Genomic DNA, 115343 nt, shown 5'->3' on the forward strand with positions numbered 1-115343 from the left:
GGCGGGGTCAGTCCAACTATAGGGCAGGATCGTCTACCGGGGCGGGGTCAGTCCACATCGTCTGAAACAAATGCTTCAACATCAAAGAAACGCTCTGCTGAGTAGAAGGAAATACCTTTCACTATCTCACCTTCTTTCAATACCCCTTTGTCTCTCAGAAAGTCGCTAAAGTCTTCCTGATCAGCACTGTCTGCTGCAACGCTTCCCTTCCAGTCGTCATACTGAACATGAGCCTTAAAGTGTTCTTTTTCCATCTTATTTATCCTTTGCTGTGGGTAATCAAAGGTAGCGTAGCCCAGATTTTGGACAATACAAGCCTTAATGCCCGTTGGTGGTAAGACAACGTGCGGAGACTCTGGCGACTTCATCAGATTTAGGTTTACTTGTTACTCCAAAACACCATAATGGGCTTGCCTGTGACAATTAGGGCATAATGCGATGGCATTTTCCACGGAATCCTCTCCCCCTTTAGAAAGCCACTCAATGTGGTGAACTTCAAGAAATGGTGTACCATCTTCTTTCAGGAAAGGTGCATCACGCTTACAGCTTTGGCACTTACCATTAGCTCTTAAAAGAACTTCTGCAACCACATACGGGCTTCGCTTATAAACTCTTGTTGTTACTTCGATTAGCACTGGAGTTTTACTTTCCGTTGCTAAAATCCGCTCCCGTGTAGATGAGGGTAATTTAGCAGCAGACTCTACTGCTTCTTCAAACTCCGACTTCACTTGACGGTAACACCATTTACCCCGTTGATCCTGGTACAATTCCCAAATGCCATGCACAGAGGGTTGATAAATTTCAAAAATGTTCCCTCGCTTGAATAAGCGGTCATACTCATGATGGCGATGGGTTACATCATCAGTTCGCCTGGCGGTTTTGTTGAAACTCCAGTAGCTGCGGTTACAGTTGACTGTGTTAACCACAAGATTAAGCCACGTATCGTCTTTATAATGCGGAAATAACTTTCTGAGGTAATCATCTACTTGCTTCGCCGTTGCCGCCCCTCCGAACTGTTGCTCAACCACTTGCACAGTAGTGATTCTTATCGGTTGGTCGCCGTACTTGTATGTTCGATTTGATTTTGCAGACATCATAAGACCTCTTGCAACTTAAGATTTATCTTGGGTTATCTATCAAGCATTGTTCATGCAACTCTCTGATTTAAGACAATAGAAGCCATAAGGCCCCGTCAGGATTCCCAGCACAGGTCGTCGATCACATAAGAAACTGAGGATATCCGCACTCGCCGCTGCGTCCCTGGTAAAGTTGAACTCTTTATCTAAATTGCGAAATAAACTTGGCGGTGACATCCAATTGTCAGAACCACCCCGCTGCTTTCCGTTGCTGTATGCACCTTTGTGCTTCATCTTTCCCCCGCTCATGCTTACAAGGCCGCTATGCGGTGAACGTTACCGTTCATCACTTCGTGACCGGATGGCGGGGAATTGTACGAGGTGTGATTAGGAGGGACAACGAAAAGTAAAAGGGGCATTACACCCCCTTATTCTATTGGTTACGCTCTTACGTTCCAATCATCCGTATACTGGACGTTACCATCAACATAACGCCAGGTGATTTTGTCATACATCAGGGAAACAGATTCCATGTGGTTGATCTGCGAGTTCCCCGCCATTTTAGCGTTTGGCATCCCTGGATTAATGCCTGTCACTTTCACGCCCTCAATAGTCATAACGAAGTAACACTCTTCCTGCCCTGCGTGGTTAATGCGATACCAGCGAATCTCCGCGCTTTTCAACGTTTGACCAGTGGCAACAGCTTTGTACAGATACGGGCTGGAGCTATCAAACTCCTTTTCAATCATCATCGGAGAATGTGAACGTTTGCCGGTGATCTTTCCGTTGGCACTGTCTACCGGAATGTTCAGACCGTGACTAAAGCCAACAATCTCTATACTCCCCTCACGATCCTGAACATCCACAGATCCTTTAATGTCTGCACCGCCATCGTCTTTAAGCCACATGTAAGCCGGAATAGGCATTTTACAAACTCCTTTTGGTTATGATTTTCTTCGTGATAAACCAGTAGCAAACAATCGTTAAGAGCAACTGAAAGACCACAATCGCCGCCATAGTGAAATTTGAATACGTCTGATCAGGGAATAACGCCTGATAAGGCAGCAAGCGAAACAGCGCCCAAAACAGGAAGGTAAACCCGAAGATTTTAGCTAACCGCCGTAACGTAGAATTGCCCCACTCTCTCGGAATGCCTGCTGGACTAACTTTGTGTGTCACGACACTGTACGTCGTGATAATGGCGCTCATGACAGGTACGCTGATTAATGTGTTGATCAGGATACTGAAATAATCACCTAACGATTCCCAAACTTCTAAATCAGGCTCACCCAAAATGAAGCTGGTAAACTTGTCGGCACTCTGGAAATCGAAAAGCCCCGTAATAGAATTAACTAATCCATCATACGGAACCACTTTGGCAACGATCAGCATAACTACAGCGAACAGCGCTAACTTGATGAATAAACTAAGGGCATGTTTTGCCATTGGCGATCACCTCAATAGTACCGTATGCCTGTAGTTTTCTCATGCAAGGAACATCTATTTTCTGGGTTCTCAACAGTGCATTACGCAACATGGCAAAATCAGAATCGTGTGGAAGAGTGATACAACCTTCTGAGAGTACGCCTGGATGCAAACGGAAGTTGCCACGCTTAACGCTCTCAATCCATGTGTAATCGTCGACTCCCCAATCATCCCGCCATAATGCGAACCATTCGGAATGTTTGAATGTAGCACCGCTGGCGAAGTGGTTATAAATGTCTCTCATCCCTGCGTTTAGCTGTGACTTGAGCCCACCTTGAGGGCGGTCAACAATCCAGTATTTACCCGCTGGTACTGGCCCCTCTTTGGGGATCATTCCACATGCGCCACGGTTACGGTAAGCACCATTACCAGAGAAAGCTAAAAACGTGCCTACACCAGGAAACGATAACGGGGAGTAGTACGCATCATTAATTATGAACTTTCCATGTAAAGCCATAGATAACCCTTTTATCTATAATGATTTATTCGCTTATCGTACACCTACGCAATCAAAGTAAAGGAAAGATATCTTCAAAGAAATTTCTGAAACAGCAAGAAACTTGATGCACATATTTATTTCCAGGCCAATCCATCAATGACGTAACAAACCGTAGATAATGGGAATGTGTGCATATAGCGCCGGGTAATTCCTGCACCGCTCTTCTCGTGACCGACCACCTGTTGCAAATGCGCCAAGTTGCCAACCCAACCAGCTAAACAGGTTGAGATCATTGTGTGCCTGAAGCTATGCACCAAGCGGCGCTGTCCGTAATCATCAAGATACGGAATACCAAGCTGATCACGAACGTCAGCTAACACTTTGCCTATCTTCGGCATGTTCTTACCCGACACTGGTGAGAAGATTTTCTCTTTCCACTGACGATTGACGAAATCGAGGAAACCCCATTCAATCAGTTTGGGATGGATAGCAACTTGTCGCGTTGCATTCTCGGTTTTCCCCTGTCCTCCTTCTGCTATCAGGAGATAATGCCGCTGACTGTCCTCGTCATACTTGATCTGCGATTTCTCCAGTTTGGCGATCTCTCCCCTTCTGGCCCTGGTGTATGCCAACAACAAAGTGATCCACTTCTCCCAGCCATCAGGCTGCTTTAGTGCCCAACCTACAAACTTTCTCATTTCTGCCGCACTATATACGCCAAACCTCGCTTTAGACGGTGCAGCCACTACGCCATCAGTCGGAGACTTCTCCAGAATATCCTTGTTATCGGTAAGGAAGGTTTTGAACAGCGATTTGTAAATCTTCAAATGCTTGTGAATAGACTCAGCACCAACCAGATCTTCAGGTGGCACATCATCACATTCGATCAGTTGCTGGACTGTCATCGACCGAAACGGCTGAACAACGCGCTTAGGAAGATTTTCAACGACTTCCATCACCTGCTTAATGTCTTGCTTGGTAACCGTCGTTACATCGGTTGTTGTGCCAAGGACAATCAACAGCACTTCCATAAACCGTTCATTGGCCTGTGAGATTGCCTTTGTCCAGTTCTGGGCCTTCTCCCTTTTGTACATGTTCCATGCGCCAGCCAGCGTTAGCACTTCTTTTGGTTCAGGCTGTTTTTGAGACTTAGTAACTTCTGCTGGAGTAACCGTTTCCCGATATTCCTGCACTGCCATCGGCTGAATAATACTTTGCTCACTATTGAGGAATTGTTGAGCCAGCCAGTGCTCATTCTGCTGCTTTAAGCGGTTACTGAAATCTGAAAGACGTTGACCAAACTGATCCGGGTGGACAGTTCCACGTTTGACTAATGGAATGGCTGGAGAAGCAAATGACATCAAGAGTTGCGCGTAGCTGTGGCTATCCGTCTCTAAAGAACGACGGAAATATTTACTGCCGGATAGGCGAAAGCTGACGTAGTAGATCCCGTTACGGGTGATGGTGTGATTGATAGATGTGTGTGCCATTTTGTTTGTCTCTGTGAGTGACAACATAACAAAATGAAGAGAAAAAACCGCACAACTCTTTGATTTATATCTTGAATAATCACCAGACTACGCTGGCATTATCCAGATCAGGTAATACGGGTATTTCTCAGCCTTCACAAAGAAGGGCACCCCGAGTCATTTGAATCAAATTCTGTGGTTAACGTGACGTTAAACCATGGGGAGGATAATGCTGCGGGCCGAGGATGTAAACACGTCTCTCCAACTCAGTCCTGACGCCCGCGCCACATCTCCCGCGTAATTTCCCACAGTTCTGAATCCAGCTCACCGGATACGTACTGCGCTTTTTCGGTACGGACTAAACGCATTCCATTTCGCATGGACAGATTTTTAGAACGTTGATTATCAGCAGCTTTTGGCGCCCTGAGCACCTCTTTGTTCAGCGTTTCAAACCAAAATTCATTCACCGCCTCGCAGGCTTCGGCCATCAGCCCCTTCCCCTGCCATTCCGGCACCAGCCAGAAACCGCGGTTATTATCAGGGATATCCATCAGTGAAATGACGCCGATCAGCTCGTATTCTTCTTCTTTGGGTCGCAGGCTCCAGAACCAGCCTGTCCCTTTTTTACTGGCGGCAAGCGAGACGTTATCAACGTAATGCTGTGCAGCACCCTCAGGAAAAGGCCAGGGCACGGTTGAAATCAGATAGCGCACTATCTCCCAACGAGGAAATTTGCGCTGAATCTGCTGCGCATCTTCTGAGCGCAGCGGTTTAAGGATAAGCCTGTCGGTCACAATTTCAGGTGTGGCAACCATGTCCGTATCCCTCCTGTTTAGTCGAGCTGAAAGCTACTTAATTTCAAAACCGCCTTTCCTGAACGCAGCGGACGATAGCGGAGGTCAACATATCCTTCGGCAATCAACAGAGGCTACACGCCAAAATAAAGGGAATAATCATCCACTATGCCCTCATGATTCAGACACCCCGGGAGGATGCCGTCAGCACACTAAAGCGGAAGATGTTGCAGCTTTAGGGCGCACTTTTCCCTTACCGCTTCATATAACAAACGCACCGCCGGCGAAAGCTGTTTGCGGTGCGGGCAAATCATATTCAGCGGTACCGGGTCACCCTGATAGTCCGGCAGGATTATCTTCAATCGCCCCTCGGCAATATCATCGCTGACGTCCAGCCACGACTTATTGGCGATCCCTTCTCCGGCAATCGCCATACGGCGGATCACTTCCGCGTCATCGCTCATCATCACGCTGGAAACCTGCACCTCGTGCATCTGCCCGTCGCGAAAAAGCGTCCAGCGATCGTAGAGCCTGCCGCGCAGGCTGTAGGTGAGCGCATTGTGCTGGCGCAATTCCTCCAGCGTTTTCGGCTCGCCGTGGCGGCTTATCCAGTCGGGGGATGCCACCAGCACGCGACGGTTTTCCGCAGCGACGGGTAAAGAGATGAACGATGCATCGTCGTTGTGCCCATAGCGAAAAGCGACGTCCACCGGATCTTTAAAAATGTCGGCCAGGTTGTCGGAAAACAGAATACGCAGCCGCAGCGCAGGATGGCGGCGGCGAAAATCCAGAAAGACCGTGAGCAGCAGATTGCGGCCCAGATCTGAAGGCACAGCAATCTGTAGCGTACCGCGGATTTCATCTTCTGAAGTCTGAAGCTGCTGCATTCCGGCATGGAGCGTGTCGAGCATCTGCGTGGCAAACGGCAGCCAGGTTTCACCTTCCGGGGTTAATCGCAGGCTCCGGGTCGAACGCGCAAACAGCCGAATGTTGAGCTGTGTCTCCAGCCGTTTAATGGCTGTACTCACCTGCGCAGGCGGCAACCCCGCCTCACGCGCCGCTTCGCTAAAATTACCCAATGCCGCCGCGCGCACGAACAGGGTCAGATCTTCCAGTCTGAGCATCTTTTTCTCCAGCCATTCACTTTCTGCATTGTAAGCCAAACCCGGAATCGTCTCAAAAAGCCCGTCTGCTGCCTCAGGAAATGCTATTCGCAGTATGCTTTCGAGGTTTGCTTACACTTTTTGCCCGCAAGAAGCTTGCCAGCAGGCGGGTGCATCAGGAATGATACGGGGCGGCATTTTTAAGTCCAGGTTATGTATTACAGGAATGTGGAGAAGGTATGCGTAAAACAAAAATGATGCTTCTGGCAGCACTGCTGGCAACAGCGGGTGCAGTATCAGCGGCACCGGCAACAGTATCGACCTCAGGGATCCAGCAGTATGAGCTGAACGACTTCATTGCCGATTTTACCCATTTCAAGATTGGGGACAGCGTGCCGGAGATGTACCGCACGGACGAGTACAACATCAAGCAGTGGAACCTGCGCAATTTGCCTGCGCCAGATGCGGGCACCCATTGGACCTATATGGGCGGCAACTATGTGCTGATTAGCGATGCAGACGGTAAAATCATCAAAGCCTACGACGGCGACATTTTCTATCACCGCTGAGCCCGCGCAGACTGTGAGCGTAATCGACGCTCACAGGTCGTACAATAATGCCTGGAGATAGCCATGAATATCCGCCCAGGAACCCCTTCCGATCGTCCTTTTCTTCGGACTCTGTTTCTTCACTCGCGCAGACAAAGCTGGCCCTGGGCTGACAGCTCCGGCTGGGCGCTGGAGGATTTCGATACCGCAACGCTTGATGAACAGGTCTGGGTTGCCGAGATTGACGGTCACCGGGCAGGGTTCGCTTCCGTGTGGGAAAGCGATAACTTTCTGCACAATTTATTCGTTGCTCCACAATGGCAAGGGCACGGCGTGGGTAGTGCGCTGCTGCGCCACGTGCAGGCGACCTTTACCGGTACCGGCGCGCTAAAATGCCTGGTGCAGAATGAGCAGGCTCTGGCGTTTTATCAGCATCACGGCTGGCATACCGAAGCGCGCGGAATTTCGCCAGAGGGCGACTACTGGTTAATGCACTACCGACTTCCCTGAGCACCGTCCCTTTGCATACATAATTTTCATTCGATTTTGAGAACTTCGTTCCGGGAAATCCACTTGTCGGCGTCGCCTCAACGCATACAATATACTGTATATAAATACAGTCACCGTATCACTCAGGAGAGGTTATTCATGGAAGCACCCGCCGTCTGGACTCATCCCCTGCTCTTTACCGAATTCGATCCCAATCTCGATTTTGTCGACGTCGCCACGCAGTGCGAGGAGCTGGCCGCCAGCGCCCTGGAATCCGAGCATCTGGAGACGCAGCACGATCTCTACCAGCGCCTGCATACCTGCCTGGCACAGCTTCAGCCAACGCTGCTCGACCCCATTCCCGACGATCGCATGGCCGAATTCACCGTCAACGTGCTGCCGGATTGCCGCCCGGCGATGGAAACGGAAAGCGAATTGCTCTGCGAGTACTGCCTGGCGCTGAGCAAGCTGCTGTCAGGGCAGCCGCTCAGCATCAGCGTTGAAGAGACCTTACAGGGGCTGCTGTATGAGCTGACCTGCTTTTTGTCAGACACCATTCTCGCCCCGCGCTGGATAAACACGCCGCAAGGCGTAAAAATCCTCGGCTGACGGGCGAAAAAAAAAGCCACCCAGGGTGGCTTTCGATTACTCAGAAGCTATCACACGGCGCGAAACGCAATCTCGCCTGGAATGACTTCGCCCTGCCAGTACAGCTGTGCGGCAACGCGGCCAGCCAGCTGGCGGTACAGCGTGGTAAATTCACTGTCCGGGCGAGCCACAACGGTCGGCGTGCCGCGATCCAGGTCTTCACGCAGATTGATGTGCAGCGGCATCTGTCCCAGCAGCTGAGTGTGATACTGATCCGCCAGACGTTCTGCGCCACCGGTGCCGAAAATAGGCTCATGGTGGCCGCACTGGCTGCAGATGTGCATGCTCATGTTTTCAACAATGCCGAGGACCGGTACCTCGACTTTCTCGAACATGACGATGCCTTTTTTGGCGTCAATCAGTGCGATATCCTGCGGCGTGGTCACCACCAGCGCGCCGGTAACAGGAATGTTCTGCGCCAGCGTCAGCTGAATGTCGCCGGTGCCCGGCGGCATGTCGAGCACCAGATAGTCGAGGTCCGGCCACAGCGTCTCCTGCAGCATCTGCATCAGCGCTTTGCTGGCCATCGGGCCGCGCCAGACCATCGCGTTATCGTCGGTCACCAGATAACCAATGGAGTTGGTGGCAAGACCAAATTTCACGATCGGCGCCATATGGGTGCCGTCCGGGGAAGTCGGGCGCTCCCCTTCTGCACCCAGCATCATTGGTACTGAAGGGCCATAGATATCCGCATCAAGGATACCGACTTTTGCCCCTTCGGCGGCCAGCGCCAGCGCCAGATTCACGGCAGTAGAGGATTTGCCCACGCCGCCTTTCCCTGAGCTAACGGCAATAATGTTCTTCACACCGTTAATACCGGGCTGATTTTTCACCCGTTTGAGGGTGGCAATGGCGTGCGACAGCTTCCAGTCGATCGCTTTCGCACCGGTGATACGCAGCAGGTCAGCGCTGCACTGCTCTTTGAGCTCTTCAAACGCGCTGTGCCACGCAAACGGCATCTGAATTTCAACGTGGACGGTATCGTCGAGCCACGCCACGTGATGCAACGCTTTCAGGGCGGTGAGATTGTGTTTCAGGGTTGGGTGCTGAAAATTGGCCAGCGTGCCCGCGACCATCGCGCGCAGACGTTCCGGGGATGTGGCCTGGGATTGCGAACTCATCCCGACTCCTTTTTCGTTGTTCTGGAGTGCTAATTGTAACTGCGAGTGCCGCACGACGGTAATAATTCTTCGGAGGGTCTTCGCACATAGCGTATCAACGGGCGTTTTGGTACTATCGACACCCCTTTCAAAAGCAGGAAGTAATGTTCACTATGACTCAAGTCGCGAAAAAAATTCTGGTAACGTGCGCACTGCCGTACGCCAACGGCTCCATCCACCTCGGTCATATGCTGGAGCATATCCAGGCTGATGTCTGGGTCCGTTACCAGCGAATGCGCGGCCACCAGGTCAATTTCATCTGCGCCGACGATGCCCACGGCACGCCGATCATGCTGAAAGCTCAGCAGCTCGGCATTTCTCCGGAGCAGATGATTGCCGAAATGAGTCAGGAACATCAGACCGACTTCGCTGGCTTTAACATCAGCTACGATAATTATCACTCGACGCACAGCGACGAGAACCGCGAGCTGTCCGAGCTTATCTACGGCCGCCTGAAAGAGAACGGTTTCATCAAGAACCGCACCATCTCTCAGCTGTTCGATCCGGAAAAAGGCATGTTCCTGCCGGACCGTTTCGTGAAAGGTACCTGCCCGAAATGTAAATCCCCGGATCAGTACGGCGATAACTGCGAAGTCTGCGGTGCCACCTACAGTCCGACCGAGCTTATCGATCCGAAATCCGTGGTTTCCGGCGCCACGCCGGTGATGCGTGACTCCGAGCACTTCTTCTTCGACCTGCCGTCCTTTAGCGAGATGCTGCAGGCGTGGACCCGCAGCGGTGCGCTGCAGGAGCAGGTTGCCAACAAAATGCAGGAGTGGTTCGAGCATGGCCTGCAGCAGTGGGATATCTCCCGCGATGCGCCGTACTTCGGTTTCGAAATTCCGAACGCGCCAGGCAAATATTTCTACGTCTGGCTGGATGCGCCAATCGGTTACATGGGTTCATTCAAAAACCTGTGCGACAAACGCGGCGATACTACAAGCTTTGACGAGTACTGGAAGAAAGATTCCGACGCCGAGCTGTACCACTTCATCGGCAAAGACATCGTCTACTTCCACAGCCTGTTCTGGCCAGCCATGCTGGAAGGCAGCAACTTCCGTAAGCCGACCAACCTGTTCGTGCACGGCTACGTGACGGTGAACGGCGCCAAGATGTCCAAATCTCGCGGCACCTTCATTAAGGCCAGCACCTGGCTGAACCACTTTGATGCCGACAGCCTGCGCTACTACTACACCGCGAAGCTCTCCTCCCGTATTGATGATATCGATCTCAACCTCGAAGACTTCGTACAGCGCGTCAACGCTGACATCGTCAATAAAGTGGTGAACCTGGCGTCCCGTAACGCAGGCTTCATCGCCAAGCGCTTTGACGGCGTGCTGGCCGCTGAACTGGCCGATCCTGCGCTGTACAAAACCTTTACCGACGCGGCGCAGACCATCGGTGAAGCCTGGGAAAGCCGTGAGTTTGGCAAAGCCATCCGTGAAATCATGGCGCTGGCGGATCTCGCTAACCGCTACGTTGATGAGCAGGCTCCATGGGTTGTTGCGAAGCAGGAAGGCCGCGATGCCGATCTGCAGTCTGTCTGCTCCATGGGTATCAACCTGTTCCGCGTGCTGATGACTTACCTGAAGCCGGTTCTGCCGTCTCTGTCTGAACGCGCCGAAGCTTTCCTGAACACCGAACTGCGCTGGGAAAGCATTCAACAGCCGCTGCTCGGCCACAAGGTGAACACCTTTAAGGCACTCTATAACCGTATCGACATGAAGCAGGTTGAAGCGTTGGTGGAAGCCTCCAAAGAAGAAGTGAAAGCACTGAACAGCGCGCCGCTCACCGGCCCGCTGGCGGACGATCCGATTCAGGAAACCATCACCTTTGATGATTTCGCCAAAGTCGATCTGCGCATTGCGCTGATTGAGAACGCGGAGTTTGTTGAAGGCTCTGACAAACTGCTGCGTCTGACGCTGGATATCGGCGGTGAGAAGCGTAACGTCTTCTCCGGTATTCGCTCCGCGTATCCGGATCCGCAGGCGCTGATTGGTCGCCTGACGGTCATGGTCGCCAACCTGGCGCCGCGTAAAATGCGTTTTGGTGTTTCCGAAGGCATGGTGATGGCCGCAGGCCCTGGCGGGAAAGATATCTTCCTGCTCAGCCCGGACAGCGGTGCGCAGCCTGGTCAGCAGGTGAAATAACAAAAAAGCCGGAGAACTCTCCGGCTTTTTTTATGGCATTTATTTCCGGGTGGCGGCTTCGCCTTACCCGGCCTACAAAACCCGTAGGCTCGTGCAAGCGCAGCGCCGCCGGGCAAAAATCACGCCTTCGGGTTATGCACCCGGTTGGTCAGCCCGCGCAGGAAATAGCGCAGGAACTGGTCGCCGCATTCGCGATAGTTTTTATGGTCCGGCGCACGCATCATCGCCGTAATTTCCGGCATCGATACGCGGAATTTTTGCTCGGTCATTATCGCCAGAATGTCATCGGTCTTCAGCGAAAACGCGATGCGCAGCTTCTTCAGTACCGTGTTGTTGTTGATGCGACGCTCAAGCGCCAGCTCCGGCGCAGACTCATCTTTGCCGCGTTTATCATAAATGAGGCCGTTCAGAAAACCGGACAGAATAATATCCGGGCAGCGCACGAAGCCCTCTTCATCCTCTTTGGTCATCCAGGTGTCGAAGCCCGCAGAGGTAGATTCCATATCGGCCAGCGCCAGGATACGGACCATGTCGTTGTTGTTGCATTTCAGGGTGTAGCGCAGGCTGCGCAGAATATCATTGCTTACCATAAAACCTTCAGCTGTCGATGATGCGATTGGCGCGAAGTGTACCAGCTTTACAGCCCTAACGCCTCTTTCAGGCTTTTCAGGTAGCGGCGGCTCACCGGCACAGTCTGACCGGTGCGCAGCACCAGCTCTGCCTGGCCGTTGTCTTCCAGGCGAATCTCTTTCAAATGCGACATGTTCACCAGATGCTGACGATGGCAGCGCAGCAGCGGCGTACGGCTTTCAAGCGTGCGAAGCGTCAGCTCGGTGAAGCCCTCTTTTCCTTCACCGTCCGTAACGTACACACCGCTCATCCGGCTGCTGACAAACGCCACATCTTCCATTTGCAGCAGCCAGATCCGGCTGTGCCCGGTGCAGGGAATAAACTTCAGCGGCTGCTGGCTTTCGCCAAACACGGACAAATCCTGCTGATGGCGATGCAGCTCCTGGCGCAGGCGGCCCAGCGTTTTCTCCAGTCGACATTCCTCAATCGGCTTGAGCAAGTAGTCAAACGCGTGTTCTTCAAAGGCTTTCACCGCGTATTCATCGAAGGCGGTCAGGAAAACCACCCACGGGCGATGCTCCGGATCGAGCATGCCCACCATCTCCAGGCCGCTGATGCGCGGCATCTGAATGTCGAGGAACACCACGTCAGGCCGCAGGCGATGTACCGCGCCAATGCCCTCAACGGCGTTATCGCATTCTCCCATGATGTCGATATCCGCCTGTTTTTCCAGCAGAATGCGCAGGTTTTCCCGCGCCAGCGGCTCATCGTCGACGATCAGCACTTTTAGCATGCGTTTTCCTCCACGGGCAGTCGCAGGGTGATACGGGTGAAGCACTCGGGCTCGCAGGTGACCGTCATGCCACACTCCTCGCCAAAACGCGCCCGCAGACGTTTATCCACCAGATTCATCCCCAGCCCGCTGGCCTGCGGATTGGGCTGATACAGCCCGGCATTGTCCTCAATCTCGAGCCACAGCCAGCGCTGATCGAGCCTTGCCTGGAGAGTGATTTCACCGATACCCAAATGCTGCGACGTACCGTGTTTAATGGCATTTTCGACAATGGGCTGGAGCGTAAAAGCGGGCAGCTGATGGTGAGCCAGCGCAGGCGGTACGTTGATATGCACCTGGAGCCGGGTCTGGAATCGGGCCTTCTCGATTTGCAGATAGGCGTTCACGTGATCGATTTCATCCGCGAGGGTGACTATCTCGGAGGGCCGCTTGAGGTTCTTGCGAAAGAACGTTGAGAGATACTGCACCAGCTGCCCGGCCTGCTCGCTGTCGCGGCGAATCACCGCTTTGAGGGTATTGAGTGCGTTAAACAGGAAGTGCGGGTTGACCTGCGCATGCAGCAGCTTGATTTCCGACTGGGTCAGCAACGCTTTTTGCCGCTCGTACTGCCCGGCGAGAATTTGTGCCGACAGCAGCTGAGCAATGCCTTCGCCCAGCGTGCGGTTAATGGAGCTGAACAGACGGTTTTTGGCTTCATAAAGCTTAATGGTGCCAATCACGCGTTGGTTTTCCCCCCGCAGCGGAATGACCAGCGTTGACCCCAGCTTGCAGTGCGGATGAATTGAGCAACGATACGGCACTTCATTGCCATCGGCGTAGACCACTTCCCCGCTTTCGATGGCTTTCAGGGTATAGCTTGAGGAAATCGGTTTGCCGGGCAGATGGTGATCGTCGCCGATACCGGTAAAGGCCAGCAGCCTGTCGCGATCGGTAATGGCAACCGCACCGATATCCAGCTCCTGAATCAGCACCTGCGCGACTCGCATGCTGTTCTCTTCGTTGAATCCCTGGCGCAAAATCCCTTCCGTCGAAGCCGCCACCTTCAGCGCAGTGGCGGAAAACGCCGAGGTATACTTCTCAAACATCGCCCGTTTATCGAGCAGGATACGCATAAACAGCGCTGCGCCAACGGTATTGGTCACCATCATCGGCGCGGCGATGCTTTGCACCAGATGCAGCGCATCGTTGAACGGGCGGGCAATCAGCAAAATGATGGCCATCTGCACCATTTCGGCAACGAACGTGATGGCCCCGGCGGTAAACGGGTTAAAGACTTTATCGCTGCGTCCCTGGCGGACCAGCACGCTATGGACCAGGCCGCCGAGCAACCCTTCAACGATGGTCGACACCATGCAGCTGAGCGCCGTCATGCCACCCATTGAATAGCGGTGCAAACCGCCGGTTAACCCAACAAGCCCGCCAACAACCGGGCCACCGAGCAGCCCCCCCATTACCGCGCCGATGGCACGCGTGTTGGCGATGGAATCCTCAATATGCAGCCCAAAATAAGTGCCCATAATGCAAAAGATGGAGAAGGTGACATAGCACAGCAGCTTATGGGGCAGACGGACGGTGACCTGCATTAAGGGAATGAACAGGCGCGTTTTGCTCATCAACCAGGCGATAACCAGAAACACGCACATCTGCTGAAGCAGCAGCAACACCAGATTAAACTCGTACATAACCGCAGACCACATAACCCATGACAGCGCGTAACATACAGGTTACGGTCTGCCGTTTCCTTGACGCCTCAGGCAAAACGCAAAATCCCCGCCAACGATCACACTTTTTCCTCTCCGCCCGCGACATTTCTGAACAAAAAACGCTCATATTTTCCTGGTTCGACGAACTCCGTCTACAGTTATGATGGGGATGCGCGAGCTGAGGTGAGACATGGCGCTTTACACAATCGGTGAAGTGGCTTTGCTGTGCGATATCAATCCGGTCACGCTGCGTGCGTGGCAACGACGCTATGGACTGCTGAAACCCCAGCGATCCGACGGCGGGCATCGGTTGTTCAACGATAATGACATCGACAGAATTCGTGAAATTAAACGCTGGATAGACACCGGCGTGCAGGTCAGTAAAGTCAAAACCCTGCTCACTGAAGGATCGGCCGAACAGCAAAGCGGCTGGCGTGAGCATCAGGAAACGCTGCTAAGATTTTTGCAGAGCGGCAACCTCAACCGGCTGCGATTATGGATCAAAGAGCGCGGACGAGACTATCCCGCGCAAATGCTGGTCACCCACCTGTTTATTCCCCTTCGCCTGCGTCTTCAAAGCTCTCAGCCCACGCTTCAGGCGCTGCTCAGCGTCCTTGATGGCGTGCTCATCAATTACATTTCGGTGTGCATGGCGTCGGCACGTAAACGCCAGGGCCGCGATGCGCTGGTGATTGGCTGGAATATTACGGATACCACCCGGCTGTGGCTGGAAGGCTGGGTCGCCTGCGAACAGGGCTGGAGAGTCGACGTCCTTGCCCACTCACTTCAGCAGCTTCGCCCGGAGCTTTTCGACGGCCAGACCCTGCTGGTGTGGTGCGGTGATACGTCCACCGCAGGTCAGCAGGAACAGCTGCAGCAGTGGCGCGCACAGGGGCTAAACGTGCTGCGGCTGGGAAATTAGGGGTTCATTAACAAGCGTGCTTCACCGTATAATCACCCGATTAACATAAGGAGCACATGATGAAACCTGCCAAACTGGCTGTGATCACCCTTTTCGTTCTGATGGCCATCGGCGGCATCAGCGGCGTGATGCTTGCGGGCTACTCGTTTATCGTTCGCGGCGGTGTCGGCTGACCACGTTTGCCAGGCGCTCAAACGCGCGATCCACCAGAATGGCCGCAAGCGCTACCAGCACCGCCCCCTGAATCACATAAGCCGTATTAAAGCCGCTGAGGCCAATGATTATCGGCGTGCCCAGCGTGTTGGCCCCGACCGTAGAGGCAATCGTCGCGGTGCCAATGTTGACGATAACGGAAGTGCGGATCCCGGCAATCATCACCGGTGCCGCCAGCGGCAGCTCCACTTTCAGCAGCCGCTGCCAGCCGTTCATGCCCATTCCCTGCGCCACGGTGACGACGCCGGACGGCACAGATGCCAGCCCCGCCAGCGTTCCCTGTAAAACCGGCAGCACGCCGTAGAGAATTAACGCAATCACCGCCGGTTCCCGGCCAAATCCCATAACCGGTACAGCAATCGCCAGCACCGCGACGGGCGGAAAAGTTTGCCCCATCGCAGCAATGGTCTCCACCAGCGAGCGGAATTCACGTCCGGCCGGACGCGTGACGGCAATCCCTGCCCCGACGCCAATCACCGTTGCAATCAGGCTCGATACCCCTACCAGCCCAAAGTGGGCCAGCGTCAGCGACCAGAAGCTCTGCTGCTGATAAAGCGGGCGAGGCAGCTCCGGAAACAGCATGCTGAACAGCGGCCCGCTGTAGGGCATCAGCATCAGCAGCGCGATAAACAGCACAAAAAGCCAGATTAGCGGATCACGGACGATCTTCACCCGTCACCTCCCCTCGCAGTAGATCGGCAAAATGCAGCGTTCCGCGCGGCGTGCCATCGTCGTTAATAACCGGCAGAGCCTCACTGCGTCGCGCCACAAACAGCGACAGCGCCTCTCGTAACGACATTGACGCTTTAAGCGGTTCCCCGGGGATTTTCTCCTCCGAACGAACATAGTCGCCCACGCCGCGCAGCGAAAGAAGGCGCACGCCCAGCTCGCAGCGACCAAAAAATTCACGGACAAAATCATTTTCCGGCGAGGTCAGCATCGACAGCGGCGTGCCCTGCTGCACCACTTCACCGTTATCCATCAGCACCAGATGGTCGGCCAGGCGCAGAGCTTCGTCGATGTCATGGGTAACCAGCACAATCGTGCGGCCCAGCAGTTGATGAATGCGGCGCATCTCCTGCTGGAGCGCCCCGCGGGTGACCGGGTCGAGTGCGCCAAAGGGTTCATCCATCAGCAACACTTCAGGATCGGCTGCCAGCGCCCTCGCCACGCCCACGCGCTGCTGCTGCCCGCCGGAAAGCTGATGGGGTAAGCGGTCGCGCATTGTGGCTTCCAGCCCCAACAGCGCCATCAGCTCGTCGATGCGATCGTTGATGCGCGCCTTCGTCCATTTTTGCAGCTGCGGCACGGTGGCGATATTCTGCGCCACCGTCCAGTGTGGGAACAGGCCGATGGACTGAATGGCGTATCCCATCCGGCGGCGCAGCGCCAGCACCGGCAGCTGGCGAATATCTTCCCCGGCAAAACGAATGGTGCCGCGATCGTGCTCTTCCAGGCGGTTAATCATCTTCAGGGTAGTGGACTTACCGGAGCCCGAGGTGCCAATCAGCACGGAAAACGCGCCCTCTTTCAGATGCAGATCGAGGTTTTTCACCGCCGCTTTGCCGTCAAAGATTTTGCTCACCTGCTGAAATTCAATCATGGGTTTCTCCCCCGAGTAAGGCTATCCACAGGCTGAACAGCGCATCCACCACAACCGCCAGGGCAATCACCGGGATCACGCCGAGCAGGACTAAATCAAGCGCGCTGCTGAGCAGGCCCTGGAACACCAGAGACCCAAAACCGCCCGCGCCAATCAGCGCTGCGACAACCGCCATACCGACCGTCTGCACCGTCACTACCCGCAGGCTGCGCAGCAGCACCGGCAGGGCCAGCGGCAGCTGCACTTTCCAGAAGCGCTGCGCCGGGCTCATGCCCATGGCGGCGGCACTTTCCATCACCTCGGCGGCGACCTGCTGCATACCCGCCACCACGCCGCGCACCAGCGGCAGCAGCGCATAAAGCACCAGAGCAATCAGCGCAGGCGTGAGTCCCGTCCCACCGATGCCCCACGAAGAGAGCCACGGAAAATGCTTCACCAGCCCCGCCAGCGGCGCGATCAGCAACCCGAAGAGCGCCACCGAGGGGATCGTCTGAATAATGTTAAGGACGGTAAAAACGCGGGTTTGCCGCCGCGGATGACGCCAGCACCACAGCCCAACTGGCACGCCGAGAAGCAGGCCGGGCAGCAGCGTACCGAACAGCAGAATCAGGTGCTGCGTGAGCGCGCTGTCAAAGACGTCCTGACGGTTGAAATACTCTTTCATCAGCGACAGCGAATCCAGCTCGCCGGACCACAGCAGCGCCACCGGCAGGATCCAGATCTGTGCGTTCAGCAGCCAACGCCATGCGGAACCCGGCGTCAGGCGGCGAATGGCATCGCTGCAAATCAGCAGCGTCACGGCAAGCCAGAGCCACAGCCCGCTGCCGGGCGACGTACGCGCCAGCGGGCTGCCGGTTTGTGCAAGAAAGCTCGCCGCTTTCCCACCGCTCCACAGCAGGGCAATAAACAGGAGTTGAGAAACCAGCAGCGTGATCGCCAACGCCGCCCGACCCGGCAGCAGGCTCAGGCCTGCTAAACCAAGCGGTATCAGCAGCAACAGCGCAGGCGGGAACGCCCAAATTTGCCACAGCTGACGGCTTTCTCCGGAAACCAGCCGGTTAGGCGCGTAATTCACAAACGGCAGGGCTGCAGCCACCAGTGCAATCAGCACCAACAGCAGCAGCACACGATTTTGACAGGATATTCGCACGAATTTACTTCACCAGCCCCTGTTGTTTCAGCCAGTCAGCGGCCACTTTCTTCGCCTCAAGCCCCTCTACCGCAATGCTGGCATTGAGCTTTTGCAGCGTTTTTTCATCAAGCTTCTCAAATACCGGCTTCAGCCATTCCGGGAGCTGCGGATAGGCTTTCAGCACCGCCTCACGCACCACCGGCGTTGGGGCATAAATAGGCTGTACGCCTTTCGGGTCCGTCAGCGTCTGCAGACCCAGCGCCGCCACCGGGCCGTCGGTGCCGTAGGCCATCGCCGCATTTACGCCAGAGGTTTGCTGCGCCGCCGCTTTGATGGTCACAGCAGTATCACCGCCGGCCAGAGAGAGCAGCTGAGCCTGATCGAGTTTGAAGTCATAGGCTTTTTCGAAAGCGGGCAGCGCATCCGGGCGCTCAATGAATTCTGCCGAGGCGGCAAGCTTGAAGGTGCCGCCTTTCTTCAGGTAAGCACCCAGATCCGTAAGCGACGTCAGCTTGTTCTTTTCAGCCAGATCCTGACGCACGGCGATGGTCCAGGTGTTATTCGCCGGCGCTGGCGTCAGCCACACCAGCTTGTTCTGCTCGGCATCGAGCTTTTTCACTTTCTCGTAGCCCTGGGTCGCGCTTTTCCACGCCGGATCGTTTTCATCTTTGAAGAAGAACGCGCCGTTGCCGGTGTATTCCGGATAGATATCCAGCTCACCGGAAGTGATCGCCCCGCGCACGACAGGCGTGGTGCCCAGCTGCACTTTGTTCACTGTTTTCACGCCATGGCTGTCCAGTACCTGCAAAATGATATTACCGAGCAGCGCGCCTTCGGTATCAATTTTGGAGCCGACTTTCACCGGCTCGGCTGCCTGAGCGGTAGCAGCAAGCAGCAGCGCCCCCGCAATACTCCACGTTTTGATGATCATTCTTATTCCTCTCGAGACTGTATTTTCAGGGCGTTAGAGTAAAAAGATAGTCCAGGAATCGGGATTACGAAATCTTAAAAGTGGAATTAGAAAGTGACTTTTAAGCGAAGCGGCAAGACTGGAAGGGATTTGCCCGGTGGCGCTACGCCTGCACGGGCCTGCGGGCATTGAAGAAATTGCAGACCGGGCAGCATAACTGCCGCCCGGCATAAACGATTTATTGCAGTTCGAACTCGCCCTGCTTCACGCGGGCAGAATCAACGCCGATAAAGACGTTAAACTTGCCCGGCTCGGCGGCGTACTTCATCTGCTGGTTCCAGAACTTCAGCGCATCGACGTCAATCGGGAAGCTCACTGTGCGGGTTTCACCCGGCTTCAGCGTCACCTTCTCAAAGCCACGCAGCTGTTTCACCGGACGGCTCATTGACGCGGTCACGTCCTGCACGTACATCTGCATCACGGTCGCCCCTTCGCGCTTGCCGGTGTTGGTGACGTCCACGCTGGCGGTGACTTTTCCACCCTGCTTGAGTGTTGGCGACGACATTTTGACGTCAGACACGCTGAAGGTGGTGTAGCTCAGACCATAACCGAACGGATAGAGCGGGCCGTTGGCTTCATCGAAGTAACGGGAGGTGTATTTGTTCGGCTTGTCGGCGTTGTACGGACGACCCGTGTTCAGGTGGCTGTAGTAGGTCGGGATTTGCCCCACGGAGCGCGGGAAGGACATCGGCAGCTTGCCTGACGGGTTGTAGTCGCCAAACAGCACGTCGGCAATGGCGTTACCGCCTTCGGTGCCCGCAAACCAGGTTTCCAGAATGGCGTCTGCCTGCTGATCTTCCTGCACCAGCGTCAGCGGACGACCGTTCATCAGCACCAGCACCAGCGGTTTGCCGGTTGCTTTCAGCGCGGCAATCAAATCCTTCTGGCTCTGCGGAATGCTGATTTCGGTGCGGCTGGACGCCTCATGCGCCATGCCCTGCGCTTCGCCCACCACGGCCACGACAACATCAGACTGCTTCGCCGCTGCCACCGCTTCATCAATCATCGCCTGCGGTGAACGCGGATCGACCTTCACCGCCTCTTCGTACTGGTTGAGGAAAGTGACGATATCTTTATCGTTGGTGACGTTAGCGCCTTTGGCATAAATCACTTTCGCGCTATCGCCGACCGCAGATTTGATGCCTGCCAGCACCGGTACGGACTGTGTCGCTACGCCCGCTGCGGACCAGCTGCCCATGACGTCGCGCTGGCTGTCGGCCAGAGGGCCAACCACGGCAATGGTGCCGGATTTTTTCAGCGGCAGCGTGTCGAGACGGTTTTTCAGCAATACCAGGCTTTCACGTGCAACTTCACGCGCATCCTGACGATGCAGGCGGCTTTCGGCATTGGTGTCCTGCGGGTCAGACTCTTTCGGTCCCAGGTGGCTGTACGGATCGTTGAACAGACCCATATCGTATTTAACGTTCAGCACGTGGCGGGTGGCGTCATCGACTTCTGCCATCGTCACTTTGCCGCTCTTAATCAGATCAGGCAGGTATTTGCTGTAGTACTCATCGCTCATGCTCATGTCGATCCCGGCTTTGATCGCCACGCGAACCGCGTCCGCCGGATCTGAAGCCGTACCGTGTTTGATCAGCTCTTTGATAGCGCCGTGATCGGAAATCGTGATGCCCTTGAAGCCCCACTCTTTACGCAGCACGTCTTTCAGCAGCCACGAGTCGGACGTCGCGGGTGTGCCGTTCAGAGAGTTCAGCGCCACCATCACGCCGCCGCTGCCCGCATCCAGGCCCGCTTTGTAAGGCGGCATGTAGTCGTTGAACAGACGCTGTGGGCTCATGTCAACGGTGTTGTACTCTTTGCCGCCTTCGACCGCACCATAGGCCGCATAGTGTTTGACGCTGGTCATCACCGAATAGCGTTCTGCCGGGCTTTTGCCCTGCATCGCTTCGACCATGGTTTTGCCCATCATCGAAGTCAGATACGTATCTTCACCGAAGCCTTCCGAAGCGCGGCCCCAGCGCGGATCGCGCGAGACGTCGACCATCGGTGCCCAGGTCATGTTCAGGCCATCGTCAGCAGCTTCATAAGCTGAGATGCGACCCACGGTGCGCACCGCATCGAGGTTAAAGGAGGACGCCAGGCCAAGGCTAATTGGGAACACCGTACGCTGGCCGTGAACCACGTCGTAGGCGAAGAAAAGAGGAATTTTCAGGCGGCTGAGCTGCATCACCTGATCCTGCATGGCGCGAATGTCCTGTCGGGTCACGGTGTTGAAAATCGCGCCGACCTGGCCGTCTTTGATCATCTCACGGATGGCTTCTTTCGGGTTATCCGGGCCCACGCTTATCAGGCGCAGCTGGCCGATTTTCTCATCGACGGTCATTTTCTTCAGCAGGGCGGTGACAAACGCATCCCGCGCCTGTGGTGTCAGAGGATGGTTACCGAACATCTCATCGGCCATTGCCGGCTGCAGCGCAAGGCTGACGGCAACACCTACAGAACAAAGCCATTTCATCGTATATACACTCTCTCAACGGGCCGGGTATCGCGGCAAAAGCGCGCCAAAAACAGCAGTTTGCCATAAGCCTGTACGGCCTGCATGTATAAAGCTGAGGTGATACTCTGATTTTTCACCGAATTCCTGCACACCCTCCGCACACAAAGCGCTATCCTTGTGACACGCAAAAGCGCCTCACCACACTTTCCTCATCACAAGGAGTGAGAAGATGTCTTCCACAACAACAAACGATAACACCGCTTTTCTGGCCGAACTGACCCGCCTGGTGGGCCATTCGCGCCTGCTGACCGACCCGGCAAAAACCGCTCGCTATCGCAAAGGCTTCCGCTCCGGGCACGGCGATGCGCTCGCCGTCGTCTTTCCTGGCACACTATTAGAACTCTGGCGCGTGCTGAGCGCCTGCGTGCAGGCCGACAAAATCATTCTCATGCAGGCGGCCAACACCGGCCTGACCGAAGGCTCCACGCCGAGCGGCAACGACTACGACCGCCAGATTGTGATTATCAGCACCCTGCGTCTGGACAAACTGCATCTGCTCGACAACGGCCAGCAGGTGCTGGCGTTTCCGGGCACCACGCTCTATTCGCTGGAAAAAGCGCTCAAGCCTTTCGGGCGCGAACCGCATTCGGTGATCGGCTCGTCGTGCATTGGTGCGTCGGTGATAGGTGGGATCTGCAACAACTCAGGCGGATCGCTGGTGCAGCGCGGCCCGGCCTATACGGAGATGTCTCTGTTTGCCCGCATCAACGAGGAAGGCAAACTTCAGTTGGTGAACCATCTGGGTATCAGCCTCGGTGAAACGCCGGAGCAGATCCTCAGCAAGCTGGATGACGATCGTGTGAAAGATAGCGACGTGAAGCACGATGGACGCCACGCTCACGATCACGATTATGTGACCCGCGTTCGCGACGTCGATGCCGACACCCCGGCGCGCTATAACGCGGATCCGGAACGTCTGTTTGAATCTTCCGGCTGCGCCGGGAAGCTCGCTGTGTTTGCCGTCCGCCTGGATACTTTCGAAGCCGAAAAGCGCCAGCAGGTGTTTTACATTGGCACCAATCAGCCTGCCGTGCTGACGGAAATTCGCCGCCATATGCTGGCAAACTTTGCCAATCTGCCAGTAGCCGGGGAATACATGCATCGTGATATCTACGACATCGCGGAACAGTACGGCAAAGATACCTTCCTGATGATTGATAAGCTCGGCACCGATAAAATGCCGTTCTTCTTCACCATGAAAGGCCGCACCGACGCAATGCTGGAAAAAGTGCCGCTGTTCAAACCGCACTTCACCGACCGCTTTATGCAGAAGCTCGGCCACGCCTTCCCGGCGCACCTGCCGGAGCGAATGAAAAGCTACCGTAACCAGTACGAGCACCATTTAATGCTGAAGATGGCCGGTGAAGGCATCGACGAAGCACAGAGCTGGCTCACCGGGTTCTTTAAAAACGCCGAAGGGGCGTTCTTCGCCTGTACGCCGGAGGAAGGCAGCAAGGCGTTTCTGCATCGTTTCGCAGCGGCTGGCGCGGCAATTCGCTACCAGGCGGTACACTCAGACGAAGTGGAAGACATTCTGGCGCTGGACATTGCCCTGCGCCGCAACGATACCGAGTGGTTTGAACAACTGCCGCCGGAAATTGCCAGCCAGCTTACCCATAAGCTCTATTACGGGCACTTTATGTGCCACGTGTTCCACCAGGATTACATCGTGAAGAAAGGCGTGGACGCCCATGCGCTGAAGGAGCAAATGCTTGCCCTGCTCCGCGAGCGCGGCGCACAATATCCTGCCGAACACAACGTCGGCCATCTTTATGAAGCCGCCGAGAGTTTAAAACAGTTTTATCGTGAGAATGACCCTACAAACAGCATGAATCCCGGTATTGGTAAAACCAGTAAGCAGAAATTCTGGGGTGAAGCTGTCGCGCCGGAAGATGCCAATAGCGTAACTGATGCAAAAGCCCACCTGAATTAAGGGGTGGTAGTGTATTGATGCTTGACTCCGATTACAGTAGCCACAAAACGGTCAGAGAAACATTTCTCTGGCCCGGTAAACTGGGGAGTTAACATCATGTCAGCGGTTGATGTGTTATATGGCACAGAGGTGGAAATTCGCGAAGCAAACCGGGACGATGCGCATGCGATTGCCGCCCTGTACGCCTGGCATGTGTTAAACGGACGGGCCTCTTTCGAAGAGGTACCGCCATCCGTCGACGAAATGCGTGAACGCATGCTGCTCGTCGACGAGCAGGGTTTACCGTGGCTGGTGGCGCTGTATCGCGGCATCATCGTTGGCTATTCCTACGCCACGCTGTACCGCCCTCGCCCGGCCTATCGCTATACTATTGAAGAATCCATCTACGTCGACGCCAGTATGACCGGACGCGGCGTGGGCAGCTCACTGCTGGCACGCTTAATTGAGCTTTGTGAACAAGGGCCATGGCGGCAGATGATCGCGGTCATTGGCGACGGAAATAACAATTCAGGCTCGCTGCGGTTGCACACAAAGCACGGCTTTGAAGTGGCCGGACAGCTACGCAGCGTCGGCTATAAGCTGGGTGACTGGCGGGATACGTTGATTGTGCAGCGCCCCCTCAACGACGGTGACTGGACGCTGCCGGAGTAACCTACCTTGCCCGGCGGCGCAAAGCTTGCACGGGCCTACAAAGGATGCTGATTCATGTAGGCCCGTGCAAGCTTTGCGCCGCCGGGCAACAACAACCGTCAATCAATCGGCCTGCGCTATCTGCTGTGACGCATTCTGGATAGCGTTCTCCATCTGCGCCTCTTTCTGCTTCTTATACGCCAGCGCCGCAGGCGGTACCGCCATCACTTTGCCGGTTTCAATCCAGGTGCGCAGACGGCTGGCATCCGCGAAGTGCGTGTATTTCCCAAAGGCATCCATCACCACCATCGCCACCGGGCGGTTGTTCATTACCGTGCGCATCACCAGGCAGTGGCCCGCGGCGTTGGTAAAGCCGGTTTTCGTCAGCTGGATATTCCAGTTTTCGCGGTACACGAGATGGTTAGTGTTACGGAACGGCAGGGTGTAGTTCGGGTTGCTGAAGGTCGCCATATCTTCTTTGGTGGTGCTCAGTTGGCCAATCAGCGGGTACTGTTTGGTGGCGATCAGCAGTTTGGTGAGATCGCGGGCGGTCGAGACGTTATGAATCGACAGGCCCGTCGGCTCAACGTAACGCGTGTGCGTCATGCCGAGCGATTTCGCCTTGGCGTTCATGGCGCGGATAAACGCGTCATAGCCGCCAGGATAATGATGCGCCAGGCTCGCCGCCGCACGGTTTTCCGAGGACATCAGCGCCAGCAGCAGCATGTTTTTACGGCTGATATGGCTGTTCAGGCGTACACGGGAGTAGATCCCTTTCATCTCCGGCGTCTGACTGATGTCGACGCTCAGCATTTCATCGAGCGGCAGACGGGCATCCAGTACCACCATCGCGGTCATTAACTTAGTGATTGACGCGATCGGGCGCACCAGGTCCGGTTCGCTGGCGTAGATCACTTTGTTGCTATTCAGATCGACGATCATCGCACTGCCGGAGGCAATTTCCGGCTGCGACGCCACGGCGGCGGTAGCCGTTTTTGCACTCGCTGCTGGCGCAAAAGGTACGGACAACATCAGCGCGAGGCTGAGGAGAGAAACTCGAAATTTTGGCATCGTGAGGAGTCTGGTAATTATTTATGCAAGTTATGATGTCATGGGCGTTGGTTTGCACATCGACAAACGCGATTTCCGGCATCATACCGCGTCAGAGCTTTCCCGTGCCACACTATAATCGTGAATAAATGCTGCATAGCTGGCGCTGAAATCATCAGCGCCAGCTATGGTTTAACTCAGAATAAACGATAGCCATAACCCCATAACACTACGGTCAGCGCAAGCAGAACCTCCAGCACCAACACTCCAATGGCGAGCGTCGAACTGGCAAAGCTCATCCCCTCTTCCCGATTAATGCCAAGGAAGGTCGGAATGCCGATGTAGAGCAGATATCCGGTGTAGCAGAGCGCCACGGCGCCCACCAGTACGCAAAGCCAGACCAGCGGATAGAGCGCCACGATGCCGCTCAGGAAGATTGGCGTCGCGACATAGCCCGCAAACACCATGCAGCGCTTCAGCGACGGCCTTTGCGGATAGTTTCGCGCCATCCACCAGATGACGCGCCCCATTACCGCCACCCCGGCAAGCATCAGCGCATAAAACAGCACCGCCAGCACAAAACCGGTAAACAGAGATAATTTGACGGTGGTGCCGTCACCAAAATTCCAGCCAAGCTGGGTGGTGCCGATAAAGGCGCAGACGACCGGTACGGCAGCCATCGCCAGAACATGGTGGGTATAATGGTGCGAAACGGACTCGTTTTCGCTCTGAATGACATGCATTTCACGATCGGGATGGGAGAACAGTCCCCAGACATGATTCATAAAGCCCCCTCTTAACGGCTTCGTACAGCACCGTTTAAGTATAATGCAGACTGGCGATTATATTTTGACCTGCACAAAAATAGCCTGCGCTGGCCGTTGCCTGGTGATTGTGGTTCAGAGGTGTATGCTTAAGGGACTGTATTTTCAGGGAGCGGTAAAGCCAGCATGGATATTAATAGTCTGATTAGCCATTACGGCTACGCCGCGCTGGTTGTCGGCGCGGTGGCAGAAGGCGAAACGGTGACGCTGCTTGGCGGCGTGGCGGCTCATCAGGGACTACTGCGTTTCTGGCTGGTGGTGGCCTCGGTGGCGCTCGGCGGCATGATTGGCGACCAGGTGCTTTATCTGCTCGGACGCCACTTTGGTGGTCGCCTGATTAAACGCTTTTCGCGTCACCAGAAAAAAATCGGGAAGGCACAGCGGCTTATTCAGAATCGCCCTTACCTGTTTGTGATCGGCACGCGCTTTATGTATGGCTTTCGGGTGATTGGCCCGGTGCTGATTGGCGCAAGCCGCCTGCCGCCGAAAATTTTTCTGCCGCTTAACATTCTTGGCGCGCTGGTGTGGGCGCTGCTGTTCACCACGCTCGGCTATCTCGGCGGCGAAGTGATTGGTCCCTGGCTACATCAGCTCGATCAGCACCTCAAGCACTGGGCGTGGTTGATTATTGTGGTGGCGGCGGTGATTGCCGTGCGGGTCTGGTTCTGGCGAAAAGACAGGAAGGCGCAGTAGCGGCGCCGTTTCTTATCGCTGCTTTTCGTTTAAAAATTGCGGGTTCACGAGCATGAAGCCGCCATCCACAATCAGCGATTGCCCGGTGACGTAAGAGGCGTCATCGGAGCAAAGCCACGCCACCATCCCGGCTATCTCTTCGGTTTTGCCCGGCCTTGCGATTGGGATATTGGGCATTGAACCCGGTTTCACCTCGTCATCCTGCAAATTGTTCATCGCCGTGGCAATGGCGCCGGGCGCAACCGCATTCACCAGAATGTTGTGCTGCACCAGCTCCAGCGCCAGCGATTTTGTCAGCCCGCCCAGCGCATGCTTCGCAGCAGTATAAGCGCTGGCCCGCGGCAACGGCGTGTGTTCATGAACCGAGGTGATGTTGATGATGCGCCCGCCCTCACCCTGCGCAATCATGTGCCGCGCCGCAATTTGCGAACAGAGCAGCGCGCCTTCCACGTCCACACAAAACGTTTGCCGCCAGTCGTCGAGCGTTACATCGAGCACTGACGCTTTGGTCATGCGCCCGGCGTTGTTGACCAGCACGTCAATGCGCCCCAGCCGCTGAATCAGCACCTCCAGGGCCTCGACACCCTCTGGCAAATGGCTCAAATCGAGCTGAATAGCCTGCGCCTGGCAGCCCAAAGAGGTGAGTTCCTGTACGGTCTGGCGCGCCCCCTCTTCATCCGAGTGCCACGTTACTCCCAGCGAAAAGCCTTTGCGCGCAAGCTGAATCGCGCACTGTTTGCCAATACCGGAATCCGATGCAGTCACCACTGCGACTTTTGCGGACATAAAAAACCTCCTGGCGTTAACTCAGGAGGTAAGTATAGGTAAGGCTACGCGAAGGAGATTATATTCCGCTGTAGTGGTAGCCGCCGCCGAGCGCCGAGGTGAGCTGAATGCTGGCGTCCACCCACTGGCCCTGAAGGCGCAGCGCGTTCATGCGTTCCTGCAACGAGGGCAGTTTCGCCAGGCTCATCTGCGATCCGGAAAGCATACCCGCAGCCAGACGCGCCTGCGCCTGTTGCACCACGCGATCGGAGTCTTTGATAACCTGCTGCTGTTGCTGGTTTTTCTCCATCAGCGTTTCCACCTGGCTGGCAGTTTTCGCCACCTGATTGACCGCATCGACCACCGCTTTATTGTAATTCGCCACGGACAGATCGCGCTGCGCATCGGCGATGTCCAGGTTGGCATTCAGACGACCGCTGTCGAAGATGGGCAGCGTCAGTCCGGCGGTGATCCCCATCTGGTTGGCGGAATGGCGGAACAGATCGCTCAGGTGCAGAGCATCCTGCTGCAGGAAGGCCATCAGGTTGATATCCGGATAAAACGCGGCTTTGGCGGCATCGACTTCGCTCATCGAAGCCTGGATGTACCAGTTCGCTTCCTGTAGATCAGGGCGACGGGCCAGCAGCTCATAGCCGAGGGAGGCTGGCATCCGGGTTTTCACCGCGGGCAACGCTACCGGATGCAGCGACAGTTTGCTGCTCTGGCTATTGGTCAGCGCCATCAGCCGGGCCTCGATCTCTTTCATGTTGCCCGCCACTTCGGTCAACTGCTGATCGGTTTTTGAGACGTTGATATCGTTTTCCGCCCCTTCCACGGAGGAAGTGATCCCACGGGTATAGAGCGCTTTATCGACGGAGATAATGTTGTTCTGCTCGGTTTTTACCTGCTCAAGCACTTGCTTAACGGCGGCTTCGGTCTGCCACTGCCAGTAGAGACGCGCCACGCTGCTCGCCAGCACCTGTTGCGTTTGCGCCAGCTCCGCTGCCCGCGCCTTCACGGTGCCGATGCGGGCCTGGACCAGCGCCCGGTTTTTACCCCAGAGATCGAGATCCCAACCTGCGGTCAGACCGATGGTGCCGTTGGTGTACCACGGGCCAGTGTTGCCGCCTTCGTCGGATGCGAATGGCCCCATCAGGCCCTCGGCGGACATTTTCTGACGCTCAACGTTGGTGCCAAAATCGACCTCAGGGCCAAGCTCTGACTGCGCCATTTTCGCCTGCGCTTCCGCCAGCTTAACGCGCTGCTGCGCCACCTGCATATCAGGCGCGTTGCTGAGCGCGCTGGTCATCAACTGATTCAGCTGCGTGTCGTGATAATCGAGCCACCACTGACTCTGAGGCCAGCCGTTTTGCAGGGCAACCGGAAGGGCATTATCGATCTGTGAAGCCGGTAATTGCTGTTTTAAAGGCGCGGCCGTGTCGTGCGACGGCGCGCAGCCGGACAATACGGCAGCAAGCGGCAGGCTGAGCATTGCCGCAACAATAGCAGTACGTTTCATGTTGTGTGTCTGTTTTCGTAGAGGACGCGCATTCTATGATGAAAATGTAGGGTACGTTTAGGAAAGCGTGGCACGCGATAAAACGCAAGCCCTGGACATCTCCCGTCATGCTTCTCCACAGTGTTTGCACAATTAATGAAGGCTCGATGACATCCATTACTGCCATATTTCTCGCTCGCTAACCGGTATACTCGCTGCGCCAGTGACGGCGTATTAAGGAGAAGGTATGACGCAAAACATCTATGATAATCCGCAATTTTTTGCCGGTTACGCAACACTCGATCGCTCGGTCAAAGGGCTGGATGGCGCGCCTGAATGGCCTGCACTGCGCCAGATGCTGCCAGCGCCTCAGGGCAAACAGATCGTGGATTTAGGCTGCGGCTACGGTTGGTTTTGCCGCTGGGCGCAGCAGCAAGGTGCGGCCCACGTGCTCGGTCTTGATGTCTCAGAAAAGATGCTGGCAAGAGCGCGTGAGATGACGCCGGAGACGGGTATTACGTATCAACAGGCCGATCTGGAAACGCTCACGCTCAAATCTGAAAGTCTTGATCTGGCCTACAGCTCGCTGGCGCTGCACTACCTGCAAAACATCGACGGCCTGTTTTCCGTGCTGTTTCAGGCGCTGAAGCCAGGCGGCAAGCTGGTGTTCTCCGCAGAGCACCCGATTTTCACCGCCGCGATGAAGCAAGGCTGGTTCCTCGAGCAGGACGGGCAGAAAATCTGGCCGGTGGCGAATTACCAGCAGGAGGGCGAGCGACTCAGCAACTGGTTTGCCGACGGCGTGAAAAAGCAGCATCGCAAGCTCGCGACGTGGATTAATGCGCTAATTGCCGCCGGGTTTGTGATTGAGCAGCTTGATGAGTGGGGGCCGGATGCAGCGCAGATCGCTGCCAACCCGGCGCTCGGTGAAGAAAAAGAGCGTCCAATGCTCTTTCTCTTAAGCGCGTATAAACCAGGCTAACGCTCTTTCAGGGTTGACGTTGTGCATAGTGCTCAATGGCATCGGCAATGGACGTAGAATCCTGCAAGGTGCGAATGGTAGTGAACAACGTGGTGGCCTCATCGTACTCTTTACGCAGGTAGCCGAGCCACTGCTTAATGCGGGCCACATGATACAGGCCAGTGTCGCCCTGCTTTTCAAGACGGCTGTATTTGCGCAGCAGTTCGGTGACGTCGTTCCACGGCATGCGGGGCTCGTTGTATTTCACCACCCGGCTGAGGTTGGGAATATTCAGCGCGCCGCGGCCGATCATCACTGAATCGCAGCCCGTCGCGGCCATACAGTCCTGGGCGCTTTGCCAGTCCCAGATTTCGCCGTTGGCAATCACCGGGATCGACAGCCGACGGCGGATCTCGCCGATAGCCTGCCAGTCGATTCTGTCGGCCTTGTAGCCATCCTCTTTCGTGCGCCCATGTACGACCAGCTCGGTAGCGCCAGCCTGCTGCACGGCATCGGCGATTTCAAACTGACGGTCGCTGCTGTCCCAGCCAAGGCGCACTTTCACCGTCACCGGCAAATGCGCGGGCACGGCCTCACGCATGGCCTTCGCGCCGCGATAGATTAAATCCGGATCTTTAAGCAGCGTTGCGCCGCCGCCGCTGCCGTTCACCACCTTCGACGGACAGCCGCAGTTCAGATCGACGCCCCAGGAGCCCAGCTCCACCGCGCGGGCGGCGTTTTCAGCAAGCCACTGCGGATGCTGACCCAGCAGCTGAACGCGCACCAGCGTGCCGGACGCTGTCCGACTCTCATTCAGCAACTCAGGGCACAGGCGATGGAAGGATTTTACCGGCAGCAGCTGATCCACCACCCGCAGAAACTCGGTGATGCAAAGATCGTAATCATTCACCCCGGTGAGCAGGCCACGAACCAGTGAATCGAGCACGCCTTCCATCGGCGCCAGCAGAACACGCATATCAGTATCCGGAGAAAAAAGAGGCGCTATGGTAGCGTTGTTATCGCCCGGTTTGAAGCCCCTCATGTACTACACTGAAAGCCATAGATTTCTCACGCTTTTTGGTCGTTTGTCTGACGTGCCATTGCGGAATATTTTGTATGCTCAGAATTCATGATGTGATCGGTAGCACATTACAGGGTTTAATTGTATGATGAATGCGTTTCATCAAGGGCGAGAACCATGAGCAAAACACTGAACATTATCTGGCAATATCTGCGGGCCTTCGTGCTGATTTACGCCTGTCTCTACGCCGGTATTTTTATCGCATCACTGTTACCCATCACTATTCCCGGCAGCATCATCGGCATGCTGATTCTGTTTGTCCTGTTGGCGCTGCAAATCCTGCCGGCGAAGTGGGTGAATCCCGGCTGCTACGTATTGATTCGCTACATGGCGCTGCTGTTCGTGCCGATTGGCGTCGGGGTGATGCAGTACTTTGATGTGCTGCGGGCGCAGTTTGGCCCGGTGGTGGTGTCCTGTGCGGTCAGCACGCTGGTAGTGCTGCTGGTGGTCAGCTGGAGTTCACACATCGTCCACGGTGAACGCAAGGTGGTCGGTCAGAAAGAAGGTGAGCAAAAATGATGCACTACATCTGGTGGTCCCTGCCGTTAACGCTTGTCGTATTCTTCGCCGCGCGTCGTCTTGCAGCCCGCTTCAAGATGCCGCTGCTGAACCCGCTGCTGGTGGCGATGGTGGTGATCATTCCGTTTTTGCTGCTCACCGGCATTCCCTACGATCATTACTTCAAGGGCAGCAAAATTCTCAACGATCTGCTGCAGCCTGCGGTGGTGGCGCTGGCCTATCCACTCTATGAGCAGCTGCACCAGATCCGCGCCCGCTGGAAATCGATTATCACCATCTGCTTTGTCGGCAGCGTAGTGGCAATGACCACAGGCACCACGGTCGCCCTGCTTATGGGAGCAACGCCTGAAATTGCTGCTTCCGTTATGCCGAAATCAGTCACGACGCCGATTGCGATGGCCGTCAGCGGCAGCATCGGCGGTATCCCTGCTATCAGCGCCGTATGCGTGATTTTCGTCGGTATTCTTGGCGCGGTGCTTGGTCACACGCTGCTGAACCTGATGCGAATTGACACAAAATCGGCGCGTGGTCTGGCAATGGGGACTGCCTCACACGCTTTAGGTACCTCGCGCTGTGCGGAGCTCGACTATCAGGAAGGCGCGTTCAGTTCACTGGCGCTGGTGATCTGCGGGATCATTACCTCGCTGCTCGCCCCGTTCCTGTTCCCGGTGATTCTGGCGCTGTTTGGGTAATGCGACGCATCACACGAATTTCATTCTATTTTCATTAGTTGCATAAAAAGTCAGATCTAAGTCACACATTAGCCGTTATCAGGTCCGTACACTGTCATCCCTTAACCTGTAATGAGGCCATTGCCATGCACCCACGTTTTCATTCTGCTTTCCCGCAACTCAGTGAGGAACTGCAAACGGCCCTCGCCCCATGGCTGGCTGATGCGCATTTCCCCGCCATGCTGAGCGCCGGGCAAGTCTCTGAGCTGAAATCAGCCACGGGACTGGACGAAGACGCGCTGGCTTTTGCCCTGCTGCCGCTGGCCGCCGCCTGTGCCCGGGCCGACCTTTCGCACTTTAACGTTGGCGCCATCGCGCGCGGCGTGAGCGGCATCTGGTATTTTGGCGGCAATATGGAATTTATTGGCGCGACAATGCAGCAAACCGTTCACGCCGAGCAAAGCGCTATCAGCCACGCCTGGCTGAGCGGCGAAAAGGCCCTTAAGGCGATCACCGTCAACTACACGCCGTGCGGCCACTGTCGTCAGTTTATGAATGAACTGAACAGCGGGCTGGAACTGCAAATCAATCTGCCGGGCCGTGAACCCCATACGCTGAAAGACTATCTGCCGGACGCCTTCGGCCCGAAAGATCTGGAGATCAAAACCCTGCTGATGGATGCCCAGGATCACGGCTATCCGCTGGAGGGCGATGCCCTTTCCCGTGCCGCCATTCAGGCAGCGAACCGCTGTCATGCTCCGTACAGCCAGTCACCCTCCGGCGTCGCGCTGGAGCTACGCGACGGCACAATTTTCGCGGGTAGCTATGCCGAAAATGCGGCCTTTAATCCAACGCTGCCGCCGCTACAGGGCGCACTGAATCTGCTCAGCCTCAACGGTTACGACTATCCTGATATTCAGCGGGCGGTGCTGGCCGAACGTGCGGATGCACCTCTGATCCAGTGGGATGCTACCGTAGCGACCCTGAAGGCGCTTGGCTGCCAGAATATCGACCGCGTTCTCCTCGGTTGATCTTACCGTGCGGGCTCAGGCCCGCACTGATGAAAATCCCCCCAATTAAACGGCGGTTTCTTGCTCTTGCCCCTCGGGTACAGTAGCCTGAGTGAATCTTCTTCCACCACTGAGTCAAGTCCATGTTAAAGCGCGTGTTATACAGCCTGTTAGTCCTGATCGGCCTGCTGCTGTTGACCGCACTCGGCCTTGACCGCTGGATAAGCTGGAAAACTGCGCCGTATATCTACGATGAGCTGCAGGATCTTCCCTATCGTCAGGTCGGCGTGGTACTCGGTACCGCCAAGTATTATCGCACCGGCGTTATCAATCAGTATTATCGCTACCGCATTCAGGGCGCGCTGAACGCCTATAACAGCGGCAAGGTCAACTACCTGCTGCTGAGCGGCGATAACGCGCTCCAGAGCTATAACGAACCGATGACGATGCGTAAAGATTTGATTGCCGGAGGCGTCGATCCGGCGGATATCGTGCTCGATTACGCAGGTTTCCGCACGCTGGACTCCATTGTGCGCACCCGCAAGGTATTCGACACCAACGACTTCATCATCATCACCCAACGTTTCCATTGTGAACGCGCACTGTTTATCGCCCTGCATATGGGCATTCAGGCGCAGTGCTACGCGGTGCCATCCCCGAAAGATATGTGGAACGTGCGCGTACGTGAGTTTGGCGCCCGCTTTGGCGCGCTGGCGGATCTCTATCTGTTCAAGCGCGAACCGCGCTTCCTCGGCCCGCTGGTGCCTATTCCTTCCCTGCACGAAGTCCCTGAAGATGCGCAGGGTTATCCGGCTGTCACCCCTGAGCAAATGCTGGAAATCCAGGATAAACAAAGGAAAGAGTAATGGGTGACTATGCACTGTTGGTAGGGAATGGCATTAACAATCTGACCGACGGCAATTCATGGTCCGATGTACTGCAAAGCCTTAGCCAGAAATACAGCATCGCAATTGATACCCAGAACAAGCCTTTCCCCCTCGCCTACGAAGAAATCTATTTTACCATTTTAAAAACCCGGCACAGCGAACGAACAGAAAACAGCATCAAAAGCTTTATTGCCGAGAAAATTAAAACGATTACCGGCAATGCGATTCATCAGCAGCTGATGGCGCTCAGCTGCCGAAACATCATGACCACCAACTACGATCTGACCCTGGAAAGTTGCCTGCCAGATGCCGCTGAAATAAAAAATAACGGCATTATCAAAGAGCAGAAATACAGTATTTTTCGTCATCATCAGATTGATGACAAACTCATCTGGCATATTCATGGCGCCATTAATGTCCCTCAATCCATTACGTTGGGTTACGAGCATTACAGCGGTTATTTGCAGGCCATGCGCAATTACACCGCGACCGGCAGCAGCTATTCGAAAGCAGAGTTTAACGATCTCAAACCGCTGATCCGTCGTTTATCCACTGCCGAAAATGAGTTCAGCTGGATTGATAACTTTTTCCGTCGCAATGTTTATATCGTCGGCCTGACGCTGGATTTCGTTGAAATCGATCTCTGGTGGCTATTAACCTGGCGCGAACGTTGTCGATTGCTGAAAAGTAACAACGTGTCGATTAATAACCAGATTGTTTACTACCTTCCCGCCTGCTTTGCAGACGATAAGGCCACCGTCGCCAAAATTGCGCTGCTGGAGAGCGTTGGTGTCACCGTCAGGAAGGCGTTCGGTCAGCATTTCAGGCGCAGTAAAGAGGATGAACAACACTATTATGCAGCTGTGATTGGGGATATCCGGAAAGCTGAAGAATAAGAGTGCGGGAGCGGAAATAAAAAAACCGGCAACGATACTCCGCTGCCGGGTTTGGATGAAACAGAAAGCTTATTTTTTACGCGCGTATTTGAGGGAATCCAGCGCAACGGCGAAGATGATGATCGCACCCTTGATAATATACTGCCAGTAAGGGTTCACGCCGATATACGTCAGACCGTAGTTGATGACGGTGAAGATGATAACACCCGTCACCACGCCGATAACGGTACCGACCCCGCCGCTAAACGACACACCGCCCACCACGCAGGCTGCAATCGCATCCAGCTCGTACATAAACCCGAGGTTGTTGGTCGCCGAGCCGATACGGCCGGCTTCCAGCATCCCGCCGAAGGCATAGAACACGCCGGACAGCGCATAGATCATCAGCAGGTTCAGGGCAACGTTGACGCCTGAAACGCGTGCCGCTTCCGGGTTACCGCCGATAGCGAAGATGTTTTTACCGAAGCGAGTCTTGTTCCACAGGATCCAGACGAAAATCGTGGCAATCAGCGCATAGAACGTGATGTACGAGAGGCGGAAGCTGCCGAGCGCAATAAACCCTTGGGTAAACGTCGAGAAGTGCGAATCAAAACCGGATACCGGAGACGCGCCCACGAAATCGTAATAGAGGGAGTTGATGCCATACACGATGATCATCGTACCCAGCGTGGTAATAAACGGCGTCACGTTCAGGTAAGCAATGATAATCCCGTTCACCAGACCAATCACCGCGCCGATAGCGCAGACAATCAGCAGCACCAGCGGAATTGGCATGGTCGCCAGGTCCGGGAACACCTTGTTGGCGTTATCGACGGACTGCAGCAGGGTTGCAGCGATAACCGCAGCCAGACCAACCTGGCGGCCAGCAGACAGGTCGGTACCCTGCGTTACGATTAAACCTGCCACGCCGAGAGCGATAATAATACGCACGGAAGACTGGGTCAGGATATTACTCAGGTTCAGCAGACTTAAGAACGTGGGGTCCTGGAAAATAATAATGGCCAGTAAGACTAAAAGAACGACGTAAATACCGCCCTCTTTCAGATAAGTGAGAAAGCTTTTTTTATTTAACGCACTCATGAGGAGCCCCTGATCTTAAAGGTGCAAAGACGCAAGACGTAAAATTTCGTTCTGCGTGGTAGTTTTAGTGTCAACGATCCCGGCGACCTGGCCGTTACTCATCACCAGAATACGGTCGGTAATACCCAGCAGCTCAGGCATTTCAGAAGAGATAATAATGATCCCCTTCTCTTTTTTCGCCAGCTCCGCAATCAGCTGATAAATTTCAAACTTGGCGCCAACGTCGATCCCGCGCGTCGGTTCATCAAGCATTAAAATTTCCGGCTGGGTTAATAACCAGCGTCCAATAATGACTTTTTGTTGGTTACCGCCTGACAGCGAACCAATTTGCGTGTGATGTCCCGGCGTTTTTACACGCATTGAGTCAATGACCCACTGGGTATCACTCTTCATCCGGGAATTATCCAGCAGACCGACTTTACCTTTATATTTCTTAATATTGGAAATCAGCGAGTTAAAGCCGATATCCAGATAGGCGTAGATCCCGGTGGAGCGGCGCTCTTCCGTCACCAGCGCAAAGCCGTGGTTAATGGCTTCGTTGGCGCTGTGGTTATTAATCTTTTTGCCGTGCAGCATAATCGTGCCGCCAGATTTCTCACGAATGCCGAACAGCGTTTCCACGATGTCGGTACGCTTCGCGCCAACCAGCCCGGCGATGCCGAGGATTTCCCCTTTGCGCAGGTCAAACGAAACGTCACGAATCGAAGGCTGTCGCAGCGAGGTCAGGTTACGCACTTCGAGAATGGTTTCACCCGGCGTGTTGTGTTTTTCCGGGAAGCGCTGAGTCAATGAACGGCCTACCATCATGGCGATGATCTTGTCCATATCCAGCCCTTCCAGCGGCTGAGTGGCAATCCACTGCCCGTCGCGCAGAACGGTGATTTCATCGCACAGCTGGAAGATCTCTTCCATTTTGTGCGAGATATACACAATGCCGCAGCCACGCTCTTTCAGCTTACGGATAATTTTAAACAGGTGATTGACCTCTTTTTCCGTTAAGGAAGAAGTCGGTTCATCCATAATGACGATTTTGGCGTCATAGGAGAATGCTTTCGCAATTTCAATCATCTGCATTTGCGAGACGGATAATGTTCCCACGCGGGCGCGCGGATCGATATCAATATCCAGCTCGTCGAAAATCGCTTTGGTATCACGGTACATTTTGTCCTGATCGACAAACATACCTTTGTTCGGATAACGGCCGAGCCACATGTTATCCATAACTGAACGCTGGAGAACCAGGTTTAACTCCTGGTGTACCATCGAAATACCGTTTTCCAGTGCTTCTTTGGCGGAGTGGAAATCGATCTCTTTACCCTGAAAAATAATGCTACCGGAATCTTTTTGGTAGATCCCAAACAAACATTTTAATAATGTTGATTTGCCCGCGCCGTTCTCCCCCATTAAAGCATGAATAGAGTGAGGACGGACTTTCAAATTAACATTATCGAGCGCTTTAACGCCGGGAAATGACTTGTTGATACCGCTCATTTCCAACAAGTATTCGCCTGACGATTCTGTTTTATTGCTGACCATAGTTAACCCTGGCTGCGCGAATGTTTTCCCGTGCTGACCATCCAGCACGGGAGATATTTCAAAGACTGCGAAATTAAATATTACTTACCGATGAACTGGTCCAGATTGTCTTTATCCACACCAACGTAAGGTACGCGAACAATTTTGTTGTCGATTTTCCAGTTGGTACCAGCGGCCGCTTCTTTGCCTTCCGCCAGGTTTTTCGCCAGATCGAAGGTGGCTTTCGCCTGGTTGTTTGCATCGTTCAGCACGGTACCGGCCATTGCACCAGATTTCACCAGCGCCAGCGCTTCAGGCAGGGCATCCACACCAAACACAGGAATGCTGGATTTGTTGTGCGCTTTCAGCGCTTCTACTGCACCCATTGCCATCGCATCGTTGTTCGCAATAACGACTTCAATTTTGTTGGCGTTCGGGCCAGACAGCCACGCGTCCATTTTGTCTTTCGCCTGAGCGGTATCCCACATCGCGGTATCCAGCTGCAGCTGCTGGGTTTTCAGGCCCTTCTCGTTCAGCTCTTTGATAACGTAGGTGGTACGCGCTTCCGCATCCGGGTGACCCGGCTCGCCTTTCAGCAGCACGAACTGGATCTGACCGTCTTTGTTCAGGTCCCATGACGGGTTAGCCGCCCAGTGTTTAGCAATCAGGTCGCCCTGAATCACGCCGGACTCTTTAGAGTCGGTGCCGACGTAGAAGGCTTTGTCGTAGCTGTCCAGCGCTTTGCGGGACGGCTCTTTGTTGAAGAACACCACCGGCACATTCTGACCACGTGCTTTTTCGATAACGGTGCCTGCCGCAGCCGGGTCAACAAGGTTGATCGCCAGCGCTTTCACGCCTTTCGCCAACAGGACGTCAATCTGGTCGTTCTGTTTTGACTGGTCGTTCTGCGAGTCGTTCATCAGCAGCTGAACATCCGGGGCTGCTTTGCCGTCTTTCTCGATAGCCTTGCGCACCACAGACATGAAGTTATCGTCGTATTTGTAGATGGTGACGCCAATACGGGTATCTGCTGCATGAGCAGCGGCACCGAACAACATGCAAGACATCACAGCGGACAGGGTTAACACCTTCTTATTCATGGTATCTCCGGTTATTTTTATGCAGGGTAGCTTATTATCGGCAGGCACAACGTTATGAAATTGTTACTGACCGCCGAAGTTAAATTTATCCAAAACCATCTTCCGTGTTCAGTAACGCTCCAGACGTGCGTTTAATTGATTGTTTAGCGCTCTGTTGCTATATAAAAACCGATTAATCACCGTTACATAGCGTTTCAGCCTTACAAACGCTGACATCATAGACAGGCGAATGTTAAGATACTGTGAATTTACTCACAAATTGAAAGCGGTTACATCGCTGCACGTTATAAGTTAGTGATCGACCCCACAGATTGCTTTAGCGCCACCGAATGACGACGCACTAACGTTGGCATAAAACAGTGAGTTGCCGCCCTGTTCAGCTTCCCCGCCGCGCCCATCAGCGCCAGCTCCGTTGCCAGTTTCGCCATGGAAACGATCGGATAGCGCACGGTGGTCAATTGCGGATCGGTGTAACGGGCGATGGGAATATCATCAAAACCAATCAATGACAGATGCAGCGGCACCGCAATGCCGTTGTCCTTCAGCGTGGTCAACGCGCCGGCTGCCATGTTGTCGTTATAGGCGAACACCGCCGTCAGGCCCTGATTGCGCCCGAGCAGTTCCACCATCGCCGCTTCTCCGCCCTGTAAATCTGGCGTGCCGGTGCCGATCCAGGCTTCAGGTGCGGCAATACCCTGCTCGCTCATCGCCCGCAGCCAGCCTTCCTGACGCATCTGGTTATCTTCAATGTGATGACTCGACGCCAGGTAGCCGACCCGCGTGTGGCCCTGATTAAGCAGCATGCGCGTGGCCATCATTGCCCCGCTGACGTTATCAAGCCCCACGCAGCGATACTCATAGCCCGGTACGATCCGATTGATCAGCACCATGCCGGGGATCTGATCCATAAATTCGCCAAGCTCCGCGTCGCTCAGGGCTTTGGAGTGCACTATCAGCGCGTTACAGCGCTGGCGAATCAGCACCTCAATGGCGTTACGCTCTTTTTCTGCTTCATGATAGCTATTGCCAATCAGCACGTTTTTCTGACACTGCTGGGCCACGGTATCGACGGCTTTCACCAGCGCACCAAAAAACGCATCCGATACGTCCATCACCACCACGCCGATGGTATCGCTGACCTGGGTCGCCAGCGCCTGGGCGTTAGCATTGGGCCGGTAGCCCAGCTCCGTGACGGCTTTCATCACCAGTTCGCGCGTTTCAGGACTGACGAGCGGGCTGTTATTGAGCACGCGGGAAATGGTCGCGACGGAAACGCCCGCATGGCGGGCCACATCACGAATGGTGATCATAACCACCGTCCTGTTGAAAATGGCAGCGACTCACGGTCACCCCCTGTGTTGAGCAAGGTGGCTATTCTCGCAGCGACGCGGCAAGGACTACGTGAAGAAGGTCACACTGATGGAAACGGTTACATCCGTTTTGTTAATGATTGTGATCCAGATCGTTATCTGGATGTTTTTGAAATAGATACCCCTGCGGCCCGTGCGGTCAACTGACGCCACAGCCACTCCACGGGTCCCTGGCGGTGATAACGCAGCCAGATAACGGAGAAGAAGAGATTGACCAGCCAGATGACAGGCACGAAAGCAAGCAGCGCGAGCCGGTCGAATTTCATAAACAGATCAAAGCGGTAGAACAGCGTGGTGCAGATAAGCGTTTGCAGCAGATAGTTGGAAAGCGCCATGCGCCCCACACAGGTAATCGCCCCAACCAGACGGGAAGCACAGATTTGCGGCCAGAAGCCGTACGCCAGCGCAGCGTAGCCGATGGTCTGAAACGGAGCGCTCAGCTCGCGCGGGGCCTGTAACAGAAACGCACACCAGCGATATGACCAGGCAAAATGCCACTGTGCAATAATTGCCGGTAAGTTAATCAGGATGCCAATGGCAATGAGCAGCCCGCCGACGCGACGGTAATGTGACAGGCTAAACTGGCCCTTCAGCCAGCCGCTGCGCATCAGTGCCGCCCCCATCAGCATCATCCCCGCCAGCTGCCAGCCGTACTGCGCCCCCAGCGCCAGCAGGCTGTCGGAAAGCATATCGGCACGATTGCTGATGGCCTCAACGCCGCCTTTCAGCTTCCAGTATTGTTCAAGTTGCAGGTTCGCCGGTCCCGGCACCCACGAACGGTTTGGCGCATCGCCGGAGATCAGACCCAGCAGCACCAGTACCGCAATACCTATGAGATAAAGCACCACGCCGGTATTGAACATGGATTTCACACTCTGCGCTTCGCGCACCATGCGCCAGCACACCAGCCCCACCAGCGCATAAGCCAGCAGAATATCGCCATCCCAGAAAAGCAGACCATGGGCAAAGCCGAGCAGCGCCAGCAGCGTGAGTCGGGACTGGATCCAGCGCTTACCACGAGGAAGTAAAAGTTGCAGACCCGCACCAAACAGCAAAGCAAATAGCGTAAGGAATTTAACCTGCGCAAAGAGGTCAAGAACGGCCCATGTCCAGGCATCGCTGCGGGTAATAGCGCCATACCAGGCGGGGTTGAGGTAAGCCGCCTTCGGCAGACCAAAGGCGGAAATATTAAGAAGCAGGATCCCAAGAATGGCAACGCCGCGAACAAAATCCAGCGTGACGTTACGCTCCATCGGATACCTGCTTAATCAATCAGTTGTGGTGACGAACGGCGCGCAGAAACTCCTGGCGAGTGTTCTGGCTGGACTTAAACAGGCCACCGAGTGATGTGGTGGTGGTGGCGCTGGTTGCGTCACGCACGCCGCGCGCCTTCACGCAGTAATGCACCGCATCAATGGACACCGCCACGTTATTCGTGCCGAGCAGAGTCTGTAACGCCGTCAGGATCTGCTGAGTGAGACGTTCCTGAACCTGCGGACGCTGGGCGAAGAACTGCACGATGCGGTTGATTTTTGACAGACCAATCACCGTGTCTTTCGGGATATAGGCCACGGTGGCTTTGCCGTCGATGGTCACAAAGTGATGCTCGCAGGTGCTGGTCATCGAGATATCGCGCACGGTCACCATTTCATCCACCTTCATTTTATTCTCAATGACGGTGATTTTTGGGAAATTGGCGTAATCGAGGCCGGAGAAAATTTCATCGACGTACATTTTTGCGATGCGATGCGGCGTTTCCATCAGGCTGTCATCGCTGAGGTCGAGATTGAGCAGCTGCATAATTTCGGTCATATGCTCGGCAATCAGACGCTTGCGCGACTCATTGTCCATCTCAACGGGCGGACGCAGTGGGGTTTCCAGTCCACGCGCCAGCAGCGCCTCATGAACCAGAGCGGCTTCTTTACTCAGTGATGGCATTCTTTTTCTCCTGCAGGTGTGGCGACCTTTGCGTCTGGGGGCAAAGTGAACACTCATTGTGCGTGAGGCCGCGCACAGAATCCAGTATTCACAGCGATAATTATTGAAATTGGCTTAACCTTTCGTACCGGGTCGCCAGACCAGCGCCCCGCCGATCAGCAGCGCGATAGCCGCCACGCCAAGTGCCGGTTCCAGACGCTGCGTCAGCCAGGTGGAAAGTGCGGAAGTCATCGGCCCGATGAGCTGCCCGACAGCGTAGCCCGTAGTCAGTAAACCAGCCATATACCGGGTGTGCTGTGGCGCAAGTTCTCGCCCATACAGTAACGAAAGCTGAACCGCACAGAGAAAGCCACCGCCAACCAGCAGCGCTCCGATGACCAGCCCACTCATGCCCGGCACCAGCCAGGCGGCAAGCACGCCTGCGCCCTGAAGCCACAGCACAATCGCCAGACGCTGATAGCTATGGCCCACGCCGCGTAGCAAAATACTTAGCCCAATGCCGACCACCGCCGCTGCGCCAAATACCGGCCATAGGAACTGCGCAAACAGGCTTCCTGGAAAGCGTGCCGCCGCCATTTGCGATAAAAACGTCGCCGGAAGAATATAGCCGAAGCCTGCCAGGCTGTAGCTCCAGACCAGCCGCTTCAGATTCGACGTCAGCCGTAAAGGCTCAGGCTGCCCGCCAGGCCGGTGAAAATCGCCAGGCTTCGGCAACCAGCGGGACACAAATGCGATCAGGATTAACGCCAGCAGGCCATAGAGCAACCAGCCTTCCGCTGCGCTCAGATGCCGCGAATGGATCCAGACCGCCAGCAGCCCGCTCAGAGCAATCCCCGCCCCCGGCCCGGCGAACACCGCAGCGCTGAGCCCCGGTTTCCCGGCATGGGCCAGACGTTCATTTGTCCAGGCAGCCGTCAGCACCATTGCCCAACCGCTCATCGCGCCAATGACCAGCCTCAGCACGCCGTGTAGCCAGGCGTTATCCACCCATGCAGAGAGAAACGTCAGTAAGACAGCGCCGAGAATCCCGGCATACAGGCGCCCTTCCACGCCTCGATGCGCACGCATCGCATCCCAGGCGCCAAGTAAATAGCCAAGGTAGTTCATCGCTGCCACCAGTCCGGCGCTGGTCAGCGTCAGCTGTCCGTCGGCGATCATCAGCGGCACCTGTGGCGTAAAGGCAAAACGCCCTATTCCCATCGCCACCACCAGCATAATAAAGCCGCTCAGCGCGGTACGTAGCGCCATGTTCAATCCATATGTTAATGTAAAGTTGCTTTTATGATGCAACATGTCGTCTTTGTGCGGAAGTGAAAGTTACGCATTCGCGCGCACGATCTGTATGATGAAGCAGACCTTTTTTCAGTTCATATCCGGGAGCCCTGCATGGAACTGCTCGAAGAGCACCGCTGTTTTGAAGGCTGGCAGCAACGCTGGCGGCACGACTCCACCACGCTGAACTGCGCGATGACGTTCAGCATTTTTCTGCCGCCACCGCGCGAATCCACACCACCACCGGTACTTTACTGGCTTTCCGGCCTGACCTGCACCGATGAAAATTTCGCCACCAAAGCCGGAGCGCAGCGTGTCGCCGCTGAGCTCGGCATCGTGTTAGTGATGCCCGACACCAGCCCCCGGGGCGATGACGTCGCCGATGACGATAATTACGATCTTGGCAAGGGCGCCGGGTTTTATCTCAATGCAACCCAGGCACCGTGGGCTATACACTACCGCATGTATGATTATCTGCGTGACGAGCTACCCGCGCTGATTCAGTCACAGTTCAGCGTGGCGGAGCGCTGTGCGATTTCCGGCCATTCAATGGGCGGTCACGGTGCGCTGATTCTGGCGCTGAAAAATCCGGGCAGGTACAGCAGCGTGTCAGCCTTTGCACCTATCGTGAACCCGACCCGCGTGCCATGGGGACAAAAAGCGTTCAGCGCGTATCTCGGAGAGGACAAAACGAAATGGGCAGAATGGGACAGCTGCGCGCTGATGCTGAAAAGCGACGCGAAAAGCGCTATTCCAACGCTTATCGATCAGGGTGACAGCGACCAGTTTCTGGCCGACCAGCTGCAGCCAGCCGTACTGGCCGAAGCCGCGCGCCAGAGCGAATGGCCGCTGACGCTGCGCATTCAGTCAGGGTTCGATCACAGCTACTGGTTTATCGCGTCCTTTATCGAAGATCATCTGCGCTTCCATGCGCAGCATTTGTTGAAGTAGCGCCCCAGCGGATAAATCGTAGGCCGGGCAAACGCAGCGCCGCCCGGCAATTTCCCCTGCGGCGCTACACTATGCTTACCGGGGCTACAGTTTCCGCGAGCCTTTCAAACCATCAGAAACGGTAATCCAACGCCATAAAGTAACGGCGTCCATCTTCGTTGTAGCTGTAGTCGTCGCGGCCCAGATCTTTATCCATCAGGTTCATCACGCCCGCACGCAGTTTGACGTTTTTCGTCGCCTGCCATGCGCCGCCGGTGTTCCAGATAACGTACCCACCAGGCGTTGCCCCACCGTTCGTCATCGCCCGTTTCTCACCTGAGTAGTTTGCCTGCACGTAGAAGGACCAGTCCTGTGTTGCCTGCCAGTCCACGACGCCGTTGGCGGTGTGGAACGGCAGCTCTGACAGCGGTTTGTCGCCGCCGTTGCTGAGGTCACGCCCATCGTTATAGGTGTAGTTCAGCGTCACTTTCCAGTCTTCCGCCAACGGCACTTTCAGCTCCGTTTCCACGCCGCGAATACGCGCTTTATTGACGTTGTAGTAACGGAAAATCGGTTCGCCATCGGCGTTCAGCCCTACGTAGTTCGGGTAATCTTTCGCCTGATCCACATTACCGGTACGGCTGATGCTGATGCGATCGTCCACGTTATTCTGGAAGGTCGTGATGCTGCCCTGCACCCCTTCCAGCCAGCCCTCTTCCCCGGCGTAATAGAGGCCAAGCTCGTAACTTTCACTGGTTTCCGGCTTCAGGTCCGGGCTACCGACGATTTCACAGGCTCCGCGGCAGGAACCGGTTGTCCAGTCCGGGCTAAGCTGCAGTAGTGAAGGCGCTTTAAAAGCGTTGGCCCAGCCGCCCTTCACGGTGATGGTATCGGTCGCGGTATAAACCAGATACGCACGCGGGCTCCAGTGATCGCCGTAGGTTTCGTGGTCGTCCATACGTACGCCGGTGGTCAACGCCAGCGGCTCGAAAATCCGCCATTCGTCTTCAATAAACAGCGCGTACTGGCTGGCAGAAGTGTTACCGCTGCCCTGCAAATTCACCGGATCGTTCAGCTTGTCGTGGCGCCACTCGCCGCCAACGGTCAGCAGCTGATTGATGGGACTCAGAGGCAGCACGTATTTGCCGTCGATGGAGTTGCTTTCAGAGGTGATTACGCCCGCCTGTCCCGGATTTTTGTTATCCACTTTCTCGCCGTAGAACTTCAGCTCGCTGTTGCCCATATCCCAGCGGCCATTGTGGCTCAGCGAGTAGTTCTGACGCTCAAGGCGGTTTTTATCGAGCGAGTCGGAATCGCGGTCCTGGCGGTCGAAACCGTAGCCTGCGGTGAAATCGTGATTATCGTTCGGTGTCCAGGCAAATTCGACGTTGCCATCGCGGCTGGTGTAGCCCTCAATGCGCGGTGATTCACCGGTGCTGGAGGTCGCTGATTTTTGCTGCTCGTCTTTCTCGCGTTTCGAGAGATTGCCGTAGGCCTTCATGCCCAGCACGCCATCAATCAGCGGGCCGCTGGTAAAGAACTGGCCGTTCCAGGTATCACCACGGTCGCGATGTTCCTGAATCGTGGTATCGGCGGTGAGCGTGCCGTGCCACTTCTGGCCGATTTTTTTGGTGATGATGTTCACCACACCGCCAAGGGCATCCGATCCGTAAAGCGACGACATCGGCCCGCGAACGACTTCGATACGCTCGATGGCATCCACCGGGATCCAGTTGAGATCAAAATCATTGTGGCGGAACACGGCGTTGCGGGAGTTCACGCGCTTGCCGTCCACCAGAATGAGCGTATAGCTGCTGTCGAGCCCGCGCAGGCTGACGCCTTTGCGGTTGTCGCCTTCGTTGGTGAGCTGCACGCCCGGAACATCCTGTAAAACGTCTTTCAGATTCTGCACCGGACGGCGCTGAAGGTCCTGCTGCGTGATCACGCTGATGCTTGCCGGGGCGTCCTTGACGCTCTGCTCCGTTGCGGCGGCGGTCACCACCAGCGTTTCGTCATCGCTGGCGGCCATAACCGGCAGCGCCAGCGTGAATGCAGAAGCGCATAATCCGCTCCGGACAAGAGGATTCAATCTGAACATTTCCATTCTCCATGAGGTGAAACAACCACAAAACCCCCGCCAGTCGAGGCGAGCGTAAAAAAGAGCAATATGAGAGATGTGGCTGGTCACCCTGGTCCGTTGGCGTCCCCGGACAAGATGCGGGAGAGTGGCTTCATCCTGAAAGTGCCAAGATGATAAAGAGAATGATAACAATTATCAATTAAATTGTGAGCAATTATGTCCAGAAGCTATTGCCCGGGCATAAAAAAACCCTCCGCATGGGAGGGTTTTCAGACTGCTTTAAGTTAATTACTTCTTAAAGCGCTCCGGGAAGTGCATTTCGCTGTAACGAACGAAATGGGTGCCCTTCGCCAGCTTGTAGCCGAACCAGATAACCAGGAACAGCGGGATGCCGATGTAGGTCGCCGCCACGCCGCCCCAGTCGATGGTGTCTTTGAGGAACGCTTCGTAGTTCTGGCCGAGCGTGATAATCAGGCACAGCACGAACGCGAAGATTGGCCCCAGCGGGAAGAAGCCCGAACGGTACGGCAGGTTGTTGATGTCATTCCCCTGCATCACATAGCCGCGACGGAAACGGTAATGGCTGATGGCAATGCCGAGCCACGCGATAAAGCCCGTCATCCCGGAGGTATTCAGCAGCCACAGGTAAACGGTCTGGTTGCCGAACATGGAGGTCAGGAAACAGAGCGCCGCAATCACCGTGGTCGCATACAGTGCGTTACGCGGTACACCGCCTCGGGAAAGCTTCGCAAAAATACGCGGCGCTTTGCCGTCGCAGGCCAGGGTGTAAAGCATACGCGTGGATGCATACATCCCGGAGTTACCCGCCGACAGCACCGCCGTCAGGATAACGGCGTTCATCACCGCCGCCGCCGACAGCAGACCCGCGTGCTGGAACACCAGCGTGAATGGGCTGACGGAGATATCCTTCACGTCGTTACGCAGCAGGCTCGGATCGGTATAAGGAATGATCAGGCTGATAATCAGGATGGCGAACACATAGAACAGCAGGATACGCCAGAACACCTGACGCACCGCGCGCGGAATGTTCTTCTCCGGATCTTCGGATTCTCCCGCAGCGATACCAATCAGCTCGGTGCCCTGGAAGGAGAAGCCGACAATCATCGCCACGCCAATCATCGCCGCAAAGCCCCCGGCAAATGGCGCGTCGCCGGTTGTCCAGTTGCTCCAGCCGACCGGCTGTGCACCTTTGAAGATGCCGACGATCATCATGACGCCGACGATGATAAAGATAACGACGGTGGTCACTTTGATCAGCGAGAACCAATATTCAGCTTCACCAAAGCCTTTCACGGAGATCCAGTTCAGCAGGAACATGATGCCGAGGAACAGCGCGCTCCAGATCCAGCCCGGCGTTTCCGGGAACCAGTAGTTCATCACCAGCTGGGCGGCCACGAGGTCAACGGCGATGGTCACCGCCCAGTTGTACCAGTAGTTCCAGCCCAGCGCGAAGCCAAAGCCTTCTTCTACATAGTTCTGACCGTAAGTGGCAAACGAGCCTGACACCGGCATATAGGCTGCCAGTTCGCCGAGGCTTGTCATCAGGAAGTACACCATCAGGCCAATCAAAATATAAGAAAGCAGCGCGCCGCCGGGGCCCGCCTGCGAAATGGTTGCCCCGGAGGCAACGAATAGCCCTGTACCGATGGAGCCACCAATGGCGATCATCGTCAGGTGACGCGCCTTGAGTTCGCGGCGTAGCGCGGGCGCTTCTGTGGTTTTAGTTTCAGAAACCATGGGAAAATGCTGTCCTTCCAAAAAATGAGGCGCGATTGTAGCAGACGAAAGGGGATCCTTCCGGTTGAAATGCGCACTTATAAGAGAGCTTCATGATGAGACGCAAATTATAAGTAAAGCCCTTATCACGTCGCTTCGCCAGCGCCTCAGACATCGCAGTAGCGTAAGAAACGCTGCAACGCGTTAGAGAGATGTTTTTGGCGATGGTGAATGCGCCACAGCTTTCGCGTCAGGTGAGGAAGCGGGATCGGCACCTCCACGAGCGTGCCGCTGTCGAGCTGCTCTGCAATGACCCGCCGCGACAGGCAGCTGATGCCAAGCCCATGACGCACCGCGTGTTTGATGGCTTCTGAGTTGCCAAGCTCCATGCCGAGGTGAAACTCTGGGAGATGTGAAAGCAAGAGATAATCAACAATTTCACGCGTGCCGGAACCATGTTCGCGCAGGATCCACGGCGCTTCAGCAAGCCTTGCCAGCGTCACCTTTTCGTTCATCAGCGGCGAACCCGGGGCGGCAAATACCACCAGCTCATCTTCCAGCCAGGGCTCGGCAATGATTTCTGCTGCGTGACACGGCCCTTCAATAAGGCCGATATCCACGCGAAAATCACTGACGGCATTGATGACGTCCTGACTGTTGCCGACGCTAAGCTCCAGCGGCAGCGCCGGGAAATCACGACGATAGCGGGCGATAATTTCCGGCAGGATATAGTTGCCGATGGTGCTGCTGGCGAACACCCGGATAGCGCCATTGTCTTCCCGGAACAGCTGCTCGATTTCGGTCGCCTGCTCAAGCGTTGCCAGCGCACGCGGATACAGCAGACGGCCGTGTTCGTTGACCACCAGTCGTTTGCCGACCCGGTCGAAAAGCTGTACACCAAGCTGGCCCTCCAGATCGGTTAACGCGGCGCTGACCGCTGACTGCGAAAGCGACAGCATTTGAGAAGCCTGCGTTGTTGACCCGCTTTTCAGCACTTCAGCAAACACTTCCAGCTGGCGTAGGGTGATGTGCATATTGGACGCTCACTTACCACTTATTCAGATTAATTATAAATATATAATCAATTTTATTTTTAAACCAGCGCGACGTAACCTTTTGCCCAGATAAAGGAGAAGGTTATGACAGCACTCACTCTCACCCCACGCCGCCATCCGATTAGGCATTTTGTTCCTGGCCTGGCTCTGACCGCACTGATTACCGGCGCGGCGCTGTGGACCGGCAGCATCCCGGCAATCGCTGGCGCGGGCTTTAGCGCACTGACAATGGCTATCCTGCTCGGCATGGTAATTGGCAATACGGTTTACCCAAAAATCTGGCAGCGCTGCGACGGCGGCGTCCTGTTCGCCAAGCAGCACCTGCTGCGTCTGGGTATCATTCTTTATGGCTTCCGCCTGACGTTTTCGCAAATTGCTGACGTTGGCTTCAGCGGCATCGCCATCGACGTACTGACGCTCACCAGCACCTTTGTCCTGGCGTCTTTCCTTGGACAGAAAGTATTTGGCCTGGACAAGCACACCAGCTGGCTGATTGGCGCGGGCAGCAGCATCTGCGGCGCGGCGGCGGTGCTGGCGACGGAACCCGTCCTGAAAGCGGAATCCAGCAAAGTGACGGTCGCGGTCGCCACCGTGGTCATTTTCGGCACCATTGGTATTTTCCTCTACCCCGCGATGTACCCGGTGCTTGCACATTGGTTCAGCCCGGAAACCTATGGCATTTACATGGGCTCGACCATCCATGAAGTCGCGCAGGTTGTGGCGGCGGGCCATGCCATCAGCCCGGATGCAGAAAACGCTTCGGTGATCGCCAAAATGCTTCGCGTGATGATGCTCGCGCCGTTCCTGCTGATTCTGGCGGCGCGCGTGAAACAACTCTCCCCGGCTAAAAACGGCGAGAAAAGTAAAATCACCATTCCGTGGTTCGCGATCCTGTTTATCGTGGTGGCGATTTTCAACAGCTTCCACCTGCTGCCGAAGGCCGTAGTCGACATGCTGGTCACGCTCGACACCGTTCTGCTGGCAATGGCGATGGCGGCACTTGGCCTTACCACCCACGTTAGCGCGCTGAAAAAAGCCGGAGCAAAACCGCTCTTGATGGCGCTGGTGCTGTTCGGCTGGCTGATTGTCGGCGGCGGTATGATTAACGTGGCGGTTCATGCCCTGATGGCATAAAGCGCTGTATCACACTCCTGTTAACCCGCTATCATTAGCACTTGCTATGCACTTCCCCCACCGGCGGGTTTAACAGGAGTTTTCTATGAAATATATCGGAGCACACGTCAGCGCCTCCGGCGGTGTTGCCAATGCTGCCATTCGCGCCGCAGAGCTTGAAGCCACCGCATTTGCCCTGTTCACTAAAAACCAGCGCCAGTGGCGCGCGGCTCCGCTGACCAGCGACGTCATTGACGATTTCAAAGCCGCCTGCGAAAAATACAACTTTACCTCCGCGCAAATCCTGCCGCACGACAGCTACCTGATTAACCTCGGCCACCCGGTGGCTGACGCGCTGGAAAAATCCCGCGAAGCCTTCCTCGATGAAGTGCAGCGCTGCGAGCAGCTCGGCCTTTCCCTGCTGAACTTCCACCCGGGCAGCCACCTGATGCAGATTGCGGTAGACGACTGCCTGGCGCGCATCGCGGAATCCATTAACATTACGCTGTCGCAAACCGAAGGCGTGGTGGCGGTGATTGAAAATACCGCCGGTCAGGGCAGCAATCTCGGCTTTGAGTTTGAACACCTCGCCGCCATTATTGATGGCGTGGAAGACAAATCCCGCGTCGGCGTGTGCATCGATACCTGCCACGCTTTTGCAGCTGGCTACGATTTGCGCACTGCGGAAGCCTGCGAGAAAACCTTCGAGGATTTTGAACGTATCGTCGGGTTCCAGTACCTGCGCGGTATGCACCTTAACGATGCGAAAAGCACCTTTGGCAGCCGCGTCGACCGCCACCACAGCCTCGGCGAAGGTAATATCGGCCACGACTGCTTCCGCTGGATCATGCAGGACAGCCGCTTCGACGGCATTCCGCTGATTCTGGAAACCGTAAACCCGGATATCTGGGCCGAAGAGATTGCCTGGCTGAAGGCGCAGCAGACCGCTGAAGTCGCGGCATAAAGACAAAAAGGGCCGACCGTGTCGACCCTTTGCTTACTCACTTTTGCCGGATGGCGGCGAGACGCCTTATCCGGCCTACAAAACCAGCCGTTCCTGTAGATCTGATAAGCAAAGCGCCATCAGGCATGAAAAAGGGCCGAAATCGGCCCTTTTTCATTAAGTTCGCTTTCAGGCAGCTTTCGCTACCACCTCAGCTTCCGGGCGCTTCAGCACCGCGTAAGAGAGTCCCGCCACCAGCGTACCGGCGACAATCGCCATCAGGTAACCCAGCACCGGCGTGATTGCGCCAGGGATCAGCAGAACAAACAGACCGCCGTGCGGTGCCATCAGCTTCGCACCAATTGCCATTGAGATAGCGCCGGTCACCGCGCCGCCAACGATGCAGCATGGCAGAACGCGCATCGGGTCACGGGCCGCGAACGGAATTGCCCCTTCGGTGATGAAGCACAGGCCGAGTACCAGCGCCGCTTTCCCGCCTTCGCGCTGCGCTTTATCGAACTTATTGCGCGCAACAATCGTTGCCAGGCCGAGCGCCAGCGGTGGCACCATGCCTGCGGCCATAATCGCGGCCATCGGAGCATAGGTTTGCGTACTGAGCAGACCGACGCCAAACGCATACGCCGCTTTGTTCACCGGGCCCCCCATGTCGGTACACATCATGCCGCCAAGGATTGCGCCAAGCAGTACCGCATTTGCCGTGCCCATGGTTTGCAGCCAGTGGGTCAGGCCAGCCAGAATACCGGCTACCGGTTTACCAATCAGGTAAATCATTGCCAGGCCAACGATCAGGCTTGAGAGCAGCGGAATAATCAGGATCGGTTTCAGCGCCTCCATGCTTGGGGGCAGCTTCACTTTGGTGCTGATCATTTTCGCGACGTAACCGGCAAGGAAACCGGCGATGATGCCGCCAATAAAACCAGACCCGGTGCTGACGGCCAGCATACCGCCGATAAGACCTGGAGTCAGGCCCGGACGGTCAGCAATCGAGAACGCGATGTACCCCGCCAGCACAGGCACCATCAGCGCGAAGGCTGAACCGCCGCCGATCTGCATCAGCGCGGCCGCAAGCGTACCCTCTTCTTTAAATGCGGTGATCCCGAAGGCAAAGGAGAGCGCGATACACAGGCCGCCTGCAACCACCATCGGCAGCATATAGGACACGCCCGTCAGCAGGTGGCTGTAGGCACCGCCTTTCTTATTGCCTTCATTCGCCGCGGCCTGAGCGTTACCCGCAGGTTTGTACGGCTCGGCTTCCACCAGCGCTTTGTCCAGCTCCTGCGCCGTTTTCTTCAGCGCCAGGCCGGTAGAGGTGCGATACATCGGCTTGCCGGCAAACTTCGCCAGATCCACTTCGATATCCGCCGCGACAATCACCAGATCCGCTTCAGCCACTTCTTCGGGCGTAATCGCATTGCCTGCGCCTACGGAGCCACGGGTTTCCACTTTCACCCACCAGCCGCGTTTTTTGGCTTCGGTTTCAATCGCTTCAGCCGCCATAAAGGTGTGCGCGACGCCCGTCGGGCAGGCCGTTACGGCAACAATACGTTTGGCACCGCTTTTCGCTGCGGGCGCAATTGACGCAGGCGTTGCATACGGCGTGGCGTGCGATTTAGCTTCGCTCAGGAACAGTTCCGGATGCGCCACCGCGCGATTTACATCGCCGAGGTACACCTGCTTGCCGTTCAGCGCGCTATCAGCCGGCAGCGTTGAACCCAGCACGATTGCCAGTTCGGCGTCGTTCGGGTTGTCGATAATCTCTAAATGGGCCTTGTGGGCCGCCGCGGCCAGCAGGGTCTTCGCCATATAGGCGCGCGCCTGTCCGAGCCCGGAATCGATAATCAGCAGCGTTTTCATTGTGCCTCTCCTGCTGTTAATTGAAGGGTTGTAAGTCAACGCGCGCCATCATCGCGGCCAACTGGGTACGATCGGTAATGCCGACGTTACTCTGGCTGACGGCCAGCGCCGCGACCGCGGTCGCCAGGCGTAACGTGTGTTCACTGGATTCACGCATCAGCAGGCCGTAAATCAGACCACCTACCATGGAATCCCCGGCACCCACGGTGCTCACCACCTCAACGGACGGCGGTTTGGCAATCCATTCGCCGGATGCGTTGACCCACAGCGCGCCTTCTGCGCCCAGCGAAATCACCACATGAGCAATGCCCTGCTCACGCAATGCGTGCGCCGCTTCAATGACGTCTTTCATTTCCGGCAGCTTGCGACCCGCCCAGATTTCCAGTTCGCGACGGTTCGGCTTCACCAGCCACGGCGCAGCCTTCAGGCCCGCCACCAGCGCTTCACGGCTGCTGTCAAAGATGATGCACGGACACTGGCTGCGCAGGCGCGTCATCCAGTCGGTGAACGCTTCCGGGCTGACGCCCGCAGGCAGGCTGCCGCTGACGCAGACCATGTCGAACTGACCCAGCCACGTCAGGGAATCGTTGACGAAACGCTCCCAGTCGCCCGGCGTGACGTCGAAACCAGAGAAGTTAAAGTCGGTCACTTCGCCGTCTTTTTCCGTCAGCTTAACGTTGATACGGGTACGGCCCTGCACCACCTGGAAACGGTTGGCGATGCCGAGTTCGCTGAACAGCTGCTGGAAGCCATCCTGGTTGTCTTTGCCCAGGAAGCCGCCGACGGTCACATCAATGCCGAGATCTTTCAGCACCTTCGCAACGTTGATACCCTTACCCGCTGCATGCAGACCGGTGGTGCGCACCAGGTTCACTTCGCCGCGTTCAACTTCCGGGGTATACCCCACTAAATCGTAGGCCGGATTGAGGGTGATTGTGGCAACACGTCTGCTCATTACGCGCCCTCCCCAAGACCGGAGGCGATAGCCTCACCGATGGCATTCAGCGCCACCTGGGCATCCTCGCCCTGGGCGGTAAAGCGCAGGCGATGGCCTTTTTTCACGCCGAGCGCCACGACCTTCATCAGGCTGCGACCATTCGCAGGTTTGCCGCTGCCGTCGAGGTTTGTCACGGTAATCTCACTGTTAAATTGTTTGATGGTATTCACCAGCATGGTGCCCGGACGCGCATGCAGCCCATGTTCGTTACGCACCACAAACTCCGCGCTCAGCAGATCGTCCGCTGGCGCATCATCGCTGGTCAGGAATGCCAGCAGCGTTGCCGCGTCGGCGTTCAGCAGACGTTCAGCTTTGTTGTCGAGCAGCAGCGCACTGAGGCGGTTAAGGACCGCAGTCGGCTGTTCGTCGGCCATCGCAACCGTCACCAGCAGCGCTGCAGATTGTCCGTCAACGCTGAACGGTGTTGCAGCACGGCTAACGGCGACGGCGCTTTTCAGGTTGCCTTCAGCACTGTCGTTCAGCCAGATGCCCTGCCCCAGGTTCAGCGGCTGGTCATTAATGACGTGCGCCACGAATGCCGCGTCGGCGGCTCCAGCTTCCTTCAGACGTGCAGCGTTCAGCGCCTGCAATGTCACCAGACTTGCCGCATCAACGTCCAGCGTCAGGGTGTCGTTATCGAGCTTCAACGCATCGCTTTGTTTTTCACCCATCAGCAGCGCTCGCAGCGCTTCCGCAGTGGTCGCGGTTTTCAGCTGTTCAGCCACGCTGTCATCGCTCAGCACGTGCGTCAGCTGACGCAGCAGACCGAGGTGCTCATCCGAACTGGCGGCAATGCCGATGGCGACGTAAGCGGTTTGCCCTTCGCCCCAGGCCACGCCCTGCGGGAACTGATAAACCTCAACGCCGGTCTTCAGCACCTGGTCGCGGGTGTCGGTGGTGCCGTGTGGAATGGCGATGCCGTTGCCAAGAAACGTCGAGGTTTGCTGCTCGCGGGCAAGCATTCCGTCAACATAACCGTCGGCCACGTTACCGGCGCTGACCAGCGCTGACGCAACCAGGCGAATTGCCTCTTCTTTATTCCCGGCCTGTTGGCCGGGATGAATATCCTGAGCTGATAACTGGAACATGGTTCTCCTCTCTCGCTGAATTGAATCGTTTCAGCCAACATGAGAAAAAATACGCCACCCTGCTTCCCGTAAGATGAAAAGATGACGCTGAAACGTTTCAATGAGTCTGTGTCAGCGCTGTTTAATCCGCAAGCAAAGTCGTTTTTTTGATCGCAGAAGTTAGAGCCACTCCACATTTTGTTATCATTCTCGCCACATTTGCTGACGCCAGGCTTGTGCTTCAGCGCGTCGTTCAGCCACCTTCAGCGAAAGCCATTCTCATTATGAAATGCTATTTTGTTTTTCGTGTATAAGTTGACCCATCCACTGTTTATTTTCTGACAGCCAGCGTAAACTCCTGCGTCTTCCTGTTTTTTGATAATCCGACATGTCCAACACCACCGTAGAAGCCCCGCGTCGGGGATTTGATCTGACCTCATCGGCCTTCCTGTTAGTCGCCTTTCTGACGGGCATTGCTGGCGCATTGCAAACGCCAACTCTGAGCCTGTTTCTGACGAATGAAGTTCACGTTCGTCCGGCGATGGTCGGCTTCTTCTTTACCGGCAGCGCGGTGATCGGCATTCTGGTCAGCCAGTTTCTGGCCGGACGTTCAGACCGACAGGGCGACCGTAAACAGCTGATTGTCTTCTGTTGCCTGCTTGGGATTATGGCCTGCGTGCTGTTTGCCTGGAACCGTAACTACTTCATTTTGCTGTTCGTCGGTGTTTTCCTGAGCAGCTTTGGGTCAACGTCTAACCCACAGATGTTTGCCCTTGCCCGCGAACATGCCGATAAAACCGGGCGCGAAGCGGTGATGTTCAGTTCCATTCTGCGCGCGCAGGTGTCACTGGCGTGGGTGGTTGGGCCGCCGCTGGCCTACGCGCTGGCGATGGGTTTTGGCTTCACGACGATGTATCTTTCAGCCGCCGTGGCCTATGTGGTTTGTGCGCTTATCGTCTGGCTGTTTTTGCCGAGCATGCGCAAAGAGCTCCCCGTGACAGGCACGCATATCGAAGTACCGCGCACCAACCGCCGTGATGCGTTGTTGCTGTTTGGCATCTGCACGCTGATGTGGGGCACCAACAGCCTCTACATTATCAATATGCCGCTGTTCATTATTGAGGAGCTGCATTTACCGGAAAAACTCGCCGGAGTGATGATGGGCACCGCTGCGGGGCTTGAGATCCCGACAATGCTGATTGCCGGCTACTACGCCAAACGCTTTGGGAAACGCTTCCTGATGCGTGTGGCGGTCATTGCCGGGCTCTGTTTTTACATCGGGATGCTGACCGTACACTCGCCTGCGCTGCTGCTCGCCATGCAGCTGTTGAACGCCATCTACATTGGGATCCTCGCCGGTATCGGCATGCTCTATTTTCAGGATTTGATGCCCGGTCAGGCCGGTTCAGCGACTACCCTTTACAGCAACACGACCCGCGTGGGCTGGATCATTGCGGGTTCAATGGCGGGCGTGGTGGCGGAAATCTGGAGCTACCACGCGGTATTCTGGATTGCGCTGGTGATGTGCGTTATCAGCACCATCGGGCTGTGGCGGATTAAGGACGTTTAGGGCGCAGTTAGCGCTTCCAGATGAATAAGGTAGCTCATCGCCTGCACTTTAGATGTTCCGCACATTTCTGAGGAAGGCTTCAATCCGGCGCACACTTTTGGCCGCAGGGGCGAGCCAAAAATCTTGCAGCGCTGGCGTTCATCAAGCTGGATGCAGGGGGTGTTGGCGGGCTTGCCGTCAGGCATTCCCGGGATAGGGCTGGAGATCGACGGTGCCGTGCAACACGCGCCGCAGTCCGGTCGGCAGTCCATCATTCACTCTCTCTTTATGGCGGAAACGCACCTTATCACCTTTTCACAAATCCCGCGAATTCCACTTGCCTGAAAGGCCCGGCACGAGTACTTTTACGCGATATTTTTGACTTTACCCAACAGGATTACTGCAATGCCAAGAGCGAACGAAATTAAAAAAGGTATGGTGCTGAATTACAACGGCAAACTGCTGATTGTGAAAGACATCGATATCCAGTCCCCAAGTGCCCGTGGTGCAGCGACTCTGTACAAAATGCGCTTCTCCGACGTGCGTACCGGCCTGAAGGTGGAAGAGCGCTTCAAGGGCGACGATATCGTTGATACCGTCAGCCTCAACCGTCGTTTCGTGGACTTCTCCTATATCGACGGCAACGAATACGTCTTTATGGATAAAGAAGATTTCACGCCTTACATCTTCACCAAAGATCAGATTGAAGAAGAGCTGCTGTTCATTCCGGAAGGCGGCATGCCGGACATGCAGGTTCTGCTGTGGGACGGCCAGCTGCTGGCGCTCGAACTGCCGCAGACCGTCGATCTGGAAATCATTGAAACCGCTCCTGGCATTAAAGGAGCTTCAGCGAGCGCCCGCAACAAACCTGCGACGCTGACCACCGGCTTGGTTGTTCAGGTGCCGGAATACCTCAGCGCGGGTGAGAAAATTCGCATCCATATCGAAGAAAAACGTTATATGGGTCGCGCTGACTGATTTCAGCCAGAACGCAAAAAGGGCAACTCGTTTGAGTTGCCCTTTTTTATTGACTGATAACGCTGTGCTTAACAGGTATACGGCTTATTTGCTGTAGGCTGGATAAGGCGTCAGCCGCCATCCGGCGCACTCTGTTACAGCAGGTCTGGATACTTTGTCATCTTCAGCGCCAGCTCAACGCCACGCACTTCCGCCATCCCTTTCAGACGACCAATCGCCGAGTAACCCGGGTTGGTTTTCTTCTTCAGATCGTCAAGCATCTGATGACCGTGGTCCGGGCGGAACGGAATGGAACGCAGGTCGCCCGCTTTCTTACGGCGAGACTCTTCGGCCAGAATCGCATCCACAACCGCCACCATATTCACGTCACCGTACAAGTGTGAACCTTCGTGGAAGGTTTTTGGATTCGCTTCACGGCAGGTCGCACGCAGGTGGGTGAAGTGAATACGGTCGCCGAAGGTTTCAATCATTTTTACCAGGTCGTTATCAGCGCGTACGCCGTAAGAGCCAGTACACATGGTAAAACCATTGTAGATGCTGTCGACCGTCTCTTTCAGCCACTGCATGTCTTCAATGGTGGAAACAATGCGCGGCAGGCCGAGGATTGGACGCGGCGGATCGTCAGGATGAACCGCCAGGCGCACGCCCGCTTCTTCAGCAACCGGCACGATAGCACGCAGGAAAACGGCCATATTTTCACGTAGCGTCTCTTTGCTGATGTGATCGTACTCCGCCAGACGCTGGCGGAACTGGTCCAGGGTATAGCCTTCTTCAGCACCCGGCAGGCCAGCAATGATGTTGCGGGTCAGTTTTTCTATCTCTGCCGCACTCATTGCGTGGAAGTATTCTTTGGCCTGCTGCTGCTCTTCGGCGCTGTAATCGGCCTCTGCGCCCGGGCGCTTGAGAATGTGAATTTCAAAGGCGGCAAAGGCAATCTGGTCAAAGCGCAGCGCTTTTGAACCGTCCGGCAGCTGGTATTCCAGATCGGTACGCGTCCAGTCAAGAATCGGCATGAAGTTGTAGCAGACGGTATCAATGCCGCAGGCCGCCAGGTTGCGGATGCTCTGCTGGTAGTTGGCAATCCAGGTTTTGTACTCGCCGGACTGGGTTTTAATCTCTTCGTGAACCGGGATACTTTCGACCACGGACCAGGTCAACCCTTTTTCAGCGAGCAGCGTCTGACGTGCTTTGATTTCATCGACCGGCCAGACCTGACCGTTCGGAATATGGTGCAGCGCGGTCACCACGCCGGTCGCGCCGGCCTGGCGCACATCATCAAGAGAAACCGGATCATTCGGTCCATACCAACGCCAGGTTTGTTCCATTGTCTCACCCTCTTAAGTTGTTATACCAATATTTATCCTTCAGATGACGACTACCATACATGCTTCTGCCTGAGGGTCAATTTCCGTGCTGGCATTGATTGACCCAGCTCACATTCCCCGGATAAATACGGCACACCAATTCAATTTGTTGTCATATAACTTTACACTGCTCATTGTTAATTAATGGTTACGCAGGTGTTTACATAATGAAGACGATCGCCACAACCACGCTCCCCGACAACGTGCAGCAACCCCGTTATAACCGACAGCAGCTGCGCTCGCGCATTATCCACTTTGGTTTTGGGGCGTTCCACCGTGCCCACCAGGCTCTGCTGACTGACCGGGTGCTGAACGCCAAAGGCGGCGACTGGGGGCTGTGCGAAATCAGCCTGTTCAGCGGCGACGTGCTGATGAGCCAGCTGCGCGCGCAGGATCATCTTTATACCGTGCTGGAGAAAGGTGCCAACGGCAACCAGCCGATCATCATCGGTGCCGTGCATGAATGCCTGAATGCAAAGCTGGATACTCTTGCAGCGATCGTTGAGAAATTCTGCGAGCCGCAGGTGGCGATTGTTTCTCTGACCATTACCGAAAAAGGGTATTGCATCGATCCGGCCACCGGTCGTCTTGACGTCACGCAGCCGCGGATCGTTCACGATCTGGAAAATCCTGCTGAACCACATTCTGCGCCGGGCATTCTTGTCGAAGCGCTGCACCGCCGCCGTGAGCGTGGCCTGCCGCCGTTTACCGTGCTTTCCTGCGACAACATTCCCGACAACGGGCACGTCGTTAAAAACGCGGTGCTGGGGATGGCCAACAAGCGCGCTCCGGAGCTGGCCCAGTGGATCGCAGACAACGTCAGCTTCCCCGGCACCATGGTCGATCGTATCGTTCCCGCGGCAACCGAAGAATCTCTGGCCGAGATTGCCACCGCCGTTGGCGTCAACGACCCTTGCGCCATCAGCTGCGAGCCCTTTATCCAGTGGGTTGTCGAAGACAACTTTGTCGCGGGCCGTCCGGAATGGGAACTTGCTGGCGTCCAGTTGGTTGAAGACGTACTGCCGTGGGAGCAAATGAAGCTGCGAATGCTGAACGGCAGCCACTCATTCCTTGCATATCTGGGCTATTTAGCCGGATACGAGCACATCAGTGACTGCATGCAGGATGAGGATTTCCGCCAGGCAGCGCGGCAGTTAATGATGCAGGAGCAGGCTCCAACGCTGCGTATCCAGGGCGTTGACTTGCAGGCTTATGCCGATAGCCTCATCACGCGGTTCACTAACCCGGCGTTAAAACACCGCACCTGGCAAATCGCAATGGACGGTAGCCAGAAGCTCCCGCAGCGCTTGCTGGAAGGGATTCGGGTTCACCTTGAGCGTGGAAGCGACTGGTCGCTGCTTGCACTCGGCGTTGCCGGTTGGATGCGCTATGTCAGCGGCACTGACGAGCGCGGCAACGCGATTGACGTGCGCGATCCGCTGGCGGAAAAAATACAGACTATCGTGTCGACAAGCAGCGAAGCCGATCGGGTCACTGCCCTGCTCTCTCTTAGCGAAATTTTCGGTACTGATTTAGTGAAGAACGCGGCTTTTGTGGAAAACGTGCAGCAGGCCTGGCGGCGACTTTGCGAGCACGGTGCCCGTCATGCGCTTATTTCAACCCTGAATCTTTAGCACTTCCTGCGCTTTAGCGGGCAGAGTAGCGCTCTGTCCGCGGGCCAGACTTCTCTTTTCCCCCGTTTTTCGCCAGGATAGAACGCGCTGCTATACTATTACCCGCGTTTTTCCTGGAGACCACGTGACGCTAACGAATCTGATTACAGGCTTTCTCGGCAGCGGTAAGACAACCTCCATTCTCCATTTACTGGCCAACAAACCCACGAATGAAAAGTGGGCGGTGCTGGTCAATGAATTCGGTGAGGTTGGGATCGACGGCGCATTGCTCGCCGACAGCGGCGCGCTGCTGAAAGAGATTCCCGGTGGATGCATGTGCTGCGTGAACGGCCTGCCGATGCAGGTCGGGCTCAACACCCTGCTTCGCCAGGGCAAACCCGATCGGTTGCTGATAGAGCCAACGGGTCTGGGTCATCCCAAACAGATCCTCGACATTCTCACCGCCCCGGTTTATGAGCCATGGATTGATTTGCGCGCCACGCTCTGCGTGCTGGATCCTCGTCAACTGCTTGATGAAAAAGTCATCGCCAACGAAAACTTCCGCGATCAGCTTGCGGCAGCGGACATCATTGTGGCGAATAAACAGGATCGGGCAACACCGGAAAGTCAGCAGGCGTTTGCCGACTGGTGGGCGAACTTTGGCGGTGAACGCCAGCATGTGGAAGTGACTCAGGGCGCTATTGACGGTGCGCTACTAAACTTACCGCGCCGTAACCTGGCTGTGCTGCCAGAAAGCGCTGCGCATTCGCACAGCCGTCCGTCGAACAGAGGCCTGGCGGCGCTGAGCCTCCCCGAGCATCAGCGCTGGCGCCGCAGCGTGAACAGCGGTCAGGGGCATTATGCCTGTGGCTGGATTTTCGATGCCGATACGCAGTTTGATACCATTGGCCTGCTGGAATGGGCCCGTCTGGCACCGGTTTCCCGGGTGAAAGGGGTGATGCGCATTGCAGAAGGGCTGGTACGAATTAATCGTCAGGGTAGCGATCTGCATATCGAAACGCAGTCCGTCGCCCCACCGGACAGCCGCATTGAACTGATTCATCACGCCGAAACGGACTGGAATGCCTTGCAGTCCTCTCTGTTGAAACTTCGTTTAACCTGAGGTCGGTATGTTGCGACGCTCATTTGATCCAAATAATATGCTATGAAAACTCGACTTCCTCTTATATTACTGCTGAATATTGCCGGACTGGCCCTGTTTATGAGCTGGTATTTGCCGGTTAACCATGGATTATGGTTCCCTGTCGATTCAGGCATTTTTCACTTCTTCAGCCAGGGGCTGGCCGACAGCCGGGCCTACGTCTGGTTCCTCGCGATAACCAATAACCGCGCCTTTGATGGCTGTTCGCTGTTGGCCATGGGCTGCCTGATGCTCAGCTTCTGGCTGAAGGCAGATAACGCGGGCCGTCGTCAGATCGTTATTATTGGCCTGGTCATGCTGCTTTCTGCAGTGATTGTGAACCAGCTTGCCCAGCATCTAATGCCGGTCAAACGCGCAAGCCCGTCGCTGTTTTTCCCGAATGTTTATCGGGTCAGCGATCTGCTGCATATTTCGACTAAGGACGCGTCAAAAGACAGCTTCCCGGGCGATCACGGGATGATGCTGCTGATATTTGCCACCTTTATGTGGCGATATTTTGGCCATAAAGCGTTCACCATAGCCCTGATTATTTTTGTGGTTTTTGCTTTCCCGCGCGTAATGATTGGTGCGCACTGGTTCACCGATATTGCCGTTGGATCGCTGACCGCCGTTTTGATTGGCATGCCCTGGATTCTGTTGACGCAGCTCAGCGATAAAACAATCGCCCTGTTTGATCGTTTTCTCCCAACCGCGCGCAACAATAATTAAACAAACTTTCAACCTAAATTAATCATGGTCATCAGGGATCGTTTTCGATCCCTGAGAACTTTCTGAGGGGAAAATAACGCTTTTCGTCATTTTATCGTCATCAGAATTTGCTTAAGAATGAGATAATTGGCTAATTAGTGCGCATTTTCAGGTCTATTTCTCGCCATAGAAAAATCCTCACTTTCGCTATCACATTTTCTTATAAAAAATCCCCGAAAAGCGCTAGCCAGCCCTGTATCGATAGGGTAATCTCAATCTCGTTTTGCCATTCCAGAGATAAATTATTCAGAAAGTGAATAAATTTGTGCGGCACTGCACAATTTTAGCCTTCGGGAATTGTCTCATTGATGGCAGGTATTTAGTCTCCTCACGGTTGGCAATTTTATAACGATGTTTATCGTTAAGGACTTCAAGGGAAAACAATCAACATGGTCACATCTCAACCAATTTTGAGATATATCCTGCGGGCAATACCCGCTGTAGCAGTCGCGGTCCTGCTTTCTGCATGTAGCACGACAAACACCGCAAAGAATATGCATTCTGAGACACTTGGTGTGAGTAACGAAGATCCTTCGTCACTGCAAGCCTCTCAGGATGAATTTGAATCCATGGTGCGTAATCTCGACGTGAAATCACGCCTGATGGATCAATACGCCAGCTGGAAAGGCGTGCGATATCGCCTCGGCGGCGATACCAAACGCGGTATCGACTGTTCCGCTTTTGTTCAGCGTACTTTCCGTGAACAGTTCGGCATGGATTTACCCCGCTCCACCTACGAGCAGCAGGAAATGGGTAAGTCGATTAAGCGCACACAGCTGCGTACCGGTGATTTAGTGCTGTTCCGCGCTGGATCCACGGGCCGCCACGTTGGCATCTACATCGGCAATAACCAGTTCGTGCATGCTTCCACCAGCAGCGGTGTGACCATTTCCAGCATGAATGAGCCTTACTGGAACAAGCGCTACAACGAAGCACGCCGCGTTCTGAGCCGCTCCTGATGCCTGTCTTGCTGTTAGTTTTCCCTTGGCCGACAGCAAGACAATAAAAAAAAGCACTGCTGAGCAGTGCTTTTTTTTTCTTCTCCCGTCCGTGCCCGCCAGGATGGCGAAATAGACTATGCTGGTAAGATGCGCCCCGGCATCCCAAAGCATTGAATTACCTTTTTAAATATCACGGATACAGGAAGCTATGTTCAAGCGCTACTTCTCGCTCGGTCGCAAGATCCTCTTCTCCAGCCTGCTGCTGGGTGCGGTCGTTGCTCTGTTAGCGGGCAGCGTACAGATGATGATATTCCACCATAAGCGCGCGCAGCAGTTCGATATCATCATTCACGATCTGCAAAAGTATCTGGACAACTATTTTGGCGAGCTGCTCAATACCGTAGATAAACTCCAGCCTCTCACCATGAGCCGCTGCTCTGATGTCTCCTCCGAGCTCACCTCCCGCGCGGCTTTCAGCCTTAACGTTCGCGCCTTTCTGCTGGTCGAAAATGGTCACGCAAAATGCTCTTCCGCCACGGGCGAGATGAACGTGCCAATGAAACAGCTAGTGCCGCAGGTAGACGTCAGCAAAGCGCTGGATCTGACGATCCTGCCGGGGACACCAATGATGCCACAGCGCCCCGCTTTTGCCCTCTGGGTACGCAGCCCACTGCTTGAAAATCGGGGCGTATTCACCTCGATCAATGCAAGCCTGATGCCATGGATCCTTTATTCTTCCCGGCAGAATCAGTTCAGCGGCATTGCCCTGATCGCGAACGGTACCGCCATTTCTACCTATAGCCCTAAGCCACAGCCGGCCAGCCTGTTAAAAGATACGCCAATTCGCACGGCGAAAATCAACGGTTTGCCGCTAACGGTGAACGTCTACGGCAACACCTGGGCCAGCGAGAATACGCAGTTTTCTCTGCTGATGGGCGTGATGTGCGGCCTGCTGTCTGGCCTGCTCTGCTACTACGTGCTGACGGTTCGCCTGCGCCCGGGCAAAGAAATTACCTCTGCGATTAAGCGCAATCAGTTCTACGTGGTATACCAACCCGTGGTGGGAGCTGAGAGCATGCAGATCCGCGGCGTGGAAGTGCTGATGCGCTGGAAGCATCCGACAGCCGGAGAGATCCCACCTGATGCATTTATCAACTTTGCCGAGGCCCAGCAGCTGATTGTGCCGCTGACCCGTCATCTGTTCGAGCTCATCGCCAAAGACGCACCGGCGCTGCAAAATCTGCTCCCGCCGGGGGCAAAACTCGGAATCAATATCGCTCCTGCCCATCTGATGGCCGAGAGTTTCAAACAGGATCTGCGGGATCTCAGCAGTATGCTGCCGGCGAACTACTTCCAGCTGGTGCTGGAAATCACCGAACGCGACATGCTCAACCAGCGCCAGGCCGTCACGCTGTTTGAATGGCTGCATCATGAAGGTTACGAAATTGCCATTGATGATTTCGGTACCGGACACAGCGCGCTGATTTATCTTCAGCGCTATTCCTTCGATTATCTGAAAATCGATCGCGGTTTCGTTAACGCCATCGGTACAGAAACGGTCACCTCCCCGGTGCTGGACGCCGTGCTGACGCTCGCCCGGAAAATGAGCCTCGTCACGGTAGCAGAGGGCGTAGAGACACAGGAACAGGCCAATTGGTTGCGCCAGCATGGCGTGAACTTCCTGCAGGGCTACTGGATAAGCCGCCCGCTAACGCTGGAAAAACTGGTCGAGGCCCATGGCAAGCCCGAGAATTATTTCACAACCACCTGAACGTCACTTATTATTCAACAGGATGAGTGAATTGCCCGAAAATGGCCGCAGAAGGAATAACCCCCGGTGATTGTTGTGCGCACAGTGTTACTGATGCTCGCGCTGTTGACCCTGAACGCGCAGGCTCAGACTATCAAGGAAAGCTACGCGTTTGCCGTCATCGGTGAACCGAAGTACGCCATTAACTTCAGCCACTACGATTACGTTAATCCCGCCGCGCCAAAAGGCGGGAGCGTCACGCTGTCAGCTCTCGGCACTTTCGATAACTTCAACCGCTACGCATTGCGCGGCAACGCTGCTGTGCGCACAGAGTCGCTGTACGACTCACTCTTCACCACATCAGATGACGAGCCCGGCAGCTACTATCCTCTGATTGCCGACATGGCGCGCTACGCAGATGACTTTTCCTGGGCTGAAGTTACCATCAACCCACGCGCGCGCTTTCATGATGGCAGTAAAGTCACGTCGGAAGATGTCGCTTTTACCTTCAACAAATTTATGACCGAAGGCGTGCCGCAGTTTCGCCTGATCTATAAAGGCACCACGGTTAAAGCTATCGCTCCGCTTACCGTCCGTTTTGAGCTGGCTAAACCGGGCAAGGAAGACATGCTGAGCCTGTTCACCCTGCCGGTAATGCCCGAAAAATTCTGGCGCAGCCATAAGCTTAGCGACCCGCTTTCTGCCCCACCGCTGGCGAACGGGCCCTATAAAATCACCTCCTGGCGCATGGGCCAGTACGTGGTTTATTCCCGCGTGAAGGACTACTGGGCGGCGAATCTGCCGGTCAACCGCGGGCGCTGGAACTTCGATACTCTCCGCTACGACTACTACCTCGACGATAACGTGGCATTCGAAGCCTTTAAGGCAGGTGCGTTTGATTTCCGTACCGAAGGCAGCCCGAAAAACTGGGCGACGCGTTATATCGGCAAAAACTTCAGCAACCACTACATCGTCAAAGAAGAAGAGAAAAACGACTCCGCACAGGACACACGCTGGCTGACGTTCAACATTCAGCGCCCGGTGTTTGCCGATCGCAAAGTTCGCGAAGCCATCGGTCTGGCGTTTGATTTTGAGTGGATGAACAAAGCGCTGTTTTATGGCGCTTACAGCCGTACGAACAGCTATTTCCAGAATACGGAATACGCCGCACGCGGCTATCCCAATGCTGATGAACTGGTGCTGCTTGCCCCAATGAAAAAAGAGCTGCCGCCAGAAGTTTTCACCGCCATTTATGAACCGCCAAAATCCAACGGCAACGGCTTCGACCGTGAGAATTTACTGAAGGCGGACAAGCTGCTGACTGACGCGGGCTGGGTGCTGAAAGGCCAGCAGCGCGTCAATGCCCAAACCGGTAAACCGCTGCAGTTCGAGCTACTCTTGCCCTCAGCCGGAAACAATCAGTGGGTAATGCCGTTTCAGCACAATTTAAAACGCCTGGGCGTGACGATGGATATTCGCCAGGTGGATATGTCGCAGGTTACCAACCGCATGCGCACCCGCGACTACGACATGATGCCGCGCCTGTGGCGGGCGATGCCGTGGCCGAGCGGCAGCGATCTGCAAATATCCTGGGCATCGGCCTACATCAACTCATCCTATAACGGCCCTGGCGTCAGCAGCCCGGTGATTGATAACCTGATTAGCCAAATGATCAAAGCTGAAGGCAACAAGCAAAAACTGCTGCCGCTTGGACGAGCGCTGGACCGCGTATTAACCTGGAATTACTACCAGTTGCCCATGTGGTATATGGCCTCGGATCGCATGGCTTACTGGGATAAGTTTTCTCACCCGACGGTACGTCCAGTCTATTCACTGGGCTTTGACAACTGGTGGTACGACGTGAACAAAGCGGCGAAACTGCCGGAAGCCCGGCGCTAAGGAGTAAATATGGGCGCTTACCTCATTCGCCGGCTGCTGCTGGTTATTCCCACGCTTTGGGCCATTATCACTATCAACTTTTTTATCGTCCAGATTGCCCCCGGCGGCCCGGTTGACCAGGCGATTGCCGCCATTGAGTTCGGCGATAAGAGCAGCCTGCCTGGCAGCGGCGCCGACGGCATGGGCGCGACGCATGCCCGCACCGGCGTCAGCAACCTCAGTGAAAGTCAGTATCGCGGCGGCCGCGGGCTCGATCCGGAAGTGATCGCCGAAATCACCCACCGCTACGGATTCGACAAGCCGATGCACGAACGCTACTTCAGCATGCTCTGGAACTACGTGCGCTTCGATTTTGGCGACAGCCTGTTTCGCAGCGCCTCCGTATTGAAGCTGATCAAAGAGAGCCTGCCGGTGTCGATAACGCTCGGGCTCTGGAGCACGCTCATTATCTATCTGGTGTCGATTCCGTTAGGTATCCGCAAGGCGGTCAGCAACGGCAGCCGCTTTGACATCTGGAGCAGCGCGTTCATCATCATCGGTTACGCCATTCCCGCTTTTCTGTTCGCCATCGTCCTGATCGTGCTGTTCGCGGGCGGGAGCTACTACGATCTGTTCCCGCTGCGGGGGCTGGTCTCCGCCAATTTCGACACGCTGCCCTGGTATCAGAAAATCACCGATTACCTGTGGCACATCACTCTGCCAGTGCTGGCAACGGTAATTGGCGGCTTTGCTGCCCTGACGATGCTGACCAAAAACTCGTTCCTCGACGAAATTCGTAAGCAGTACGTCGTCACCGCGCGCGCCAAAGGGGTCAGCGAAAAGCACATTCTCTGGCGACATATCTTTCGCAACGCCATGCTGCTGGTGATCGCCGGTTTCCCGGCCACCTTTATCAGCATGTTTTTCACCGGATCGCTGCTGATCGAAGTCATGTTCTCTCTCAACGGCCTCGGTCTGCTCGGCTACGAAGCCACGGTATCCCGCGACTACCCGGTGATGTTCGGCACGCTGTACATCTTCACTCTGATTGGCCTGCTGCTGAACATCATCAGCGATATCAGCTATACGCTGGTCGATCCGCGCATCGATTTTGAGGGCCGCTGATGCCACGCTTAAGCTCCGTCAATCAGGCCCGCTGGGCACGTTTTCGCCACAACCGCCGGGGCTTCTGGTCACTGGTGCTGTTCCTGATTATTTTTATTTGCAGCCTGGGATCCGAACTTATCGCCAACGATCGGCCTTTGGTCGTGGAGTATCACGGCGAGTTCTATTTCCCGGTGCTGAAAACTTATAGCGAGAAAGAGTTCGGCGGCCAGTTTGCCACCGCCGCAGACTACCAGGATCCGTGGCTGCAAAACCAGCTGAAGGAGCATGGCCGCGTGCTCTGGACACCCATTCGCTTTGGCGCAACGTCGATCAACTTCGCCACCGACAAGCCCTTCCCTTCCCCGCCTTCGGCACAAAACTGGCTGGGTACCGACGCCAACGGCGGCGACGTGCTGGCGCGCATTCTCTATGGCACGCGCATTTCCCTGCTATTCGGCCTGATGCTGACGCTCTGCTCCAGCGTCATGGGCGTGCTGGCGGGCGCGCTACAGGGCTACTACGGCGGCAAAATTGATCTCTGGGGCCAGCGCTTTATCGAAGTGTGGTCGGGCATGCCGACGCTGTTTCTCATTATATTGCTCTCAAGCGTCGTGCAGCCTAACTTCTGGTGGTTGCTGGCGATCACCGTGCTGTTCGGCTGGATGACGCTGGTAGGCGTGGTTCGCGCCGAGTTTCTGCGTACCCGCAACTTCGACTATATTCGCGCCGCGCAGGCGCTGGGCGTGAGCGATCGCGGCATCATCTTTCGCCACATGCTGCCGAATGCGATGGTGGCGACGCTGACGTTTCTGCCGTTTATTCTTTGCAGCTCGATAACCACCCTCACCTCACTCGATTTCCTTGGCTTTGGCCTGCCGCTCGGTTCGCCTTCGCTCGGCGAGCTACTGCTGCAGGGGAAAAACAATTTGCAGGCGCCGTGGCTTGGGATCACGGCATTTTTATCCGTGGCGGTGCTGCTGTCGCTGCTGATCTTTATTGGTGAAGCCGTGCGCGACGCCTTCGACCCGGCTAAGGCGGTGTAATATGGCGGTTCCGTTGTTAGAGATCGATAACCTTTCCATTACCTTCACGGCGCGAGGCGAAGCCCGAACCGTGGTCAACGAGCTGTCACTGAAAATCGACGCCGGGGAAACGCTGGCGCTGGTGGGGGAATCCGGCTCAGGCAAAAGCGTTTCGGCGCTCTCCATACTACGCCTGCTGCCGACGCCGCCGGTCAGCTATCCGACCGGTGACGTTCGTTTCCACGACCAGTCACTGCTACATGCTGACGAACGTGTCCTGCGCGGCATTCGCGGTAACCGCATCGCCATGATTTTTCAGGAGCCAATGGTCTCACTTAACCCGCTGCATACGCTGGAAAAACAGCTCTATGAAGTGCTGTCTCTTCACCGGGGAATGCGCAAAGAGGCCGCACGCGGAGAGATTTTAGGCTGTCTGGATCGTGTAGGGATCCGCAACGCGCGTCGGCGGCTCGATAACTATCCGCACCAGCTTTCCGGCGGTGAACGTCAGCGAGTGATGATTGCCATGGCGCTGCTGACGCGGCCGGAGCTGCTAATCGCCGACGAACCCACCACCGCGCTCGACGTCTCCGTCCAAGCGCAGATCCTGCAACTGCTGCGGGAGCTGCGCCAGGAGCTGAATATGGGCCTGCTGTTTATCACCCATAACCTGAGCATCGTGCGCAAGCTGGCAGACAGCATCGCCGTTATGCAAAACGGGCGCTGCGTGGAGCAAGGCCAGGCCAGTGCGCTGCTCGCCGCTCCACGCCATCCTTACACCATCAAATTGCTCAACAGCGAACCCGCAGGTGAGCCCATCCCGCTGCCGCCCGACAGCGTGCCGTTGTTGCAGGTCAACAACTTGCAGGTCGCTTTTCCTGTCCGCAAAGGGATTCTTCGCCGCGTGGTTGACGAAAATCCGGTGGTAAAAAACGTCAGCTTTACGCTGAATACCGGTGAAACGCTCGGCCTGGTCGGTGAATCGGGCTCCGGCAAAAGTACCACCGGGCTGGCGCTGCTGCGCCTGATTGCCTCAAAGGGCGACATTATCTTTGACGGACAGCCCGTTCAGGGCCGCACCCGCCAGCAAATGCTGCCGCTGCGCCACCGCATTCAGGTCGTTTTTCAGGATCCTAACTCCTCGCTCAATCCGCGTTTGAACGTATTGCAGATCGTTGAGGAAGGTTTACGCGTTCATCAAAAAACCCTGAGTGCGCAGGCCCGGGAAGCGGAAGTCATCAAGGTCATGAAGGAAGTGGGTCTCGACCCTGAGACGCGCTGGCGTTACCCGGCAGAGTTTTCCGGCGGTCAGCGCCAGCGTATCGCCATCGCACGTGCACTGATTTTAAAACCGCAGCTTATCGTGCTTGATGAGCCAACCTCATCGCTGGACAGAACCGTGCAGGCGCAGATACTGGCGTTGCTGAAGTCGCTTCAGCAAAAACACCGACTGGCCTATATCTTCATCAGCCACGATCTTCACGTGGTGCGTGCGCTCTGTCATCAGGTGATTGTGCTAAGGCAAGGGGAAGTGATTGAACAGGGAGAGTGTGAGCGCGTGTTCGCTGCACCCGCGCAGGAGTATACCCGTCAGCTGATTACCCTAAGCTGACGTTCAGAAAGGATTGTTGCCAGAAAACGGCTCCGCAATGGCCACGCCGAAATTTTTCAGCCGGCAGGTCGCGGCAAATTCATCCTGACAGTTAACAAACAGGCACGGCTCGCCTTCGCACTCCAGCACGGAACTTGGCACTTCGATATCCGTCAGCGCCTGGCTCAGTTTCTGCATCACAGGCCAGGCGGTATCGCCGTCCGGACTCAGTAATTTTAGCGCCACCAGACAATTATCGTCGGCGCTGCCGTTTTGCGGAATCGGTTCAACTCTTGAACCTGCAAAACCCGCAGACCAGCGATAGCTCTGCGGCAGGCGATGTACGATTGAGAGTTGCGGTGTATTCACGTCTTTATTCCCCGGAAGCAAAATGCTTCACAAATATTTCACATCTATATTAACACATTGTTGACAAATCGTCCTGCATCCAGCAGTGGGCAAAGCCGTTTTTAGTGTTACTTGCCTGCTCAGGAAGCAGAAAGGCGCTATATGTACCCGTTTCTGTGATCTAAAACAATCTTTTTATCTACAACAATGTGACTTTTTACACTAATTGATTTTACATAAAAGAAACAAAGTCAAGTAGTACAAAACGCTTATCGCTTGAGGTACATCAAAAAAGGGGCGGTATTTCGCCCCTTTTTGTTCAGCAAAAGTGAATTAGCAGGCCGTTTTACGTGGACGGCTGGCGTAGAGGTAGAAGGCTATTGAGCAGGTGGCGCAGAAAGCGATGGAGAACAGCATCGGCCAGGCGGTGGTAAAGGTAGCCATCGACAGCAGCGCACCGACAATAGCGCCAATGCCGAAGCGGAAGGTGCCCGCCAGCGACGACGCGGTGCCGGCCATGTGCGGGAATTCATCAAGAATGACGGCCATCGCATTCGACGAGACCATCGATACGCAGCCGACGAATGCCGCTACGCCGAGCACCAGCGACCAGAACCCGACGCCAAGCCAAGCGCACACCACCATCCAGGCAGCCATCACAAACTGGATCCACAGACCGGCCCGGAACATATTCAGCGCCCCAACGCGGCGTACAAAGCGGCTGTTGATGATGGTCATGATGAACAGGAACACGATGTTCAGCGCGAAATAGTAGCCAAAATGCTGCGGTGAAACGTGATTGAGCTCGATGTAAACAAACGGCCCTGCGCTCAGGAACGAGAACATCCCGGCAAAGCTGAAGCCGCTCGCCAGCATATAGCTCAGTACGCGCTTGTGACGGAACAGCGAGGCAAAGTTGCCCATCGTGGTGCGAATGTGGAACTTTTGCCTGCGCTCCGGCGGCAGCGTCTCACTGATAAAGAAGAAGATCATCGTTGAGGCCAGCAGCGCGGCAATAGCGAGGATCCAGAAAATCGCATGCCAGCTGAACCACACCAGCACCGCCCCGCCGACCATCGGTGCCACCAGCGGAGCAATAGTCGTGACCAGCATGACGAACGACATCATGCGGGAAAACTCTTCTTTCGGATAAATGTCGCGCATCAGGGCGTTGATCACCACGCTCGCCGCCGCTGCGGCCAGACCGTGGAAAAAGCGCATGACGATCAGATGATCGATAGTCTGTGACAGCGCGCAGGCGACTGCCGCCGCCGCAAACACCAGCGTGCCGCCCAGAATGACCGGCTTACGCCCGATGCTGTCCGCCATCGGGCCATACAGCAGCTGACCGAGAGCAAATCCCAGAATGTAGGTGCTGAGCGTCATCTGCGCGCTGCCCGCCGGAACGCCGAACTGGGCGGAGATCACCGGCAGCGCCGGGAGATACATATCAATGGAAAGCGGCATCAGCATGGCTAACAGGCCAAGGATGAACACAATACCCAGCGATGAGTGCTGCCTGGTCGTCACTGATTCACTCCTGAGGTTAGCGTGGCGGCAAGCCCACGCTTGCAATTTCATCTTCCGTCAGCGCGCGGTATTCGCCCGGCGCTAAATCATCATCAAGTTTGATCTCACCAATGCGTTCGCGGTGCAGGCCGACAACGTGGTTCCCCACCGCGGCAAACATACGCTTCACCTGGTGATAGCGTCCTTCGCTGATGGTCAGGCGCACTTCCGTTGGGGTGATGACCTCAAGCTGTGCCGGTTTAGTCAGATCTTTTTCGTTATGCAGCTGAACGCCTTTGGCGAACTGTTCGGCGGTGTCTTCGGCTACCGGCGATTCCAGCGTGACAAGGTACGTTTTTTCACAGTGGTGGCGCGGCGAGGTGATACGGTGCGACCACTGACCATCGTCAGTCATCAGCACAAGGCCGGTGGTATCGATATCCAGACGCCCTGCGGCATGCAGCTTGTGCGCGGCGGGTTCATCGAGGAAGTAGAGCACCGTCGGGTGATCGGGATCATCCGTCGAACAGACATACCCCTGCGGCTTATTGAGCATGAAGTAGCGCGGGCCGGTCTGCTGGGTCAACGAGTTACCGTCGTATTCCACATCGTGTTCCGGCAGGATTTTAAAAGCGGTGAGTTTGACAATCTCGCCGTCCACGGTAACGCGGCTGGCGCGGATCTCACGCCCGGCAATGGCGCGGCTGACGCCGAGCTGCTGAGCGATAAACTTATCAAGTCGCATGAAGTCTGTTTAGCCTGTAAAAGTGCGGTGCGGACTGACGTCCGAAATGAAGCGATATCAGCGTTCAAGTATAACGGCCCTGCTATGCCACTCAAGCGAAAAGATTCGTGGCATACTATTTGCCTGTTAATGAAGATACTGAAACCATGACCTTTACGCTTCGCCCCTATCAGCAGGAAGCGGTGGATGCCACCCTCGCCCACTTTCGTCAGCATCAGCAGCCCGCCGTCATCGTTCTGCCAACCGGCGCCGGAAAAAGCCTGGTGATTGCCGAACTGGCTCGCCTGGCGCGCGGGCGTGTGTTGGTGCTTGCTCACGTGAAAGAGCTGGTTGCACAAAACCATGGCAAGTATCTCGCACTGGGACTGGAGGCGGATATTTTTGCCGCCGGGCTGAAGCGCAAAGAGAGCCACGGAAAAGTCGTATTTGGCAGCGTGCAGTCGGTGGCGCGCAATCTTGAACACTTTCAGGGCGAATTCTCCCTGCTGATTGTCGATGAGTGTCACCGCATCAGCGACGACGACGACAGCCAGTATCAGCAAATCCTTACCCATTTGAAAAAGGTGAACCCTCACTTACGCCTGCTGGGGCTGACCGCCACGCCTTTTCGCCTGGGCAAGGGCTGGATTTACCGTTTTCATTATCACGGCATGGTGCGCGGCGACGAAAAAGCGCTGTTCCGCGACTGCATCTATGAACTGCCGCTGCGCTATATGATCAAACATGGCTATCTCACTCCGCCGGAAAGGCTGGATATGCCGGTCGTACAGTATGATTTCAGCCGGTTGCAGGTCCAAAGCAATGGCCTGTTTAGCGAAGCCGACCTTAATAAAGAGCTGAAAAAACAGCAGCGCATCACGCCGCACATCGTCAGCCAGATTGTGGAGTTTGCCCAGAGCCGTAAAGGGGCGATGATTTTTGCCTCCACGGTAGAACACGCGAAAGAAATCACCGGCCTGCTTCCGACTCAGGACGCAGCACTTATCACCGGCGAGACGCCAACGCCTGAGCGCGATCGGCTGATTGAAACCTTTAAGGCGCAAAAATTCCGCTACCTGGTGAACGTCGCGGTGCTGACCACCGGGTTTGATGCGCCCCACGTCGATTTGATTGCCATTCTGCGCCCGACGGAGTCCGTCAGCCTGTATCAGCAAATTGTCGGCCGCGGCCTGCGCCTTGCTCCCGGTAAGACCGATTGCCTGATTCTGGATTACGCCGGTAACCCACACGATCTCTTTGCCCCGGAGGTCGGCGCGCCAAAAGGCAAAAGTGACAACGTCCCCGTGCAGGTTTTTTGTCCATCGTGTGGGTTTGCCAATACTTTTTGGGGCAAAATCACCAGCGACGGTACGCTCATCGAACATTTTGGCCGTCGCTGTCAGGGCTGGCTGGAGGATGACGAAGGCCATCGCGAGCAGTGTGATTTTCGTTTCCGTTTCAAAAATTGCCCGCAGTGCAATGCGGAAAACGACATTGCTGCCCGCCGCTGCCGGGAATGTGACACGGTGCTGGTTGACCCGGACGACATGCTAAAAGCCGCGCTGAAGCTAAAAGACGCGCTGGTACTACGCTGCAGCGGTATGTCACTTCAGCACGGCGCAGATGAAAAAGGCCCGTGGCTGAAAATCACTTATTACGATGAAGATGGCACAGACGTCAGTGAGCGCTTCCGTCTGCAAACACCCGCGCAGAAAACGGCATTCGAGCAGTTGTTCATGCGCCCGCACACTCGCACGCCCGGCGTACCGCTGCGCTGGATAACGCCTGCCGACATCCTCGCCCAACAGGTTTTACTGCGGCATCCGGACTTTGTCGTCGCCCGTAAAAAAGGCCAGTTCTGGCAGGTGCGGGAAAAAGTCTTTGATTATGAAGGCCGCTTTCGCCGGGCGAACGAATTACGATAATTTTTTCATTTTTTGTGCATCCGTCTTACATCAGGATGAGTTGCCGTTGCGGCTTCGTGAAAAATATCATCCAGCCAACCCGAAATCTCAACTTCTGTCAGGTCATCAGGAATAATAACGTCATATAGTCGGGAGAATTTTCGTTCTGACATGTCAACTCGAAAGACCAGCCAGCGCCCGTCTTTACGCTGTACCCCTATGTGTCGACCAAATACATCGTAAATCAGCATCGCCATTTCTCCTTTGCCAATTTCTGTAACGTTGCGCCCCGCAGACCTCCCTGAGGATCAATATCAAGACACCGTATCCGATTGTCACCCGCTCATGGATGGCTACAAGAGGTGCAGTTTCCATTGCCCCGATGTGGATTGAAGGCTATAATGCCGCCCGCTTTTGCATGTGCAAAGCAGATCATTTGCCTGTTGCTGGGTCGCCTGTAACAGGATTACTTATAGAGAGACGTCAATGTTTACTATTAACGCAGAAGTACGTAAAGAGCAGGGTAAGGGTGCGAGCCGCCGCCTGCGCGCAGCTAACAAGTTCCCGGCTATCGTTTACGGTGGCAAAGCTGCTCCAGTTGCTATCGAACTGGACCACGACAAACTGTGGAACCTGCAGGACAAAGCTGAGTTTTATGCTGAAGTTCTGACCATTGTTGTTGATGGCAAAGAAGAGAAAGTGAAGGTTCAGGCTGTTCAGCGTCACGCGTTCAAGCCAAAACTGACTCACATCGACTTCGTTCGCGCTTAATCGCCAACAAGTTGTGAAAAACCCCGCCCCGGCGGGGTTTTTTTATGGCCTTTGTCTGGCGACGCGACGCTTGCCAGGCCTGGCGATTTCGCCGGCAGGCGCAAGGCGAAGCCGCCACCCGGCATAATGCCGATATGGGCTTATTTTCCGCTGGTGCGGCGCATCAACTGGTCACGCAGGTTTGGCGGCGTGCCCTTAATGGTCAGGGTGTCCGTGGCCGGATCCCAGAAAATACGTTCGCCCAGCAGCAAAGCATCAAAGTTAATGGTCAGCCCCCCGCCGCTGCCGGCATATTTGGTTAGCTGGCGCAGCGTGCTGCGATCCGCCGGGAAGCTCTCCTCCAGCTCATAGCCTTTATCAGCGGTGAACTCGTGGAAGCTCACTTCAGAAACGCCAGAGAGCTCTTTCGACAGCGACTCCAGCTCAATCTCTTCCCCAGCCTGCAGCTGTTCGTTGCAGTAGGTGTAAACCTGCTGACGCACGTTCTGGCGCTCAGACTTGTCGAGCTGCGCTTCCGCGGTGAAATCGTCAACCGCCTGTAATAAACCGCGGTTCTGCTGTTTGGCGTTCAGGCCTTCGCTGGCCCCGAGGAAATCCATAAAGAAGTCGGCCACTTTGCGCCCGACTCGCCCTTTCAGGAAAGTCAGATAGCGGCTGGACTCCGGATTGGTTTCCCATTCGGTCAAATCGATGCGTGCCACGATGTCCGCATGGTTGATATCCAGATAGTGCGTGGAGCTGATATCCAGCTGTTCGTTAACGCGCATGCTGCTCAGGTTGTTCAGCACCGCCACCAGCAGGTAATCCACCGCCAGATACTTATAGTGGCAGAACAGCACAATGCCGCCGTCGGCAAAGGGATATTTCGCCAGCTCATCGCGCAGACGCCCGGTTGCCGCACGGCTGAAGGCCAGGAAATCTTCCTCGCCTTTGCGATGCAGGCGCAGAGACTCGGCCAGCTCGCTCTCTTCGGTGAACATGCCGTAGGCTTTGTTCTTCGCGCTGTAAACGCGGTGCAGCTCGGCCATCATCTCTTCGACCGTTGCCGTCGGCTCCAGTAACGTATCGCGCAGCACCAGCTCAAGGTTTTGTTCATCACGCTTGATCATCTGATGCAGGGCAATCTGGTTGATATCCAGACTCATGTTAAACTCTCCTTTTAGACCGGGCGGTATTCAACCACCGCAGGCGCAGCCGTGTAAAGTCGAAAAAAAGCGGAAAAAATGCTGCTGCTACGGTAATATGTTGCCCTTTCATGAACAAACAGATTCTGGATTTATGCCGCAAATCTCCCGCTACAGCGATGAACACGTTGAACAACTGCTGACTGAGCTTGCCAACGTGCTGGAAAAACACAAGGCACCGACCGACCTTTCACTGATGGTGTTAGGCAATATGGTGACTAACCTGATTAACACAAGCGTCGCGCCAGCCCAGCGCACGGCGATTGCCCGCTCCTTTGCGCAGGCGCTGCAATCCTCAATTAGCGACGATCCGGCGCACTAAGCACACAGGAAGACGACAAACAGTTTATGGTGACTCATCGTCAGCCCTACCGCGAAAAAGTGTCTCAGATGGTCAGTTGGGGGCACTGGTTTGCCCTGTTCAACATTCTGCTGGCCTCGGTACTCGGTAGCCGTTATCTGTTTGTCGCCGACTGGCCGACGACGCTGTCAGGCCGCGTGTACTCGTACATCAGCCTCCTCGGCCATTTCAGCTTTCTGGTTTTCGCTACCTATCTGCTGATCCTCTTCCCGCTCACGTTTGTTGTCATTTCCCAACGGCTGATGCGGTTCCTCTCCGCCATTCTTGCTACCGTGGGCATGACGCTGCTGCTTATCGACAGCGAAGTCTTTACCCGCTTCCACCTGCACCTTAATCCGGTCGTCTGGGAGCTGGTCATTAACCCCGATCAAAACGAGATGGCCCGTGACTGGCAGCTGATGTTCATCAGCGTCCCGGTTATCTTGCTGATAGAAATGCTGTTCGCCACATGGAGCTGGCAGAAGCTGCGCAGCCTTACGCGGCGGCGTCATTATGCTCGCCCTATCGCCTGGTTTCTGTTTGCCTCGTTCGTTGCCACGCATGTGATGTATATCTGGGCCGATGCTAATTTCTATCGTCCGGTGACCATGCAGCGCGCGAATCTACCGCTCTCCTATCCGATGACGGCGCGTAAGTTTCTGGAGAAACATGGCCTGCTTGATGCGCAGGATTACCAGCGTCGTCTGGTGGAGCAAGGCGATCCGGAAGCCGTTTCCGTTCAGTATCCGCTTAGCGATTTGCGCTATCGCGATATGGGAACAGGTCAGAACGTACTGCTAATTACAGTCGACAGCCTGAACTATTCCCGCTTTGAGAAGCAGATGCCTGCCCTGGCAGAATTTGCGCAGCAAAACCTTAACTTTACCCAGCACATGAGTGCCGGAAACGCCGCAGACAGCGGGATTTTTGGCCTGTTCTACGGGATTTCGCCAAGCTACATGGACGGCGTGCTGTCCGCACGTATTCCGGCGGCGCTGATCACCTCCCTGAACCAGCAAGGGTATCAGCTTGGCCTGTTCTCCTCTGACGGCTTCAGCAGCCCGATGTATCGCCAGGCGCTGCTCTCAGATTTCTCGCTGCCGCCGTCAAAAACACAAAGTGATGCCGATACCGCCAGCCAGTGGATAAACTGGCTTGGCAGCTATGCGCAGGAAGAGAACCGCTGGTTCTCGTGGATTTCGCTTAACGGCACTACCCTTGATGACGGCCAGAAGCAGAACTTTAACCGCCGTTACGCCCGCGCGGCGGCGAGTGTCGATACGCAAATCTCACGCGTACTGACCGCGCTGAAAGACTCCGGCAAGCTCGATAAAACGGTGGTCATTATTACCGGTGCACACGGCGTGCCGATGAATAAATCCGGCAGCAGTTTTGAATGGTCCCGTGAAGCGCTTCAGGTACCACTGGTTATTCACTGGCCGGGCACTCCTGCACAGAACATCACAACGCTTACCGATCATAAAGACGTGATGACGACGCTGATGCAGCGCCTGCTGCACGTCAGCACGCCGGCAAATGAATATTCGCAGGGTCAGGATCTGTTCAGCGCCGCACGTCGTCATAACTGGGTGACGGCATCAAGCAATTCGGATCTGGCCATCACCACTCCGCAGGTGACCGTGGTGTTAAATCATAACGGCAGCTACAAAACCTGGGATCGTCAGGATCAGAGGATCGATAACGAGAAGCCGCAGCTCAGCCTGCTGCTTCAGGTACTGACCGAAGAGAAACGGTTTATCGCTAACTGATTGATTAATTTTGAATCAATTAACCCGGGTCATCTTGCATTCGAAACGGAAAGCGGTACTATTATTCACCTGTTTCGGCACGTAGCGCAGCCTGGTAGCGCATCGTCATGGGGTGGCGAGGGTCGAGAGTTCGAATCTCTCCGTGCCGACCAACTTCTTCGCAATGGGCCAGCCTCTCCGGGTTGGCTTTTTTGTTTCTGTGGCTCAGCGAGGTTCTATGCGCATTGGTATCGCTTTTCCCATTCTTTGTTTTATCGTCGCCGTCGCGTTTCTGGCATGGTTTGTTATCGGCGGATACGCTACTCCGGGCTCTTAATACTCTTCGGGCAGCGTTTGTTACGCCGTAATGCCCCTTCCCTGCGACACCTCGTCGCAGGGATTCTCCCCCTCCTACCTTTTTCAGCATTTATCACCACTTATTATTAAAATAAGAGTAAACCTGACTTATTATTCAGCGTAATAATGATACGATCCGCCGGTTGCTAACTGGAATAAAAGGATTAACAGTGAAAAACAGATCGATCATTACTGCCGCTATACTCTCTCTCGCCTGCCTTTCCGCCAGCGCCACGGCGGCCACCACGCCGCTGGAAAAGGTCGCACCTTATCCGAAAGCGGAAAAAGGCATGAAGCGCCAGGTGATTACGCTGCCGGAGCAGAAAGATGAATCCGCTTACAAAGTGGAGCTTCTGATTGGTCAGACGCTGGAAGTGGACTGTAACCACCATCGCCTCGGCGCAAAACTGGAAAGCAAAACTCTGGAAGGCTGGGGCTATAACTACTACGTAGTGGATAAGGTAAGCTCGCCGGTGTCGACCATGATGGCCTGTCCGGACGGCAAGAAAACGCAGAAATTTGTGACGGCATACCTGGGTGATGACGGAATGGTGCGCTACAACAGCAAGCTGCCGATTGTCGTTTATACCCCGGACAACGTCGATGTGAAGTACCGCATCTGGAAAGCGGAAGACGCCGTTCAGAACGCAGAACAGCGTTAAGACGTCGTTATACCGAAGGCGCTGATTGCCCGGTGGTAGCCTTGCCTTACCGGGCCTGCTAACCGTTGCGGATTGCAGGCCCGGCAAACGCAGTACTGCCGGGCATTTACCTCAAACTACAGGGCAATGTCTGCCACGGGTTTTAATTCAACCAATGGAGGCGTGAACTGAACCTGTGGAACCGGATCCACGACGGTATCCGCATCGTATCGCAGCCCCAATACTTCACTGGTGTACGCCAGAGTCTGCTGAATTGCCTGCGGATCGCCACTTAAACGATGGCCATAAGTCGGCACCACCGCGCGCAGCTTCTCCTGCCACGCCGCAGATTTCACTTTCTCTTTAAACACTTGCTCCATCAGCTGCAGCATAATGGGGGCCGCCGTTGATGCGCCCGGTGATGCGCCAAGTAGCGCGGCAACGGTGCCTTCATCGTCGCTGACCACTTCGGTGCCCAGGCGCAGCACGCCGCCTTTCTCAGCATCGCGCTTGATGATCTGAACGCGCTGGCCTGCCTGCCACAGGCGCCAGTCGCCTTTCTCCGCCATCGGGTAATACGCTTTCAGCGCCGCCAGACGATCTTTGTCCTTCTGGATAACCTGCCCGACCAGATATTTCACCAGGTCGAAGTTATCCATCCCGACGTTGATCATCGGCAGAATGTTCGATTTATTGGTTGAAGCCAGCAGATCCCACAGCGAGCCGTTTTTCAGGAAGCGAGTGGAAAACGTCGCGAACGGTCCAAAGAGCACGGCACGCTTGCCGTCGATAATTCTGGTATCAATGTGCGGCACCGACATGGGCGGTGCACCAACGGAAGCCTGACCATACACTTTCGCCAGATGGTGGTTTACCACCTCCGGATTTTCACAGACGAGGAACTGCCCGCCCACCGGGAAGCCAGCAAACTCTTTCGCCTGCGGAATGCCCGTCTGTTGCAGCAGCTTGAGCGCCGCGCCGCCTGCGCCGATAAAGATAAATTTCGTACGGATCTTACGGCGAATCTTACGGTCGTTGGCGTCGGAGACGGTCACCGTCCAGCTGTTATCGGCATTGCGCTTAAAGCGTCGCACGACGGTGTTGAGCTGAAGCGAGAAACTATCATGGCTGCGCAGCCCGGCGATAAGCTGGCGGGTGATTTCGCCGTAGTTCACGTCGGTGCCAATTTCGGTTCGGGTAGCCGCGACCTTTTGCTGCGGGTCGCGCCCTTCCATCACCAGCGGCGCCCACTTTTTAATTTGTTCGGTGTCTTCGGAATAGCGCATTCCCTGGAACAGGGAGTTCTGCTGCAGGGCCGCGTAGCGGGCGCGCAGGAAATTCACGTTCTCTTCGCCCCAGACGAAGCTCATGTGCGGCACGGTGTTGATAAAGGTCTTCGGCTGCTGCAGCACGCCGCGCGTGACCTGATGCGCCCAGAACTGGCGCGAGATCTGGAAGGCTTCATTGATCTCGATGGCTTTGTCGATGCTGACGGAACCGTCCGCTTTTTGCGGCGTATAGTTCAGTTCCATCAGGGCGGCATGGCCGGTACCGGCGTTGTTCCAGCCGTTGGAGCTCTCCTCGGCGACGCTTTCCATCCGTTCGACCAGAGTAATAGACCAGTCCGGCTCCAGTTCCTGAAGCCAGGTTCCCAGCGTGGCGCTCATGATGCCACCGCCAATCAACAATACATCCGTCTGGTGCTCTTGAGGGGCCTGGGTGTTGTCTGCCAGCGATTCGGCATGCAAACCCACCGCCTGTGAGCGACGTACGGCCATCTTTTTCGTCATTTAATGAGCCTTACTGTACTCGCGTTTTTTGTTTTAGCGCAGGTGAAACGATTCGGGGAAAAACACGTTAGCACTGACGATGAAAGATTTAAATATTGTTTAAAATTTAAGTTCTGTTTTGATAACTGTTATAAAAATGTTTAATAAATGTGTCTCATAAATGAGTATTGGTACTGGCGAAGTGTGACACAAAGCGGTAATATCGCCCGTTTTGTGACTTGCCGCACGCACCATTGCTTATGTTAAGTCCTGCTTCTATAACCTTACATTTACTATGCCTGATACTCGTCCTCCCCTCACTGCTGCTGAATCCGCTGCGCTGACTCACGTCGTGCGCTCACCTGCCCTTTTGCTGCGCGAATCTCTTGCGGGCGTGATTACCGCCCTCGCGCTCATCCCGGAAGTCATCTCGTTTTCGGTAATTGCGGGCGTGGATCCGAAAGTGAGCCTGATTGCTTCCGTCGTTCTGTGTCTGGCAATGTCGGTACTGGGCGGCCGCCCGGCGATGGTGACCGCCGCAGCAGGCTCCGTGGCGCTCGTCATCGGCCCGATGGTGCATCAGCACGGCGTGGGATACATTTTGCCCGCAGTAGTGATGGCAGGCGTCATTCAGATTGCGTTCGGCCTGCTCGGCATGGCGAAGCTGATGCGCCATATTCCGCAGGCGGTGATGACCGGGTTTGTAAACGCACTCGGCATTCTGATCTTCTTTGCCCAGGTGCCGCATTTCTGGAACAAGAACCCGCTGATTCTGGCGCTGTTTGCCGCCACGCTGCTGATTGTTCTCTGGGCGCCGCGGGTCATCAAAAGCATTCCCTCGCCGCTGATTGCCATCGTTATCCTCACGCTATATACCGTTTTCAGCGGCCAGATTTTGCCGACGGTGGGTGATGAAGGTTCAATGGGCGGTGGACTACCGGGACTGACTGAACTGCAGGTGCCACTGAATCTGCAAACGCTGCAAATTATCTGGCCTTGTGCGCTGAGCATCGCCTTCGTGGGATTGATGGAGTCACTGCTGACGGCAAAGCTTGTCGATGATTTAACCGTCACGCCGTCGAACAAAACCCGCGAAAGTGCCGGGCTCGGCTTCGCCAATATTCTCGCCGGTTTTTACGGTGGGATTGCGGGCTGTGCGATGATCGGCCAGACCATCGTGAACGTCGAGATGGGGAAAGGCCGCAGCCGCCTCTCCACCCTCGTCGCAGGCCTGGTGCTTTTGCTGCTGGTCACGGGCTTAAGCCAGGTGATGGCGAAGATACCCATGTCGGTGCTCGCCGGAATCATGGTCATCGTGGCCGTTAAAACCTTCAGCTGGCACAGCATTCAGCCTTCAGCGCTGAAGCAAATGCCGTGGTCGGCCACGCTCGTTATGCTGGCAACGGTTGTCGCCACGGTGGGTACCGGCAACCTGGCGATTGGCGTGCTGGCAGGCATTTCGCTGCTGGCGCTGGTGCCACGCCACATCCGCAAGCGTCATGCGCTTAAAGCAGAAACACCGTCGCCAGGCCAAGGAAAATAAAGAAGCCGCCGGTATCGGTGATGGCGGTGATCATCACGCTCGAACCGACCGCCGGATCGCGTCCAAGTTTGGTCATGATCATCGGGATCAGCACGCCCATCAGCGATGCCACCAGCAGGTTCAGCACCATCGCCAGCATCATCACGCCGCCGAGCTGCGGATCGTCATACAGCCACCAGGTCACGCAGCCCATAATGCCGCCCCACACCAGGCCGTTGATCAGCGCCACACCCATTTCGCGCAGGATCAGGAAAGAGAAGTTTCCCGGCTGGATGTGCTGCAATGCGAGCGCACGGACGATCATCGTGATGGTCTGATTGCCGGTATTGCCGCCGATACCGGCGACGATAGGCATCAGGGAGGCCAGCGCCACCAGCTGTGAAATCGTGTGTTCAAATCCGTCAATCACTCGCGAGGCAATAAACGCGGTGCAAAGGTTGATAGCAAGCCACGCCCAGCGCGTTTTTACCGCTTTACTGACCGGCGCAAACACGTCCTCATCATTGCTCAGGCCGCTCATCTGGCGAATGTCGTTATCGGTCTCTTCGTAAACCACATCCACGATTTCGTCGATGGTCAGACGCCCCATCAGTTTGCCTTCGGCATCAATTACCGCGGCGCTCACGAGGTCATCACGTTCAAACGTTCGCGCCACCTTCTCGGCATCTTCCGACGGATGAAAGGTCACTGGTTCCGCTTCCATGACCTCCACGACATTGCGCTGCGCGGGGTTAAGCAGAATAGTTTGCAGCTCCAGCTCGCCAAGCAGCGTTTTATGGCGATCGGTGACGAACAGCTTGTCGGTGTTACGCGGCATTTTACCAAGGCGGCGCAGATAGCGCTGTACCGCACCAAGCGTGACGTCCGGGCGAATGGTGATGACCTCAAACTCCATGATCGCGCCGACGCTGTCATGGGCGTAATTCATTACCTGACGCACCCGGGCCCGTTCATCAGGCGGCAGCGTTGCCAGCAGGCGCCCGGTCAGATCGCGTGGAAGGTGCTGAACGAGATAGATTTTCTCATCAATGTCGAGGCTTTCAAGCGCGTCGAGCAGCGCCTTGTCGCTCATGCCGTCGATCAGATCGTCATAAACGCTTTCAGAGGCTTCCAGCAGCACGTTCCCGCGCTTGCTGTCGTCCACCAGCCCCCACAGCGCATGGCGCTCGTCGGAAGGCAACGCTTCAAGGGTGTCAGCCAGATCGGGCGCAGGCAAGTGTGCCACCAGTGCACCCACTTCGGCGATGTCATCCGCCAGCTGCCCTTCGTCGTATTGTTCTGCCAGCGTCAGCTTGTTGGTCAGCGCCGAGGTGATGGCTTTATCGGTGGTTAACAGCCAGATAAGACGGGCACGTTCCTGGTCGCGTAGCCTGGCGCTGTTTTTATGAAACACGGACATGGGTTGGCAATCCTTGAAGGGAGAGACGGTATTCTGGCCCTAAGCATAGCGCGAGTGGATGTAAAAAATAATAAACGGCCGGTCGGAGCGGTGAAAAAGAGAGCAAACGCCCCTAAAAAAGGGGCGCCAGAGCTCAGGCGGTGCGGGCAACCGCATCGCGGGAGGCTGCGATGCGTTCTTCGCCGGTCAGCTCGCTGAGCTTGCCGTTACGCATTTCCAGCAGCCTGTCGGCGTGGATAAAGTAGTGATCGTCATGGCTGATGGCAAAAACGGTTTTGCCCATCTGCTGCATCAGCGGCAACAGCACCTGGTAAAACTCACGGCGGAAGTGTGGGTCCTGGTCAGCAGCCCACTCATCAAGCAGAATGATATCCCGCTCTTCCGCCAGCGCCAGCAGCAGCGCCACGCGTTTTTTCTGCCCTTTCGACAGCTTAAGGTCGAGAATTTTACCGTTTTCCAGCTTCAGCTTATGGCCCATTTTCAGGTGCTCAAGCCATTTAGCCACCAGCACCGGATTCGCCTGCTGCCCTTCCGGGCCCAGCAGCTGGTCAAACAGCCAGACGTCGGTAAACACCGCCGAAAACAGCTTCCGGTAGTCTTCCGGCTTTTCTGCCGCCAGCGGCTGGCCATCGAGCAGAATGTGCCCGGATACCGGCTGATAAAGCCCGGTCAGCAGCATCGCCAGCGTCGATTTTCCACTGCCGTTTCCGCCAATCAGGAACACCTGCTCGCCACGTTTTAACGTCAGGTTGATGGGTCCGACGGCAAAGGTATTGTCCTGATAGTGGAATGCCACATCGCGCAGCTCCAGCGTTTGCCAGTCCCGGTGCGGCTCTGGTTTGGGGAACTCCGCTCGATAAGACGCAAGAGAGAATTTATTCAGCTTGTTGAACGCTACCTGGGCGCTGAGCAGCGTCGGCAATGCGCCGACGGCAGACAGCAGCGGCGTACGCAGGAACAATAGCGTCAATGAATAGGTTGCCGCCACGTTGGTGTCCGCCCAGCCTAAACTGTTCGCCATCCAGAACACCAGGCCAATCGCGCCGAGCATCATGATGTTTGACCAGTTCACCGCGCTCAGGTGGAACGTATCGGCACGGATAATGTGATGGCGATACTCTTTGGCGTCCGGAATGTAGAGATTGTTGAAAATGTGTTCGGCGCGCTCGCGGTTGAGGGTTAACTCTTTGCGCCCTTCCAGCACGGTTTGATAGTCATGATAGAGCTTGTCTTCCGTTTCACGCAGGGTTGCCATGTGCTTATAGACTCGCGCCACCAGCACAAAACCGCCCCAGATGGTCAACGCCATCCACAGCACGGTGACGGCCAGCATTTTGCCCGACAGGAAAAACAGATATGCCGCAGAGCCGAAGGTCAGGATGATCCCCTGTACCAGCTCCGGCAGGCGTACGAAGGCGATAGTAATGTTACGCACGTCGCTGGTCAGGCCTGCGAGTAGCGCCGCGCTGCCGAGTTTTTCCACCCGTTCAATCTGTGTGTCGAGGATACGTTTGATAAATTCGCTGCGCAGGCGGTAAACGAAATGATGGCCGAGCACGGTCAGCGCCAGCTGTGAGCCCAGCGTAACCGCCATCAGCAGCAACAGCAGGCCGAGAAACTCCGGCAGTACGGCCAGCGACACGTCGACGCTTTCGATAAGGCGCAAATTGATGAAGGCGATAAGGCCGATGCCCAGCGCCGCGCTCAGCAGGCTCAGAGCCATGACGGCAATAAAGGGCCAGCGGTACTGCCGCCAGACCAGAAGAAGAAGTTGCATACACACCATTCCGGACAGCTAAAACAGCCAGCAGTTTAAACGCCCTGCGCACCACATCAAGAATAATTCTTATTTTTATTGCTGTTTCAGGTGTGACGAAAGGTGAGATTGTAGCGGAAGGCCCCCGTCACCGGATGTTGTCCCTCTTTTAATGGCTGAATGCCGTGATAAAACAATCGGGATTCACCGCCCCAGACCACCACATCGCCATGCTCAAGCAGTACGCGCTGCAGAGGATCGTTGCGCTTCAGGCCGCCAAACTGAAACACGGCGGGCAACCCCAGCGAAACAGAAACAATCGGCGCACTCAGCGTTTGCTCGTCCTTGTCCTGATGCAGCGACAGCTTTGCACCGGGCGCATAGCGGTTAACAAGGCAGGCATCCGGCCGAAAATCGACGTAACCGGCTTCCAGGGCGCAAACCTGAGCCAGCGCCAGAAAGACCTCTGGCATGTCAGGCCAGGGTTTCTGAGTTTGCGGATCGATCCCTGCATACAGGTAACCGTGACGATCGGTCGTCCAGCCAACGTTGCCACAGTTGGTCATCGCCACGGACATGGTGTAGCCGCCGGGCGTGATCATCCGGCGAAACGGCGACTGCGCTGACACGTCACGGATGCCCGCCATCAGCGAATCCATATCGGCCAGTGCCCGACGGCGGAGAATGACGGCCCCCGGCGCGAGAGGTTCCTGCCAGGGCGGCGTGTCGGCAAAAAGATCCAGCATCTTCAGTTTTCCTGTTTTGCTTCGCGCTGTAACAGCAGGGCCTTGCGCGCTTCGCCCCAGCGATAGCCGGACAGCGCCCCGCTTTGCCGCACAACGCGATGGCAGGGAACGATCAGCGCCAGGGTATTGGCCGCGCAGGCGTTCGCCACTGCACGCACCGCTTTCGGCTTGTTGATGCTTTCCGCCACCTGCTGATAGCTACGGGTTTCGCCGGCGGGGATGTTTCTCAGCGCCTGCCAGACCTGCAGCTGAAAGGCCGTGCCGCGGATATCCAGCGGTAAAGTGAACGCTTCCCGCTTACCGTCCAGCACGGCTATCACCTCAGCGACCTGCTGGCTGAATGCTTCATCCGCCCTTTCACGCTGAGCGTGGGGAAAAATCTGCTCCAGCTCGTTTATCAGCTTGTCATCGCTGTCGCCAGGTAAAACAGCACAAATTCCACGCGAGCTTGCTGCCACCAGACAGCGGCCCAGCGAACAGGATTGCAGCGTGTAGCGTACCGGGAGATCGTCCCCGCCACGCCGGTACTGTTTTGCCGTCATGCCGAGCGTACTGTCGGCCTGGCGGTAATAGCTGCTGCTCGCCGGGAATCCTGCCGCCAAAACGGCACCAGTCACGCTTTCGCTGGACGCCAGCGTTTCGCGCAGCCTGCGGGCTCGCCACGCCTGCTGCCATGCCCGCGGCGTCATCCCGGTAACGGATTTGAACAAACGGTGAAAGTGGTACGAACTTACGCCCACTTCGCGCGCCAGCTCGTCAAGCGTCAGCGTACGCTCCTGTTCGAGCAAACGGCAGGCCTGCGCCACTTTATCAATACGCTGTTGCTGAGGATCGGCTTTGTCAGGCTGGCAGCGCTTACAGGCACGAAACCCGGCATGTTCGGCGGCGGCGGCATCCGTATAGAAACACACATTCTGGCGCAATGCATGGCGTGCCCGACAGGATGGGCGGCAGTAAATTCCGGTAGTCAGTACCGCAAACACGAACTGACCATCGGCGTCTTTATCTCTTTCGAGTACCGCCTGCCAGCGGAACTCGTCGTTGAGGATTGCTTTCGTTTTCATACCTGCTCCGGCTCTCTGTTTAGCGTAGCCTGAGTCTGGCGCAGACGGCGGTGAAAAAAACCGCCATTCTTGCTTTTTAATTTTTGCCGCTAACGAGGAAGGTTTCGAACTGCGGCGACATCCAGGTTTTGAAGCCGTCGCCGTCTTTAACGATCATATACACCGCCAGCCCCTGCTCGCGCACCACTTCTTTAGCTCTTTCCGGGCCTAATACCATTAGCCCGGTATCCCAGCCGTCCGCTTCCAGCGCCGTGGTTGCGATGACCGTCACCGACACCAGCTTATGCTGGATCGGCGCCCCACTCACCGGATCGATAACGTGAGAAATACGTTTTCCGTCAAGCTCGTAATAATTTCGATAGCTGCCGGAGGTGCTAATCCCATGTCCGTTGATGTCCACGATCGCCTGCACGGCGTTTTCCCGATCGGTTGGCTTCTGGATAGCCACGCGCCACGGCTGCCCTTCAGCATTCATGCCGCGGCTCACCAGCGCGCCACCCACGGAAACCAGGTAACGCGAGATCCCCTCCTGTTCCATCAGGCGGGCCAGATGATCGGCGGCGTAACCTTCCCCAACGGTCGAGAGATCGACATACAGATCGGGCAGATCTTTTTGTAAGTACTGGCTACCGGAGTGATTGATCACGCGCAGATGCTTCAGGCCGGTCCGCACTTTTGCCGCGTCGATCTGGGCTTGAGTCGGCGTTTTGACGGGCTGTTTGTCCGGGCCGAATCCCCATAAATTCACCAGCGGCCCGACGGTAATGTCCATGGCACCCTGCGTTTTCGCCCCAATGCGCAGGGATTCCGTCACGATATCCGCCATCGCTTCGCTGACGGGCCACGGCGTGGTGCTCGCTGAATGGTTAAAGCGCATGAGCGCAGAATCATTTTTCCATGTCGACAGGAGCCGATCGTCGGCGTCAAGTTGGGTTTGCACCTTCTGGCGCAGCGCAGCGGCTTTGTCATTATCAAGATTAATGACGCTAACGCGCCAGAAAGTTCCCATCGTCTTGCCTTCCAGGACGGTGGATACAGCCTTTGGTGCAGCGGGAGACGGCGTGCCGTTATCGCAGCCGGTCAGGACGAACGCGACGGCAATCAGCGCCGCACGAAAAGAAGTGATATCCATACTTAATGCCCCTCATGTTTGCGCGCAAGGGTACACCAGCCAGGTTAAACAAAGAATAAAAAAGGGCCCCGAAGGACCCTTTTGCCAGCTTAGCAGTTGATTAGAACTGGTAAACCAGACCCAGTGCTACGATGTCATCGGTACCGATGCCAGCAGCGCGGGTGAAGTTGTTGTCATCAACCAGGTTGATTTTGTAGTCAACGTAGGTGGACATGTTTTTGTTGAAGTAGTAAGTCGCGCCTACATCAACATATTTCAGCAGATCCTGGTCGCCATAACCTTCGATGTCTTTGCCTTTAGACTGCAGGTAAGCCACGGATGGACGCAGACCGAAGTCGAACTGGTACTGAGCAACCACTTCGAAGTTCTGTGCCTTGTTAGCCCAGCCAGCAACAGCAGAATCGCTATTACCGAAGCGGGTTGCGTTGTAGGTCTGAGTGTACTGTGCTGCCAGGTAGACGTTGTTCGCGTCATATTTCAGGCCACCGGTATAGGTTTCAGCGCGGTCGCCATCGCCCAGGTATGCAGCAGAGTTCTGGTCAGAGGTACGTTTGGAGCTGGATACCGCAGCACCGATACCGAAGCCTTCACCCAGATCGTATGTCAGAGATCCGCCAACGCCGTCGCCGTTCTGTTTCAGAGCATCACGACCATTGTTCGTGCCACCTTCACCGCTACCGCTGTTTTTACCCTGGTACTGAATAGCGAAGTTCAGACCATCAACCAGACCGAAGAAGTCGGTGTTACGGTAAGTTGCGTAGCCGTTACCACGCTGCTGCATGAAGTTGTCTGCACCGTAGGTGTCGCCGCCGAATTCTGGCAGGACGTCGGTCCAGGAGTTCACGTCATAAACTACGCCGTAGTTACGACCGTAGTCGAAAGAACCTGCGTCTTTAACGCGGATACCGGCGAAACCAACACGGGTCCATGCCTGATCGCTTGCAGATTCAGTATTGTTCGCCTGAACGTTGTATTCCCACTGGCCGTAACCGGTGATCTGGTCGTTAACCTGAGTTTCGCCTTTGAAGCCGAAACGAATGTAGGACTGGTCGCCGTCAGCGCCTTTGTCGTCAGAGAAATAGTGCAGGCCGTCGACTTTACCGTACAGATCTAATTTGTTGCCATCTTTGTTATAAATTTCAGCCGCATTTGCTGCGCCTGCTACCAGCAGTGCTGGTACCAGGAGGGACAGTACTTTAACTTTCATGTTATTAACCCTCTGTTATATGCCTTTTTATATGCCACTGCTTACTGATTAACCCTCTAATCAGTCGGCAAACCCATTGTGCTGCAAAATACAGAAATATCCAACAAGAAAATGATACGAGAACTTTTAAGGTGTTTCAAATTACCCACCAAATGTTTCATTTTGTAAATAAGAGGGAACTTTTTAGCGACACAAATTGGCAAAAAATATAGCACCAATAATCAAAAACATTAAAAAACACAATAAAATCAATGCCATTATTGATAATGAGTTTATAGCACTGAATGACAAAACAAAATCAGGAACGATCTCTAAAATAATCAACGCTATCATCATTAACTTTATTTATTACCGTCATTCAGTTCTGAATGTCTGTTTACTCATATTTCAACCGGGTGCCTCGCATCCGGTTTTTTTTTACCTTTCTTTACGCAAAATTAATAGTTCTGTGCTAACGCAGCGAAATTGTAACGACTATTAATTAATCACCTGCACTTGAAAAATTTCCCTTTAGGGCTAGCACTTAAATAATCTCTTGTTAATTAGTGCTATTCTTTCGAATCTTCGCGTAAATATTTGTACAAAAAATGTAACCATGTACATTTTTGTACTGCAGAATGTGGATATTGTTCAGAAAACCAGCAGCAAGCTGGAGAATGTGGAAATTGGCGCATTACCCTTTATACTGCCTGCTGGCGTTGCCTTGACAATCCACCGCGGAAACCTGCTATCCGGGTTTCACTCTGAGCAGCAAGCGGGGGCTTCAACGCGTTTTCTGGTGCAGTCATCATGGATTACACACACTAATGAGTCATTCCGACACGACGTTCCCCAACAAGTTCTCCCTCATCCCCGGGAGCATTACCCGTTTCTTCCTTTTATTGATCGTCGTGTTGCTGGTCACCATGGGCGTCATGATCCAGAGCGCGGTAAACGCCTGGCTGAAGGATAAAAGCTACCAGATTGTCGACATGACGCATTCGATTCATAAACGGATCGACACCTGGCGCTACGCCACCTGGCAAATCTATGACAACATCGCTGCGTCAGCCACGGCGCCTTCCGCGAATGAAGGTCTGCAGGAAACTCGCCTCAAGCAGGACGTCTATTACCTGGAGAAACCTCGCCGCAAAACGGAAGCACTGATTTTTGGCTCCCATGACGGTACGACACTCGACATGACGCAAAAAATGTCGAATTACCTGGACACGCTGTGGGGCGCAGAAACCGTACCGTGGTCGATGTACTACCTCAATGGCCAGGACAACAGCCTGATTCTGATTTCCACGCTGCCGCTGAAGGATTTATCCGCCGGATTTAAAGAGTCCACCGTCGGCAGCATCGTTGACTCGCGTCGCGCAGAGATGCTTCAGCAAGCCAACACGCTGGATGAGCGGGAAACGTTCTCTTCACTGCGCCGTCTCGCCTGGCAAAACGGCCATTACTTCACGCTGCGCACCACGTTCAATCAGCCGGGTCATCTGGCCACGGTGGTCGCCTTCGACTTACCGATAAATGATTTGATCCCACCGGGTATGGCGCTGGACAGCTTCCGTCTCGAACCGGATCCATCGCAGAAGAACCTGCGCAGCCAGGATAAAGAAGCAGCAGACAGCGTGACGATCAATTTCAATAGCTCGCGTATCGAAATTGCTTCTTCGGTGAACTCTACCGGCATGCGTCTTATCTGGCAGGTGCCGCTCGGCACGCTGCTGCTTGATACGCTACAAAACATACTGCTGCCGCTGCTGCTGAATATTGGCCTGCTGGCGCTGGCGCTGTTCGGGTTTAACACCTTCCGGTACTACTCCGGGCGTCGCCAGACCGATACCGGCGCTTCGGGCGCTGCAAACACCGAATTGCGCGTGCTGAAGGCCATCAACGAAGAGATTATTTCCGTACTGCCGCTGGGGCTCCTGGTACACGATCAGGAGTCCAACCGGACGGTTATCAGCAATAAAATTGCCGACCACCTGCTGCCGCATCTCAATCTGCAAAACATCACCAGCATGGCGGATCAGCATCAGGGCGTCATTCAGGCCACCATCAATAACGAGCTGTACGAAATTCGTCAGTTCAGAAGCCAGGTGTCACCGCGCACTCAGATTTTCATCATTCGCGATCAGGATAAAGAAGTGCTGGTAAACAAAAAGCTCAAACAGGCGCAGCGTCTGTATGAGAAAAACCAGCAGGGCCGCGTGGCCTTTATGCAGAACATCGGCGAGGCACTTAAGCAACCTGTTCGTTCGCTCGCGGAAGAAGCCGCCGCGCTGCCGGGCGATGCGCACCATAAGCTGGTTCAGCAGGCCGATACGCTTGTGCATCTGGTGGATGAGATTCAGCTCGCGAACATGCTCGAAGGTGATGGCTGGAAAGGGACATCGACCCTGTTCTCCATTCAGGATCTGATCGATGAAGTGGTGCCAGAGGTGTTACCGGCTATCAGGCGCAAAGGCTTGCAGCTGCTCATCAACAATCATCTGGCCGCCAGCGAACAGCGCCATGGCGATCGTGAAGCGCTTAAACGTATTTTGCTGCTGCTGATCCAGTACGCCGTCACGACAACCCAGATAGGCAAAGTGACGCTGGAAATAGCTGAAGATGAATCCGCAGAGGATCGCCTGACCTTCCGTATTCTCGATACCGGTAACGGCGTCAGCAACAGTGAAATCGACAATCTTCATTTCCCGTTCCTGAACGAAACCCAGGAAGATAGGTTTGGCAAAGCGAACGCCCTGACCTTCTGGCTGTGCGATCAGCTGGCACGCAAGCTCGGTGGACACCTGAATATTAAAGCGCGAGAATCCTTAGGCACGCGCTATTCTCTGCATGTCAAAATGACGCCGCGCGAGCAGGAGTCTGAGTCAGAGGAGAAGCTGCTTGATGACGTGGTCGCGATGATCGACATCACCTCCAATGAAGTACGCAGCGTGGTGGTCAGGCAGCTGGAAAACTGGGGCGCAAGCTGCATTTCCCCGGATGAACGCCTGACAAGTCAAGAATATGATCTGTTTTTAACGGATAATCCGTCTAATCTTACTGCGCCTGGCTTACTTTTAAGCGATGATGAGACCGGTATTCGCAAAATGGGCCCTGGCCTTCTGCGGGTCAATTTCAATATCAGTAATGCCATGCAGGAAGCCGTGCTGCAACTTATAGAAGAACAACTGGCACAGGGAGAGTTACTGGGAACCACACCTGCGGGTGTAAATGAAAACGCCGAGCTTCATGCCAGCGGTTATTATGCGCTGTTTGTTGACACGGTTCCGGATGATGTTAAGAGGTTGTATACTGAATCAGCGACAAATGATTTTGCTGCGCTGGCACAGACGGCTCACCGCCTGAAAGGGGTGTTTGCCATGCTTAATCTGGTACCCGGCAAGCAGCTATGTGAAACGCTGGAGCATCTGATTCGCGAAAAAGATGCGCCCGGCACAGAGAAATATATCAGCGACATTGACGCCTACGTCAAAAGCTTGATGTAGCAAGGTAGCCTAATACATGAACAATATGAACGTTATTATTGCCGATGATCACCCGATTGTACTGTTCGGTATTCGCAAATCACTTGAGCAAATCGAGTGGGTGAATGTCGTCGGCGAATTTGAAGACTCCACTGCGCTTATTAATAATCTGCCTAAACTGGACGCCCATGTGCTGATCACCGATCTCTCCATGCCCGGAGACAAGTACGGTGACGGCATTACGCTTATCAAATACATCAAACGCCACTTCCCGGGCCTGTCGATTATTGTGCTGACCATGAACAATAACCCGGCGATTCTGAGTGCCGTTCTGGATCTCGATATTGAAGGGATTGTCCTGAAACAGGGCGCACCAACCGATCTGCCAAAAGCGCTGGCCGCTTTGCAGAAAGGGAAGAAATTTACCCCGGAAAGCGTTTCCCGCCTGCTGGAAAAAATCAGCGCAGGCGGCTACGGCGACAAACGTCTCTCTCCGAAAGAGAGTGAAGTGCTGCGTCTGTTCGCAGAAGGTTTCCTGGTGACGGAGATCGCCAAGAAGCTCAACCGCAGCATCAAGACCATCAGCAGCCAGAAGAAGTCGGCAATGATGAAGCTCGGCGTGGAAAACGACATCGCCCTGCTGAACTACCTTTCTTCCGTGACGCTGAGCCCGGCAGACAAAGACTAGTTCCTTGCCAAGGCTACGCACAAAAAACCCCGACTCGTCGGGGTTTTTCTTTTTCAGGGCCAGGTTTTACAGGACTACGCCTCTCTGCTTTTTCTGACCCGCGCAGCGTAGACCGCCAGCGTCTGGCTTATCACATCCAGCGTCACCGGTTTCGACAAACAGCTGTCCATGCCGGACTCCAGGCAGCGCTGCTTCTCTTCAGCCAGAGCGTTAGCCGTCACGCCCACCACCGGCAAGGTCAGCCCAAGTTGGCGAATGCGCTGCGTCAGGCGATAGCCGTCCATGTTCGGCATGTTCACGTCGCTCAACACGATATCGATGTGATTCTTGCTGAGCACATTCAACGCGTCAACGCCGTCGTTGGCGGTTTTACACTGATAGCCGAGCGATCCAAGCTGATCGGCCAGCAGACGGCGGTTAATCGGATGATCGTCCACCACCAGAATCATCATGTCATCATTCGCGGTGGTGATATTGTCTGCCAACGGCAGATCTCCGCCACGTTCGGCGTCATCGACCTGAATGCTGTAGATACGGCCCAGCAGCGTCAACAGCTCATGCGGAGACGCGACGCTGTGGATCCATTCACCGGGCTTACGCTCCAGCGGGATACCGATATGGCGACGGCAGAAAACGATCGCCCCGCGCCCTTTCCACGGCTCCGCCAGTTCATCATCGGTAATGAGCATATCCTCTGACTGCGGCGTCTGGCCTTCATACAGCAGCACTTCCGCCCCGTGACGCGCCAGCAGCGATTCAACGAACTGCGCCAGCGAGGCATTACGCACCGCAAGCCAACAGCGTTTACCGGCGAGGCCTTCAATGGTCACCGGCTTGAGATTTTGCGCGCCATAAAGCGGAATACGAATCGTGAACTGGCTGCCCATTCCCGGCTCGGTATCGACCGAAATGTCACCGTCCATCATGCTGATGAGCTTCTCGCAAATCGCAAGCCCCAGTCCGGTACCCTGGAAATTGCGCTGCACGCCGGTGCCGACCTGGAAGAACGGATCGAATAAGCGCACCACTTCTTTGGCCGGAATACCGACGCCGGTATCGCGCACGCTGATGCTGAGGTAATCCTCGTCGCGCTGCAAATGCAGAATAATGCAGCCCACATCGGTGAATTTAATCGCGTTGCTGAGCAGGTTAGAGATGACCTGCTGCAGACGCATCGGATCCCCCGCCAGCTGCTGCGGGACGTCCGGCTCAACGAAGCAGTAAAGTCCGAGCTGTTTACGTACCACCAGCGGCAGATAGTTGGCGGTGATATGGCTCATCACTTCGCGCGGGGAAAACTCACGCGGCTCAATTTTCAGCTGCTCAGACTCAATCTTCGAGAAGTCGAGAATATCGCTGATGATTTTCAGCAGCAGGCTCGACGAGTTGTTCATCGCCGTCACCAGGCGGTCAACGCCCTTTGGCAGCTCCTTGGTTTGCAGTAAATCGAGGTTACCGATAATGCCATAGAGCGGCGTACGCAGCTCATGGCTCACCGTAGCAAGGAACATAGACTTCGACTGACTCGCCTGCTCCGCGGCCTGCGCCATTTCCTGCAGCGACTCTTCCATTTTTACGCGCGACGAGACGTCAACCAGCACGCAAATCGCCACGTTTTCATTGCGGTAGCGCGAATGAACAAAACTGATTTGCAGGTTGGTATTGTTGCTCGTCAGCACGTCCACAAAGTTCACCTGCTGGCCGCAAATAATCTGCGTCAGCCGCTGCCGGTCTTCGTGGGTGAGCATATTCAGATAATTATGCGCCAGTTCGTTACTCAGGATATTGGTGCCGTCCAGCGTACGCAGAATACAGATCCCAACGGGCGCCGAGGCCACAATCTTGCGGTTGAACTGCTCATGCTCTTCCAGACGCTGCGCGTCCGCTTCTGCGGGCAGGAAAATTCGCCGCTCGTACATGCGCGCCATCGTAAACAGCGCCACGCCAGTAAGAATATTCAGCAGTACGGCATTGAGGATCAGCATTCTGATGCGCTCGAGGACCTGATCGACCGGCACCGAATAAACAATGCTCAGTGACGACGGCGGCAGGCTTTTCTTCAGCACCAAATCGCGGAAGCCGGAAGTGTAGCCAAACCACGCCCGCTCCTGCATCCAGTGCGGGTCGATGTTGAGTTTGCTTTCCCCACCGGTGAGCGCAATCAAAGGCTGGCCGCCTTCATCGAGAATCGTCACGCCCATTGGCATACTGCCCGGCGTAAAGAAGTTTTCCATGCGGATAGTTTGTTCGATGCCCAGCAGCGCCTGTAGGCGATTGGCGAGATAAACCGGCGTCAGCGCATAGAAATAACCCACGCCAGGACGCGGGCCCTGGCTTATCCAGAACAGATTGTTGCCGCGCTCGTCCTGCGGCGCATTGCGGTATTTCACAATACGCTCATGCAGGGTTTTCAGCGCCTGGTCGCGCTCCATCGGCATATCGCGCAGGCCAAAGTTCGCCATGCATAAATTGTCGCTGCCAATCAGGAACACGCGGTTCAGATCGTAGGCAGCAGAGAAATTGTCGCGCCAGTAACGCATAAACCACGCCAGCGACTCCAGCGATCCGCGCCAGTTGTTGCTCAACGCACCGCAGTCAGAATCCTGGAACAGAGGCTCAAACTCCGGCACTTCGGTGTCGTCTTTTACCGTACGTGACGAAAGCACGCCGTTTTCCGCGCTGAGGCGGTTTTCCGCGATGTATTTCAGCTCTTTCATCACGTCTGAGGTGCGCTGAATATAGCGCTGAGCCTGATCGTAGCTGAGGTTAAACTCCTGGCGAATCTCAGCCTCTTTGGTGTGCAGCGCATTGACGATGTAGAACACCGAGACGAAAGCAATCAGCAGCCAGACCAGCAGTGCCAGGGCCCGGAACAGATAGCGGGAGACTTTCAGAGTCGTGCGAAAGGAGACAAGGTATTTCAACGTTTAGCCGTGTGGATGCGTAAAGATGCGATTAAGGTAGCGGTAAATCGCACCCCTCGCAATATTCTAAGAAAAAGGGCCAGCATTCGCTGACCCTTTGGCAATGATTTAAGACGATTATTCGTCGTCGGCGTCATCCGCCACGTCGTCGTCAGATTCCGCTTCAGGCGCGATCTCGTCGTCACCTTCGGCAACGGTGCCGTCGATAGCGTCGAGCTCTTCTTCGTCAACCGGCTCAGCCACGCGCTGCAGGCCCACCACGTTTTCATCCTCCGCAGTGCGGATGAGGATAACGCCCTGGGTGTTACGACCAACCACGCTGACTTCCGACACGCGCGTACGCACCAGCGTACCGGCATCGGTGATCATCATGATCTGATCGGTATCCACAACCTGAACCGCGCCAACCACGGAACCGTTACGCTCGGTCACTTTGATCGAGATAACGCCCTGCGTGCCGCGTGATTTAGTTGGGTATTCCGTTTCTGCGGTACGCTTACCGTAGCCGTTCTGCGTAACGGTCAGGATGGCACCTTCACCGCGAGGAATGATCAGCGAAACAACTTTGTCTTCACCCGCGAGCTTGATACCGCGAACGCCGGTTGCCGTACGGCCCATGGCACGCACAGCGCTCTCTTTAAAGCGCACCACCTTACCGGCGGCAGAGAACAGCATCGCTTCGTCGTTACCGTTGGTCAGGTCAACGCCAATCAGTTCGTCGCCTTCGTTCAGGTTCACCGCAATGATCCCGGCAGAACGCGGACGGCTGAACTCGGTCAGCGCCGTTTTCTTCACGGTACCGCTGGCGGTTGCCATAAAGACGTTGACGCCCTCTTCGTACTCACGCACCGGCAGAATAGCGGTAATACGCTCATCGGCTTCCAGCGGCAGCAGGTTGACGATTGGACGTCCACGCGCGCCACGGCTGGCTTCCGGCAGCTGATAAACCTTCATCCAGTACAGACGACCACGGCTGGAGAACAGCAGAATGGTGTCGTGGGTGTTGGCCACCAGCAGGCGGTCGATAAAGTCTTCTTCTTTAATGCGGGCGGCAGATTTGCCTTTACCGCCGCGGCGCTGGGCTTCGTAATCGGTCAGCGGCTGATACTTCACATAGCCCTGATGCGACAACGTGACCACAACGTCTTCCTGGTTAATCAGGTCTTCGATGTTGATGTCGGCGCTATTGGCAGTGATTTCAGTGCGACGCTCATCGCCGAACTGCTCGCGAACGAGTTCCAGTTCTTCGCGAATCACTTCCATCAGACGGTCTGCGCTACCCAGAATGTGCAGCAGTTCAGCGATCTGCTCCAGCAGCTCTTTGTACTCATCGAGCAGCTTTTCATGCTCCAGGCCGGTCAGCTTCTGCAGACGCAGATCCAGAATCGCCTGAGCCTGCTGCTCGGTCAGGAAGTATTTGCCGTCGTGGATACCGTACTGCGGCTCCAGCCACTCCGGACGTGCCGCATCGTCGCCTGCGCGTTCCAGCATCGCAGCCACGTTGCCGAGATCCCAGCTTTGCGCGATCAGCGCGGCTTTTGCTTCCGCAGGGGTTGGCGCACGACGGATCATCTCAATGATCGGATCGATGTTCGCCAGCGCGATGGCCAGCGCTTCAAGGATGTGCGCACGGTCGCGCGCTTTACGCAGTTCGAAGATGGTACGGCGAGTCACCACTTCACGGCGGTGACGCACAAACGCCGAAAGAATGTCTTTCAGATTCATGATCTTCGGCTGACCATGGTGCAGCGCAACCATGTTGATGCCGAAGGAAACCTGCAGCTGGGTCTGGGAGTAAAGGTTGTTAAGAACCACTTCCCCCACCGCATCACGTTTGATTTCAATCACGATGCGCATACCGTCTTTATCAGACTCGTCACGCAGCGCGCTGATCCCTTCCACGCGTTTCTCTTTCACCAGCTCGGCGATTTTCTCGATCAGGCGAGCTTTGTTCACCTGATACGGAATTTCATGCACGATGATGGTTTCACGACCGGTTTTCGCGTCGGCTTCCACTTCCGCGCGGGCGCGAATGTAAATTTTGCCGCGGCCGGTGCGGTAGGCTTCTTCGATACCACGACGACCGTTGATGATGGCGGCAGTCGGGAAGTCAGGCCCCGGAATGTGCTCCATCAGCCCTTCAATGCTGATGTCTTCATCATCAATGTAGGCGAGGCAGCCGTTGATCACTTCCGTCAGGTTGTGTGGCGGAATGTTGGTGGCCATACCCACCGCGATCCCGGACGAACCGTTCACCAGCAGGTTTGGAATTTTGGTTGGCATGACGTCCGGAATTTTTTCCGTGCCGTCATAGTTATCCACGAAATCGACGGTTTCCTTGTCCAGGTCAGCCATCAGCTCATGGGCGATTTTCGACATACGGATTTCCGTATAACGCATCGCCGCCGCGGAGTCGCCGTCAACGGAACCGAAGTTACCCTGCCCATCGACCAGCATGTAGCGCAGCGAGAACGGCTGGGCCATACGTACGATGGTGTCATACACTGCGGAATCACCATGGGGATGGTATTTACCGATGACGTCACCCACGACACGGGCGGATTTTTTATAGGCTTTGTTCCAGTCATTGCCCAGTACGTTCATGGCGTAAAGTACGCGACGGTGTACCGGCTTTAAGCCATCACGGACATCTGGCAGCGCACGGCCAACAATCACCGACATCGCATAATCCAGATAGGAGCTCTTTAGCTCTTCCTCGATGTTGACCGGTGTAATTTCTCTCGCAAGGTCGCTCATCTAACCGCTATCCCTCTACATGTTTCCCGGATTCAAAGGTCGCAAATTATAACACAGCAGACAGGATTGAGGTAAATCAATAGCACCCGCGCGGCGCTTTATTCGCGCCGGGGTGCTGATATACTCACAGGCCTGATAAGAAAAGGAGTCAATGCGCCCATGAATGCTGAAAAACAGCCGGTGGCTAACGTCGATCGCGACGAAATTGCAAAATTTGAAGCTGTCGCTTCACGCTGGTGGGATCTCGAAGGGGAATTCAAACCGCTGCATCGCATCAATCCGCTGCGTTTAGGCTATATCGCCACCCGCTCCGACGGTCTGTTTGGCAAAAAAGTGCTGGACGTAGGCTGCGGTGGCGGCATCCTCGCCGAAAGCATGGCACGGGAAGGCGCCGAGGTAACCGGGCTGGACATGGGCTTTGAGCCGCTTCAGGTCGCGCGCCTGCATGCGCTGGAAACCGGCATTCACGTGAACTATGTGCAGGAAACCGTCGAAGATCACGCGGCGAAACACGCGCAGGAGTATGACGTGGTCACCTGCATGGAAATGCTGGAGCACGTGCCGGACCCGCAATCCGTGGTTAACGCCTGTGCAAAGCTGGTGAAGCCAGGCGGCCAGGTCTTTTTCTCGACGATAAACCGTAACGGCAAAGCGTGGCTGATGGCGGTCGTCGGCGCAGAGTATGTGCTGAAGATGGTGCCGAAAGGTACGCATGACGTGAAGAAATTCATTAAGCCTGCCGAGCTGCTGAGCTGGGTAGACGACACCTGCCTTCAGGAACGCCACATGACGGGCCTGCACTACAATCCGGTGACCAATCACTTCAAGCTCGCACCGGGCGTTGATGTTAACTATATGTTGCATACAACCGCAAAAAACGTCTGACGTCATAAGTTATTTTTATAAAGTTTGCGCAGCATCCCGTTGCGCAAATCCTTCCCTCGTTGAAGAAATCAGCACTCGATCAAATTTTCATTTTTTTTTCTACATTATTGACATCACGTCCAGGCCTTACAGTTCGAGGACTTAGCCTTTTTCACGCTTTGACAACCTCAAGTTAACGTCAAAATCAACCCTTGTACTCAAATGAATCCTTACTAGAATACTCACCATATAGCGTTTAACTTATCGTACACCCCCAATATATAGTATTTATCCACAGAGTTAGTCACAGCGGCGTTCTGTGGATAAACGGGGGATATTTTTTCTTTCACGGACAGGTAAAAAGCACATGAATCAGAGTCTGATGGTGACTAAGCGTGATGGCGGGACCGAGCGTATCGATCTCGATAAAATTCATCGCGTGCTCGACTGGGCGGCCGAGGGGCTGAACAACGTTTCCATTTCTCAGGTTGAACTGCGCTCGCATATCCAGTTCTACGACGGTATCAAAACCGCCGATATCCATGAGACCATCATCAAGGCTGCTGCCGACCTGATCTCCCGTGACGCACCGGACTACCAGTACCTGGCCGCGCGCCTGGCGATTTTCCACCTGCGTAAAAAGGCCTACGGCCAGTTCGAGCCACCGGCGCTCTACACCCACGTCGTCAACATGGTAGAGCTGGGTAAATACGACAGTCATCTGCTGGAAGACTACACGGAAGAAGAGTTCAAGCAGATGGACGGTTTTATCGACCACTGGCGTGACATGAACTTCTCCTACGCCGCCGTTAAGCAGCTGGAAGGGAAGTACCTGGTTCAGAACCGCGTTACGGGCGAAATCTATGAGAGCGCCCAGTTCCTCTATATTCTGGTTGCCGCGTGCCTGTTCTCTAACTACCCGCGCGAAACGCGTCTGGACTACGTGAAGCGTTTCTATGACGCCGTGTCGACGTTCAAGATTTCACTGCCAACGCCAATCATGTCCGGCGTGCGTACCCCGACGCGCCAGTTCAGCTCCTGCGTACTGATTGAATGCGGCGACAGCCTGGACTCCATCAACGCCACCTCCAGCGCCATCGTGAAATATGTTTCCCAGCGCGCCGGTATCGGCATCAACGCCGGTCGCATCCGTGCGCTGGGCAGCCCGATTCGCGGCGGTGAAGCGTTCCACACTGGCTGTATTCCTTTCTATAAGCACTTCCAGACCGCGGTGAAATCCTGCTCTCAGGGCGGCGTGCGCGGCGGTGCGGCCACCCTCTTCTACCCAATGTGGCATCTGGAAGTGGAAAGCCTGCTGGTGCTGAAAAACAACCGCGGTACCGAAGCGAACCGCGTGCGTCACATGGACTACGGCGTGCAGATCAACAAGCTGATGTACACCCGTCTGCTGAAAGGCGAGGACATCACGCTGTTCAGCCCTTCCGACGTCCCGGGCCTGTATGACGCCTTCTTCGCCGATCAGGACGAGTTCGAACGTCTGTACGTGAAATACGAAAAAGACAACACCATTCGCAAGCAGCGCATCAAGGCCGTAGAGCTGTTCTCACTGGTGATGCAGGAACGTGCGTCCACGGGCCGTATCTACATTCAGAACGTCGATCACTGCAACACCCATAGCCCGTTTGACCCGGTCGTTGCGCCAGTGCGCCAGTCTAACCTGTGCCTGGAAATCGCCCTGCCGACCAAACCGCTGGACGACGTCAACGACGAAAACGGTGAAATCGCCCTGTGTACGCTGTCGGCGTTTAACCTCGGTGCGATTGACAGCCTCGACGATCTGGAAGAGCTGGCCATCCTGGCCGTCCGCGCGCTGGATGCCCTGCTCGACTATCAGGACTACCCGATTCTGGCCGCCAAACGCGGTGCGATGGGCCGTCGTACTCTCGGTATCGGCGTCATCAACTTCGCCTACTACCTGGCGAAGCACGGTAAACGCTACTCCGACGGCAGCGGCAACAACCTGACTCACAAAACGTTCGAAGCCATTCAGTACTACCTGCTGAAAGCCTCTAACGAGCTGGCGAAAGAGCAAGGCGCATGCCCGTGGTTCAACGAAACCACCTACGCTAAAGGCATTCTGCCAATCGACACTTACAAGAAAGACCTGGACGGGATCGTCAGCGAGCCGCTGCACTACAACTGGGAAGCCCTGCGTGAATCCATCAAAGAGCACGGCCTGCGTAACTCCACGCTCTCCGCGCTGATGCCGTCAGAGACCTCTTCGCAGATCTCCAACGCCACCAACGGCATTGAGCCGCCGCGCGGTCACGTAAGCATTAAAGCCTCGAAAGACGGTATCCTGCGCCAGGTGGTGCCGGACTACGAAAAACTGCAAAACGGCTACGAGCTGCTGTGGGAAATGCCGAATAATGACGGCTACCTCCAGCTGGTCGGTATCATGCAGAAGTTTATCGATCAGTCTATTTCGGCAAACACCAACTATGACCCGACGCGTTTCCCGTCTGGCAAAGTACCGATGCAGCAGCTGCTCAAAGACCTGCTCAATGCCTATAAATTTGGCGTGAAAACCCTGTACTATCACAACACCCGTGATGGCGCAGAAGATGCCCAGGACGACCTGGCACCGTCCATCCAGGACGATGGCTGCGAAAGCGGCGCATGTAAGATTTGATAATATTGCCCGGCGGCGCGTTGCTTGCCGGGCCTACGGTCTCTTGTAGGCCGGGTTAGCGAAGCGCCACCCGGCGTATAATACCAGGACAGGATCCCACTCATGGCATACACCACCTTTTCACAGACGAAAAATAACCAACTCCTGGAGCCGATGTTTTTTGGCCAGCCGGTCAACGTGGCCCGCTACGATCAGCAAAAATATGACATCTTCGAAAAGCTGATTGAGAAACAGCTCTCCTTCTTCTGGCGCCCGGAAGAAGTCGACGTTTCCCGCGACCGCATTGACTACCAGGCACTGCCAGATCACGAAAAGCATATTTTCATCAGCAACCTGAAGTACCAGACGCTGCTGGACTCCATCCAGGGCCGCAGCCCGAACGTGGCGCTGCTGCCGCTGATTTCCATTCCTGAACTGGAAACCTGGGTTGAGACGTGGGCATTTTCGGAAACGATCCACTCGCGCTCTTACACCCACATCATCCGCAACATCGTCAACGATCCGGCGACCGTGTTTGATGACATCGTCACCAATGAGCAGATCCAGAAACGTGCGGAAGGCATTTCCCACTACTACGATTCACTGATCGAACTCACCAGCTACTGGCACCTGCTGGGCGAAGGCACTCACACCGTGAACGGCAAAACCGTCACCGTGAACCTGCGCGAGCTGAAGAAAAAGCTGTATCTGTGCCTGATGAGCGTTAACGCCCTGGAAGCCATTCGCTTCTACGTGAGCTTCGCCTGCTCCTTCGCCTTTGCCGAGCGCAAGCTGATGGAAGGCAACGCCAAGATTATTCGTCTGATCGCCCGCGACGAAGCCCTGCACCTGACCGGCACTCAGCACATGCTGAATCTGCTGCGCTCGGGCCAGGACGACCCGGAAATGGCGGAGATCGCTGAAGAGTGCAAGCAGGAGTGCTATGACCTGTTCGTGCTGGCGGCTCAGCAGGAAAAAGAGTGGGCAGATTACCTGTTCCGCGACGGTTCGATGATCGGCCTGAACAAAGACATCCTTTGTCAGTACGTCGAGTACATCACCAATATTCGCATGCAGGCGGTGGGCCTCGATTTGCCATTCCAGACGCGCTCTAACCCGATTCCGTGGATCAACACCTGGCTTGTCTCCGATAACGTCCAGGTCGCCCCGCAGGAAGTGGAAGTCAGCTCTTATCTGGTTGGGCAGATTGACGCCGAAGTCGATGCCGACGACCTGAGCAATTTCCAGCTCTGATGAGCCGCGTAACCCTTCGCGTGACGGGCACACAGCTGCTGTGCCAGGAAGAACACGCTTCCCTTCTGGCGGCGCTGGAATCGCATAACGTTGCGGTGGAATTTCAGTGTCGCGAAGGTTACTGCGGCTCCTGCCGTTGCCGCCTGGTCTCCGGCCAGGTTGACTGGCTGATGGAGCCGCTGGCCTTTGTTCAGCAGGGCGAAATTCTGCCCTGCTGCTGCAAAGCGAAAGGCGATATCGAAATCGAGATGTGATGATGTCGGGCGGCGCTTCGCTGGCCTGACCTGGCAAGCCGCGCTTTACAGGTCAGACACAGTCACCACCCGACGCTTTTAGCGCTTCTCTTGCAAAAAACTCACTGCTTTATCCGGAAAATCCGTAAACAGCCCGTCCACGCCCGCCTGGTTATACAGCACGTCGTACAGCTGATTCACGTCCGTTGCATACTCCGGCAGCTGATCCGCACGCACGGTATACGGATGCACCTGCATCTTGCTGGCATGCGCCTCTTTAACCATTGCCGTAAGCTTCACGTGGCCCGGCGTGGAGCCCTCAGCCACCAGCATATGGTAATCCGGCCCGATGCCGTCCGCGTACTGTGCAATCTGCTTCATCGCGCCGGGCTTAAACATCCAGTCGTAGCTGTAGTTAATCCACTTCCCATCCGGCTGCTTCTCCTGGGTTTCATTCCAGTCGGTATAAGCAATCAGCTGCACCAGATTGAGATCCATCCCCATCTTCGGCTCCAGCTCGGTTTTAATGCGCTTCAGCTCAGCGGCATCAAAACATTGCAGATAGACCTTGTCCTCCTTGCTGCCGTAACCATACTGCTTCAGCACCGCCAGCGTTTTCGCCGCAATATCCTTGCCTTCCTGATGATGGAACCACGGCGCTTTGATTTCCGGATAGATACCAATATTTTTACCGGTTGAGTGGTTCAGCCCCTGAACAAACTCAATTTCCTCTTCAAAAGTGTGAATACGGAAATCAGACTTGCCCATCGGGAAGCGCCCCGGATAGACCTGCACCTTCTTGCCGTTTTCAATCTCAAAGCCCTCGGTAAACTTCAGCGAACGAATTTCCGCCAGCGTGAAGTCGATGGCGTAATAGCGGCCATCTTTACGGGCGCGGTCCGGGAAACGTTCAGCCACGTCCGTCACGCGGTCAAGATAATGGTCATGCAGGACGACCAGTTGGTCGTCCTTTGTCATCACTAAATCCTGCTCCAGATAATCCGCACCCTGCGCATAGGCCATCGCTTTCGCGGGGAGCGTATGCTCGGGCAGGTAGCCGCTGGCACCACGGTGAGCGATAACAATCTTATCGGCCGCGAGCGCAGAGCCCGTCATTAAACCGGCCAGCAGCAGGCCCGTTGCTAATTGCGTTAATTTCATCACAATGCTCCTTATTGTCGACGCGCCTGCATTTCCGCATGATGACGTTTCTCACCTGCCATCACCACCAGCAGTAAAATCACCGCCAGTACGCTACCGCCGATCATCACCATGAAACCGCCGTCCCAGCCGAAGAAGTCGACCGTATAGCCCACAATCGCGCTGGCCGCCACGGAACCGCCGAGATAGCCGAACAACCCGGTAAAGCCCGCGGCCGTACCCGCAGCTTTTTTCGGTGCCAGCTCAAGCGCATGCAGGCCAATCAGCATCACCGGACCATAAATCAGGAAGCCGATAACAATCATACAGGTCATATCCACGCCCGGATTACCCGGCGGGTTAAGCCAGTAAACAACGGTGGCGATGGTCACCAGCGTCATAAAGAACACGCCGGTTGCCCCTCGGTTGCCGCGGAACACTTTGTCCGACATCCAGCCGCACAGCAACGTGCCCGGGATCCCCGCATATTCATACAGGAAATAGGCCCAGGAGGACTTGTCCAGCGCGAAATGCTTCACTTCTTTCAGATAGGTGGGTGACCAGTCGAGGATGCCGTAGCGCAGCAGATACACGAACACGTTCGCCACCGCGATATACCACAGTAATTTATTGGGCAGCACGTACTGCATGAAGATCTGTTTTGCCGTCAGTTCTTCTTCATGCTTTTCGCTGTAGTCGTCCGGATAGTCGTTTTTGTACTCCTCAATCGGCGGCAGGCCGCAGGACTGCGGCGTATCGCGCATCAGGGCAAAGGCAAACAGCGCGACCAGAATCGCGCCGAAAGCCGGCATATACAGCGCCGCCTTCCAGTCGTTGAACCATGCCATCCCTAACAGGAACAGCAGCGGCGGCAAACCACCACCAACGTTATGCGCACAGTTCCATACCGACACAATGCCACCGCGCTCCTTCTGTGACCACCAGTGGACCATGGTGCGCCCGCACGGCGGCCAGCCCATCCCCTGGAACCAGCCGCAGATAAACAGCAGCACGAACATAACCGCAATGCTGGACGTTGCCCAGGGCACGAAGCCCATAAACAGCATCACCGCCGCCGCAAGAATTAGCCCGGCAGGCAGGAAAACGCGCGGATTTGAGCGATCGGAAACCGACCCCATGATGAATTTCGAAAAACCATAGGCGATTGAAATGCCCGACAGCGCAAAGCCTAAATCGCCGCGCGAGAAGCCCTGTTCAATCAGATAAGGCATGGCAAGGGCAAAGTTTTTGCGCACCAGGTAGTAGGCCGCATAACCGAAGAAGATCCCGAGGAAAATCTGCCAGCGCAGTCGGCGATAGTGCGCATCTATCTGCGCCTCAGGCAATCTCGCCGCGTGGGCGGCAGGTTTAAAAATACTGAGCATGGTAGCCTCCGTGGCCATCGTTATCAGATACAAACGTCTGAGAATTATCAGTAGCAGGGATGAGTCATCATCCGGGGCGGATGGTAGGCAAAGCGTAGCGGGCGTACTGTGAAATGTCGCACAAAATGTTACAGAATTATGACAAATATTCCATTGTGAGCACGGAATCACGTTTCATTTTCGATTTATGTTCGATTATGCGCGATATCAAACAAACCACAGTTTTATTGTGGCTAACTGGACGAAAATGAACAGGAAGGGAGCAGTATGACTTTCGCGACGGTCAATGAAGCCGATGTCATCATCATCGGCGGTGGCGCAACGGGTGCCGGAATCGCCAGGGACTGCGCTCTGCGCGGCCTCAAAGCGATTCTTGTCGAGCGTGATGATATCGCCACCGGGGCGACTGGCCGCAACCACGGTCTGCTGCACAGCGGTGCACGCTACGCGGTCACCGACCCGGAATCTGCCCGTGAATGCATCGCCGAAAACGCTATTCTCAAACGCATTGCCCGCCACTGTACTGAAGCCACACAAGGGCTGTTTATTACCCTGCCGGAAGATTCTCTCGACTTTCAGCAGCAGTTTATTGAAGCCTGCCGAAGCGCAAATATTGATGCCCAACCGCTGACGCCCGCCCAGGCGCTGACGCTGGAGCCCGCAGTCAACCCGGCAATTATCGGCGCGGTGAAAGTGCCCGACGGCACAGTAGATCCCTTCCGGCTGACGGCCGCCAATATGCTGGATGCCCGCGAGCACGGTGCCATCATTCGTACCGGCTGCGAAGTGACGGGGCTCATCCGCCAGGGCGCGCGCGTATGCGGGGTAACGATATGGGATCGCACAACACAAAAAACCGAACAGCTACATGCCCAGGTCATCGTCAACGCGGGCGGCATCTGGGGCCAGCGTATTGCCGAATACGCCGACCTGTCCGTGCGCATGTTCCCGGCAAAAGGATCACTGCTCATTTTCGAAAACCGCATTAACCAGCACGTGATCAACCGCTGCCGCAAGCCTGCGGATGCCGATATTCTCGTGCCTGGCGATACGATTTCGCTGATTGGTACGACCTCCACGCACATTGATTACCGCGATATCGACTACAACCGTGTCACGGCGGAAGAAGTCGATATCCTGCTGCGTGAAGGGGAAAAACTGGCTCCGATAATGGCGACAACGCGCATTCTTCGCGCGTACTGCGGCGTGCGTCCCCTGGTCGCCAGCGACGACGACCCAAGCGGGCGTAACGTCAGCCGGGGGATTGTATTGCTCGATCACGCCAGACGCGACGGCATGGAGGGCTTTATCACCATCACCGGCGGTAAGCTGATGACCTATCGGCTGATGGCGGAAATGGCAACCGATGCCGTCTGCCGAAAACTGAATCACAGCGCAGCCTGCACCACGGCTGACATTCCCTTGCCGGGTTCACGCGAAACAACCGAAAACACGTTGCACAAAATGATTTCCCTTCCTGCCCCGCTGCGCGGTTCTGCTGTTTATCGCCATGGCGACCGTACGCCAGAATGGCTTGGCGATTCACGACTGCACCGGAGCCTGGTGTGTGAATGCGAAGCCGTCACCGCCGGGGAAGTACGCTATGCCGTCGACAACCTGGCAGTGAAGAATTTGCTCGACCTGCGTCGTCGTACGCGCGTTGGCATGGGCTCCTGCCAGGGTGAACTCTGCGCCTGCCGGGCAGCCGGTTTACTGCAGCGTTATCAGGTCACCACGCCTGCGCAATCGCTCAATCAGCTCTCTGAATTTTTGAATGAACGCTGGCGGGGCGTGCAGCCCGTCGCCTGGGGCGATGCACTGCGGGAAAGCGAATTTACGCGCTGGGTCTGGCAGGGATTGTGCGGTCTGGAAAAGGAGCATCAGGATGAAATTTGATACCGTCATCATCGGCGGCGGACTCGCGGGGCTGCTGTGCGGGCTGGAGCTGACCCGCCAGGGCCTGCGGTGCGCCATCATCAGCCGCGGCCAGAGCGGCCTGCACTTTTCGTCCGGCTCCCTTGATTTGCTGACCCGTTCATCGGAAATTTCCCTTGATGCTGCGCTGGAGAGGCTCGCGGCCACCGAACCCACGCATCCCTATAGCCTGATCGGCAAAACAGCGGTGTTGGCCTGTGCACATCAAACCGAAGCGCTGCTGAGCGAATGCGGCATTGCTATGCAGGGCAGCGTTGAGCAGCCACATCAGCGCATTACCCCCATTGGCACCCTGCGCCAGGCATGGCTGACGTCTGAGGACATTGCCCTTGCCCCGGAAAAGGGGGAGCGCATTGCGGTGGTGGGTATCAGCGGCTTTCTCGATTTTCAGTCGCATCTGGCGGCAGCCTCACTGCGGAAAAGCGGCGCAAACGCTGAGGCGCTGGAAATCGAACTCCCACAGCTGGACATCCTGCGCGATAACGCCTCTGAGTTCCGCTCGGTAAATCTGGCCAGGGTGCTGGATGGCGGCAATCAGGCGCAGAGCCTGCTGGCCGCGCTGCTGCCAATAGCAAAGCAGTATGACAGGATCCTCATGCCCGCCTGCTTTGGCCTGCAGGATAACAGCCTGTGGCGCGCGCTGAATGAATCCCTTCCCTGCCCGCTTTCTTTATTGCCGACGCTGCCCCCGTCGGTGCCGGGCATCAGATTAAACGCTGCGTTACAGCGTCAGTTTATTAAGAACGGCGGTGTCTGGCTGGCGGGTGATGCGGTGACGGATGTGAGCCACAGCGGGCAAAGCGTCAACGCGATTTCGACCCGTAACCACGGCGAGATCCCGCTGCGCACCCGCTTTGCCGTACTCGCCAGCGGCAGCTTCTTCAGCGGCGGCCTGGTCGCCAGTCGGCAGGACGTAAGCGAACCCGTCCTCGGCCTCGACGTGCTGCAAACGTCCGGGCGGGAAAACTGGACCAGCCGTGATTTCTTTGAGCCACAACCCTGGCAGCGCTTTGGCGTTAAAACGGATAACGCGCTGCGCGCTTCACTCAACGGCCAGCCTTTCAACAACTTTTTCGCCATCGGCGGTGTGCTCGGTGGCTTTGACGGCCTGTCACAGGGCTGCGCCGGCGGCGTCAGCGCAGTCACGGCATTGTACGTTGCCCGCCAGATTACTGAACTCAGCGGAGAGCAGCCATGAGCGATACCCGTTTTGACCACTGTATCAAATGTACCGTTTGCACCACGGCCTGTCCGGTAAGCCGCGTTAATCCTCACTATCCGGGCCCGAAACAGGCAGGCCCGGACGGTGAACGCCTGCGCCTGAAAGAGGGTGCACTGTATGACGAAGCGCTGAAGTATTGCATCAACTGTAAGCGCTGTGAGGTCGCCTGCCCGTCAGACGTTCGCATTGGCGATATTATCCAGCGTGCCCGGGCCCGGTTCAGCCAGCAGAAGCCCACGCTTCGCGATGCCATTCTCAGCCACACGGATTTAATGGGCACGCTTTCCACGCCGTTTGCGCCGATCGTCAACGCCACCACGGGCCTGAAGCCGGTTCGTCGACTGCTGGACGTCGCCCTGAAAATTGACCATCGCCGCCAGTTGCCCAAATACGGTACGGGAACCTTCCGACGCTGGTATCGCCGGATTGAAAAACAGCAGGCGCAATATGCGGAACAGGTCGCCTTTTTCCACGGCTGTTACGTGAATTACAACAACCCGCAGCTTGGCAAAGATTTAATCAGCGTGATAAATGCCCTCGGTGTTGGGGTACAGCTGCTGGACAAAGAGAAGTGCTGCGGCGTGCCGCTGATTGCCAACGGCTTTGTCGATAAGGCGCGTAAACAGGCGCAAATCAATACCGCTTCACTGCGCAAGGCGGTGGTGGAAAAACAGCTGCCGGCGATTGCCACGTCGTCAACCTGCACGTTCACCCTGCGCGACGAATATCCACATCTGCTGGATATTGATAACCATGACGTTCGCGACAGCATTGAGCTTGCTACCCGTTGGCTGTGGAAACAGCTGGATGCGGGGAAAACGCTGCCGTTACGCCGGTTGCCGCTGAAGGTGGTGTATCACACGCCCTGCCATATGGAAAAAATGGGCTGGTCGATTTACACCCTTGAGCTGCTGCGTCAGATCCCGGAGCTGGAGGTTATCGTGCTGGATTCACAGTGCTGCGGCATTGCCGGAACCTACGGTTTTAAAACCGAAAACTACGTCACCTCGCAGGCCATCGGCGCCCCGCTGTTTGCCCGAATTGAGGAGAGCGGCGCCGATCTGGTGATTACCGACTGTGAAACCTGCAAATGGCAGATTGAGATGTCCACCAGCCTGCGTTGTGAACATCCCATTACCCTTCTGGCTCAGGCGCTGGCAAGCCCACACTGATTACGCTGGCAGGAAGAGGTCGTCGACAACGTTGATCCAGCCGTGCTCGCTGGCCACCGATTTGCCGTTCAGCCAGCGACGCAGAATATTCAGCGCCATCATCGCACATACCTCCTGACGCACCGCGAGGCTGTGATGCGAGTTGCTAAATTTCACCCGCAGCGCGTAAGTGCCTTCGGCGGTTGAGAGTGCGAAGTTGAGATGATCCTGCTCCAGTCCGCTGACGGCCAGCGCCAGTCCGGCAAAATGGTTCACCCGGCGTTCCGCCGTCCAGTGCGCCGTCTGCGCCAGCGTTTCCTCCTGGCACGGTACCACTTCACTTGCCAGAAGAGGCGCACTCTCCCGCCCAAGCTGAAGGGCAATCAGCCCGCAGGTGAACTGCTCGCTGAGGGTGATGCTCAGATTCCGCTCATGCAGCGTGCGGGCCAGCTGCGCCGCCAGGCCTTCGGTACCTTCAAAGATCAGGCTCTCTCCCGCGACTTTCTGCACCTCGGGCCACAGGGCGAGCATCGCGTCGCGCTCAGCGGCAGGCCCGGTTAGCTTCAGCTCAATGATTGGCATGGATGAGCGATAGCCCATCGTCACGCCAGGCGGCAGGTTCAGATGATCAAGGCTCTGGGCCAGATCGCTTTCGGAGCGTCCAAAGGTGGTGAGCCGCAGGCAAAGCGGAGGCTCCGGCAACGTAAAGCGCTCACGCAGGCGCGGCACAATCTGTTCAGCCACCATCACTTTAAATTCCGAAGGCACGCCCGGCGTGAAGAACATCAGGCAGCGGTTCAGCTGAACGGCAAAGCCGCAGGCGGTACCGACCGGGTTATCAATAAACTCGGCGCTGGCGGGAATTTCCGCCTGTTTGCGGTTGCTCGGGGCCATCACCCGGCCACGCCCGCTGAAGAAGCGCTCCATCTGCTTGAGCCAGGCTTCGTGCAGCACCAGCCCTTCACCTTTAGCAGTGGCGGCGGCCAGCGCGCTCAGATCGTCGCTGGTAGGGCCAAGACCGCCGTTAACGATCAGAATATCTGCATGCTGGCTGCGTTCGCGCAGGATGGATACCAGCGCATCGAGATCGTCACCAACGGTATTGCGCCGCGTTAACGGCATTCCCTGCGCAAATAAGTAATCGGCAAGCCACGCGGCATTGGTGTCAATGATTTGACCATGCAGCACTTCGTCACCCGTGGACAGCATCTCCACCTTTATCATCATTATCTCCTGAAGAAGAGGACGATTTACTATAGCGGAGGCCGGGAAGAAAAGGAAAACAGGCGCGGCAGAATACCGCGCCGGGAGATCAGAATGCCGCGCTTACGCCTACGTACGGGCCGTCTGCAATGACGTTGTCACGGTTGTCATCTTTACCTGCCAGATTCAGATAACGGTAGCCCGCTTCAATGCTGATCGGACGCATGATGGTCCAGCGACCGCCTGCGTTGGCTTCCTGATAGCTCTCGATACCGCTGGAGAGGGAATCCGGGGAGTAGTAATACTCACCGAACAGACGGAAGCTGTCGCCGATAGGCCACTGCAGACCACCGCCTACCGCAGCCGCATAGCCTTCATCACCCTGCTTCGGATTGGTGTAGACGCCTTTACCACCGACGGTCGCGATGAACGGGCCCAGCGGAATATTCAGACCCAGACCGAGGTTCGCGGCATCGCCGTCGTTGTCGCTGTGGGTCCAGTTACCGCTCATCGCCAGACCCGTTGATTCCGTTCCAAAACCTACACCCAGGTTGGTGTAATGCTCGCCCGCCTGACCGCTCACGCTGATCGCGTTCGCCGCCGCAGAAACAAACAGCAGCCCGGACAGACCTAATAAGATACCTTTTTTCATTTTTTAACGTTCCAGCAAACACAAATTAATAAAAATGCCCAAAAACGGCAGAATTGTACTGCCGAATGCCCAGGAATCAAGACACTAAAAAGGCGATTGGCGACAGGATTGTAACCAGTCACTACGTGATACGAGGCGTATTGAGGGGAATTTCAGCAGTAATGAAGGAGAAGTGAGACAAAACAGCTAAATGCCCCTTCACAGAGAAAGTGTTTATCACCCGGATGAGAATCAGAAATTTTAGCCTTTCAGCGTGGCATTCACCCACTCCTGAAGCGCGCGGCGGGAAATTTTAATGCCGCCGGTTTTCAGGCTTGCGGGCAGCTGAAGCCAGTAAACAGGCTGCTGGAACCGGGCCAGCTTATCCTTCGCCCATTCAGGCATCCCGGCAACGTCAAACCCTTCACGACCTTCCACCACCGCAACCGGGCGCTGACCGTATTCGTTGTCATCCAGCGGCACAATAAAGACCTGTTCAATTTGCGGATGACGGACAATGGTCCGCTCAACCTCTTCGGGTTGAATCCCCTCACCGCCGCAGAAAAAAAGATTATCCATTCGACCAAGGACGCTGAGACGATCGCCATGCCACTCACCGCGGTCGCGCGTGGCAAACCAGCCTTCGGCATTAGTCAGCGGGATCAGCTCGCCGTTGCGCCAGTAGCCCGCCGCCATGCTGTCACCGCGCAGCCAGATTTCACCGTCAACGATTTTCACTTG

101 protein-coding genes, 1 tRNA gene and 1 riboswitch (1 of these 103 running past the window's edge) are annotated in these 115343 nt (G+C 55.5%); of the genes, 46 read left to right on the forward strand and 56 right to left on the reverse strand.

Annotation, left to right across the window (positions count from 1 at the left end; all coding sequences use genetic code 11):
• Nucleotides 1-47 precede the first annotated feature (47 nt).
• The 8 genes from RTU33_RS09750 to RTU33_RS09785 form a co-directional block, all read right to left on the reverse strand.
• Nucleotides 48-254 carry a hypothetical protein gene (locus RTU33_RS09750; protein WP_312626964.1) on the reverse strand — a complete coding sequence of 69 codons (207 nt, stop codon included), beginning with the start codon at nt 252-254 and terminating at the stop codon, nt 48-50.
• 132 nt (nt 255-386) lie between these two features.
• Nucleotides 387-1094 (reverse strand): HNH endonuclease, encoded by a 708-nt coding sequence (locus RTU33_RS09755; RefSeq protein WP_312627132.1) that lies wholly within the window; start codon nt 1092-1094, stop codon nt 387-389.
• 422 nt (nt 1095-1516) lie between these two features.
• Nucleotides 1517-2002: an Hcp family type VI secretion system effector gene (locus RTU33_RS09760; protein WP_064910234.1), complete on the reverse strand. Its 486-nt coding sequence runs from the start codon at nt 2000-2002 to the stop codon at nt 1517-1519.
• A 1-nt stretch (nt 2003) separates the two neighbouring features.
• Nucleotides 2004-2522: a hypothetical protein gene (locus RTU33_RS09765; RefSeq protein WP_312626965.1), complete on the reverse strand. Its 519-nt coding sequence runs from the start codon at nt 2520-2522 to the stop codon at nt 2004-2006.
• Nucleotides 2503-3018 (reverse strand): DUF2778 domain-containing protein, encoded by a 516-nt coding sequence (locus RTU33_RS09770; protein ID WP_312626967.1) that lies wholly within the window; start codon nt 3016-3018, stop codon nt 2503-2505. Before RTU33_RS09770 ends, RTU33_RS09765 begins: the two co-directional genes overlap by 20 nt.
• Nucleotides 3019-3134: 116 nt before the next feature.
• The gene (locus RTU33_RS09775; protein ID WP_312626968.1) at nt 3135-4490 is read right to left on the reverse strand and encodes an integrase; all 1356 of its coding nucleotides are present in this window, start codon (nt 4488-4490) and stop codon (nt 3135-3137) included.
• Between the two features lie 67 nt (nt 4491-4557).
• A riboswitch (TPP riboswitch) is annotated at nt 4558-4654 on the reverse strand.
• Between the two features lie 81 nt (nt 4655-4735).
• Nucleotides 4736-5284 carry a GNAT family N-acetyltransferase gene (locus tag RTU33_RS09780; RefSeq protein ID WP_312626969.1) on the reverse strand — a complete coding sequence of 183 codons (549 nt, stop codon included), beginning with the start codon at nt 5282-5284 and terminating at the stop codon, nt 4736-4738.
• Nucleotides 5285-5475: 191 nt separating this feature from the next.
• Nucleotides 5476-6387 (reverse strand): LysR family transcriptional regulator, encoded by a 912-nt coding sequence (locus RTU33_RS09785; RefSeq protein WP_312626971.1) that lies wholly within the window; start codon nt 6385-6387, stop codon nt 5476-5478.
• Nucleotides 6388-6605: 218 nt separating this feature from the next.
• Between RTU33_RS09785 and RTU33_RS09790 the strand changes: the two genes are divergently transcribed.
• The 3 genes from RTU33_RS09790 to RTU33_RS09800 all read left to right on the forward strand — a co-directional run bounded on the left by RTU33_RS09790 (nt 6606) and on the right by RTU33_RS09800 (nt 8012).
• Nucleotides 6606-6935: an RcnB family protein gene (locus tag RTU33_RS09790; protein WP_312626973.1), complete on the forward strand. Its 330-nt coding sequence runs from the start codon at nt 6606-6608 to the stop codon at nt 6933-6935.
• Nucleotides 6936-6998: 63 nt separating this feature from the next.
• Nucleotides 6999-7424, forward strand: a complete 426-nt coding sequence (locus RTU33_RS09795) for a GNAT family N-acetyltransferase (RefSeq protein WP_312626974.1) — start codon at nt 6999-7001, stop codon at nt 7422-7424.
• A 138-nt stretch (nt 7425-7562) separates the two neighbouring features.
• A complete protein-coding gene (locus tag RTU33_RS09800) occupies nt 7563-8012 on the forward strand; it encodes a hypothetical protein (protein ID WP_312626975.1) in 450 nt (149 codons plus the stop codon).
• Nucleotides 8013-8062: 50 nt separating this feature from the next.
• Here the strand turns inward: RTU33_RS09800 and apbC are convergent, their stop codons facing one another.
• A complete protein-coding gene (apbC, locus tag RTU33_RS09805; RefSeq protein WP_312626976.1) occupies nt 8063-9172 on the reverse strand; it encodes an iron-sulfur cluster carrier protein ApbC in 1110 nt (369 codons plus the stop codon).
• A gap of 86 nt (nt 9173-9258) precedes the next feature.
• Between apbC and metG the strand changes: the two genes are divergently transcribed.
• Nucleotides 9259-11361 carry a methionine--tRNA ligase gene (gene metG, locus RTU33_RS09810; RefSeq protein WP_409438244.1) on the forward strand — a complete coding sequence of 701 codons (2103 nt, stop codon included), beginning with the start codon at nt 9259-9261 and terminating at the stop codon, nt 11359-11361.
• Between the two features lie 119 nt (nt 11362-11480).
• Here the strand turns inward: metG and RTU33_RS09815 are convergent, their stop codons facing one another.
• From RTU33_RS09815 to RTU33_RS09825, 3 genes are read right to left on the reverse strand one after another with little or no spacing between them, the layout of a single operon-like run.
• Complete coding sequence (locus RTU33_RS09815) at nt 11481-11951, reverse strand: DUF1456 family protein (RefSeq protein ID WP_312626978.1); 471 nt, start codon at nt 11949-11951, stop codon at nt 11481-11483.
• A gap of 47 nt (nt 11952-11998) precedes the next feature.
• Nucleotides 11999-12724, reverse strand: a complete 726-nt coding sequence (gene btsR, locus RTU33_RS09820; protein ID WP_312626979.1) for a two-component system response regulator BtsR — start codon at nt 12722-12724, stop codon at nt 11999-12001.
• Nucleotides 12718-14406, reverse strand: coding sequence for a sensor histidine kinase (locus tag RTU33_RS09825; RefSeq protein WP_312626980.1), 1689 nt, complete (start codon nt 14404-14406; stop codon nt 12718-12720). Before RTU33_RS09825 ends, btsR begins: the two co-directional genes overlap by 7 nt.
• A 211-nt stretch (nt 14407-14617) precedes the next feature.
• Here RTU33_RS09825 and mlrA point away from each other — a divergent pair, with 211 nt between their 5' ends.
• Nucleotides 14618-15349, forward strand: a complete 732-nt coding sequence (gene mlrA, locus RTU33_RS09830; protein WP_312626981.1) for an HTH-type transcriptional regulator MlrA — start codon at nt 14618-14620, stop codon at nt 15347-15349.
• Nucleotides 15350-15408: 59 nt separating this feature from the next.
• Nucleotides 15409-15522 carry a protein YohO gene (locus RTU33_RS09835; RefSeq protein WP_097161866.1) on the forward strand — a complete coding sequence of 38 codons (114 nt, stop codon included), beginning with the start codon at nt 15409-15411 and terminating at the stop codon, nt 15520-15522.
• Here RTU33_RS09835 and RTU33_RS09840 read toward each other — a convergent pair.
• The 5 genes from RTU33_RS09840 to bglX form a co-directional block, all read right to left on the reverse strand.
• The gene (locus RTU33_RS09840) at nt 15497-16234 is read right to left on the reverse strand and encodes an ABC transporter permease (protein WP_312626983.1); all 738 of its coding nucleotides are present in this window, start codon (nt 16232-16234) and stop codon (nt 15497-15499) included. The genes RTU33_RS09835 and RTU33_RS09840 overlap by 26 nt on opposite strands.
• Nucleotides 16218-17165 (reverse strand): ABC transporter ATP-binding protein, encoded by a 948-nt coding sequence (locus RTU33_RS09845; protein ID WP_312626985.1) that lies wholly within the window; start codon nt 17163-17165, stop codon nt 16218-16220. Before RTU33_RS09845 ends, RTU33_RS09840 begins: the two co-directional genes overlap by 17 nt.
• Nucleotides 17158-18315, reverse strand: a complete 1158-nt coding sequence (locus tag RTU33_RS09850) for an ABC transporter permease (protein WP_312626987.1) — start codon at nt 18313-18315, stop codon at nt 17158-17160. Before RTU33_RS09850 ends, RTU33_RS09845 begins: the two co-directional genes overlap by 8 nt.
• A gap of 4 nt (nt 18316-18319) precedes the next feature.
• Entirely contained in the window at nt 18320-19228 is a 909-nt protein-coding gene (locus tag RTU33_RS09855) for an ABC transporter substrate-binding protein (RefSeq protein ID WP_312626988.1), read from the reverse strand.
• Between the two features lie 217 nt (nt 19229-19445).
• Nucleotides 19446-21743 (reverse strand): beta-glucosidase BglX, encoded by a 2298-nt coding sequence (gene bglX / locus RTU33_RS09860; RefSeq protein WP_312626990.1) that lies wholly within the window; start codon nt 21741-21743, stop codon nt 19446-19448.
• Between the two features lie 211 nt (nt 21744-21954).
• On the opposite strand from bglX, the gene dld reads away from it, so the two are divergent.
• On the forward strand, nt 21955-23718 hold the full coding sequence (gene dld, locus RTU33_RS09865) for a D-lactate dehydrogenase (protein WP_312626992.1): 1764 nt from the start codon (nt 21955-21957) through the stop codon (nt 23716-23718).
• A 96-nt stretch (nt 23719-23814) separates the two neighbouring features.
• Complete coding sequence (locus RTU33_RS09870; RefSeq protein ID WP_312626994.1) at nt 23815-24369, forward strand: N-acetyltransferase family protein; 555 nt, start codon at nt 23815-23817, stop codon at nt 24367-24369.
• A gap of 102 nt (nt 24370-24471) precedes the next feature.
• On the opposite strand, the gene pbpG is transcribed toward RTU33_RS09870, so the two are convergent.
• Together pbpG and RTU33_RS09880 are read right to left on the reverse strand one after the other, a co-directional pair.
• Nucleotides 24472-25419, reverse strand: a complete 948-nt coding sequence (pbpG, locus tag RTU33_RS09875) for a D-alanyl-D-alanine endopeptidase (protein WP_312626996.1) — start codon at nt 25417-25419, stop codon at nt 24472-24474.
• Between the two features lie 176 nt (nt 25420-25595).
• Nucleotides 25596-26183, reverse strand: a complete 588-nt coding sequence (locus tag RTU33_RS09880; protein ID WP_312626998.1) for a Yip1 family protein — start codon at nt 26181-26183, stop codon at nt 25596-25598.
• 165 nt (nt 26184-26348) lie between these two features.
• On the opposite strand from RTU33_RS09880, the gene RTU33_RS09885 reads away from it, so the two are divergent.
• Entirely contained in the window at nt 26349-26915 is a 567-nt protein-coding gene (locus RTU33_RS09885; protein ID WP_312627000.1) for a DedA family protein, read from the forward strand.
• A gap of 12 nt (nt 26916-26927) precedes the next feature.
• On the opposite strand, the gene RTU33_RS09890 is transcribed toward RTU33_RS09885, so the two are convergent.
• A complete protein-coding gene (locus RTU33_RS09890) occupies nt 26928-27701 on the reverse strand; it encodes an SDR family oxidoreductase (RefSeq protein ID WP_312627001.1) in 774 nt (257 codons plus the stop codon).
• Nucleotides 27702-27759: 58 nt separating this feature from the next.
• Nucleotides 27760-29199 (reverse strand): multidrug resistance outer membrane protein MdtQ, encoded by a 1440-nt coding sequence (mdtQ, locus tag RTU33_RS09895; protein ID WP_312627002.1) that lies wholly within the window; start codon nt 29197-29199, stop codon nt 27760-27762.
• 226 nt (nt 29200-29425) lie between these two features.
• Between mdtQ and RTU33_RS09900 the strand changes: the two genes are divergently transcribed.
• Complete coding sequence (locus RTU33_RS09900) at nt 29426-30160, forward strand: class I SAM-dependent methyltransferase (RefSeq protein WP_312627003.1); 735 nt, start codon at nt 29426-29428, stop codon at nt 30158-30160.
• A 7-nt stretch (nt 30161-30167) separates the two neighbouring features.
• On the opposite strand, the gene dusC is transcribed toward RTU33_RS09900, so the two are convergent.
• Nucleotides 30168-31115: a tRNA dihydrouridine(16) synthase DusC gene (dusC, locus tag RTU33_RS09905; RefSeq protein WP_312627004.1), complete on the reverse strand. Its 948-nt coding sequence runs from the start codon at nt 31113-31115 to the stop codon at nt 30168-30170.
• Nucleotides 31116-31337: 222 nt separating this feature from the next.
• Between dusC and RTU33_RS09910 the strand changes: the two genes are divergently transcribed.
• From RTU33_RS09910 to RTU33_RS09930, 5 genes are all read left to right on the forward strand, one after another.
• Nucleotides 31338-31739 carry a CidA/LrgA family protein gene (locus RTU33_RS09910; RefSeq protein ID WP_312627005.1) on the forward strand — a complete coding sequence of 134 codons (402 nt, stop codon included), beginning with the start codon at nt 31338-31340 and terminating at the stop codon, nt 31737-31739.
• Complete coding sequence (locus RTU33_RS09915; protein ID WP_312627007.1) at nt 31736-32431, forward strand: CidB/LrgB family autolysis modulator; 696 nt, start codon at nt 31736-31738, stop codon at nt 32429-32431. The genes RTU33_RS09910 and RTU33_RS09915 overlap by 4 nt, the downstream gene beginning before the upstream one ends.
• 125 nt (nt 32432-32556) lie before the next feature.
• Nucleotides 32557-33441, forward strand: a complete 885-nt coding sequence (cdd, locus tag RTU33_RS09920; RefSeq protein WP_312627009.1) for a cytidine deaminase — start codon at nt 32557-32559, stop codon at nt 33439-33441.
• Nucleotides 33442-33563: 122 nt separating this feature from the next.
• Nucleotides 33564-34286, forward strand: coding sequence for an outer membrane permeability protein SanA (gene sanA, locus RTU33_RS09925; RefSeq protein WP_312627011.1), 723 nt, complete (start codon nt 33564-33566; stop codon nt 34284-34286).
• Nucleotides 34286-35203: an SIR2 family protein gene (locus RTU33_RS09930; RefSeq protein WP_312627013.1), complete on the forward strand. Its 918-nt coding sequence runs from the start codon at nt 34286-34288 to the stop codon at nt 35201-35203. Before sanA ends, RTU33_RS09930 begins: the two co-directional genes overlap by 1 nt.
• Before the next feature lie 69 nt (nt 35204-35272).
• Here the strand turns inward: RTU33_RS09930 and mglC are convergent, their stop codons facing one another.
• The 7 genes from mglC to RTU33_RS09965 all read right to left on the reverse strand — a co-directional run bounded on the left by mglC (nt 35273) and on the right by RTU33_RS09965 (nt 43454).
• Nucleotides 35273-36283 carry a galactose/methyl galactoside ABC transporter permease MglC gene (gene mglC, locus RTU33_RS09935; protein ID WP_312627014.1) on the reverse strand — a complete coding sequence of 337 codons (1011 nt, stop codon included), beginning with the start codon at nt 36281-36283 and terminating at the stop codon, nt 35273-35275.
• A 15-nt stretch (nt 36284-36298) separates the two neighbouring features.
• Nucleotides 36299-37819, reverse strand: a complete 1521-nt coding sequence (gene mglA, locus RTU33_RS09940) for a galactose/methyl galactoside ABC transporter ATP-binding protein MglA (protein WP_312627016.1) — start codon at nt 37817-37819, stop codon at nt 36299-36301.
• Between the two features lie 80 nt (nt 37820-37899).
• A complete protein-coding gene (gene mglB / locus RTU33_RS09945) occupies nt 37900-38898 on the reverse strand; it encodes a galactose/glucose ABC transporter substrate-binding protein MglB (RefSeq protein WP_312627018.1) in 999 nt (332 codons plus the stop codon).
• A 284-nt stretch (nt 38899-39182) separates the two neighbouring features.
• A complete protein-coding gene (galS, locus tag RTU33_RS09950; protein WP_312627020.1) occupies nt 39183-40208 on the reverse strand; it encodes an HTH-type transcriptional regulator GalS in 1026 nt (341 codons plus the stop codon).
• A 155-nt stretch (nt 40209-40363) separates the two neighbouring features.
• Nucleotides 40364-41521, reverse strand: a complete 1158-nt coding sequence (gene yeiB / locus RTU33_RS09955; protein WP_312627022.1) for a DUF418 domain-containing protein YeiB — start codon at nt 41519-41521, stop codon at nt 40364-40366.
• A 19-nt stretch (nt 41522-41540) separates the two neighbouring features.
• Nucleotides 41541-42206, reverse strand: coding sequence for a GTP cyclohydrolase I FolE (gene folE / locus RTU33_RS09960; protein WP_312627024.1), 666 nt, complete (start codon nt 42204-42206; stop codon nt 41541-41543).
• Between the two features lie 114 nt (nt 42207-42320).
• The gene (locus tag RTU33_RS09965; protein WP_312627026.1) at nt 42321-43454 is read right to left on the reverse strand and encodes a YbfB/YjiJ family MFS transporter; all 1134 of its coding nucleotides are present in this window, start codon (nt 43452-43454) and stop codon (nt 42321-42323) included.
• Between the two features lie 138 nt (nt 43455-43592).
• Between RTU33_RS09965 and fghA the strand changes: the two genes are divergently transcribed.
• On the forward strand, nt 43593-44429 hold the full coding sequence (gene fghA / locus RTU33_RS09970; RefSeq protein WP_312627028.1) for an S-formylglutathione hydrolase: 837 nt from the start codon (nt 43593-43595) through the stop codon (nt 44427-44429).
• A 112-nt stretch (nt 44430-44541) separates the two neighbouring features.
• Here fghA and cirA read toward each other — a convergent pair whose 3' ends face one another.
• From cirA to yieE, 3 genes are all read right to left on the reverse strand, one after another.
• On the reverse strand, nt 44542-46506 hold the full coding sequence (cirA, locus tag RTU33_RS09975) for a catecholate siderophore receptor CirA (RefSeq protein WP_312627030.1): 1965 nt from the start codon (nt 46504-46506) through the stop codon (nt 44542-44544).
• 270 nt (nt 46507-46776) lie between these two features.
• Nucleotides 46777-48246: a lysine-specific permease gene (lysP, locus tag RTU33_RS09980; RefSeq protein ID WP_312627031.1), complete on the reverse strand. Its 1470-nt coding sequence runs from the start codon at nt 48244-48246 to the stop codon at nt 46777-46779.
• Between the two features lie 146 nt (nt 48247-48392).
• Nucleotides 48393-49259 carry a DNA-binding transcriptional regulator YeiE gene (gene yieE, locus RTU33_RS09985; RefSeq protein WP_312627032.1) on the reverse strand — a complete coding sequence of 289 codons (867 nt, stop codon included), beginning with the start codon at nt 49257-49259 and terminating at the stop codon, nt 48393-48395.
• Between the two features lie 105 nt (nt 49260-49364).
• Here yieE and RTU33_RS09990 point away from each other — a divergent pair, with 105 nt between their 5' ends.
• Together RTU33_RS09990 and nfo are read left to right on the forward strand one after the other, a co-directional pair.
• Nucleotides 49365-50414 carry a YeiH family protein gene (locus RTU33_RS09990; RefSeq protein ID WP_312627033.1) on the forward strand — a complete coding sequence of 350 codons (1050 nt, stop codon included), beginning with the start codon at nt 49365-49367 and terminating at the stop codon, nt 50412-50414.
• Between the two features lie 85 nt (nt 50415-50499).
• The gene (gene nfo, locus RTU33_RS09995; protein WP_312627034.1) at nt 50500-51357 is read left to right on the forward strand and encodes a deoxyribonuclease IV; all 858 of its coding nucleotides are present in this window, start codon (nt 50500-50502) and stop codon (nt 51355-51357) included.
• A 168-nt stretch (nt 51358-51525) separates the two neighbouring features.
• Here the strand turns inward: nfo and fruA are convergent, their stop codons facing one another.
• From fruA to fruB, 3 genes are read right to left on the reverse strand one after another with little or no spacing between them, the layout of a single operon-like run.
• A complete protein-coding gene (gene fruA / locus RTU33_RS10000; RefSeq protein ID WP_312627036.1) occupies nt 51526-53211 on the reverse strand; it encodes a PTS fructose transporter subunit IIBC in 1686 nt (561 codons plus the stop codon).
• Nucleotides 53212-53227: 16 nt separating this feature from the next.
• Nucleotides 53228-54166, reverse strand: a complete 939-nt coding sequence (gene fruK, locus RTU33_RS10005; RefSeq protein ID WP_312627038.1) for a 1-phosphofructokinase — start codon at nt 54164-54166, stop codon at nt 53228-53230.
• On the reverse strand, nt 54166-55296 hold the full coding sequence (fruB, locus tag RTU33_RS10010) for a fused PTS fructose transporter subunit IIA/HPr protein (RefSeq protein ID WP_312627040.1): 1131 nt from the start codon (nt 55294-55296) through the stop codon (nt 54166-54168). Before fruB ends, fruK begins: the two co-directional genes overlap by 1 nt.
• A 367-nt stretch (nt 55297-55663) precedes the next feature.
• On the opposite strand from fruB, the gene setB reads away from it, so the two are divergent.
• A complete protein-coding gene (gene setB, locus RTU33_RS10015) occupies nt 55664-56845 on the forward strand; it encodes a sugar efflux transporter SetB (protein ID WP_312627042.1) in 1182 nt (393 codons plus the stop codon).
• Here the strand turns inward: setB and RTU33_RS10020 are convergent.
• Entirely contained in the window at nt 56842-57096 is a 255-nt protein-coding gene (locus RTU33_RS10020; protein ID WP_312627136.1) for a YkgJ family cysteine cluster protein, read from the reverse strand. The genes setB and RTU33_RS10020 overlap by 4 nt on opposite strands.
• Nucleotides 57097-57229: 133 nt before the next feature.
• On the opposite strand from RTU33_RS10020, the gene yeiP reads away from it, so the two are divergent.
• Entirely contained in the window at nt 57230-57802 is a 573-nt protein-coding gene (yeiP, locus tag RTU33_RS10025; RefSeq protein WP_312627044.1) for an elongation factor P-like protein YeiP, read from the forward strand.
• Between the two features lie 134 nt (nt 57803-57936).
• Here yeiP and uxuA read toward each other — a convergent pair whose 3' ends face one another.
• Nucleotides 57937-59127 carry a mannonate dehydratase gene (gene uxuA / locus RTU33_RS10030; protein ID WP_312627046.1) on the reverse strand — a complete coding sequence of 397 codons (1191 nt, stop codon included), beginning with the start codon at nt 59125-59127 and terminating at the stop codon, nt 57937-57939.
• A 206-nt stretch (nt 59128-59333) separates the two neighbouring features.
• On the opposite strand from uxuA, the gene RTU33_RS10035 reads away from it, so the two are divergent.
• The 9 genes from RTU33_RS10035 (at nt 59334) to yejF (ending at nt 70998) form a co-directional block, all read left to right on the forward strand.
• Nucleotides 59334-60800 carry a fructuronate reductase gene (locus RTU33_RS10035; RefSeq protein WP_312627048.1) on the forward strand — a complete coding sequence of 489 codons (1467 nt, stop codon included), beginning with the start codon at nt 59334-59336 and terminating at the stop codon, nt 60798-60800.
• A 124-nt stretch (nt 60801-60924) separates the two neighbouring features.
• Nucleotides 60925-61902 carry a GTP-binding protein gene (locus tag RTU33_RS10040; RefSeq protein ID WP_312627050.1) on the forward strand — a complete coding sequence of 326 codons (978 nt, stop codon included), beginning with the start codon at nt 60925-60927 and terminating at the stop codon, nt 61900-61902.
• A gap of 42 nt (nt 61903-61944) precedes the next feature.
• Nucleotides 61945-62649 (forward strand): phosphatase PAP2 family protein, encoded by a 705-nt coding sequence (locus tag RTU33_RS10045; protein WP_312627052.1) that lies wholly within the window; start codon nt 61945-61947, stop codon nt 62647-62649.
• A 428-nt stretch (nt 62650-63077) separates the two neighbouring features.
• Nucleotides 63078-63647: a bifunctional murein DD-endopeptidase/murein LD-carboxypeptidase gene (mepS, locus tag RTU33_RS10050; RefSeq protein WP_312627054.1), complete on the forward strand. Its 570-nt coding sequence runs from the start codon at nt 63078-63080 to the stop codon at nt 63645-63647.
• A gap of 190 nt (nt 63648-63837) precedes the next feature.
• A complete protein-coding gene (locus tag RTU33_RS10055) occupies nt 63838-65400 on the forward strand; it encodes a cyclic di-GMP phosphodiesterase (protein ID WP_312627056.1) in 1563 nt (520 codons plus the stop codon).
• Between the two features lie 69 nt (nt 65401-65469).
• Nucleotides 65470-67278 (forward strand): extracellular solute-binding protein, encoded by a 1809-nt coding sequence (locus RTU33_RS10060; RefSeq protein WP_312627137.1) that lies wholly within the window; start codon nt 65470-65472, stop codon nt 67276-67278.
• A gap of 9 nt (nt 67279-67287) precedes the next feature.
• On the forward strand, nt 67288-68382 hold the full coding sequence (locus RTU33_RS10065; protein ID WP_312627058.1) for a microcin C ABC transporter permease YejB: 1095 nt from the start codon (nt 67288-67290) through the stop codon (nt 68380-68382).
• Nucleotides 68382-69407 (forward strand): microcin C ABC transporter permease, encoded by a 1026-nt coding sequence (locus RTU33_RS10070; protein WP_312627059.1) that lies wholly within the window; start codon nt 68382-68384, stop codon nt 69405-69407. Before RTU33_RS10065 ends, RTU33_RS10070 begins: the two co-directional genes overlap by 1 nt.
• A 1-nt stretch (nt 69408) precedes the next feature.
• Nucleotides 69409-70998, forward strand: a complete 1590-nt coding sequence (yejF, locus tag RTU33_RS10075) for a microcin C ABC transporter ATP-binding protein YejF (RefSeq protein ID WP_312627061.1) — start codon at nt 69409-69411, stop codon at nt 70996-70998.
• 3 nt (nt 70999-71001) lie between these two features.
• Here the strand turns inward: yejF and RTU33_RS10080 are convergent, their stop codons facing one another.
• The 3 genes from RTU33_RS10080 to rsuA form a co-directional block, all read right to left on the reverse strand.
• The gene (locus tag RTU33_RS10080; RefSeq protein WP_312627062.1) at nt 71002-71346 is read right to left on the reverse strand and encodes a YejG family protein; all 345 of its coding nucleotides are present in this window, start codon (nt 71344-71346) and stop codon (nt 71002-71004) included.
• Between the two features lie 312 nt (nt 71347-71658).
• Nucleotides 71659-72855 carry a Bcr/CflA family multidrug efflux MFS transporter gene (locus RTU33_RS10085; protein WP_312627064.1) on the reverse strand — a complete coding sequence of 399 codons (1197 nt, stop codon included), beginning with the start codon at nt 72853-72855 and terminating at the stop codon, nt 71659-71661.
• A gap of 16 nt (nt 72856-72871) precedes the next feature.
• Complete coding sequence (gene rsuA, locus RTU33_RS10090; protein WP_312627065.1) at nt 72872-73579, reverse strand: 16S rRNA pseudouridine(516) synthase RsuA; 708 nt, start codon at nt 73577-73579, stop codon at nt 72872-72874.
• 146 nt (nt 73580-73725) lie between these two features.
• On the opposite strand from rsuA, the gene RTU33_RS10095 reads away from it, so the two are divergent.
• A complete protein-coding gene (locus RTU33_RS10095; RefSeq protein ID WP_312627139.1) occupies nt 73726-75483 on the forward strand; it encodes a DEAD/DEAH box helicase in 1758 nt (585 codons plus the stop codon).
• A gap of 5 nt (nt 75484-75488) precedes the next feature.
• Here RTU33_RS10095 and RTU33_RS10100 read toward each other — a convergent pair whose 3' ends face one another.
• A complete protein-coding gene (locus tag RTU33_RS10100) occupies nt 75489-75713 on the reverse strand; it encodes a hypothetical protein (RefSeq protein WP_312627140.1) in 225 nt (74 codons plus the stop codon).
• Between the two features lie 235 nt (nt 75714-75948).
• On the opposite strand from RTU33_RS10100, the gene rplY reads away from it, so the two are divergent.
• Complete coding sequence (gene rplY, locus RTU33_RS10105) at nt 75949-76233, forward strand: 50S ribosomal protein L25 (protein WP_312627066.1); 285 nt, start codon at nt 75949-75951, stop codon at nt 76231-76233.
• Nucleotides 76234-76373: 140 nt separating this feature from the next.
• On the opposite strand, the gene yejK is transcribed toward rplY, so the two are convergent.
• On the reverse strand, nt 76374-77378 hold the full coding sequence (gene yejK, locus RTU33_RS10110; RefSeq protein WP_312627068.1) for a nucleoid-associated protein YejK: 1005 nt from the start codon (nt 77376-77378) through the stop codon (nt 76374-76376).
• A 133-nt stretch (nt 77379-77511) separates the two neighbouring features.
• Between yejK and RTU33_RS10115 the strand changes: the two genes are divergently transcribed.
• From RTU33_RS10115 to eco, 5 genes are all read left to right on the forward strand, one after another.
• Entirely contained in the window at nt 77512-77739 is a 228-nt protein-coding gene (locus RTU33_RS10115) for a YejL family protein (RefSeq protein WP_312627070.1), read from the forward strand.
• Nucleotides 77740-77765: 26 nt separating this feature from the next.
• Nucleotides 77766-79526, forward strand: a complete 1761-nt coding sequence (yejM, locus tag RTU33_RS10120) for an LPS biosynthesis-modulating metalloenzyme YejM (protein WP_312627072.1) — start codon at nt 77766-77768, stop codon at nt 79524-79526.
• A 75-nt stretch (nt 79527-79601) separates the two neighbouring features.
• Nucleotides 79602-79678: transfer RNA gene (locus tag RTU33_RS10125), tRNA-Pro, on the forward strand.
• A gap of 65 nt (nt 79679-79743) precedes the next feature.
• A complete protein-coding gene (locus RTU33_RS10130) occupies nt 79744-79842 on the forward strand; it encodes a YoaK family small membrane protein (RefSeq protein WP_312627073.1) in 99 nt (32 codons plus the stop codon).
• Between the two features lie 190 nt (nt 79843-80032).
• Entirely contained in the window at nt 80033-80524 is a 492-nt protein-coding gene (eco, locus tag RTU33_RS10135; protein WP_312627074.1) for a serine protease inhibitor ecotin, read from the forward strand.
• Nucleotides 80525-80640: 116 nt separating this feature from the next.
• Here eco and mqo read toward each other — a convergent pair whose 3' ends face one another.
• Nucleotides 80641-82293, reverse strand: coding sequence for a malate dehydrogenase (quinone) (mqo, locus tag RTU33_RS10140; protein WP_312627075.1), 1653 nt, complete (start codon nt 82291-82293; stop codon nt 80641-80643).
• A gap of 274 nt (nt 82294-82567) precedes the next feature.
• On the opposite strand from mqo, the gene RTU33_RS10145 reads away from it, so the two are divergent.
• Nucleotides 82568-83815 carry a SulP family inorganic anion transporter gene (locus tag RTU33_RS10145; protein ID WP_312627077.1) on the forward strand — a complete coding sequence of 416 codons (1248 nt, stop codon included), beginning with the start codon at nt 82568-82570 and terminating at the stop codon, nt 83813-83815.
• Here RTU33_RS10145 and mgtE read toward each other — a convergent pair.
• From mgtE to RTU33_RS10175, 6 genes are all read right to left on the reverse strand, one after another.
• A complete protein-coding gene (mgtE, locus tag RTU33_RS10150) occupies nt 83778-85214 on the reverse strand; it encodes a magnesium transporter (protein WP_312627079.1) in 1437 nt (478 codons plus the stop codon). The two genes, RTU33_RS10145 and mgtE, sit on opposite strands and share 38 nt — an antisense overlap.
• A gap of 133 nt (nt 85215-85347) precedes the next feature.
• The gene (locus tag RTU33_RS10155; RefSeq protein ID WP_312627081.1) at nt 85348-86991 is read right to left on the reverse strand and encodes a multidrug ABC transporter permease/ATP-binding protein; all 1644 of its coding nucleotides are present in this window, start codon (nt 86989-86991) and stop codon (nt 85348-85350) included.
• A gap of 86 nt (nt 86992-87077) precedes the next feature.
• The gene (gene alkB, locus RTU33_RS10160; protein ID WP_312627082.1) at nt 87078-87716 is read right to left on the reverse strand and encodes a DNA oxidative demethylase AlkB; all 639 of its coding nucleotides are present in this window, start codon (nt 87714-87716) and stop codon (nt 87078-87080) included.
• 2 nt (nt 87717-87718) lie between these two features.
• Nucleotides 87719-88780, reverse strand: a complete 1062-nt coding sequence (gene ada, locus RTU33_RS10165; protein ID WP_312627083.1) for a bifunctional DNA-binding transcriptional regulator/O6-methylguanine-DNA methyltransferase Ada — start codon at nt 88778-88780, stop codon at nt 87719-87721.
• Nucleotides 88781-88856: 76 nt separating this feature from the next.
• Nucleotides 88857-89912 (reverse strand): FAD:protein FMN transferase ApbE, encoded by a 1056-nt coding sequence (gene apbE / locus RTU33_RS10170; RefSeq protein ID WP_312627085.1) that lies wholly within the window; start codon nt 89910-89912, stop codon nt 88857-88859.
• A 100-nt stretch (nt 89913-90012) separates the two neighbouring features.
• A complete protein-coding gene (locus tag RTU33_RS10175; RefSeq protein WP_312627086.1) occupies nt 90013-91119 on the reverse strand; it encodes a porin OmpC in 1107 nt (368 codons plus the stop codon).
• Nucleotides 91120-91925: 806 nt separating this feature from the next.
• Here RTU33_RS10175 and rcsD point away from each other — a divergent pair.
• Together rcsD and rcsB are read left to right on the forward strand one after the other, a co-directional pair.
• On the forward strand, nt 91926-94604 hold the full coding sequence (gene rcsD / locus RTU33_RS10180; RefSeq protein ID WP_312627088.1) for a phosphotransferase RcsD: 2679 nt from the start codon (nt 91926-91928) through the stop codon (nt 94602-94604).
• 16 nt (nt 94605-94620) lie between these two features.
• On the forward strand, nt 94621-95271 hold the full coding sequence (gene rcsB / locus RTU33_RS10185) for a response regulator transcription factor RcsB (RefSeq protein ID WP_001061913.1): 651 nt from the start codon (nt 94621-94623) through the stop codon (nt 95269-95271).
• A 74-nt stretch (nt 95272-95345) separates the two neighbouring features.
• Here the strand turns inward: rcsB and rcsC are convergent, their stop codons facing one another.
• Entirely contained in the window at nt 95346-98195 is a 2850-nt protein-coding gene (gene rcsC, locus RTU33_RS10190; RefSeq protein ID WP_312627090.1) for a two-component system sensor histidine kinase RcsC, read from the reverse strand.
• A gap of 117 nt (nt 98196-98312) precedes the next feature.
• Complete coding sequence (gyrA, locus tag RTU33_RS10195) at nt 98313-100952, reverse strand: DNA topoisomerase (ATP-hydrolyzing) subunit A (protein ID WP_312627092.1); 2640 nt, start codon at nt 100950-100952, stop codon at nt 98313-98315.
• 159 nt (nt 100953-101111) lie between these two features.
• On the opposite strand from gyrA, the gene ubiG reads away from it, so the two are divergent.
• The 4 genes from ubiG to yfaE all read left to right on the forward strand — a co-directional run bounded on the left by ubiG (nt 101112) and on the right by yfaE (nt 105956).
• Nucleotides 101112-101837, forward strand: coding sequence for a bifunctional 2-polyprenyl-6-hydroxyphenol methylase/3-demethylubiquinol 3-O-methyltransferase UbiG (ubiG, locus tag RTU33_RS10200; RefSeq protein ID WP_312627093.1), 726 nt, complete (start codon nt 101112-101114; stop codon nt 101835-101837).
• A gap of 346 nt (nt 101838-102183) precedes the next feature.
• Entirely contained in the window at nt 102184-104469 is a 2286-nt protein-coding gene (nrdA, locus tag RTU33_RS10205) for a class 1a ribonucleoside-diphosphate reductase subunit alpha (RefSeq protein WP_312627095.1), read from the forward strand.
• A 102-nt stretch (nt 104470-104571) separates the two neighbouring features.
• Nucleotides 104572-105702, forward strand: coding sequence for a class Ia ribonucleoside-diphosphate reductase subunit beta (nrdB, locus tag RTU33_RS10210; RefSeq protein ID WP_312627096.1), 1131 nt, complete (start codon nt 104572-104574; stop codon nt 105700-105702).
• Entirely contained in the window at nt 105702-105956 is a 255-nt protein-coding gene (gene yfaE, locus RTU33_RS10215) for a class I ribonucleotide reductase maintenance protein YfaE (RefSeq protein ID WP_312627098.1), read from the forward strand. The genes nrdB and yfaE overlap by 1 nt, the downstream gene beginning before the upstream one ends.
• Nucleotides 105957-106034: 78 nt before the next feature.
• On the opposite strand, the gene glpQ is transcribed toward yfaE, so the two are convergent.
• Complete coding sequence (gene glpQ, locus RTU33_RS10220) at nt 106035-107096, reverse strand: glycerophosphodiester phosphodiesterase (RefSeq protein WP_312627100.1); 1062 nt, start codon at nt 107094-107096, stop codon at nt 106035-106037.
• An 11-nt stretch (nt 107097-107107) separates the two neighbouring features.
• Nucleotides 107108-108460: a glycerol-3-phosphate transporter gene (gene glpT / locus RTU33_RS10225; RefSeq protein WP_312627101.1), complete on the reverse strand. Its 1353-nt coding sequence runs from the start codon at nt 108458-108460 to the stop codon at nt 107108-107110.
• A 267-nt stretch (nt 108461-108727) separates the two neighbouring features.
• On the opposite strand from glpT, the gene glpA reads away from it, so the two are divergent.
• Genes glpA through glpC form a run of 3 tightly spaced genes read left to right on the forward strand, consistent with a single transcriptional unit; the run spans nt 108728 to nt 112789 of the window.
• Nucleotides 108728-110356, forward strand: a complete 1629-nt coding sequence (glpA, locus tag RTU33_RS10230) for an anaerobic glycerol-3-phosphate dehydrogenase subunit A (protein ID WP_312627102.1) — start codon at nt 108728-108730, stop codon at nt 110354-110356.
• Nucleotides 110346-111593, forward strand: a complete 1248-nt coding sequence (gene glpB, locus RTU33_RS10235; RefSeq protein WP_312627103.1) for a glycerol-3-phosphate dehydrogenase subunit GlpB — start codon at nt 110346-110348, stop codon at nt 111591-111593. Before glpA ends, glpB begins: the two co-directional genes overlap by 11 nt.
• Entirely contained in the window at nt 111590-112789 is a 1200-nt protein-coding gene (glpC, locus tag RTU33_RS10240) for an anaerobic glycerol-3-phosphate dehydrogenase subunit GlpC (protein ID WP_312627104.1), read from the forward strand. Before glpB ends, glpC begins: the two co-directional genes overlap by 4 nt.
• Here the strand turns inward: glpC and RTU33_RS10245 are convergent, their stop codons facing one another.
• The 3 genes from RTU33_RS10245 to menE all read right to left on the reverse strand — a co-directional run.
• Nucleotides 112790-113992 (reverse strand): nicotinamide mononucleotide deamidase-related protein YfaY, encoded by a 1203-nt coding sequence (locus tag RTU33_RS10245; protein ID WP_312627142.1) that lies wholly within the window; start codon nt 113990-113992, stop codon nt 112790-112792.
• A gap of 88 nt (nt 113993-114080) precedes the next feature.
• On the reverse strand, nt 114081-114623 hold the full coding sequence (locus RTU33_RS10250; RefSeq protein ID WP_312627105.1) for a YfaZ family outer membrane protein: 543 nt from the start codon (nt 114621-114623) through the stop codon (nt 114081-114083).
• A 240-nt stretch (nt 114624-114863) separates the two neighbouring features.
• Nucleotides 114864-115343 carry the end of an o-succinylbenzoate--CoA ligase gene (menE, locus tag RTU33_RS10255; protein WP_312627107.1) on the reverse strand. Its footprint extends 888 nt past the window's final position, so only the last 480 of its 1368 coding nucleotides appear in the window; its start codon lies beyond the right edge, outside the window; it ends in the stop codon at nt 114864-114866.

Origin of the sequence: Scandinavium sp., assembly GCF_032012665.1 — a bacterium.
GTDB lineage: Bacteria > Pseudomonadota > Gammaproteobacteria > Enterobacterales > Enterobacteriaceae > Scandinavium.

Coding starts and splice junctions, on each gene's coding strand:
- pbpG (WP_312626996.1), bottom strand. CDS start 25,419: ATGCCAAAATTTCGAGTTTCTCTCCTCAGCCTCGCGCTGATGTTGTCC.
- RTU33_RS09910 (WP_312627005.1), top strand. CDS start 31,338: ATGAGCAAAACACTGAACATTATCTGGCAATATCTGCGGGCCTTCGTG.
- RTU33_RS09890 (WP_312627001.1), bottom strand. CDS start 27,701: ATGTCCGCAAAAGTCGCAGTGGTGACTGCATCGGATTCCGGTATTGGC.
- apbE (WP_312627085.1), bottom strand. CDS start 89,912: ATGGATATCACTTCTTTTCGTGCGGCGCTGATTGCCGTCGCGTTCGTC.
- RTU33_RS10250 (WP_312627105.1), bottom strand. CDS start 114,623: ATGAAAAAAGGTATCTTATTAGGTCTGTCCGGGCTGCTGTTTGTTTCT.
- RTU33_RS09760 (WP_064910234.1), bottom strand. CDS start 2,002: ATGCCTATTCCGGCTTACATGTGGCTTAAAGACGATGGCGGTGCAGAC.
- glpB (WP_312627103.1), top strand. CDS start 110,346: ATGAAATTTGATACCGTCATCATCGGCGGCGGACTCGCGGGGCTGCTG.
- RTU33_RS10065 (WP_312627058.1), top strand. CDS start 67,288: ATGGGCGCTTACCTCATTCGCCGGCTGCTGCTGGTTATTCCCACGCTT.
- RTU33_RS09795 (WP_312626974.1), top strand. CDS start 6,999: ATGAATATCCGCCCAGGAACCCCTTCCGATCGTCCTTTTCTTCGGACT.
- RTU33_RS09800 (WP_312626975.1), top strand. CDS start 7,563: ATGGAAGCACCCGCCGTCTGGACTCATCCCCTGCTCTTTACCGAATTC.
- RTU33_RS09880 (WP_312626998.1), bottom strand. CDS start 26,183: ATGAATCATGTCTGGGGACTGTTCTCCCATCCCGATCGTGAAATGCAT.
- RTU33_RS10035 (WP_312627048.1), top strand. CDS start 59,334: ATGAAGACGATCGCCACAACCACGCTCCCCGACAACGTGCAGCAACCC.
- mglC (WP_312627014.1), bottom strand. CDS start 36,283: ATGAGTGCGTTAAATAAAAAAAGCTTTCTCACTTATCTGAAAGAGGGC.
- lysP (WP_312627031.1), bottom strand. CDS start 48,246: ATGGTTTCTGAAACTAAAACCACAGAAGCGCCCGCGCTACGCCGCGAA.
- mglB (WP_312627018.1), bottom strand. CDS start 38,898: ATGAATAAGAAGGTGTTAACCCTGTCCGCTGTGATGTCTTGCATGTTG.
- cdd (WP_312627009.1), top strand. CDS start 32,557: ATGCACCCACGTTTTCATTCTGCTTTCCCGCAACTCAGTGAGGAACTG.
- mgtE (WP_312627079.1), bottom strand. CDS start 85,214: ATGTCCGTGTTTCATAAAAACAGCGCCAGGCTACGCGACCAGGAACGT.
- fruB (WP_312627040.1), bottom strand. CDS start 55,296: ATGTTCCAGTTATCAGCTCAGGATATTCATCCCGGCCAACAGGCCGGG.
- RTU33_RS09825 (WP_312626980.1), bottom strand. CDS start 14,406: ATGTACGAGTTTAATCTGGTGTTGCTGCTGCTTCAGCAGATGTGCGTG.
- RTU33_RS10115 (WP_312627070.1), top strand. CDS start 77,512: ATGCCGCAAATCTCCCGCTACAGCGATGAACACGTTGAACAACTGCTG.
- RTU33_RS09835 (WP_097161866.1), top strand. CDS start 15,409: ATGAAACCTGCCAAACTGGCTGTGATCACCCTTTTCGTTCTGATGGCC.
- rcsD (WP_312627088.1), top strand. CDS start 91,926: ATGAGTCATTCCGACACGACGTTCCCCAACAAGTTCTCCCTCATCCCC.
- galS (WP_312627020.1), bottom strand. CDS start 40,208: ATGATCACCATTCGTGATGTGGCCCGCCATGCGGGCGTTTCCGTCGCG.
- gyrA (WP_312627092.1), bottom strand. CDS start 100,952: ATGAGCGACCTTGCGAGAGAAATTACACCGGTCAACATCGAGGAAGAG.
- RTU33_RS09780 (WP_312626969.1), bottom strand. CDS start 5,284: ATGGTTGCCACACCTGAAATTGTGACCGACAGGCTTATCCTTAAACCG.
- RTU33_RS09855 (WP_312626988.1), bottom strand. CDS start 19,228: ATGATCATCAAAACGTGGAGTATTGCGGGGGCGCTGCTGCTTGCTGCT.
- RTU33_RS09790 (WP_312626973.1), top strand. CDS start 6,606: ATGCGTAAAACAAAAATGATGCTTCTGGCAGCACTGCTGGCAACAGCG.
- RTU33_RS09915 (WP_312627007.1), top strand. CDS start 31,736: ATGATGCACTACATCTGGTGGTCCCTGCCGTTAACGCTTGTCGTATTC.
- btsR (WP_312626979.1), bottom strand. CDS start 12,724: ATGCTAAAAGTGCTGATCGTCGACGATGAGCCGCTGGCGCGGGAAAAC.
- ada (WP_312627083.1), bottom strand. CDS start 88,780: ATGAAAACGAAAGCAATCCTCAACGACGAGTTCCGCTGGCAGGCGGTA.
- RTU33_RS09870 (WP_312626994.1), top strand. CDS start 23,815: ATGTCAGCGGTTGATGTGTTATATGGCACAGAGGTGGAAATTCGCGAA.
- yfaE (WP_312627098.1), top strand. CDS start 105,702: ATGAGCCGCGTAACCCTTCGCGTGACGGGCACACAGCTGCTGTGCCAG.
- cirA (WP_312627030.1), bottom strand. CDS start 46,506: ATGTTCAGATTGAATCCTCTTGTCCGGAGCGGATTATGCGCTTCTGCA.
- RTU33_RS10130 (WP_312627073.1), top strand. CDS start 79,744: ATGCGCATTGGTATCGCTTTTCCCATTCTTTGTTTTATCGTCGCCGTC.
- rcsB (WP_001061913.1), top strand. CDS start 94,621: ATGAACAATATGAACGTTATTATTGCCGATGATCACCCGATTGTACTG.
- RTU33_RS09770 (WP_312626967.1), bottom strand. CDS start 3,018: ATGGCTTTACATGGAAAGTTCATAATTAATGATGCGTACTACTCCCCG.
- glpA (WP_312627102.1), top strand. CDS start 108,728: ATGACTTTCGCGACGGTCAATGAAGCCGATGTCATCATCATCGGCGGT.
- RTU33_RS09900 (WP_312627003.1), top strand. CDS start 29,426: ATGACGCAAAACATCTATGATAATCCGCAATTTTTTGCCGGTTACGCA.
- RTU33_RS09755 (WP_312627132.1), bottom strand. CDS start 1,094: ATGTCTGCAAAATCAAATCGAACATACAAGTACGGCGACCAACCGATA.
- RTU33_RS09785 (WP_312626971.1), bottom strand. CDS start 6,387: ATGCTCAGACTGGAAGATCTGACCCTGTTCGTGCGCGCGGCGGCATTG.
- RTU33_RS09815 (WP_312626978.1), bottom strand. CDS start 11,951: ATGGTAAGCAATGATATTCTGCGCAGCCTGCGCTACACCCTGAAATGC.
- yejM (WP_312627072.1), top strand. CDS start 77,766: ATGGTGACTCATCGTCAGCCCTACCGCGAAAAAGTGTCTCAGATGGTC.
- RTU33_RS09750 (WP_312626964.1), bottom strand. CDS start 254: ATGGAAAAAGAACACTTTAAGGCTCATGTTCAGTATGACGACTGGAAG.
- mqo (WP_312627075.1), bottom strand. CDS start 82,293: ATGACGAAAAAGATGGCCGTACGTCGCTCACAGGCGGTGGGTTTGCAT.
- rplY (WP_312627066.1), top strand. CDS start 75,949: ATGTTTACTATTAACGCAGAAGTACGTAAAGAGCAGGGTAAGGGTGCG.
- glpT (WP_312627101.1), bottom strand. CDS start 108,460: ATGCTCAGTATTTTTAAACCTGCCGCCCACGCGGCGAGATTGCCTGAG.
- yeiB (WP_312627022.1), bottom strand. CDS start 41,521: ATGGAGCGTAACGTCACGCTGGATTTTGTTCGCGGCGTTGCCATTCTT.
- yieE (WP_312627032.1), bottom strand. CDS start 49,259: ATGCACATCACCCTACGCCAGCTGGAAGTGTTTGCTGAAGTGCTGAAA.
- RTU33_RS10175 (WP_312627086.1), bottom strand. CDS start 91,119: ATGAAAGTTAAAGTACTGTCCCTCCTGGTACCAGCACTGCTGGTAGCA.
- RTU33_RS09845 (WP_312626985.1), bottom strand. CDS start 17,165: ATGATTGAATTTCAGCAGGTGAGCAAAATCTTTGACGGCAAAGCGGCG.
- RTU33_RS10045 (WP_312627052.1), top strand. CDS start 61,945: ATGAAAACTCGACTTCCTCTTATATTACTGCTGAATATTGCCGGACTG.
- RTU33_RS10020 (WP_312627136.1), bottom strand. CDS start 57,096: ATGGACTGCCGACCGGACTGCGGCGCGTGTTGCACGGCACCGTCGATC.
- mepS (WP_312627054.1), top strand. CDS start 63,078: ATGGTCACATCTCAACCAATTTTGAGATATATCCTGCGGGCAATACCC.
- folE (WP_312627024.1), bottom strand. CDS start 42,206: ATGCCATCACTGAGTAAAGAAGCCGCTCTGGTTCATGAGGCGCTGCTG.
- RTU33_RS09885 (WP_312627000.1), top strand. CDS start 26,349: ATGGATATTAATAGTCTGATTAGCCATTACGGCTACGCCGCGCTGGTT.
- RTU33_RS09930 (WP_312627013.1), top strand. CDS start 34,286: ATGGGTGACTATGCACTGTTGGTAGGGAATGGCATTAACAATCTGACC.
- glpC (WP_312627104.1), top strand. CDS start 111,590: ATGAGCGATACCCGTTTTGACCACTGTATCAAATGTACCGTTTGCACC.
- RTU33_RS10145 (WP_312627077.1), top strand. CDS start 82,568: ATGCCTGATACTCGTCCTCCCCTCACTGCTGCTGAATCCGCTGCGCTG.
- nfo (WP_312627034.1), top strand. CDS start 50,500: ATGAAATATATCGGAGCACACGTCAGCGCCTCCGGCGGTGTTGCCAAT.
- fghA (WP_312627028.1), top strand. CDS start 43,593: ATGGAACTGCTCGAAGAGCACCGCTGTTTTGAAGGCTGGCAGCAACGC.
- yejF (WP_312627061.1), top strand. CDS start 69,409: ATGGCGGTTCCGTTGTTAGAGATCGATAACCTTTCCATTACCTTCACG.
- apbC (WP_312626976.1), bottom strand. CDS start 9,172: ATGAGTTCGCAATCCCAGGCCACATCCCCGGAACGTCTGCGCGCGATG.
- RTU33_RS09965 (WP_312627026.1), bottom strand. CDS start 43,454: ATGGCGCTACGTACCGCGCTGAGCGGCTTTATTATGCTGGTGGTGGCG.
- RTU33_RS10055 (WP_312627056.1), top strand. CDS start 63,838: ATGTTCAAGCGCTACTTCTCGCTCGGTCGCAAGATCCTCTTCTCCAGC.
- mlrA (WP_312626981.1), top strand. CDS start 14,618: ATGGCGCTTTACACAATCGGTGAAGTGGCTTTGCTGTGCGATATCAAT.
- RTU33_RS10070 (WP_312627059.1), top strand. CDS start 68,382: ATGCCACGCTTAAGCTCCGTCAATCAGGCCCGCTGGGCACGTTTTCGC.
- RTU33_RS10245 (WP_312627142.1), bottom strand. CDS start 113,992: ATGATAAAGGTGGAGATGCTGTCCACGGGTGACGAAGTGCTGCATGGT.
- mglA (WP_312627016.1), bottom strand. CDS start 37,819: ATGGTCAGCAATAAAACAGAATCGTCAGGCGAATACTTGTTGGAAATG.
- uxuA (WP_312627046.1), bottom strand. CDS start 59,127: ATGGAACAAACCTGGCGTTGGTATGGACCGAATGATCCGGTTTCTCTT.
- sanA (WP_312627011.1), top strand. CDS start 33,564: ATGTTAAAGCGCGTGTTATACAGCCTGTTAGTCCTGATCGGCCTGCTG.
- yejK (WP_312627068.1), bottom strand. CDS start 77,378: ATGAGTCTGGATATCAACCAGATTGCCCTGCATCAGATGATCAAGCGT.
- dld (WP_312626992.1), top strand. CDS start 21,955: ATGTCTTCCACAACAACAAACGATAACACCGCTTTTCTGGCCGAACTG.
- RTU33_RS10155 (WP_312627081.1), bottom strand. CDS start 86,991: ATGCAACTTCTTCTTCTGGTCTGGCGGCAGTACCGCTGGCCCTTTATT.
- fruK (WP_312627038.1), bottom strand. CDS start 54,166: ATGAGCAGACGTGTTGCCACAATCACCCTCAATCCGGCCTACGATTTA.
- alkB (WP_312627082.1), bottom strand. CDS start 87,716: ATGCTGGATCTTTTTGCCGACACGCCGCCCTGGCAGGAACCTCTCGCG.
- ubiG (WP_312627093.1), top strand. CDS start 101,112: ATGAATGCTGAAAAACAGCCGGTGGCTAACGTCGATCGCGACGAAATT.
- nrdA (WP_312627095.1), top strand. CDS start 102,184: ATGAATCAGAGTCTGATGGTGACTAAGCGTGATGGCGGGACCGAGCGT.
- RTU33_RS09990 (WP_312627033.1), top strand. CDS start 49,365: ATGACAGCACTCACTCTCACCCCACGCCGCCATCCGATTAGGCATTTT.
- setB (WP_312627042.1), top strand. CDS start 55,664: ATGTCCAACACCACCGTAGAAGCCCCGCGTCGGGGATTTGATCTGACC.
- mdtQ (WP_312627002.1), bottom strand. CDS start 29,199: ATGAAACGTACTGCTATTGTTGCGGCAATGCTCAGCCTGCCGCTTGCT.
- bglX (WP_312626990.1), bottom strand. CDS start 21,743: ATGAAATGGCTTTGTTCTGTAGGTGTTGCCGTCAGCCTTGCGCTGCAG.
- RTU33_RS09775 (WP_312626968.1), bottom strand. CDS start 4,490: ATGGCACACACATCTATCAATCACACCATCACCCGTAACGGGATCTAC.
- glpQ (WP_312627100.1), bottom strand. CDS start 107,096: ATGAAATTAACGCAATTAGCAACGGGCCTGCTGCTGGCCGGTTTAATG.
- fruA (WP_312627036.1), bottom strand. CDS start 53,211: ATGAAAACGCTGCTGATTATCGATTCCGGGCTCGGACAGGCGCGCGCC.
- rsuA (WP_312627065.1), bottom strand. CDS start 73,579: ATGCGACTTGATAAGTTTATCGCTCAGCAGCTCGGCGTCAGCCGCGCC.
- nrdB (WP_312627096.1), top strand. CDS start 104,572: ATGGCATACACCACCTTTTCACAGACGAAAAATAACCAACTCCTGGAG.
- RTU33_RS09765 (WP_312626965.1), bottom strand. CDS start 2,522: ATGGCAAAACATGCCCTTAGTTTATTCATCAAGTTAGCGCTGTTCGCT.
- RTU33_RS10100 (WP_312627140.1), bottom strand. CDS start 75,713: ATGCTGATTTACGATGTATTTGGTCGACACATAGGGGTACAGCGTAAA.
- yeiP (WP_312627044.1), top strand. CDS start 57,230: ATGCCAAGAGCGAACGAAATTAAAAAAGGTATGGTGCTGAATTACAAC.
- dusC (WP_312627004.1), bottom strand. CDS start 31,115: ATGCGTGTTCTGCTGGCGCCGATGGAAGGCGTGCTCGATTCACTGGTT.
- RTU33_RS10095 (WP_312627139.1), top strand. CDS start 73,726: ATGACCTTTACGCTTCGCCCCTATCAGCAGGAAGCGGTGGATGCCACC.